Annotated in this window: 127 protein-coding genes and 1 other annotated feature (2 of these 128 only partly in view); of the genes, 103 read left to right on the top strand and 24 right to left on the bottom strand. The window is 37.5% G+C overall.

Going from position 1 to position 115343, the window contains the following annotated elements; all coding sequences use genetic code 11:
• From ptsP to KW850_RS01390, 7 genes are all read left to right on the top strand, one after another.
• On the top strand, positions 1 to 1197 hold the 3' portion of the coding sequence (gene ptsP / locus KW850_RS01420) for a phosphoenolpyruvate--protein phosphotransferase (RefSeq protein ID WP_218345794.1). The gene continues 516 nt to the left of window position 1, outside the view; 1197 of the gene's 1713 nt are visible here — the last part of the coding sequence; its start codon lies off the left edge, out of view; its stop codon occupies positions 1195 to 1197.
• 233 nt (positions 1198 to 1430) lie between these two features.
• A complete protein-coding gene (locus KW850_RS01415) occupies positions 1431 to 1577 on the top strand; it encodes a hypothetical protein (protein ID WP_218345793.1) in 147 nt (48 codons plus the stop codon).
• 110 nt (positions 1578 to 1687) lie between these two features.
• Complete coding sequence (locus KW850_RS01410; protein WP_218345792.1) at positions 1688 to 2323, top strand: FMN-dependent NADH-azoreductase; 636 nt, start codon at positions 1688 to 1690, stop codon at positions 2321 to 2323.
• 124 nt (positions 2324 to 2447) lie between these two features.
• Positions 2448 to 3233, top strand: coding sequence for an SDR family oxidoreductase (locus tag KW850_RS01405; RefSeq protein ID WP_218345791.1), 786 nt, complete (start codon positions 2448 to 2450; stop codon positions 3231 to 3233).
• 91 nt (positions 3234 to 3324) lie between these two features.
• Complete coding sequence (locus KW850_RS01400) at positions 3325 to 3798, top strand: hypothetical protein (RefSeq protein WP_218345790.1); 474 nt, start codon at positions 3325 to 3327, stop codon at positions 3796 to 3798.
• Between the two features lie 147 nt (positions 3799 to 3945).
• Positions 3946 to 4842, top strand: a complete 897-nt coding sequence (locus KW850_RS01395; protein WP_374226263.1) for an NAD(P)-dependent oxidoreductase — start codon at positions 3946 to 3948, stop codon at positions 4840 to 4842.
• Between the two features lie 69 nt (positions 4843 to 4911).
• Positions 4912 to 5091, top strand: coding sequence for a hypothetical protein (locus KW850_RS01390; protein WP_218345789.1), 180 nt, complete (start codon positions 4912 to 4914; stop codon positions 5089 to 5091).
• 51 nt (positions 5092 to 5142) lie between these two features.
• Here the strand turns inward: KW850_RS01390 and KW850_RS01385 are convergent, their stop codons facing one another.
• The 5 genes from KW850_RS01385 to KW850_RS01365 form a co-directional block, all read right to left on the bottom strand.
• A complete protein-coding gene (locus tag KW850_RS01385; RefSeq protein ID WP_218345929.1) occupies positions 5143 to 6297 on the bottom strand; it encodes an aminotransferase A in 1155 nt (384 codons plus the stop codon).
• Positions 6298 to 6457: 160 nt separating this feature from the next.
• Positions 6458 to 6658 (bottom strand): hypothetical protein, encoded by a 201-nt coding sequence (locus KW850_RS01380; protein ID WP_218345788.1) that lies wholly within the window; start codon positions 6656 to 6658, stop codon positions 6458 to 6460.
• Positions 6659 to 6898: 240 nt separating this feature from the next.
• Positions 6899 to 7375 (bottom strand): YkyB family protein, encoded by a 477-nt coding sequence (locus KW850_RS01375; RefSeq protein ID WP_218345787.1) that lies wholly within the window; start codon positions 7373 to 7375, stop codon positions 6899 to 6901.
• Positions 7376 to 7753: 378 nt separating this feature from the next.
• Positions 7754 to 8626, bottom strand: a complete 873-nt coding sequence (locus KW850_RS01370; protein ID WP_218345786.1) for a metallophosphoesterase — start codon at positions 8624 to 8626, stop codon at positions 7754 to 7756.
• Positions 8627 to 8790: 164 nt separating this feature from the next.
• A complete protein-coding gene (locus tag KW850_RS01365) occupies positions 8791 to 9639 on the bottom strand; it encodes a C39 family peptidase (RefSeq protein WP_256358010.1) in 849 nt (282 codons plus the stop codon).
• Between the two features lie 138 nt (positions 9640 to 9777).
• Between KW850_RS01365 and KW850_RS01360 the strand changes: the two genes are divergently transcribed.
• The 11 genes from KW850_RS01360 (at position 9778) to KW850_RS01310 (ending at position 19878) form a co-directional block, all read left to right on the top strand.
• A complete protein-coding gene (locus KW850_RS01360; protein WP_218345785.1) occupies positions 9778 to 10989 on the top strand; it encodes an EAL domain-containing protein in 1212 nt (403 codons plus the stop codon).
• A gap of 209 nt (positions 10990 to 11198) precedes the next feature.
• A complete protein-coding gene (locus KW850_RS01355; RefSeq protein WP_218345784.1) occupies positions 11199 to 11435 on the top strand; it encodes a YkuJ family protein in 237 nt (78 codons plus the stop codon).
• 150 nt (positions 11436 to 11585) lie between these two features.
• The gene (gene cbpB / locus KW850_RS01350) at positions 11586 to 12038 is read left to right on the top strand and encodes a cyclic-di-AMP-binding protein CbpB (protein WP_218345783.1); all 453 of its coding nucleotides are present in this window, start codon (positions 11586 to 11588) and stop codon (positions 12036 to 12038) included.
• Between the two features lie 55 nt (positions 12039 to 12093).
• Complete coding sequence (locus tag KW850_RS01345; RefSeq protein WP_218345782.1) at positions 12094 to 13605, top strand: MDR family MFS transporter; 1512 nt, start codon at positions 12094 to 12096, stop codon at positions 13603 to 13605.
• Between the two features lie 33 nt (positions 13606 to 13638).
• Positions 13639 to 14526 (top strand): transcriptional regulator CcpC, encoded by an 888-nt coding sequence (locus tag KW850_RS01340; protein WP_218345781.1) that lies wholly within the window; start codon positions 13639 to 13641, stop codon positions 14524 to 14526.
• 75 nt (positions 14527 to 14601) lie between these two features.
• The gene (gene dapD / locus KW850_RS01335; RefSeq protein WP_218345780.1) at positions 14602 to 15312 is read left to right on the top strand and encodes a 2,3,4,5-tetrahydropyridine-2,6-dicarboxylate N-acetyltransferase; all 711 of its coding nucleotides are present in this window, start codon (positions 14602 to 14604) and stop codon (positions 15310 to 15312) included.
• Positions 15313 to 15613: 301 nt separating this feature from the next.
• The gene (locus KW850_RS01330) at positions 15614 to 16735 is read left to right on the top strand and encodes an N-acetyldiaminopimelate deacetylase (protein ID WP_218345779.1); all 1122 of its coding nucleotides are present in this window, start codon (positions 15614 to 15616) and stop codon (positions 16733 to 16735) included.
• Positions 16736 to 17006: 271 nt separating this feature from the next.
• Positions 17007 to 17555 (top strand): peroxiredoxin, encoded by a 549-nt coding sequence (locus tag KW850_RS01325; protein ID WP_218345778.1) that lies wholly within the window; start codon positions 17007 to 17009, stop codon positions 17553 to 17555.
• 65 nt (positions 17556 to 17620) lie between these two features.
• Positions 17621 to 18076: a TlpA family protein disulfide reductase gene (locus KW850_RS01320; RefSeq protein WP_218345777.1), complete on the top strand. Its 456-nt coding sequence runs from the start codon at positions 17621 to 17623 to the stop codon at positions 18074 to 18076.
• 142 nt (positions 18077 to 18218) lie between these two features.
• A complete protein-coding gene (locus KW850_RS01315) occupies positions 18219 to 19133 on the top strand; it encodes a DUF4349 domain-containing protein (RefSeq protein ID WP_256358009.1) in 915 nt (304 codons plus the stop codon).
• Positions 19134 to 19218: 85 nt separating this feature from the next.
• Entirely contained in the window at positions 19219 to 19878 is a 660-nt protein-coding gene (locus tag KW850_RS01310; RefSeq protein ID WP_218345775.1) for a potassium channel family protein, read from the top strand.
• Between the two features lie 42 nt (positions 19879 to 19920).
• Here the strand turns inward: KW850_RS01310 and rnjA are convergent, their stop codons facing one another.
• Together rnjA and KW850_RS01300 are read right to left on the bottom strand one after the other, a co-directional pair.
• Entirely contained in the window at positions 19921 to 21588 is a 1668-nt protein-coding gene (gene rnjA, locus KW850_RS01305) for a ribonuclease J1 (protein ID WP_218345774.1), read from the bottom strand.
• A 6-nt stretch (positions 21589 to 21594) separates the two neighbouring features.
• A complete protein-coding gene (locus KW850_RS01300; protein WP_218345773.1) occupies positions 21595 to 21804 on the bottom strand; it encodes a DNA-dependent RNA polymerase subunit epsilon in 210 nt (69 codons plus the stop codon).
• A gap of 527 nt (positions 21805 to 22331) precedes the next feature.
• On the opposite strand from KW850_RS01300, the gene KW850_RS01295 reads away from it, so the two are divergent.
• The gene (locus KW850_RS01295; protein WP_218345772.1) at positions 22332 to 23102 is read left to right on the top strand and encodes a Cof-type HAD-IIB family hydrolase; all 771 of its coding nucleotides are present in this window, start codon (positions 22332 to 22334) and stop codon (positions 23100 to 23102) included.
• A gap of 54 nt (positions 23103 to 23156) precedes the next feature.
• Here KW850_RS01295 and def read toward each other — a convergent pair whose 3' ends face one another.
• Positions 23157 to 23711 (bottom strand): peptide deformylase, encoded by a 555-nt coding sequence (def, locus tag KW850_RS01290; protein WP_218345771.1) that lies wholly within the window; start codon positions 23709 to 23711, stop codon positions 23157 to 23159.
• Positions 23712 to 23886: 175 nt separating this feature from the next.
• Between def and KW850_RS01285 the strand changes: the two genes are divergently transcribed.
• From KW850_RS01285 to KW850_RS01260, 6 genes are all read left to right on the top strand, one after another.
• Positions 23887 to 24549 carry a YkyA family protein gene (locus KW850_RS01285; protein ID WP_218345770.1) on the top strand — a complete coding sequence of 221 codons (663 nt, stop codon included), beginning with the start codon at positions 23887 to 23889 and terminating at the stop codon, positions 24547 to 24549.
• A 501-nt stretch (positions 24550 to 25050) separates the two neighbouring features.
• Positions 25051 to 26166, top strand: coding sequence for a pyruvate dehydrogenase (acetyl-transferring) E1 component subunit alpha (pdhA, locus tag KW850_RS01280; protein ID WP_218345769.1), 1116 nt, complete (start codon positions 25051 to 25053; stop codon positions 26164 to 26166).
• A gap of 3 nt (positions 26167 to 26169) precedes the next feature.
• The gene (locus KW850_RS01275; RefSeq protein ID WP_218345768.1) at positions 26170 to 27147 is read left to right on the top strand and encodes an alpha-ketoacid dehydrogenase subunit beta; all 978 of its coding nucleotides are present in this window, start codon (positions 26170 to 26172) and stop codon (positions 27145 to 27147) included.
• 176 nt (positions 27148 to 27323) lie between these two features.
• Positions 27324 to 28652 (top strand): dihydrolipoamide acetyltransferase family protein, encoded by a 1329-nt coding sequence (locus KW850_RS01270; RefSeq protein ID WP_218345767.1) that lies wholly within the window; start codon positions 27324 to 27326, stop codon positions 28650 to 28652.
• A gap of 4 nt (positions 28653 to 28656) precedes the next feature.
• Complete coding sequence (gene lpdA, locus KW850_RS01265) at positions 28657 to 30072, top strand: dihydrolipoyl dehydrogenase (RefSeq protein ID WP_218345766.1); 1416 nt, start codon at positions 28657 to 28659, stop codon at positions 30070 to 30072.
• Between the two features lie 190 nt (positions 30073 to 30262).
• The gene (locus KW850_RS01260) at positions 30263 to 30505 is read left to right on the top strand and encodes a hypothetical protein (RefSeq protein ID WP_218345765.1); all 243 of its coding nucleotides are present in this window, start codon (positions 30263 to 30265) and stop codon (positions 30503 to 30505) included.
• Between the two features lie 23 nt (positions 30506 to 30528).
• Here KW850_RS01260 and KW850_RS01255 read toward each other — a convergent pair whose 3' ends face one another.
• Positions 30529 to 30963, bottom strand: coding sequence for a DUF1885 family protein (locus KW850_RS01255; protein WP_218345764.1), 435 nt, complete (start codon positions 30961 to 30963; stop codon positions 30529 to 30531).
• A 166-nt stretch (positions 30964 to 31129) separates the two neighbouring features.
• Here KW850_RS01255 and KW850_RS01250 point away from each other — a divergent pair, with 166 nt between their 5' ends.
• A complete protein-coding gene (locus KW850_RS01250; protein WP_218345763.1) occupies positions 31130 to 31429 on the top strand; it encodes a DUF3055 domain-containing protein in 300 nt (99 codons plus the stop codon).
• Between the two features lie 163 nt (positions 31430 to 31592).
• Complete coding sequence (locus KW850_RS01245; protein WP_218345762.1) at positions 31593 to 31715, top strand: GapA-binding peptide SR1P; 123 nt, start codon at positions 31593 to 31595, stop codon at positions 31713 to 31715.
• 57 nt (positions 31716 to 31772) lie between these two features.
• On the opposite strand, the gene KW850_RS01240 is transcribed toward KW850_RS01245, so the two are convergent.
• On the bottom strand, positions 31773 to 33245 hold the full coding sequence (locus tag KW850_RS01240) for an aminotransferase class I/II-fold pyridoxal phosphate-dependent enzyme (RefSeq protein WP_218345761.1): 1473 nt from the start codon (positions 33243 to 33245) through the stop codon (positions 31773 to 31775).
• Positions 33246 to 33449: 204 nt separating this feature from the next.
• Between KW850_RS01240 and KW850_RS01235 the strand changes: the two genes are divergently transcribed.
• A complete protein-coding gene (locus KW850_RS01235; protein WP_218345760.1) occupies positions 33450 to 34409 on the top strand; it encodes an NAD(P)H-dependent flavin oxidoreductase in 960 nt (319 codons plus the stop codon).
• A gap of 42 nt (positions 34410 to 34451) precedes the next feature.
• Positions 34452 to 34724 carry a UPF0223 family protein gene (locus KW850_RS01230; RefSeq protein WP_218345759.1) on the top strand — a complete coding sequence of 91 codons (273 nt, stop codon included), beginning with the start codon at positions 34452 to 34454 and terminating at the stop codon, positions 34722 to 34724.
• 43 nt (positions 34725 to 34767) lie between these two features.
• On the opposite strand, the gene KW850_RS01225 is transcribed toward KW850_RS01230, so the two are convergent.
• Positions 34768 to 35400 carry a YktB family protein gene (locus tag KW850_RS01225; RefSeq protein WP_218345758.1) on the bottom strand — a complete coding sequence of 211 codons (633 nt, stop codon included), beginning with the start codon at positions 35398 to 35400 and terminating at the stop codon, positions 34768 to 34770.
• Positions 35401 to 35578: 178 nt separating this feature from the next.
• Between KW850_RS01225 and KW850_RS01220 the strand changes: the two genes are divergently transcribed.
• The gene (locus KW850_RS01220; RefSeq protein ID WP_218345757.1) at positions 35579 to 35773 is read left to right on the top strand and encodes a hypothetical protein; all 195 of its coding nucleotides are present in this window, start codon (positions 35579 to 35581) and stop codon (positions 35771 to 35773) included.
• A gap of 257 nt (positions 35774 to 36030) precedes the next feature.
• Positions 36031 to 36828 carry an inositol monophosphatase family protein gene (locus KW850_RS01215; protein WP_218345756.1) on the top strand — a complete coding sequence of 266 codons (798 nt, stop codon included), beginning with the start codon at positions 36031 to 36033 and terminating at the stop codon, positions 36826 to 36828.
• Positions 36829 to 36885: 57 nt separating this feature from the next.
• Here the strand turns inward: KW850_RS01215 and KW850_RS01210 are convergent, their stop codons facing one another.
• Positions 36886 to 37071, bottom strand: a complete 186-nt coding sequence (locus KW850_RS01210) for a YlaF family protein (RefSeq protein WP_218345755.1) — start codon at positions 37069 to 37071, stop codon at positions 36886 to 36888.
• Positions 37072 to 37249: 178 nt separating this feature from the next.
• On the opposite strand from KW850_RS01210, the gene typA reads away from it, so the two are divergent.
• Genes typA through KW850_RS01195 form a run of 3 tightly spaced genes read left to right on the top strand, consistent with a single transcriptional unit; the run spans position 37250 to position 39723 of the window.
• Complete coding sequence (typA, locus tag KW850_RS01205; RefSeq protein WP_218345754.1) at positions 37250 to 39088, top strand: translational GTPase TypA; 1839 nt, start codon at positions 37250 to 37252, stop codon at positions 39086 to 39088.
• A gap of 19 nt (positions 39089 to 39107) precedes the next feature.
• Positions 39108 to 39413 (top strand): YlaH-like family protein, encoded by a 306-nt coding sequence (locus KW850_RS01200; protein WP_088086255.1) that lies wholly within the window; start codon positions 39108 to 39110, stop codon positions 39411 to 39413.
• Between the two features lie 16 nt (positions 39414 to 39429).
• Positions 39430 to 39723 carry a hypothetical protein gene (locus tag KW850_RS01195; protein WP_218345753.1) on the top strand — a complete coding sequence of 98 codons (294 nt, stop codon included), beginning with the start codon at positions 39430 to 39432 and terminating at the stop codon, positions 39721 to 39723.
• 83 nt (positions 39724 to 39806) lie between these two features.
• Here KW850_RS01195 and KW850_RS01190 read toward each other — a convergent pair whose 3' ends face one another.
• Positions 39807 to 40007: a YlaI family protein gene (locus tag KW850_RS01190; RefSeq protein WP_218345752.1), complete on the bottom strand. Its 201-nt coding sequence runs from the start codon at positions 40005 to 40007 to the stop codon at positions 39807 to 39809.
• Positions 40008 to 40175: 168 nt separating this feature from the next.
• Here KW850_RS01190 and KW850_RS01185 point away from each other — a divergent pair, with 168 nt between their 5' ends.
• Positions 40176 to 40631 (top strand): pyridoxamine 5'-phosphate oxidase family protein, encoded by a 456-nt coding sequence (locus tag KW850_RS01185; RefSeq protein WP_218345751.1) that lies wholly within the window; start codon positions 40176 to 40178, stop codon positions 40629 to 40631.
• Between the two features lie 19 nt (positions 40632 to 40650).
• Here the strand turns inward: KW850_RS01185 and KW850_RS01180 are convergent, their stop codons facing one another.
• Positions 40651 to 40803 (bottom strand): hypothetical protein, encoded by a 153-nt coding sequence (locus tag KW850_RS01180; protein ID WP_218345750.1) that lies wholly within the window; start codon positions 40801 to 40803, stop codon positions 40651 to 40653.
• Between the two features lie 28 nt (positions 40804 to 40831).
• On the bottom strand, positions 40832 to 41416 hold the full coding sequence (locus tag KW850_RS01175) for a YhcN/YlaJ family sporulation lipoprotein (RefSeq protein ID WP_218345749.1): 585 nt from the start codon (positions 41414 to 41416) through the stop codon (positions 40832 to 40834).
• Between the two features lie 204 nt (positions 41417 to 41620).
• Between KW850_RS01175 and KW850_RS01170 the strand changes: the two genes are divergently transcribed.
• Complete coding sequence (locus tag KW850_RS01170) at positions 41621 to 42949, top strand: PhoH family protein (RefSeq protein ID WP_218345748.1); 1329 nt, start codon at positions 41621 to 41623, stop codon at positions 42947 to 42949.
• A 39-nt stretch (positions 42950 to 42988) separates the two neighbouring features.
• On the opposite strand, the gene KW850_RS01165 is transcribed toward KW850_RS01170, so the two are convergent.
• Positions 42989 to 43486, bottom strand: coding sequence for a peptidyl-prolyl cis-trans isomerase (locus tag KW850_RS01165; protein ID WP_218345747.1), 498 nt, complete (start codon positions 43484 to 43486; stop codon positions 42989 to 42991).
• A 222-nt stretch (positions 43487 to 43708) separates the two neighbouring features.
• On the opposite strand from KW850_RS01165, the gene KW850_RS01160 reads away from it, so the two are divergent.
• From KW850_RS01160 to pyc, 3 genes are all read left to right on the top strand, one after another.
• The gene (locus tag KW850_RS01160; protein WP_218345746.1) at positions 43709 to 43990 is read left to right on the top strand and encodes an Fpa/YlaN family protein; all 282 of its coding nucleotides are present in this window, start codon (positions 43709 to 43711) and stop codon (positions 43988 to 43990) included.
• 181 nt (positions 43991 to 44171) lie between these two features.
• A complete protein-coding gene (locus tag KW850_RS01155) occupies positions 44172 to 45377 on the top strand; it encodes an FtsW/RodA/SpoVE family cell cycle protein (protein WP_218345745.1) in 1206 nt (401 codons plus the stop codon).
• Between the two features lie 66 nt (positions 45378 to 45443).
• The gene (gene pyc, locus KW850_RS01150) at positions 45444 to 48887 is read left to right on the top strand and encodes a pyruvate carboxylase (protein WP_218345744.1); all 3444 of its coding nucleotides are present in this window, start codon (positions 45444 to 45446) and stop codon (positions 48885 to 48887) included.
• A gap of 39 nt (positions 48888 to 48926) precedes the next feature.
• On the opposite strand, the gene KW850_RS01145 is transcribed toward pyc, so the two are convergent.
• Positions 48927 to 49835, bottom strand: a complete 909-nt coding sequence (locus KW850_RS01145; RefSeq protein WP_218345743.1) for a COX15/CtaA family protein — start codon at positions 49833 to 49835, stop codon at positions 48927 to 48929.
• A gap of 658 nt (positions 49836 to 50493) precedes the next feature.
• Here KW850_RS01145 and cyoE point away from each other — a divergent pair.
• The 7 genes from cyoE to KW850_RS01110 all read left to right on the top strand — a co-directional run bounded on the left by cyoE (position 50494) and on the right by KW850_RS01110 (position 57106).
• Complete coding sequence (gene cyoE, locus KW850_RS01140) at positions 50494 to 51429, top strand: heme o synthase (protein ID WP_218345742.1); 936 nt, start codon at positions 50494 to 50496, stop codon at positions 51427 to 51429.
• Positions 51430 to 51542: 113 nt separating this feature from the next.
• Positions 51543 to 52601 carry a cytochrome c oxidase subunit II gene (coxB, locus tag KW850_RS01135; RefSeq protein ID WP_218345741.1) on the top strand — a complete coding sequence of 353 codons (1059 nt, stop codon included), beginning with the start codon at positions 51543 to 51545 and terminating at the stop codon, positions 52599 to 52601.
• 30 nt (positions 52602 to 52631) lie between these two features.
• The gene (ctaD, locus tag KW850_RS01130) at positions 52632 to 54503 is read left to right on the top strand and encodes a cytochrome c oxidase subunit I (RefSeq protein WP_374226256.1); all 1872 of its coding nucleotides are present in this window, start codon (positions 52632 to 52634) and stop codon (positions 54501 to 54503) included.
• A complete protein-coding gene (locus KW850_RS01125) occupies positions 54503 to 55129 on the top strand; it encodes a cytochrome (ubi)quinol oxidase subunit III (protein WP_218345740.1) in 627 nt (208 codons plus the stop codon). The genes ctaD and KW850_RS01125 overlap by 1 nt, the downstream gene beginning before the upstream one ends.
• Before the next feature lie 4 nt (positions 55130 to 55133).
• Positions 55134 to 55469, top strand: coding sequence for a cytochrome c oxidase subunit IVB (gene ctaF / locus KW850_RS01120; RefSeq protein WP_218345739.1), 336 nt, complete (start codon positions 55134 to 55136; stop codon positions 55467 to 55469).
• Positions 55470 to 55613: 144 nt separating this feature from the next.
• On the top strand, positions 55614 to 56522 hold the full coding sequence (ctaG, locus tag KW850_RS01115) for a cytochrome c oxidase assembly factor CtaG (protein ID WP_308128734.1): 909 nt from the start codon (positions 55614 to 55616) through the stop codon (positions 56520 to 56522).
• Between the two features lie 119 nt (positions 56523 to 56641).
• Positions 56642 to 57106 (top strand): DUF420 domain-containing protein, encoded by a 465-nt coding sequence (locus tag KW850_RS01110; protein WP_218345737.1) that lies wholly within the window; start codon positions 56642 to 56644, stop codon positions 57104 to 57106.
• A gap of 255 nt (positions 57107 to 57361) precedes the next feature.
• Here the strand turns inward: KW850_RS01110 and KW850_RS01105 are convergent, their stop codons facing one another.
• The gene (locus KW850_RS01105; protein ID WP_218345736.1) at positions 57362 to 57721 is read right to left on the bottom strand and encodes a YugN family protein; all 360 of its coding nucleotides are present in this window, start codon (positions 57719 to 57721) and stop codon (positions 57362 to 57364) included.
• A gap of 190 nt (positions 57722 to 57911) precedes the next feature.
• Between KW850_RS01105 and KW850_RS01100 the strand changes: the two genes are divergently transcribed.
• Both KW850_RS01100 and KW850_RS01095 read left to right on the top strand, forming a co-directional pair.
• Positions 57912 to 58346 carry a CBS domain-containing protein gene (locus KW850_RS01100; RefSeq protein ID WP_218345735.1) on the top strand — a complete coding sequence of 145 codons (435 nt, stop codon included), beginning with the start codon at positions 57912 to 57914 and terminating at the stop codon, positions 58344 to 58346.
• Between the two features lie 185 nt (positions 58347 to 58531).
• Positions 58532 to 59605 carry a CAP domain-containing protein gene (locus tag KW850_RS01095; protein WP_256358030.1) on the top strand — a complete coding sequence of 358 codons (1074 nt, stop codon included), beginning with the start codon at positions 58532 to 58534 and terminating at the stop codon, positions 59603 to 59605.
• 19 nt (positions 59606 to 59624) lie between these two features.
• On the opposite strand, the gene KW850_RS01090 is transcribed toward KW850_RS01095, so the two are convergent.
• On the bottom strand, positions 59625 to 59984 hold the full coding sequence (locus KW850_RS01090) for a hypothetical protein (RefSeq protein ID WP_218345734.1): 360 nt from the start codon (positions 59982 to 59984) through the stop codon (positions 59625 to 59627).
• Positions 59985 to 60007: 23 nt separating this feature from the next.
• Positions 60008 to 60490, bottom strand: a complete 483-nt coding sequence (locus KW850_RS01085; RefSeq protein WP_218345733.1) for a PaaI family thioesterase — start codon at positions 60488 to 60490, stop codon at positions 60008 to 60010.
• A gap of 148 nt (positions 60491 to 60638) precedes the next feature.
• Here KW850_RS01085 and KW850_RS01080 point away from each other — a divergent pair, with 148 nt between their 5' ends.
• The 5 genes from KW850_RS01080 (at position 60639) to KW850_RS01060 (ending at position 62718) form a co-directional block, all read left to right on the top strand.
• Complete coding sequence (locus KW850_RS01080) at positions 60639 to 61043, top strand: YlbD family protein (protein ID WP_218345732.1); 405 nt, start codon at positions 60639 to 60641, stop codon at positions 61041 to 61043.
• A gap of 19 nt (positions 61044 to 61062) precedes the next feature.
• Positions 61063 to 61302 carry a YlbE-like family protein gene (locus tag KW850_RS01075; protein WP_218345731.1) on the top strand — a complete coding sequence of 80 codons (240 nt, stop codon included), beginning with the start codon at positions 61063 to 61065 and terminating at the stop codon, positions 61300 to 61302.
• Between the two features lie 109 nt (positions 61303 to 61411).
• Entirely contained in the window at positions 61412 to 61777 is a 366-nt protein-coding gene (locus KW850_RS01070) for a hypothetical protein (protein WP_218345730.1), read from the top strand.
• Positions 61778 to 61838: 61 nt separating this feature from the next.
• Positions 61839 to 62282: a YlbF/YmcA family competence regulator gene (locus KW850_RS01065; protein ID WP_218345729.1), complete on the top strand. Its 444-nt coding sequence runs from the start codon at positions 61839 to 61841 to the stop codon at positions 62280 to 62282.
• A 160-nt stretch (positions 62283 to 62442) separates the two neighbouring features.
• Positions 62443 to 62718: a YlbG family protein gene (locus tag KW850_RS01060; RefSeq protein WP_218345728.1), complete on the top strand. Its 276-nt coding sequence runs from the start codon at positions 62443 to 62445 to the stop codon at positions 62716 to 62718.
• Positions 62719 to 62752: 34 nt separating this feature from the next.
• On the opposite strand, the gene KW850_RS01055 is transcribed toward KW850_RS01060, so the two are convergent.
• On the bottom strand, positions 62753 to 63142 hold the full coding sequence (locus KW850_RS01055; RefSeq protein WP_218345727.1) for a DUF7147 family protein: 390 nt from the start codon (positions 63140 to 63142) through the stop codon (positions 62753 to 62755).
• A 408-nt stretch (positions 63143 to 63550) separates the two neighbouring features.
• Between KW850_RS01055 and rsmD the strand changes: the two genes are divergently transcribed.
• Positions 63551 to 64111, top strand: coding sequence for a 16S rRNA (guanine(966)-N(2))-methyltransferase RsmD (gene rsmD, locus KW850_RS01050; protein ID WP_218345726.1), 561 nt, complete (start codon positions 63551 to 63553; stop codon positions 64109 to 64111).
• A gap of 12 nt (positions 64112 to 64123) precedes the next feature.
• A complete protein-coding gene (coaD, locus tag KW850_RS01045) occupies positions 64124 to 64606 on the top strand; it encodes a pantetheine-phosphate adenylyltransferase (protein ID WP_218345725.1) in 483 nt (160 codons plus the stop codon).
• Between the two features lie 89 nt (positions 64607 to 64695).
• Here the strand turns inward: coaD and ylbJ are convergent, their stop codons facing one another.
• Positions 64696 to 65910 (bottom strand): sporulation integral membrane protein YlbJ, encoded by a 1215-nt coding sequence (gene ylbJ / locus KW850_RS01040; RefSeq protein WP_256358008.1) that lies wholly within the window; start codon positions 65908 to 65910, stop codon positions 64696 to 64698.
• Positions 65911 to 66145: 235 nt separating this feature from the next.
• Here ylbJ and KW850_RS01035 point away from each other — a divergent pair, with 235 nt between their 5' ends.
• Together KW850_RS01035 and KW850_RS01030 are read left to right on the top strand one after the other, a co-directional pair.
• Positions 66146 to 66925 (top strand): patatin-like phospholipase family protein, encoded by a 780-nt coding sequence (locus KW850_RS01035; RefSeq protein ID WP_218345723.1) that lies wholly within the window; start codon positions 66146 to 66148, stop codon positions 66923 to 66925.
• Between the two features lie 7 nt (positions 66926 to 66932).
• Positions 66933 to 67952, top strand: a complete 1020-nt coding sequence (locus tag KW850_RS01030; protein ID WP_218345722.1) for a SepM family pheromone-processing serine protease — start codon at positions 66933 to 66935, stop codon at positions 67950 to 67952.
• A 32-nt stretch (positions 67953 to 67984) separates the two neighbouring features.
• Here the strand turns inward: KW850_RS01030 and KW850_RS01025 are convergent, their stop codons facing one another.
• Positions 67985 to 69199, bottom strand: coding sequence for a nucleotidyltransferase (locus KW850_RS01025; protein WP_218345721.1), 1215 nt, complete (start codon positions 69197 to 69199; stop codon positions 67985 to 67987).
• A gap of 315 nt (positions 69200 to 69514) precedes the next feature.
• On the opposite strand from KW850_RS01025, the gene KW850_RS01020 reads away from it, so the two are divergent.
• The 4 genes from KW850_RS01020 (at position 69515) to KW850_RS01005 (ending at position 71967) form a co-directional block, all read left to right on the top strand.
• Complete coding sequence (locus KW850_RS01020) at positions 69515 to 70042, top strand: YceD family protein (protein ID WP_218345720.1); 528 nt, start codon at positions 69515 to 69517, stop codon at positions 70040 to 70042.
• A gap of 83 nt (positions 70043 to 70125) precedes the next feature.
• Positions 70126 to 70299 carry a 50S ribosomal protein L32 gene (gene rpmF, locus KW850_RS01015; RefSeq protein WP_026566356.1) on the top strand — a complete coding sequence of 58 codons (174 nt, stop codon included), beginning with the start codon at positions 70126 to 70128 and terminating at the stop codon, positions 70297 to 70299.
• Positions 70300 to 70494: 195 nt separating this feature from the next.
• Positions 70495 to 71256, top strand: coding sequence for an enoyl-CoA hydratase/isomerase family protein (locus KW850_RS01010; RefSeq protein WP_256358007.1), 762 nt, complete (start codon positions 70495 to 70497; stop codon positions 71254 to 71256).
• An 81-nt stretch (positions 71257 to 71337) separates the two neighbouring features.
• Complete coding sequence (locus tag KW850_RS01005) at positions 71338 to 71967, top strand: RsfA family transcriptional regulator (RefSeq protein WP_218345719.1); 630 nt, start codon at positions 71338 to 71340, stop codon at positions 71965 to 71967.
• A 37-nt stretch (positions 71968 to 72004) separates the two neighbouring features.
• On the opposite strand, the gene KW850_RS01000 is transcribed toward KW850_RS01005, so the two are convergent.
• Positions 72005 to 72478 carry an N-acetyltransferase gene (locus KW850_RS01000; RefSeq protein ID WP_218345718.1) on the bottom strand — a complete coding sequence of 158 codons (474 nt, stop codon included), beginning with the start codon at positions 72476 to 72478 and terminating at the stop codon, positions 72005 to 72007.
• A gap of 234 nt (positions 72479 to 72712) precedes the next feature.
• On the opposite strand from KW850_RS01000, the gene KW850_RS00995 reads away from it, so the two are divergent.
• The 42 genes from KW850_RS00995 to KW850_RS00790 form a co-directional block, all read left to right on the top strand.
• Positions 72713 to 74050, top strand: a complete 1338-nt coding sequence (locus KW850_RS00995) for an acetyl-CoA carboxylase biotin carboxylase subunit (RefSeq protein ID WP_218345717.1) — start codon at positions 72713 to 72715, stop codon at positions 74048 to 74050.
• 15 nt (positions 74051 to 74065) lie between these two features.
• The gene (locus KW850_RS00990) at positions 74066 to 74278 is read left to right on the top strand and encodes an acetyl-CoA carboxylase biotin carboxyl carrier protein subunit (protein WP_218345716.1); all 213 of its coding nucleotides are present in this window, start codon (positions 74066 to 74068) and stop codon (positions 74276 to 74278) included.
• A 24-nt stretch (positions 74279 to 74302) separates the two neighbouring features.
• Positions 74303 to 75844 (top strand): acyl-CoA carboxylase subunit beta, encoded by a 1542-nt coding sequence (locus tag KW850_RS00985; protein WP_218345715.1) that lies wholly within the window; start codon positions 74303 to 74305, stop codon positions 75842 to 75844.
• 118 nt (positions 75845 to 75962) lie between these two features.
• Positions 75963 to 76865: a 2-dehydropantoate 2-reductase gene (locus tag KW850_RS00980; protein WP_218345714.1), complete on the top strand. Its 903-nt coding sequence runs from the start codon at positions 75963 to 75965 to the stop codon at positions 76863 to 76865.
• Positions 76862 to 77257: a DUF3397 domain-containing protein gene (locus tag KW850_RS00975; RefSeq protein WP_218345713.1), complete on the top strand. Its 396-nt coding sequence runs from the start codon at positions 76862 to 76864 to the stop codon at positions 77255 to 77257. Before KW850_RS00980 ends, KW850_RS00975 begins: the two co-directional genes overlap by 4 nt.
• A gap of 89 nt (positions 77258 to 77346) precedes the next feature.
• On the top strand, positions 77347 to 78981 hold the full coding sequence (gene bshC / locus KW850_RS00970) for a bacillithiol biosynthesis cysteine-adding enzyme BshC (RefSeq protein WP_218345712.1): 1635 nt from the start codon (positions 77347 to 77349) through the stop codon (positions 78979 to 78981).
• Positions 78982 to 79287: 306 nt separating this feature from the next.
• Positions 79288 to 79719: a division/cell wall cluster transcriptional repressor MraZ gene (gene mraZ, locus KW850_RS00965; protein WP_144548875.1), complete on the top strand. Its 432-nt coding sequence runs from the start codon at positions 79288 to 79290 to the stop codon at positions 79717 to 79719.
• Positions 79720 to 79782: 63 nt separating this feature from the next.
• Positions 79783 to 80715 carry a 16S rRNA (cytosine(1402)-N(4))-methyltransferase RsmH gene (gene rsmH, locus KW850_RS00960; RefSeq protein ID WP_218345711.1) on the top strand — a complete coding sequence of 311 codons (933 nt, stop codon included), beginning with the start codon at positions 79783 to 79785 and terminating at the stop codon, positions 80713 to 80715.
• 61 nt (positions 80716 to 80776) lie between these two features.
• Positions 80777 to 81130 (top strand): cell division protein FtsL, encoded by a 354-nt coding sequence (gene ftsL / locus KW850_RS00955; RefSeq protein ID WP_218345710.1) that lies wholly within the window; start codon positions 80777 to 80779, stop codon positions 81128 to 81130.
• A gap of 2 nt (positions 81131 to 81132) precedes the next feature.
• Positions 81133 to 83379 (top strand): penicillin-binding protein, encoded by a 2247-nt coding sequence (locus KW850_RS00950; protein ID WP_218345709.1) that lies wholly within the window; start codon positions 81133 to 81135, stop codon positions 83377 to 83379.
• A gap of 120 nt (positions 83380 to 83499) precedes the next feature.
• The gene (locus KW850_RS00945) at positions 83500 to 85419 is read left to right on the top strand and encodes a stage V sporulation protein D (protein WP_218345708.1); all 1920 of its coding nucleotides are present in this window, start codon (positions 83500 to 83502) and stop codon (positions 85417 to 85419) included.
• A 191-nt stretch (positions 85420 to 85610) separates the two neighbouring features.
• Positions 85611 to 87071 carry a UDP-N-acetylmuramoyl-L-alanyl-D-glutamate--2,6-diaminopimelate ligase gene (locus KW850_RS00940; protein ID WP_218345707.1) on the top strand — a complete coding sequence of 487 codons (1461 nt, stop codon included), beginning with the start codon at positions 85611 to 85613 and terminating at the stop codon, positions 87069 to 87071.
• Between the two features lie 2 nt (positions 87072 to 87073).
• A complete protein-coding gene (locus tag KW850_RS00935) occupies positions 87074 to 87517 on the top strand; it encodes a hypothetical protein (protein ID WP_218345706.1) in 444 nt (147 codons plus the stop codon).
• Position 87518: 1 nt separating this feature from the next.
• Complete coding sequence (mraY, locus tag KW850_RS00930) at positions 87519 to 88493, top strand: phospho-N-acetylmuramoyl-pentapeptide-transferase (protein ID WP_218345705.1); 975 nt, start codon at positions 87519 to 87521, stop codon at positions 88491 to 88493.
• A gap of 1 nt (position 88494) precedes the next feature.
• On the top strand, positions 88495 to 89847 hold the full coding sequence (gene murD / locus KW850_RS00925; RefSeq protein WP_218345704.1) for a UDP-N-acetylmuramoyl-L-alanine--D-glutamate ligase: 1353 nt from the start codon (positions 88495 to 88497) through the stop codon (positions 89845 to 89847).
• A 126-nt stretch (positions 89848 to 89973) separates the two neighbouring features.
• The gene (gene spoVE, locus KW850_RS00920; RefSeq protein ID WP_218345703.1) at positions 89974 to 91074 is read left to right on the top strand and encodes a stage V sporulation protein E; all 1101 of its coding nucleotides are present in this window, start codon (positions 89974 to 89976) and stop codon (positions 91072 to 91074) included.
• Positions 91075 to 91274: 200 nt separating this feature from the next.
• Positions 91275 to 92378 carry an undecaprenyldiphospho-muramoylpentapeptide beta-N-acetylglucosaminyltransferase gene (gene murG, locus KW850_RS00915; RefSeq protein ID WP_218345702.1) on the top strand — a complete coding sequence of 368 codons (1104 nt, stop codon included), beginning with the start codon at positions 91275 to 91277 and terminating at the stop codon, positions 92376 to 92378.
• Between the two features lie 61 nt (positions 92379 to 92439).
• Positions 92440 to 93348, top strand: a complete 909-nt coding sequence (gene murB, locus KW850_RS00910) for a UDP-N-acetylmuramate dehydrogenase (RefSeq protein ID WP_218345701.1) — start codon at positions 92440 to 92442, stop codon at positions 93346 to 93348.
• Between the two features lie 335 nt (positions 93349 to 93683).
• A complete protein-coding gene (locus KW850_RS00905; RefSeq protein ID WP_218345700.1) occupies positions 93684 to 94457 on the top strand; it encodes a cell division protein FtsQ/DivIB in 774 nt (257 codons plus the stop codon).
• Between the two features lie 58 nt (positions 94458 to 94515).
• On the top strand, positions 94516 to 95160 hold the full coding sequence (locus KW850_RS00900; RefSeq protein ID WP_218345924.1) for a DUF881 domain-containing protein: 645 nt from the start codon (positions 94516 to 94518) through the stop codon (positions 95158 to 95160).
• Between the two features lie 50 nt (positions 95161 to 95210).
• Complete coding sequence (locus tag KW850_RS00895) at positions 95211 to 95942, top strand: DUF881 domain-containing protein (protein ID WP_218345699.1); 732 nt, start codon at positions 95211 to 95213, stop codon at positions 95940 to 95942.
• Positions 95942 to 96304 carry a small basic family protein gene (locus KW850_RS00890; protein ID WP_218345698.1) on the top strand — a complete coding sequence of 121 codons (363 nt, stop codon included), beginning with the start codon at positions 95942 to 95944 and terminating at the stop codon, positions 96302 to 96304. Before KW850_RS00895 ends, KW850_RS00890 begins: the two co-directional genes overlap by 1 nt.
• A gap of 124 nt (positions 96305 to 96428) precedes the next feature.
• Complete coding sequence (ftsA, locus tag KW850_RS00885) at positions 96429 to 97727, top strand: cell division protein FtsA (protein WP_218345697.1); 1299 nt, start codon at positions 96429 to 96431, stop codon at positions 97725 to 97727.
• 38 nt (positions 97728 to 97765) lie between these two features.
• Positions 97766 to 98902, top strand: a complete 1137-nt coding sequence (ftsZ, locus tag KW850_RS00880; protein WP_218345696.1) for a cell division protein FtsZ — start codon at positions 97766 to 97768, stop codon at positions 98900 to 98902.
• A 207-nt stretch (positions 98903 to 99109) separates the two neighbouring features.
• Entirely contained in the window at positions 99110 to 100048 is a 939-nt protein-coding gene (gene spoIIGA, locus KW850_RS00875; protein WP_218345695.1) for a sigma-E processing peptidase SpoIIGA, read from the top strand.
• Positions 100049 to 100093: 45 nt separating this feature from the next.
• Positions 100094 to 100813, top strand: a complete 720-nt coding sequence (sigE, locus tag KW850_RS00870) for an RNA polymerase sporulation sigma factor SigE (protein ID WP_026566384.1) — start codon at positions 100094 to 100096, stop codon at positions 100811 to 100813.
• A gap of 161 nt (positions 100814 to 100974) precedes the next feature.
• Entirely contained in the window at positions 100975 to 101754 is a 780-nt protein-coding gene (gene sigG, locus KW850_RS00865) for an RNA polymerase sporulation sigma factor SigG (protein ID WP_026566385.1), read from the top strand.
• Positions 101755 to 101887: 133 nt separating this feature from the next.
• Positions 101888 to 102157 (top strand): YlmC/YmxH family sporulation protein, encoded by a 270-nt coding sequence (locus KW850_RS00860; RefSeq protein WP_218345694.1) that lies wholly within the window; start codon positions 101888 to 101890, stop codon positions 102155 to 102157.
• A 69-nt stretch (positions 102158 to 102226) separates the two neighbouring features.
• Entirely contained in the window at positions 102227 to 103054 is an 828-nt protein-coding gene (pgeF, locus tag KW850_RS00855; protein ID WP_218345693.1) for a peptidoglycan editing factor PgeF, read from the top strand.
• Positions 103051 to 103728: a YggS family pyridoxal phosphate-dependent enzyme gene (locus tag KW850_RS00850; protein ID WP_218345692.1), complete on the top strand. Its 678-nt coding sequence runs from the start codon at positions 103051 to 103053 to the stop codon at positions 103726 to 103728. Before pgeF ends, KW850_RS00850 begins: the two co-directional genes overlap by 4 nt.
• A gap of 11 nt (positions 103729 to 103739) precedes the next feature.
• A complete protein-coding gene (locus KW850_RS00845; protein WP_218345691.1) occupies positions 103740 to 104213 on the top strand; it encodes a cell division protein SepF in 474 nt (157 codons plus the stop codon).
• A gap of 5 nt (positions 104214 to 104218) precedes the next feature.
• Positions 104219 to 104482 carry a YggT family protein gene (locus tag KW850_RS00840; RefSeq protein ID WP_218345690.1) on the top strand — a complete coding sequence of 88 codons (264 nt, stop codon included), beginning with the start codon at positions 104219 to 104221 and terminating at the stop codon, positions 104480 to 104482.
• A 29-nt stretch (positions 104483 to 104511) separates the two neighbouring features.
• Complete coding sequence (locus KW850_RS00835; protein ID WP_218345689.1) at positions 104512 to 105288, top strand: YlmH family RNA-binding protein; 777 nt, start codon at positions 104512 to 104514, stop codon at positions 105286 to 105288.
• 87 nt (positions 105289 to 105375) lie between these two features.
• The gene (locus tag KW850_RS00830) at positions 105376 to 105891 is read left to right on the top strand and encodes a DivIVA domain-containing protein (protein WP_218345688.1); all 516 of its coding nucleotides are present in this window, start codon (positions 105376 to 105378) and stop codon (positions 105889 to 105891) included.
• A gap of 49 nt (positions 105892 to 105940) precedes the next feature.
• Positions 105941 to 106183: a binding site (T-box leader), on the top strand.
• A 74-nt stretch (positions 106184 to 106257) separates the two neighbouring features.
• Positions 106258 to 109023 carry an isoleucine--tRNA ligase gene (gene ileS / locus KW850_RS00825; protein ID WP_218345687.1) on the top strand — a complete coding sequence of 922 codons (2766 nt, stop codon included), beginning with the start codon at positions 106258 to 106260 and terminating at the stop codon, positions 109021 to 109023.
• Between the two features lie 141 nt (positions 109024 to 109164).
• Positions 109165 to 109449, top strand: coding sequence for a hypothetical protein (locus KW850_RS00820; RefSeq protein WP_218345686.1), 285 nt, complete (start codon positions 109165 to 109167; stop codon positions 109447 to 109449).
• Between the two features lie 119 nt (positions 109450 to 109568).
• Positions 109569 to 110060, top strand: coding sequence for a signal peptidase II (gene lspA, locus KW850_RS00815; protein ID WP_218345685.1), 492 nt, complete (start codon positions 109569 to 109571; stop codon positions 110058 to 110060).
• On the top strand, positions 110032 to 110943 hold the full coding sequence (locus KW850_RS00810) for an RluA family pseudouridine synthase (protein WP_218345684.1): 912 nt from the start codon (positions 110032 to 110034) through the stop codon (positions 110941 to 110943). The genes lspA and KW850_RS00810 overlap by 29 nt, the downstream gene beginning before the upstream one ends.
• Before the next feature lie 185 nt (positions 110944 to 111128).
• The gene (pyrR, locus tag KW850_RS00805) at positions 111129 to 111671 is read left to right on the top strand and encodes a bifunctional pyr operon transcriptional regulator/uracil phosphoribosyltransferase PyrR (RefSeq protein WP_218345683.1); all 543 of its coding nucleotides are present in this window, start codon (positions 111129 to 111131) and stop codon (positions 111669 to 111671) included.
• A 157-nt stretch (positions 111672 to 111828) separates the two neighbouring features.
• Positions 111829 to 113157 carry a solute carrier family 23 protein gene (locus KW850_RS00800; RefSeq protein ID WP_256358005.1) on the top strand — a complete coding sequence of 443 codons (1329 nt, stop codon included), beginning with the start codon at positions 111829 to 111831 and terminating at the stop codon, positions 113155 to 113157.
• Positions 113158 to 113310: 153 nt separating this feature from the next.
• Entirely contained in the window at positions 113311 to 114255 is a 945-nt protein-coding gene (locus KW850_RS00795; protein WP_218345681.1) for an aspartate carbamoyltransferase catalytic subunit, read from the top strand.
• Positions 114215 to 115343 carry the 5' portion of a dihydroorotase gene (locus KW850_RS00790; RefSeq protein ID WP_218345680.1) on the top strand. Its footprint extends 158 nt past the window's final position, so only the first 1129 of its 1287 coding nucleotides appear in the window; it begins with the start codon at positions 114215 to 114217; the stop codon falls past the right edge of the window. Before KW850_RS00795 ends, KW850_RS00790 begins: the two co-directional genes overlap by 41 nt.

Here is a 115343-nt window from a genome sequence, read left to right as displayed (position 1 = left end):
AGACAATTTGTCTTAGGATTTACTACAAACATTGGTGGACGTACCTCACATTCAGCAATTATGGCTCGTTCTATGGAAATTCCAGCCGTAGTTGGAACGAAGACAGCTACTGAAGAAATCAATAATGGAGATCTTGTGATTGTTGATGGTTTAAAAGGTGAAGTACATATTAATCCAACGCCTGAACTTGTGGAACAGTATCGTAAAATTCATGATGAGTATGAAGTTCAAAAAGCAGAATGGGCCAAGCTTGTCAATGAACCAACTGTAACCAGTGATGAACACCATGTTGAATTAGTAGCTAATATCGGGACTCCAAAGGATTTAAAAGGAGTAATTGAAAATGGCGGTGAAGGTGTAGGTCTATACAGGACTGAATTCCTTTACATGGGTAGAGATCAGCTTCCAACAGAAGAAGAACAGTTCGAATCCTATAAAGCGGTTTTAGAGGGGTTAAACGGAAAGCCTGTGGTGGTTCGTACCCTTGATATCGGTGGAGATAAAGAACTTCCATACCTGGATCTGCCAAAAGAAATGAATCCATTTTTAGGCTTTAGAGCTATTCGCTTATGTTTAGAAGAGCAAGACTTATTCCGTACTCAACTTAGAGCGTTGTTACGGGCCAGCACCTATGGAAACTTAAAAATCATGTTCCCAATGATTGCAACTCTAGATGAGTTCCGTGCTGCAAAAGCAATTCTTGAAGAAGAGAAGCAAAAACTTCTTGCTGAAGGCCAAAAAGTTGCCGATGGAATCGAACTTGGAATCATGGTCGAAATCCCGTCAACTGCAATCTTAGCGGATCAATTTGCAAAAGAAGTAGACTTCTTTAGTATCGGAACCAACGATTTAATTCAATATACAATGGCTGCTGACCGGATGAATCAGCGTGTCTCCTACTTATATCAGCCTTATAGCCCATCAATTTTACGATTAGTAAAAATGGTTATTGATGCAGCACATGCAGAAGGAAAATGGACAGGTATGTGTGGGGAAATGGCAGGGGATGAAACAGCTATTCCAGTTCTAATCGGGCTTGGACTTGACGAATTTTCAATGAGTGCCACTTCCATCTTAAAAGCTCGTTCACAAATCAAGAATCTGAAAAAATCTGATATGGAAAAGCTTGCGCAAGAAGTTTTAAATATGCAAACAACCGATCAGGTTATTGAAGCGGTTAATGCCGCCACAAAATAATATAGTACACTGAAAAGACCGGCTGAAGATGAGCCGGTCTTTTTTTGTCTCGAATAATTTTTTGATTTTTCATATTACTATCTTTTTTATTGTGGAATTTTGAGTATAATAATAGGTAATACATAATACCTATTTTTTTGTTAGTTCTTATGGATGATAAATGTACAGAAATAGGAAAGTGTTGCGTAATAAATGCACATAATAAAGTTGAAATAGTGGAGGTGAATGGAATTATGGAACAAAAGCCTGTACATTATGATGGAAGTTCACAACAAGTTCAAGCAACAAATGAGTCATTGGGTAATGAACCATTCCAGTTGACTGATGAAATGAGAATGAACATTGGTCGTAACCCTTACTCCCTCGATACAAATGAATAAACAATGTAAGAAAAAGGATTTGTCTTCGGGCAAATCCTTTTTGACTATTTTCCTTCATTTTTACAGATAATAATAATGTTGTCTTTATTCAAAAGAAAGGTGGAGCATGAATGGTACGTGTTTTGTATATTACGGCACATCCTCACAATGAAACACAGTCCTATAGTATGGCAGTAGGTAAAGCATTCATTGATAGCTATAAACAAATCAATTCCGGTGATGAGGTCATACATCTAGATTTGTATAAAGAAAATATACCTCACATTGATGCAGATGTGTTTAGTGGGTGGGGGAAACTTCGCTCTGGTCAAGGCTTTGATGACTTAACAGCAGAAGAAAAGCAAAAGGTCAGCCGTCTTAACGAGCTTAGTGAGCAGTTTGTGAGTGCTGATAAATATGTGTTTGTCACGCCTTTATGGAATTTCTCATTTCCACCCATTATGAAGGCGTATCTTGATTCCGTATCTGTTGCAGGAAAGACCTTTAAATATACCGAACAGGGTCCAATCGGTCTATTAACGGATAAAAAAGCATTGCATATTCAAGCCCGAGGGGGATTTTACTCAGAGGGGCTTGCAGCCGAAATGGAAATGGGGCACCGTTATATAAGTGTTATGATGAGTTTCTTTGGAGTTCCTTCACTAGAGGGGCTGTTTGTGGAAGGTCATAATGCCATGCCTGACAAGGCTTCAGAAATAAAAGAAAATGCGATTGCCCGGGCAAAGGATCTTGCTCATACATTCTAAAAATGTACTAGAATATGGAAAAAGAGGCAGTTAAAGACTGTCTCTTTTTTTATTATTTTTACCAAGTATTCCCTCGATATATCCTGTATACTAGAAGTAGATTTATGAAGGAGGAATCATAAAAATGGAGTTAAATTTAACCGGGAAAACTGCTTTGGTGGTTGCTTCTAGCCAAGGCTTAGGGTTTGCCATAGCCGAACGTTTAATTAAAGAGGGAGCAAATGTTATGCTTTCTGGCCGGGAAGAGGAGAAGCTCAGACAAAAGGCAAGTCAGCTTGAATCTATCGGATTAGGAAAAGTGGCCTATCAAAAAGCGGATATAACGAATATGAATGACATTAATCAGTTGGTAAAAATAACAGCAGAAACGTTTCAAAGAATTGATTTACTAGTTAATAATGCTGGTGGTCCTCCTGCAGGTTCATTTGAAGAATTAACGGATGAAGATTGGCAAAAGTCTTTTGAATTGAATTTATTATCATACGTTCGAATGATCCGTGCGGCATTACCTTATTTGAAAAAGCAGGGTGGGAAAATTTTAAACATCGCATCTACTTCAATTAAAGAACCAATTCCAGGATTAATTCTATCGAACACTTTTCGTACTGGTATAGTCGGCTTATCAAAGACACTAGCTTCGGAGCTGGCTCCATATAATATTTTAATAAATACGATTGCTCCTGGTCGGATTGCCACAGACCGCACAAATCATTTAGATCAAGTGAATGCCGATAAACTTGGTGTTGACAGGGAGACAGTTGAATTACATGTAAAGGCAGGAATTCCCTTAAAGAGATACGGTACACCAGAGGAATTTGCAAATGTTGCGGCTTTCTTGCTGTCCGATGCAAATTCCTATATGACAGGCAGTTCATTTTTAGTAGACGGAGGGATGATTAAAGCAATCTAAAAATAAATAAATTTTTCCTATATTAACCTTTCTTTACGTTTATTACCGGTGTATTTTGGCAATGGTAAAAATATTAAGGGAGTGTTATAAAATGCTGAAAAATATTCGATTAGTAACCGTTTTGCTCTTGGTACTATGTGGGTCTATGCTATTAAACGGCTGTGGTTTACTATTTTCAAATGAATTAATTGTTAATCGTTATGCAGACGCTCTGTTGACAAAAAATAACGAACTACAATTTCGTTTTCGAATTAACAATGAAATATTAGCAGGGCAACAATTATATAAGGTGAAAGTAACGATTCATGATGACAAGTTAGCTGAGGCAATTGGTAAACGAGAGATAGTTTATGGAGAAGATCAGGTGCTGAACGGTGAATATTTAGAAGTAAAAGGAAAAAGCGAAAAATATATTTTTATGGATCCTCTTCCTCTAAGAGAAGATTTACATATTCTTGAACTTAAAAATATGATTGAAAAGAATAATGCCGTTTCAATTGAAGTATTTAATAATCAAGAGGTATTCGGCCGTGCTTACCTAACAAACTTTTCATCAGAGTTGTAAATAGTGATTATGTTATCAAATAAAAGGGCAAAATAAAATTGTGCATAATATTGGAGATGGAGCACAAAAACCGGAGCGACTGGGACGTTCCGGTTTTTTTATGCGAACTTTTTTATCAATAATGCTAAAATATAGAAGAAAATAAACATGAGAGGAAAGATTATTTTGCTTACACCAGAAAATACAGTAATTGGTTTTATTGGCACGGGGGTTATGGGAAAAAGTATGGCAGGGCATATAATAAATGCTGGCTATTCTTTAGTCGTTTATTCAAGGACAAAGGAAAAAGCACAAGATTTATTGAATCATGGTGCCGAATGGGTAGCGACACCAAAAGAGGTAGCTGAAAAGGCATCTGTCACTTTCACAATGGTTGGTTATCCCACTGATGTGGAGGAAATCTACTTCGGAGAAAATGGTTTAATTCATAATGGAACATCAGGTAGTTATCTAATCGATATGACAACCTCAGCGCCGTCACTGGCAATTAGAATTTATGAAGAAGCTAATAAAAAGGGAATCCAGGTCATTGATGCACCGGTATCAGGTGGAGATGTGGGAGCAAAAGAAGCAAAGCTCTCGATTATGGTTGGTGGTGAAACGGATGCATTTGAAGAGGTTAAGCCACTATTAGAGCTTTTAGGCACAAATGTAGTTTATCAAGGTAAACCAGGGGCAGGCCAGCATACAAAAATGTGCAACCAAATTGCGATTGCGTCAAACATGATTGGTGTTTGTGAAGCTATTATTTATGCTGAAAAAGCGGGTCTGGATCCTGAAAATGTCCTGAAAAGTATTACAACGGGAGCTGCTGGAAGCTGGTCGCTAAGTAATCTTGCTCCGAGAATGTTAGCAGGAAATTTTGAACCTGGTTTTTACATAAAACATTTTATTAAAGATATGAAAATTGCGATAGATGAAGGAGACCGAATGGGGATGGAGGTACCTGGGCTCTCTTTAGCAAAATCTTTATATGATCAATTAGCCGAAATGGGCGAAGAAAATAGCGGGACACAAGCGCTTTATAAATATTGGCAGAGCTAACTCTAATGAATAAATTCTTCCTATCTTCTTGAAACTAAAAGAGAAACCTTTATATAGGAGGAATGGTTAATGGCTAAACGGACAAAAAAGAACGATGCTGAACAAAAAAACAAACAGGGGTTTGATTCTGCAGTTTCAAACGAAGAATTCGCTGCTGAATTCGGTTCAGCTGCTGCAAATCAAGCACATAAAGAAAAGGCCAAAAAAGAAAAGGCTCCAAAAAACAATGGGAAATATAAAGGACAGTAATCCCCTAAGACTAAGGCCCTCACAATCAATGTGAGGGCCCTTAAGTTTTTTTTATTTAAAGTTGTTTAAAAATTGTTCCAACCGGTTTAGGCCCAGCTCTAATAAATCCATAGAACAAGCAAATGATAACCGGAAATAACCTTCTCCATATTCTGAAAAAGCACTGCCTGGAACAACGGCTACTTTAGTTTCTTGAACAAGTTTCAGGGCAAATTCAAAACTGTTTAATGCGACCGCATCAGGGATTTTAATAAAGAAGTAAAAAGCACCATCTGGCTTGATTACATCAAGTCCCATAGTGGTTAAACGCTTGAAAACATACTCTCTTCTTTTTAGATATTCTCTTTTCATCACAAGTGCATCATCAATGCCTGTCGTTACAGCCGCTAGGGCTGCCTTTTGCGCGACCGATGTTGCACAGGAAATATTATATTGATGGACCTTTAAGATATGTTTAGTAATGCACTCAGGCGCAAATAAAAAGCCAATTCTCCAGCCGGTCATCGAATGCGATTTGGACAAACCATTTATAACAATCGTTTGTTCTTTTAGAAAGGCAGCAATTGACTTATGTGGCTGGTCATAGGTAAGCTCGCTGTAAATTTCATCTGCAAGGATAAAGATATTTTTATTTTTAAGATAATCTGCTATTTCTCTTAGTTCAGATTCTGTGAGACTTACTCCCGTCGGATTAGAAGGGTATGGGAGTACGATACAGCGTGTATTTTCGGTAATAAAGGGTTTGATCATGTCTAAAGTGAAGCGGAACTGATTTTGACGAATATCGACGTGAACGGGGATCGCTCCCATCATTTTAATAATTGGTTCATAACCAGGATATATCGGCCCCGGTAATAAGACTTCCGAACCTTCTGTTAAAATAGTCCGAAAAGCAATATCAATTGCCTCGCTTGCTCCTGCAGTAACGATTACCTCTGACTCAGGTTTATAATCCAAGCCATATTTAATGTTAACAAAATGACAAGCAGCTTCCCTTAATTCTATGGTCCCAGCATTATGAGTGTAGGATGTGAAATTTTCTGCAATCGCTGTTATTCCAGCAGCTTTTACATGCTCTGGAGTAGGAAAATCAGGCTGCCCAATTGTAAAAGAAATTAAGTCATCAACATGGGCTACCATATTAGAAAACTTTCTTATTCCCGAAATTTCGATATTTTTTACACGTTGATTAATTAAGTGTTCCAACATTGTCCATCCTTCCGAGTGAGGATTCATTGATTTTTATGTATTAAATAATTATAGACTATTTTTGGGTGAAGTTTCTACTTTATATATAGTAAAAAACGATCTGTGATTCAGATCGTTTTTTGTGGGAGTGGGAGTTTATATTAATTGTTAACGTTTCTTAATAGCCATAGTCCCAGTCAACTTCATCTTCATGCCAAAATACTGGTGACACTGATCCGAAGTTAACCATTTTATTATCGAGTTTGCAATTACATTGTTCGCAACCACATTGCTCTTTTATTTCTTCATAAATAGAATGATCAACATCTTCAATAAATGTTACCTTTTGTTCCTGAAAAAGAATCGCTGTTCCTCTCATTGGTCAAGCACCTCTTTGAATGATTTATCTTTAACTGTATTGTAAATCTCCAATTATTAAGCGTCTATATATATGAGAAGTTGTTCACAAAATCATCACGAAGTCGTTGCGAAATATGACAAATTTTCCATAATAAAAGGCTGTGTTAAACTTGCTTAGAAATTCCGCTCCAATCATCAAGATTACAATATACAATGCCTCTTAATACAGACTAATAGAAAAAAGCCAGGCATCCTGGCTTCACGAATATCTTTCGCCTAATTTTTTAAATACGGGCTTTTGATACGTTTTGCTTTTTTTATGGTTTGGTTGCGTTTGTTCAAGATCTTTGAATCCTGTATATAACTGGAGTAATGCTTTTGCTGAATTAAGGGAAAGTGTAGCCTTTGGATTTCTAACTCCGTGATCTAATTTCCCAAAATGAGGTAGATCGTGAAAATCAGTTTTAGTTGGAGGAATATGGAATGTATATCTTCCACATTCAACTAGCACATCGGACTGCTGTTGACTATTTCGCGGATTTTCAGAAAAATGGAGACCCACTTTTTTTGCTTTGCCTTCTTCGATTAATTTTTTTAGTGATTCTTGTTTTAATTTGTACAATAATCTGGGGTTAGGTGCTGTTTTGGCATGGCGATTCACAATAAAGATAGCTTGTGCGAGGTTTTCGATGGTTAGGTTTAGATTGACTAGGGGGCCTTTCTGATCACGATTCAAAATATGTTCTCCTTTCAATTATATAAAACATCTATATTATACCTTTTTTATTAAGAAATAGGAATAAAGCAGTAACATCTTTTTCGCTATATTTTAAGAAAATAATAATAATTCATCGATTCTCATGAATAAAAGCCAATTTAGGATGTAACCTATTTCTAAAGCAAAAATGATTAATAATATTAAAATTTAGTGGAATAATCCTTATTTTCAATAAATTACTTTCTTTCAGTCAATTTCATTGTAAAATATAAATATTAGTATGTACAAACATTATTGTAAAATATAAGGACTTTTTTTTATCTGAAGGATGATTATAGCATTAGCCAAAATGAAAAAAACTCCCATTCAACATAAATATTGAGAAGGAGCTTTTTGCTATATTTCAGGTTTAAGTGTAAAGATAGTTAACTCGGGTTTTGACAAAAAGCGAAAGGGGAGACGGGTTGTTCCAATTCCTCTATTGACATAGAGTGATAGGGGAGAAACGTCACCGACTGAATAAAGACCCTCTGGGTATAGCTGCCCAAAGGGAGGAGTTACAAGTGCTCCTAAAAATGGGATTTTTATCTGTCCTCCATGGCTATGGCCGCTAAGCTGCCATTGGATCGGATATTGTGACGCTGTTCCTGCAAGATCAGGAGCATGAGATAATAATATCGTGAAAGTATTTTTAGGCACATTTTTTAATGTCAATGGCAGATTTGGATTTCCTAACATGGCATCATCAATTCCAAGCAAATAAATGATACTTCCATCTTTAGTGATAACCGGAACAGCTTGGTTCAAAAGGACAGTAAAATTAGTGGTCTCCATAATATTTCTATAGATGTCAGAACCATAACCCCCATGGTCATGATTTCCGAAAATGCAATATTTCCCTAGCGGGGCATGTAATTTCTTTAAAATGGGTATCAATTTATTAATTTCCGTATATTGGTTGGGCTCGTCCATTAAATCACCCGTAAATAAAATAATGTCCGGCTGAAGACTATTAATTTTTTCAACTAATTTATTAAATTGCTGTAACGTATATTGAAAACCAAGGTGTGTATCACTAAATTGAATCATTTTTATTTCATCAAAGCTGTCTGGAATCAATCGATGTTTTATTTGAATTTCTTGTATATCGAGTAAGGAAGGCTCAATTCGATTGGCATAAAGATAGCCCCCCGAACCTAAACCCAGAACAGTTAGAATGGAGCCAAATGATCGCTTTAAAAAGATTCTCCTCGTCTGTTTTTTAGCCATTTTTTCAACCAGCCTATTTTCTTATTTACTTTTCTACTAAAAGAAGAGTCACACAGTATTTTCATTAAAACAGAATGAACATGCAAGCGAAAGGTCCTTTGTATGTGTTTATTCAAAAAAAAATAAAACATTCATAAAAGCAGCCAAAAATTTGGCTGCTTTACCTAATGATAACTAACTGCTCGACATTTTAATGCTTTCCAAGATGATATAAATTGTTGTTTGCCAACTCGGACCTGTTTTCTTCCCGAAAGTGGATCGTTAAGATAGACGTTGTTGTTGTCGTATCCAACTAAGACGACGGCATGTAAATCAAGGGGAGTTTTAATATATTGGTTCCCGTGGTACCATCCTTCCCAACGATCTGGTAGTCGGTAATCCCCAGTTGTCCAAACCACCACAGGATATCCCGCTGAGACATGCTCTAATACTTTTTCAAAGGGCTTGTTTGTTAAATTAACAGCTCTGTTAGGAAGCTTTTGGTTGATTAAGGCGATCATTGGTTTATCAAATACAGCATACCCTGCTCTTCTGCCTGTCATATCCCCTACAAAGCCATCAGCAGGGTTTCCCCAACGTAAAATATCTCCTTTAGCCGATTTGATCAACGGGTCGGGATCTTTCCGAACAGATCGGTAAAGGTCCATTTTGTTTGTTTTAACTCCTGCATAGTTTAATACCATTGCAAGACTGGTTACCTCGCAACCGTATCTAAGTTCTGGATTCTGCTTTATTAACACTACATTAAGCATGGCAGAATTGTTTTTCCTTTGTGTGGTAGTAACCGACTTATTTTTATTAACTGATTTCTTTACATTTATCACTTGCTCATTAAGCTCGTTTATGTTGTATGATGTATTTTTATTAACAACAGGAGAAGAGTTAGGTGTAGTATCTTCAACTGCTACCGAGGAAGGAGGCTGTTTTTCTTCAGTGTTTGTATTTGTATCTGCATCAAAGTGACTACATCCAAACATGGGAAGGATTAAGACTAAAAAGCAAAGTTTTTTCAAAACATATCCTCCTTATTAAACAACTTGTGTATAGGTTATGATTGTTTCTATGCGGCTATAATGGTATCCTTTTGGAAAAGAACGATAATCCTTACATATGCGTATGGTATATTAAGAAAAAATTTTGGAGGTACTTGGATGGATGCATTGGAAATACTATCGGATCTTGAAAATGTATTTCCCTATTTTCAACCGATTTTTAGTGCCGATGAACAAAGTGTAATTGCCTATGAGGTCTTGGGGAGATATAAATCAGAAGGAAATATTATTAGTTTAGGAACATTTTTTCAGGATGATCAAATACCTGATGAATATAAATATGAAGTGGATCTGTTATTAGTTAAAATGGCGCTTGAAAAAGCTCTAACACTAGAAGAGGATGTTAGTATCTTTTTGAATCGACATGCTGATTTATTAATGTACGACAATGGTGAACCTTTTTTACAAGAACTACTCGCATTTGAAAAAAAGGGTTTAAAATTAAATCGAATTGTCTTGGAAATTTCAGATCGGAATTATGTTGGTGATTTAGACCAATTTGATCATTTACTTCAATATTATCGTACCTATGGGATTAAACTAGCGATTGCCAGAATTGATAGTGAGAGTCATTATTTTGAGCGGATTGGACAACTTGAACCTGATTTTTTGAAAATCAACTTACAGGCTTTAAAATCAACATCTACTGGCATTAATTTTAACGATGTCTTGTTTTCATTGTCCCTTTTGGCAAGGAAAATAGGGGCAACCCTCTTGTTTGAAAATATTGAGATGAGTTACCAGTTACAGTTTGCCTGGAAGAATGGAGGACGATATTATCAAGGATACTATTTACTTCCACCTGCACCTGAATTTATTCAACGTGATTTTCTTAAAGACCGCTTAAAAGAAAAGTTTCATGACTTTATCTCCTATGAAAAGAAGAAATTAGAGGCTGTTTATACAACTGCAGAGACCTTTCAAGCTAAGGTCCAAGAAATTGTCATGAAAAACAGAAATGGAACATATCAAACCCTGTTTCAGGCCCTCATCAAAGAATTAGATCAGATTGCCTTTCGGATGTATGTTTGTGATGAGGATGGATTTCAAAAATCTGCTAATATTTTCAAAGGGAAAGAGGGTTGGATAACTCAATCCGAATACATTCAAAAGAATTGGAGCTGGCGTCCGTATTTTTTAGAAAATATTATCAAAATGAGAAATGAACGAAAAGGAATTTTATCGGACTTATATTCGGATATAGAAACTGGGGAAACCATCCGTACATTTTCGTTTCCTATGAATGGCGATGATTATTTGTTTATTGATATTGCTTATCAATACTTATTTCAAAATGAACAATTGCTTTAAATTGTTTTAGCTTATTTTCATTCAAATAATAAAAAATTACCTATTTTTTTATTTTTACTTGGACAAATGGCCAGTGTTATTTTATTCTTTTAATATTGGCATATTCTTATGGGCTGGAAAATGATGAAAGATAACCACTCGGATAGAAAAATGCTAAATGAGAAATATAATTGTAGATGTTTGTTTGGGTTGGAAAGGAGACGAAGCCGATGTCACAGCTTCAAGGTATATTATCAAGATTAAAAAATCTTCAGGAAACAGCAAATAGTGGTGAACCAGCACAACGCTATTTCGAGGTAAACGGAGATAGAAAGTGTCAAGTAACATTTCATCCGAAAACGGAGACATTTGAATTAGAAATATATAATGAAAAGGAAAAACCAAAGCGTTATCAATTTGATAACATTGATATGATTACAATTGAAATTTTTGATTTGATTCAATAAGGGACCTTTAGGGGTCCTTTCTTTTTCATGTCATGAAAAATGGCGGAGGATGCAAAACGTTTCGAGCGGAACGTTACCAAAATTAACACAGACTCCCGAATACTATGGTAGAATGAAACTGTAGAAAAACAATTTTGAGGAGTTACCGTGATGATCAGTCTTCCTAATGATGAATTTTTAAAATTAACGATAAAAGATTTAATGATTCCGTCTGAACGGGTTGCACACGTGCAAATTGGCAATAATCTCGAGCATGCCTTATTAGTTTTAACAAAAAGTGGTTATACGGCTATCCCTGTGTTAGATCCACATTACAAACTTCACGGGTTAATAAGTACGCCAATTATTATGGATTCTATTTTAGGACTAGAAAGAATTGAGTTTGAGCAACTTGAGAAAAAACGTGTTGAAGAGGTTATGAAAAGTTCAATTCCGCGAGTGAAAATTTCAGCATCCTTAAAAACATGCCTTGAACTACTTGTTACTCAACCTTTTTTATGCGTTGAGACTGAAGATGGCTATTTTGAAGGAATTTTGCCAAGAAGTACATTATTAAATCAATTAAATAAGATGATTAATAAATTGCAAAACAGTGACAGATGATGTTTTTAGGCTCCCGAGAAGGGAGCTTGATTTTTTTAACGTTTGAGGTGTAAATATGAGCAATGCTTTTGGTAAGATATCAAAAGAAGGTTCTCAGAAAAAACAAACAAAAAAACCGCTTGTATTAGCAGCGGTGATGTTAGCGATGTTTATGGGGGCGATTGAAGCCACGATTGTTTCAACCGCAATGCCGGCCATTGTTGCAGACCTTGGCGGGTTTACCCTTTATAGCTGGGTATTTTCTGCGTACTTGTTAATGAATTCTGTAACCGTTCTCATTTACGGAAAATTATCTGATTTATTTGGCAGGAAACCAATTCTTACCATCGGAATTATTTTCTTTTTAATCGGATCGATTCTTTGTGGGTTTGCCACGTCCATGAACATGCTGATTATTTTTCGCTTAATACAAGGATTTGGTGCTGGTGCAGTGACGCCAATAGCAACCACCATCATTGGTGATATTTACAGCGCTGAAGAGAGGGCAAAAATTCAGGGATACTTATCTAGTGTTTGGGGGATTTCAGCCATAACCGGACCAGCAGTTGGAGGCTTACTTGTTCAATATGTAAGTTGGCATTATGTTTTTTGGATTAACGTTCCACTTGGTATCCTCTCTTTAGTGGGTCTCTGGTTGTTTTTACATGAAAACATCAAAAGGAAACAACATGAAATAGATTATGTTGGTGCTGTTTTGGTCACGGTCACGATCTCCTCGTTAATGTTTATCCTTGTCGAAGGCGGAAGCCGGTTTGCATGGAGTTCTTGGCAGTCAGTAAGTTTATTTGCATTAAGTGTTATAACTTTACTTGGATTTGTGCTCCATGAAGGCCGTGCGAAAGAGCCGATTATGCCATTTACGATTTGGAAAGAACGTTCTATATTAATTGCTAACACGACCTCACTTACAACTGGAATCATGTTAATAGGAATCTCAAGCTTTTTACCAACATTTGTACAAGGTGTGATGGAACAAACACCAATCGTTGCTGGATTTACCTTGACAACGATGTCAATCGGCTGGCCAATCGCGTCAACAATTGCTGGACGATTGTTGATTACTATTGGTTATCGAAAAACATCGATTATCGGAGGATTATTGTTAATTATCGGCAGTATCGTCTTCGTGACGATGTCAGCGTCCTCCGGGCCTTTGTGGGCAGCAGCGGGTTCTTTTTTCGTTGGTGGAGGAATGGGCTTAACATCTACGGCCTTTATTGTCTCGATTCAAAGTACGGTTGGTTGGGAACAGAGAGGGATCGCAACCGCTTCAAATATGTTTATGCGGAATCTTGGCAATACCATCGGTGCAGCGTTGCTCGGAGGGATTCTTAATAATCGATTGAGTCATTATTTCAGTCAAAAAGATCATACTTTCTCAGTGGATGATGTTAATAAACTGTTAAAATCGACGGAACGGGAAAATCTTTCAGAATCAGTCCGAAACTTCTTGCAGAATGGGTTAACCCATTCCCTTCATTTTGTTTATTATGTTGTCCTTGCTGTTGCGATTATAAGTTTACTATTAATCTTTTTTATACCGAAAAAGAACGAACGCTCTGTGTAATTTTTACAGGGCCTTTTTTAAGGAGGGATCAAGTTGTCCTCATTGTCTGAATTTCAGTTATTATCAGTCCTTGCTCAGGAAATGAATATGAGAAAGGCGTCAGAACGGTTATTTGTATCCCAGCCAGCGCTATCTCAACGATTGCAAACCATTGAAAAAGATTGGGGAACAAAGCTATTTATTCGTTCGCAAAAAGGATTAGCCCTAACCCCTGCCGGTGAACATGTCATCCAATTTGTCAATGATGTATTAACGAAGCAAGAAAAAGTACGTGAAACCATTCATTCTCTCCAATCAGGGGTGTCTGGAACTTTAAAAATTGCAGTTGCTTCGATAGTAGGACAAAATTGGCTCCCTCAGGTGTTAAAGAAATTTATAGATAGGTATCCTCAAGCCAGAATTTCATTAGTTACCGGATGGAGCAGTGAAATTTTAAAATCGTTGTATGACGATCAAGTTCATGTTGGGATTATTCGTGGAACACCAGATTGGAAAGGGGTTAAGGTTCACCTTTTTAATGATCCTCTTTATTTGGTTGATAGGGAAATTACTAGTCCTGAACAAGTGTTACATACGGACCGACCATTTATTCAATTTAAAAGTGATTCAAATTATTATCAAGAAATACAAGATTGGTGGATGAGAAACTTTAAGACATCACCAAAGCGGACAGTGGTTGTCGATCAAATTGAGACCTGTAAACAGATGGCCTTTAATGGGATTGGCTACGCGATTTTACCAGCGATAACACTAACTAAAACTGATAGGGAAATCTTCAAAATACCGCTTGTAGATGAGAATAATCACCCCTTAAAACGTGATACGTGGCTTTTAGGCTATGAGTCTGCCTTTCAGTTAAAGCAAGTGAAGGCTTTTGTCGAATTAATTAAGGAATATATCGCAGAATCTTCAGAAGAATAAGGTGGTTTTTCTTGTTTTCATTGCTTTTGTTTGATAAAGTATTTTTTAGTAACGACAACTATAGGGGGCCTACTTATGAAAATGATGGATGCAAATGAAATTATTTCTTTTATTCAAAATAGTAAAAAATCTACACCAGTAAAGGTATATGTAAAAGGTGAATTAGAGGGTATTGATTTTGGAGATAATACAAAAACCTTTATTAATGGAAATACTGGTGTTCTTTTTGGTGAATGGTCTGAAATCGATGAAGTATTAGAAGCAAATAAAGGGAATATTGAAGATTACGTGGTTGAAAATGACCGTCGTAATTCAGCTATCCCATTATTAGATACAAAGCATATAAATGCACGAATTGAGCCAGGAGTAGTGATTCGTGATCAAGTGGAGATCGGGGATAATGCCGTTATTATGATGGGGGCTGTTATCAATATTGGTGCAGTTATTGGAGAAAAATCCATGATAGATATGGGAGTTGTCCTTGGTGGAAGAGCAACAGTTGGGAAGAATTGCCATATTGGAGCAGGCACCGTATTAGCAGGTGTAATCGAACCACCATCCGCTAAGCCAGTCGTAATTGAAGATGATGTTCTGATTGGAGCAAATGCGGTTGTCCTTGAAGGGGTAACAGTTGGAAAAGGCTCTGTAGTAGCTGCAGGTGCTGTAGTTACTCAAGATGTTGCACCTTATACAGTTGTAGCAGGGATGCCTGCTAGGAAAATAAAAGATATCGACGAAAAAACGAAATCGAAAACAGAAATTATGCAAGAGCTAAGACAACTTTAAAAGCGGAAGCGCCTTGCACAGGGGCGACAGGCATAAGTCGAGCCGGCGTGAAGGTTGCTTTTTAACCTTCAGGACGGATTGACCTAAATGTGTAGGCGACTGTCCTGGGACGAAGGCATAAGACGCACCCTGCAAGAAGGCGCTTTTTGCCTTCTTCAGGGGGTGGCTTATGACTCGAGTCCCAAGGAGCCGGAGCTGGATACGCTTATTACCCCGAGCCCCTAGGCGCTGGAGCTAGATAGTAAAAGCGGAAGCGTGGATTCTTTCCACGCTTCTTTTATAGGGGAGGAAAGGAACATAAATGAATCAGTTTATTAAGATCCGCCGTGACCTTCATCAAATCCCAGAACTAGGATTTCAAGAATTTAAAACACAGGCATATATATTATCTTACCTGGAGTCCTTTCCACAGGATCGAATGACCATAAAGAAATGGAAGACGGGCTTGTTTGTAAAGGTTCATGGTTTAAATCCTAAAAAAACAATTGGTTACAGAACTGATATTGATGGATTGCCTATAAGTGAAGACACTGGTTTACCGTTTTCATCGACACATACTGACAAGATGCATGCCTGTGGTCATGATTTCCATATGAGTATTGCTCTTGGGGTGTTGACTTATTTTACTGAGAACCCAATTAAAGATGACCTTTTATTTGTTTTCCAGCCTGCTGAGGAAGGACCAGGCGGCGCGGAACCAATGTTGAGATCGGAAGAAATGCAAGAATGGAAACCGGATCTAATTTTTGCCTTACATATCGCTCCAGAGTATCCTGTTGGTTCAATAGCAGTGAAGGAAGGGTTATTATTTGCAAATACCTCTGAATTGTTTATTGACCTTAAGGGTAAAGGCGGGCATGCAGCAAGACCACACGAAACGAATGATATGGTGATAGCTGCATGTGCATTGGTTAATCAACTGCAAACGATTGTTGCAAGGAATGTGGACCCTTTAGATAGTGCGGTTATAACGATCGGGAAAATTACTGGAGGCACAGTTCAAAATATTATTGCTGAAACTGCAAGACTCGAAGGGACAATTAGAACGCTTTCTGCTGAATCAATGAAAAAGGTTAAACATCGTATTGAAGCACTTGTTAAAGGAATCGAGGCAGGCTTTGAATGTAAAGCTAACATCGATTATGGCTCGATGTATCATCAGGTTTATAATACTGAAACAATTACAAGAGAGTTTATGAAATATATTCAGGAAGAAACCAATGTGAATGTCATCGAGTGCAAAGAAGCAATGACAGGTGAAGACTTTGGTTATATGCTTCAAGAAATACCCGGGCTCATGTTTTGGCTTGGTGTCGAATCACCTTATGGTTTACACCATGCAAAGTTAAATCCACATGAAGAGGCGATTAGCGTTGCCATCAATGTTATGACATCCTATTTCACGAATCTCGGAAATAGATAAGAGGCGTATTATTTGGTTCTGATTTGCATTCATGATAAAATGTAAGAGAATTAAAAGGGAAATTGTTACATATCGTCGATTATTCTTAAGCAAATAGGGTAAACTTATGAAGGGGAATGGGGTAATAATTAATAATAATTATTTAATTAAATTAATTATTATATAATATTGACCTGAAATAAGCTCTGTCCTATAATTAGTAATGTGATAAAGGATAGCAAATGAGAATTGCTATAAAGCTGATTTTATTTAATATTTGGAGGGATTTAGAATGCCTGAACGTATGGTAGGTAAACAAGCACCTCGCTTTGAAATGGAAGCTGTATTACCAAACAAAGAATTTGGTAAAGTTAGTCTAGAAGAAAATATGAAAAACGATAAGTGGACTGTATTATTCTTCTATCCAATGGACTTTACATTTGTTTGTCCAACAGAAATCACAGCCTTATCTGACCGTTATGAAGAATTTGATGATTTAGATGCAGTTGTAATTGGTGCATCAACAGATACTATTCATACTCATCTTGCTTGGATTAAAACAGACCGTAAAGAAAATGGTCTTGGCGATTTAAATTATGCATTAGCAGCAGATACGAACCATGTTGTTGCTCGTGACTACGGTGTACTAATTGAAGAAGAAGGTATCGCGCTACGTGGATTATTCATCATCAGTCCAGAAGGTGAATTAATGTACTCTGTTGTGAACCACAATAATATCGGCCGTGATGTTGATGAAACTTTACGTGTTCTTCAAGCATTACAAACAGGCGGTCTTTGCCCGGCGAACTGGAAGCCTGGACAAGCTACATTGAACGTCTAATTAGTAGAAAAAAGATAGACCTAACCTTTTAAAAGCGTTAGGTCTTTTTAATAGGAGGAATACTCATGAAATTACGTGAACCCATGCCAGAATTAACCGGTGCTGTAGAATGGTTAAATGGTGAAGTGACAAAAGCGGATCTAATCGGTGAAAAACCAACATTAATCCACTTTTGGTCGATTAGCTGCCATCTTTGTAAAGAAGCAATGCCCCAGGTTAACCAATTCCGTGATGATTTTAAGGACAAGTTAAATGTGGTTGCCGTTCATATGCCTCGATCTGAAAACGATCTAAATTTAGAAGAAATTAAACAAGTGGCAGCTGAACATGGGATTAATCAACCAATTTTTGTAGACAGTGAGCATAAGTTAACAGAAGCATTCGAAAACCAATATGTTCCAGCTTATTATGTCTTTGACCGTGAAGGTAAGCTTCGCCATTTCCAAGCAGGCGGAAGCGGCATGAAAATGCTCGAAAAACGTGTAAACCGTGTATTAGATGAGTTAGAAAAAACCGAATAATATTGTTGAAAAAAAGTTGTCCGTTGTGTACCAATCGGCAGCTTTTTTTTTTAGACTGTAACCTTGCCTCTTTTTAATCGTCGGTATTAATAAATATGCATTAATACCGACCATTAAAATATAGAAAAAGGGGTGTCTTATGTTGACAAATATAAACCGAAGGTTACCTATCTTATTTATTATTGTACTAGCATGGCTTGCTGGCTGCAGTGCTAGCAGCGAAGAAAAAAGTGAGAAAGTAAATCAAGATAATAATGTGGCGATGGATAGCGCTAGTTCGGGAAGTGGAGAGCAAGCTAACTTTTATGTGGGTGAAGCAGGAAAGGCAGAAAAAACAGCTGAAACGGCAAAACTAAAAATTCAAAATCAAATGATCATTTATCAAGCAGAACTTCAGCTGCGTGTAAAAAAATTTGATAAAACGGTCCAAACTCTTGAAGAAAAAGTTATCAAATATGGTGGCTATATAACGGAGTCCAATGTGTCAAAAGAGGGGAATGAGCAGGTGAGTGGCAGCATCAAAATAAGAATCCCGCAAAAGAACTTTCAGGCCTTTTTACATGATGCTGAGAGCCAAGCTGCTGAAGTTTTGCAAAGGAATATAACCGGACAGGATGTAACGGAGGAATATGTGGATCTTGAGTCCAGATTGAAATCAAAAAGGGTAGTGGAAGAACGTTTAACAACTTTCATGAAAAGTGCTGTAAAAACAGAAGATTTATTAAAAATTTCAGCTGATTTGGCGGTTGTTCAGGAAGAAATCGAGGCCATTGAAGGAAAGATGAAGTTTTTAGAAAATCAAACATCCCTTTCTACGGTTAACATAAACTTATACGAAAAAAGAGTAGTTATTCCATCTATTGAGAAAGACAAATTAAATACATGGGAGAAAACAAAAAAACAATTTATGAAAAGTATTAATTTGTTATTAGTTGGCTTATCAGATTTAGTTATCTTTATCATAGGCAACATACCAATTTTAGCTATTTTAGTTTTACTTGGAATTTTTTTCTTTACCTTATATAGAAAGAAGAAGAACAGAAACCGACCAGAGTAAACAGGTGATTCTCCCTATATTCCTTTAATAAAAAATGCTAAAATGAGACCATATGAGATTATGATGGAAATAGAGGAGTTTGTTTATGAAAAGGAGCTTTGCAGTTATTGGGCTTGGCCGATTCGGTGGCAGTATTTGTCGTACTCTTACTGATGAGGGGATGGAAGTGCTCGCAATTGATAAGAATGAGGAACGTGTAAATGAATATGCAATGATTGCATCCCATGCGGTTGTAGGGGATACAACAGACGAAGCGGTTTTAAAGAGCTTAGGGATACGTAACTTTGATCATGTAATCGTTGCTATTGGCGATGATATTCAATCAAGCATCCTAACAACCCTTATTCTCAAGGAATTAGGAGTAGACCGTATTACCGCTAAGGCTCAAAATGATTACCATGAAAAAGTTCTTCGTAAAATTGGAGCAGACAATGTCGTTCATCCAGAAAGAGATATGGGAAGACGAATAGCCAACAATATGGCCTCTAGTAACGTTGTTGATTATCTTGAACTTTCAGCTGAACACAGTATTGTAGAAATTGTTGCAAATGGAAAACTTAGTGGTAATACAATTATGGATTTAGATATTCGTAAAAAATATGGTTTGAACATTGTTGCTATTAAAAGAGGAGAAGAAATTATTGTTTCTCCACAAGCTAGAGAAACATTTCACGTTAATGATGTGTTAATTGTGATAGGAAATGACCAAGACATCGATCGATTTGAAAAAAGAGTATTGGAATAAGAAAAGCGGAAGCGCCTAGAACAAGGCTTCCGCTTTTTTTATTTATACTTCCATAATGATTGGTAAAATCATTGGTCTGCGTTTTGTTTTTTCATAAAGGAAAGGTGCCAGTGTATCAGTGATCTCGTTTTTAATTTCCGACCATTGACTTGTTTTTCTTTCCATTACCCTATTAAGGTGTTTGGTGATAAGACTCTGTGCATCGTTGATTAAATCGCCCGATTCTCTCATGTAAACAAATCCTCGTGAAATTAAGTCAGGCCCGGATGCGATTTTGAATTCTTTCATATTTATACTTACAACCACCACGACTAAACCTTCCTCAGATAGGATTCTACGGTCACGTAAGACGATATTTCCGATGTCCCCTACGCCACTGCCGTCAATATAGACTGAGCCGGATGGGATCTTTCCTGCAACCTGAGCAGTATCTTCAGAAAGAGCTAGTACTTCACCATTATCCATAATAAAACAATTTTCTTCTTGTACTCCGCAATCAACAGCAATCTTGGCGTGCATTTTTTGCATACGATATTCACCGTGAATTGGCATGAAGAACTTCGGTTTGATTAAACGAAGCATAAGTTTTTGTTCTTCCTGCCCTCCATGACCAGAGGTATGGATATTACTAAGTTTTCCGTGAATGACTTCAGCGCCAGCTCTGTAGAGCATATTAATGGTTCTGCTCACGCTAATTGTGTTCCCTGGAATAGGTGAGGAAGAAAATACAACTGTATCGCCAGGAATGATTTGAATCTGTCTGTGCGTACCATTTGCAATTCTTGATAATGCGGCCATCGCTTCACCCTGACTTCCAGTACATAGGATGGTTACTTTATCAGCAGGTAGTCGATTAATTTGATTCGCTTCAATAAAAGTCTCTTTTGGTGCATTAATATATCCTAGCTCAAGACCGATATTGATAGCAGCTTCCATACTGCGGCCAAAAACGGCTACTTTTCGTCCGTAAACTACAGCGGCCTCAACTACTTGCTGGAGTCTGTGAATATTTGATGCGAAGGTTGCGAAGATGATACGGCCGTCTACTTTACGGAAAATATCGTTAATGCTGTCGCCAACCCGGCGTTCTGACATCGTAAACTCAGGTATTTCACTATTCGTACTATCTGAGAGTAAACAAAGTACGCCTTCTTTTCCGATCTCAGCCATTTTAGTGAGGTTGGCTGGTTCACCAACAGGGGTAAAATCAAATTTAAAATCACCAGTATGGACAATTTGTCCAGGCGGTGTTTTAACAACGATCCCATAAGAATCCGGAATACTGTGTGTAGTGCGGAAAAAGGTAACCGAAGTTTTGCGGAATTTGATCACATCGTCTTCTTTTATGTCTATTAGCTTAGCATTTCTTAATAAGCCGTGTTCTTCAAGTTTATTTTTTATTAATCCAAGAGCGAGTTTTCCACCATAAATAGGAACATTGATTTCGCGTAGTAAATAGGGTATCCCGCCTATGTGATCTTCATGTCCGTGTGTAACAAATAAACCTTTTATCTTCTCTTGGTTTTTAACCAAATAGGCATAATCCGGAATAACATAATCAATACCTAATAGCTCGTCCTCAGGAAATTTTATGCCGGCATCAATTAATATTATTTCATCCTGGAACTGAACTGCGTACGTGTTTTTGCCAATTTCGCCTAATCCACCGAGGGCAAAAACTGCAGTTTGATCATTCTTAACAAATTTCATAAATTATCATTTCTCCAATACTTTATAGTCTTCATTTTGACGTTCATAATTAAGATGAGCTCCCTTAACTTCTTGAACAGATTCAACATTATACCCACGATCGGCAATCTTTGAGCGGACGTCTCTTACCGAATCACCTTCAATATAAAGGGTTTTTGTATTTTCTCTGACAGGTACTTCAGTGATTCTTTCTTGATAATATACTTTAAATATCATTACATATCGCTCCTAACTTGGGTCATAACTTTTTCTATTATATAAAACATTTTCATCTTTTTCATTTATTTTCTTTGGAAAACATTAGACTTGCATGAAAAGTATGTAAAAAAGAATCGTTGTTTTTACAATTTACAATAACGAAGGAGCCCTTCGCAAGTATGAAGGGCCCTAACTAATTAAATTTAGGCAATGGATTTTTTTCGTAGTAAATCATTCCACTGTTTTAAAAGCTTCTTTCTTAGCTTCTTTAACATAGTGGATCATCTCCTTATCTCTTATTTTATACGATCCTTGTCCAATGTAAAGTAAGCGATGGCAGATTATTGAAGTTTTTTTAAAATAAGAGTATTTTTACTTTATTATATGATAAATATGCTGCTTCAATCATGGTTAAACATGGAATTACATAGACAATTTAAAAATTGACATTTATTAATATAGAGTTTAGTGTGTTAAACAATAAATAACACATAGACCAGTTCTATTGCCGGCTAGTGGATACTATAAAAGGAGTTCATATTAAAATGAAGAAAATCGTATTTTTTGATATAGATGGCACATTGCTTGATCATGAAAAAAACCTTCCAGAAAGCACAAAAAATGCCATCGATTTATTAAAGAAAAATGATGTATTTGTTGCTATTGCCACTGGAAGGGCCCCGTTTATGTTTGAGGGCCTGCGTGAAGCACTTGAAATTGATTCCTATGTAAGTTTTAACGGTCAATTTGTTGTCTTCGAAAATGAAGTAATCTATGAGAATCCTTTGAATGAAGAAGAGTTAAAAAAATTATTTGAACATGCAAAAACAAACGATCATCCGTTAGTTTTTATGAATGAGAAAACCATGAAGGCAAGTGTGAAACATCATCCTTATATTGAAAAAAGTTTGGGAAGCTTAAATTTCCCTCATCCAGATGACGATGACACCTTTTATGTAAATCGAAAGATGTACCAAAGTCTGCTTTTTTGTGAAGATCAACATGAAAAATTATATTTTTCTAACTACCCTCACTTTGACTTTATTAGATGGCATCCATATTCTGTCGATGTGTTGCCAAAGGGTGGTTCTAAAGCAGAAGGCATCAAAAAGATGATCGAACGATTAGGATTTGAGTTAAAGGATGTCTACGCATTCGGGGATGGATTAAATGACTTAGATATGTTAAAGGCGGTTGGTACAGGCGTTGCTATGGGGAATGGTGTTCAAGAGGCGAAGGAACTCGCTGATCTTATAACAAGTGATGTTTCTAATGATGGTATTTGGAATGGACTAAAAGAATTACAGTTAATATAGGTAAAGAACCGACCTAAGGTCAGGTTCTTTACCTTTTTTTGCAACTTCAAGTTGTTAACGTTCAATTGCAATAGCGCCCTCAATCGGTCTTAACGGATCTTCATGATTGATGTAATCATAAAACATAACACCATTTAAATGATCAATTTCATGTTGAAAACAAATAGCAGGAAGTCCTTTTAAACGAAGTTTTACTTCTTCACCGTCTACTGTAGTACCCTTTACCGTGATTCTTGCGTATCTCGGGACATTGCCTGGGATGGGTCTATCAACTGAAAGACAGCCTTCACCTGCTTGTAAATAGGCTTTTTCAACAGAGTGGCTGATAATTTTGGGGTTAAATAACGCATAACTATAAAGAGTTCCAGTTTCATCAGTAAGATGCACCGCAATCATCCGTTTCAACACATTGATTTGTGGGGCAGCTAAGCCGATGCCTGGGCGCAGCCCGAATTGTGCAGATATTTCAGGGTTTTGGCTATTAATGACATATTCTAATAAACTGTTCAGTATTTGTTTATCCTCTTCTGAGGGCGGCATGGAGACTTCTGCAGCCACTTTTCTAAGGGAAGGATGGCCATCTCGAATGATATCTTCCATCGTTAACATGATTCCACTCACTCCTGTACTTAACTAAATTATTAATATTCATTAGTCTATCAGACAATTAATAAAAAGTTAACATTTTAAAGTTCTTCCCATCTAGTTCGGTTATAATCTGGATATTGTCAAATAATCCAAGTCTCGATATAGTAGAATATGGAATAGGCAGGAGGTTTAAAACATGTCACAAAGAAAAAAGATTAATTTTATTTTTTTTATATTGGTATCAGTTGTTATTTTTACAGGATGTACGAAAGAAAAGACACCTGAAGAAAAAATGTATACCGTGTTAGAAAAAGTTGTTTCGGCGGAAAAGGGATTTGAGGAACAACAGAACCCGCTTGTGACCCTTGAAAAGAAGGAAAAAGTGATTTATGACCAAATTATTGAACTGGGTATGAAAGAATATGATCAAATCGTTAAGCTGTCGGATAAAGCACTTTTATTAGCGGATCAAAGAAAAGAACTTATGGAAAAAGAAACAAACAGTATAAAGGAATCGGAGAAAGAATTTAAAAAGGCCGCAAAGTTAAAGGATAAATTTGAAGATCAAAGCTTAAGGAAATCAGCTAATGAACTATATGAGATTATGATGGAAAGATATAAAGCGCATGATGTGTTATACCTTGAATATAATGAGTCGCTTAAAAATGATAAAACTTTGTATGAAATGTTCAAAAATAAAAATCTTCCATTAGATGATCTTGAAGCCCAAGTAAATAAGCTCAATGAAACGTATAAAAAGGTTTATGATGCCAATAAAAAATTTAATATGTTAACAGAACAATACAACGATAAAAAGATGACATTTTATAAGCAGGCAGGGCTAGACATAAGTAAATAAACGCTATTTCATAAAAATAATCGGCATCTCATGCCGATTTTTTTATATTATAACAACTTCAATAAAAGAAAATAAATATATAACAGATATTAAAAATTCGGTAATACAGAAAAAATAATATACATTTCTTTAGCAACATATCTGTGTTGAAAAATATTAATACATAGTATTTGACGTAAAAAAACTAATGATGTAAACTTGTAAAAGAATTCATTAATTGTATCAATGATGTTACATAAAATAATGGTACAGAATAAAATGTAAGTAAGATAAAAGATAATTCGTTTTAACTTATCTTTTCTGTGAAAAACTATTTAGTAGTATGTTTTAAGAACTAAGCTAGCCAAAATTCTATGTAATATCACGAGTTTATCCATTGCAAAGTAAAAAACCGATGGACCAAACCATCTGGCTTTGAATCTTTAGTTTTTGGGTATTCTAACTTAGTGGATTATATTTTAAAAAATTTAGCTCCCGAATCGAAAGGAAGAGGTGACCCAAATGGTTTCTAAAACTCAAAACGCCAAGTTTGATGCGAAGAAAACACTAGAAGTTGTTGAAGAACAATTTCAAACACTTCAAATTCTAAATGAAGCTGGTGAAGTGGTAAACGAGGCGGCAATGCCAGACATTACTGATGAACAACTTCAGGAATTAATGCGTCGCATGGTTTATACACGTATTCTTGACCAGCGCTCTATTTCTTTAAACCGTCAAGGAAGATTAGGTTTCTATGCACCAACGGCAGGACAAGAAGCATCTCAATTAGCTTCCCAGTTCGCACTAGAAAAAGAAGATTTTATCTTACCAGGATATCGTGATGTACCACAAATTATTTGGCATGGTTTACCTTTATACCAAGCTTTTTTATGGTCAAGAGGTCACTTTGAAGGCGGACAAATTCCTGAAGGAGTTAATATCGCAATTCCGCAAATTATTATCGGTGCACAGTATGTTCAGACTGCTGGTGTAGCGCTTGGATTTAAAAAACGTGGAGTAAAAGCCGTTGCAATTACCTATACAGGTGACGGTGGTACTTCTCAAGGGGATTTCTATGAAGGAATGAATTTTGCGGGCGCCTATAAAGCACCAGCCATCTTTATTGCTCAAAATAACCGTTTCGCAATCTCAACTCCTGTTGAAAAGCAATCAGCTGCAAAAACGCTTGCTCAAAAAGCAGTTGCAGCAGGTATCCCTGGTATTCAAGTTGATGGTATGGATCCTTTAGCGGTATATGCTGCAACTCGTGAGGCACGTGAACGTGCAATTAATGGCGAAGGCCCAACATTCATTGAAACATTAACATACAGATATGGTCCTCATACCATGGCTGGTGATGATCCAACTCGCTATCGTACGGCTGACCTTGACAATGAATGGGAAAAGAAAGATCCATTAGTTCGTTTCCGTAAATTCCTTGAAAAGAAGGGTCTATGGACTGAAGAAAAAGAAAATGAAGTCATCGAACAAGCAAAAGAAGACATTAAGGAAGCAATCAAAAAAGCTGACGGGGCACCTAAACAAAAGGTTACTGACTTAATGTCCATTATGTATGAGGAAATGCCTCAAAACCTAAAAGAACAATATGAAATATTTACAGAAAAGGAGTCGAAGTAAGCCATGGCTCAAATGACAATGATTCAAGCAATTACAGATGCATTACGTACTGAGTTACGTAATGATCCGGATGTTTTAGTTTTCGGGGAAGATGTTGGTGTAAATGGTGGGGTTTTCCGTGCAACTGAAGGATTACAATCAGAATTTGGCGAAGATCGTGTTTTTGATACACCGCTTGCTGAATCCGGTATCGGTGGATTAGCGGTTGGTCTTAGTCTCCAAGGCTTTCGTCCTGTTCCAGAAATCCAATTTTTTGGTTTCGTTTATGAAGTAATGGATTCTATTTCTGGTCAAGCAGCTCGTCTTCGTTATCGAACTGGCGGCAAATTTAATGCACCTGTTACATTCCGCTCGCCATTTGGAGGCGGCGTACATACACCAGATATGCACGCTGACAGCTTAGAAGGACTAATGGCTCAACAACCAGGTCTAAAAGTTGTTATTCCATCAACTCCATATGATGCAAAAGGGCTCCTTATTTCATCAATCCGTGATAATGACCCTGTTATTTTCCTAGAACATATGAAGCTATACCGTTCTTTCCGTCAAGAAGTGCCTGAAGAGGCATATACAATTCCATTAGGAAAAGCGGAAGTAAAACGTGAAGGTACAGACGTATCAATTATTACTTACGGAGCAATGGTTCATGAGTCACTAAAGGCTGCAGAAGAGTTAGAAAAAGAAGGTTTTTCTGCGGAAGTAATTGATTTACGAACTGTTAGCCCAATTGACCTTGAAACGATTATTGCATCTGTTGAAAAAACAGGCCGTGCGATTGTAGTACAAGAAGCACAAAAACAAGCTGGTATTGCAGCTAATGTTGTTGCTGAAATAAATGATCGTGCCATTTTAAGCTTGGAAGCACCAGTATTACGTGTGGCTGCTCCAGATACTGTTTTCCCATTCCCACAAGCAGAAGCTGTTTGGCTTCCAAATTATAAAGATGTAATTGAAACAGCTAAAAAAGTGTTAACCTTTTAATTAATTTTTTGGCTGTGTTAATGCTTATTTTTGATATTATAGCAATGTTGATTGGATCGAAGCGCCTGGAGCGCAAATCAACAAACACGAATAACACAGCCAATTTTTTATTGGACGATCTAATTACTAAAGTTACGATGCTAAAAAATACATGTAATTTAGGAGGATGAATCCTAGTGTCATTTCAATTTAAAATGCCTGACATCGGTGAAGGTATTCATGAAGGCGAAATTGTTAAATGGTTCGTAAAACCAGGTGACAAAGTTCAAGAAGATGATGTACTTTGTGAAATTCAAAATGATAAAGCAGTAGTTGAAATCCCATCCCCAGTTGAAGGGACAGTTCAAGAAGTATTAGTAGGTGAAGGAACTGTCGCAACTGTAGGACAGGTTTTGGTAACTTTTGATGCCCCAGGATACGAAAACCTTCAATTTAAAGGCGATGAACATACAGAAGCACCAAAGGCAGAAGAAAAACCAGCAGCACCTGCACCTGCACCTGAAGTGAAGCAAGATGCAGCACCTCAACCAGCAGCTGTAGCAACTGCACCACAAGTTGAAGTGGATCCAAATCGTCGAATCGTTGCCATGCCTTCTGTTCGTAAATATGCTCGTGAAAAAGGTATTAACATCCAATTAGTTCCTGGAACAGGAAACCATGGTCGAATCCTTAAGAGCGATATCGATACCTTTGCAAGCGGTGGAGCAGCACCTGCACCACAAGCAGCTACAAATGCAACTGTAGCAACAGAAACAGCTAAAGTTGAAGCACCACAAGCAGCAGCTGCGATTCCTCAAGGTGAATACCCAGAAACTCGTGAGAAAATGAGCGGTATTCGTAAGGCAATTGCAAAAGCTATGGTTAATTCCAAGCATACTGCACCACATGTAACACTTATGGATGAAGTGGACGTAACTAAACTTGTTACACACCGTAAGAAATTTAAAGAAGTGGCTGCTGCAAAAGGAATTAAACTTACATTCTTACCATACATCGTTAAAGCATTAACAAGTGCATTACGTGAATTTCCAGCATTAAACACTTCACTTGATGATGCAACAAGCGAAATTATTCATAAGCATTATTATAATATTGGTATTGCAGCTGACACGGAAAAAGGCCTGCTAGTTCCAGTTGTAAAAGATGCAGATCGTAAATCAGTTTTCTCAATTTCTAATGAAATCAATGAATTAGCTGGAAAAGCCCGTGATGGTAAGCTTGCTCCTAATGAAATGAAGGGCGCTTCATGTACGATTTCCAACATTGGTTCAGCTGGCGGTCAGTGGTTCACTCCACTAATTAATCATCCGGAAGTTGCTATCCTAGGTGTGGGGCGAATTGCAGAAAAACCAATCGTAAGAAATGGTGAAATTGTTGCAGCACCAGTTCTAGCTTTATCATTAAGCTTTGACCACCGCATGATCGACGGAGCAACAGCACAAAATGCATTAAATCATATTAAACGTTTATTGAACGATCCAGAACTATTGTTAATGGAGGCGTAATATAATGGTCGTTGGAGATTTCCCAATTGAAACAGATACTATAGTCATCGGAGCAGGCCCAGGGGGATATGTTGCAGCTATTCGTGCAGCACAGTTGGGTCAAAAAGTAACAATTGTTGAAAAAGAATATGTAGGCGGCGTTTGCTTGAATGTTGGATGTATTCCTTCGAAAGCATTGATTTCAGCAGGGCACCGATACGAAACAGCTATGCATTCGGATTCTTTTGGAATTACCGCTGAAAATGTAAAAGTGGATTTTTCAAAAGTTCAAGAATTTAAAGCTGGCATCGTTAATAAGTTAACAAGTGGTGTTGAAGGCTTATTAAAAGGAAATAAGGTTAACATTGCTCGCGGTGAAGCCTTCTTTGTGGATGCCAACACACTACGTGTTATGGATGAAAATTCTGCTCAAACTTATACCTTTAAAAATGCGATTATCGCGACAGGATCCCGTCCTATTGAACTTCCTACCTTTAAATATTCAAAGCGGGTTCTTAATTCAACTGGTGCACTTAACTTAAACGAAATCCCTGAAAAAATCGTTGTTATCGGCGGCGGTGTAATCGGGATTGAATTAGGGGGAGCTTACGCGAACTTTGGCACACAGGTTACGATCTTAGAAGGTGCGGAAGAGATTTTAGGTCTTGGTGCTTTTGACAAACAAATGGCTGCACTTGTAAAACGTACCATGAAGAAAAAAGGTGCAGAATTCTATACAAAGGCGTTAGCTAAGGGTGTTGAAGAAACCGAAAATGGTGTTGTAGTAACATTCGAAACAAAAGGCGAAGAAAAGAAAATCGAAGCAGATTATGTTTTTGTTATGGTCGGACGACGTCCAAACACCGATGAAATGGGCTTAGAACAAGTGGGTGTAAAATTAACTGAACGCGGACTAATTGAAATCGACAAACAATGCCGTACCAATCTTAGCAATATCTATGCTATTGGTGATGTTGTTGCGGGTCCTCAATTGGCGCACAAAGCTTCATATGAAGCGAAAATTGCTGCTGAGGCAATTGCTGGTCACACCTCTGAAATTGATTATTTAGGTATTCCTGCTGTAGTCTTCTCAGATCCTGAATTAGCTTCAGTTGGATATACAGAAGCACAGGCAAAAGAAGAAGGAATCAATGTTAATGCTGCTAAATTCCCATTTGCTGCTAATGGCCGTGCATTATCATTAGACAGCGCTGATGGTTTCTTGAAACTCATTACGCGGAAAGAGGATGGACTTGTCATTGGAGCACAAATTGCTGGCACAAGTGCATCAGATATGATTGCTGAATTAGGGCTTGCGATCGAAGCAGGAATGACTGCAGAAGATCTTGCTATGACAATTCATGCACATCCAACACTAGGAGAAATCACAATGGAAGCGGCAGAGGTTGCTTTAGGAAGCCCAATCCATATTATGAAATAAAGTAGTAAGAATAAAGTCCTTTTCGTTCATTAGCGAAAAGGACTTTTTCTATCTTTGCCGAATTCTAATGTAAAAAGCAAAAAAATTCCTGCCTTTATAAAAACAAAAATATATCTCTCGTTTTTAGAACATATACTTAAAGAACTAGCATTCTGATATGAATTTGAATGTATTAAGAGTGGTGATAAATATGAGGGTCTATATTGTTGTGATACTACAATTTATCATTTGGAGCGGATATACATTTATTGAATGGTTGTCAAAGCACGACCAGCTAATTTATAAAGTCATCATGTTTTTCGTGTTTTTTTATTTAGCATTTTTAATTGGAAACCAGGTAACAAAATCAGCACGTAAAACTCTATTTATTACTACTTTAAGCCTTGTCATTTACACTTCGATTCATTATACGATGGAAATGTTTATGCATTAAAAAAAGCCCCTTTAGGAGCTTTTTTATTTTCGTGGATAGTAATACATGATGCGTTCATTAAAAAGGTGGAGTTCCCCTTGCAGTTTTTTCGCAAGGTATTTGCAAAACTCATTCGCTTTTCCTTTATCACCATAAGTAGATTGTTCTGGTAAAGTGACTTGTATGTACGTTTGTTCCAGTTCTTGACCTTCTTCCTTTCGAATCGTTTCCTGGTCAACTCCAATTAAAATGGCAAAATAGCGATCATCATTTGAGTGTAGATAAAACCATTTTCCTTGAGCTTCTGCTGTTTCCTTAATTTCATATGGGAAGGCTGACTCTCCGTATTCCCATCCTATTTGATTGCCTGTTTTGGTAGTGTTATTTTTATACTCTTTAAATAGTTCCTTTACTTCCTCTATAGTTACTGTTTGTTTAGCAGATGAAGGCACTAGCTTAATGTATGCGTTAACAGCCATCATCATTCCCCCCTACTAGTCAGTTAATATTAACTCTCTTTATTCTAGCACTGAATAAAATCTTATGACAACTATAGCTTCAAATAAATGTACAAGTTTCTTGTTTCTTATGAGGATTTAAATTATAATAATATTCTAAACATTCTTATAAAAAAGGAGGAACAATATGGATATTTTTGAAAAACTTTATGATGAGCATGAAAACGCAAAAGTAAGGTTTATTGGATTTACCACGGAAAGTACACGCTATGATTTCGGAATTATTTACACCAATATGTTTTTTGGAAAGCCGTTAGTTGTCTGCATGCAAACAGGCCGCTCCACTCTCCTTGACCCCAAAGATATTGAAGATATTGACTACCTTCAAGCCGTATTCCGTATCCCTGATCAACAGCAGGCAGCAGATTTAGCTGAGTTTTTCAGCGAAACACTTCCATCCATCCCATTTGTCACCCAATATGAGTAATTTTTCAAGAAAAGGCCAATTTAGGCCTTTTTTTGTGAGAATTATTTTTAATGTGACATACAATTTAGGCTTGATATTTATAATGTGATATATTATTATGTGATTAAGGCTAAATAAATACTTTGTTTTATAGACATTCAATAATGAAAAGGGGATTGAACAGATGGGTACTTTAGTATGCCAGACATGTAATTCTACTATTGATCATTTTGAAGATGAAAAAGTAACGGTGCTTTATTCTAAATGCAATTGTTGCGATGATCATCATAAAGAGGAAGATTTATAATCAGTAAATATAAATAAAACAGGATTCCGAAATGGAATCCTGTATTTTTGTTTTATTTTATTTAATTGCCTTATATTCTTTAATGACGAGAAGGGATTTAATCTCATCATCTTCAGGCCCTTGGACAGGAAGCCCAGCTTCAAGGTTTTTCCGGATATAATGGAGGTTCTCTTTTGTAATAATCTCTCCAGGGATAAAAATTGGGATTCCTGGTGGATACACCATAACAAATTCTGCAATGATTCTGCCTTCTGATTCTTCAAAAGGGATTACTTCTGTTTCTGCATAGAATGCATCACGTGGTGTTAATGCAAGCACAGGAATTTCAGGAAGAAGGACTTCTACTTGTTCTATTTTTTCGGGACGGTGTTCGCATTCATCCGCTAATTCTTTAAGAGCATTTACAAGGATGTCTGCTTCCTGTGCAGTGTCTCCCAGTGTGATAATACAAAGAATATTATATAAATCGGAAAGTTCCACTTCGATATTATGTTTTTCCCTCAGCCACTTTTCCACATCATACCCAGTTAAGCCAAGGTCTTTAACAGATATTATTAACTTTGTTGGATCGTAATCAAAGGTAGCTTTTGACCCTAAAATTTCTTCGCCAATACAATGAAGATGCTCAATTTCATTAATTCTTTTGCGAATCGATTGTGCTACTTTAATGGTATTGTCAATTAGCTCTCTTCCTTTTGTAGCTAATTGCTTGCGAGCGACATCAAGTGAAGCAAGCAATAAATACGAGGTAGAGGTAGTTGTTAGCATACTTAGAATGGATTGGACATGTTTGGCAGAGACAAGGCCTTCTTTTACATTAAGAATCGAACTTTGGGTCATCGAACCGCCAAGTTTATGAACGCTAGTGGCAGCCATATCTGCACCAGCCTGCATCGCAGACAGTGGCAGTTCCTCATGAAAATGTATATGAACACCATGGGCTTCATCCACCAGAACAGGAATCTCATAGGAGTGTGCAATTTCAACAATCTTTTTTAAATCACCAGAGATACCAAAATAAGTTGGGTTGATCACTAATACCGCTTTCGCATCCGGATGCTGTTTTAGAGCTCTTTCGACTGCATCTGGAGTAATACCATGAGAAATTCCTAATTCCTTATCAATTTCAGGCTGGATAAACACTGGAATCGCTCCGGAAAAAACTATCGCTGACATAATGGATTTATGGACGTTTCTTGGAACGATAATTTTATCGTCTGGTCCACAAACAGCCATGATCATCGCAATAATGGCACCGCTAGTACCTTGTACAGAAAAGAATGTCCGGTCAGCACCAAATGCTTCTGCAGCTAAATCTTGTGCTTGTTTGATAATCCCTTTTGGCTGATGCAGATCGTCTAGTGGTCCGATATTGATTAAATCAATAGACAAAGCATTATCACCGATAAAATTGCGGAATTCAGGGTCTATCCCAGCACCTTTTTTATGACCAGGAATATGGAATTGAATTGGGTTTTTTTTCGCATGTTCTAGTAAACCGCTAAATAGCGGTGTTTGATTTTGAGACAATTTTCAACCACACCTCTTTATAAAAAATACTCTAATTATGTCGAATTTTTTTTTTAATAAACAAAGGAATTATAGCACTATTCCCATTCATTGCAAAGAAATATATGTTATTCCTTACTAGGTTTACGATAGTTTCCCTTTTAGACAGGAAAATTACCCTAAAGTGACGAAATAACAAGAAGAAAGTTTATGGGAGGGTTTCAATTGGAATGGAAAACACGCGTTACAGAATTATTGAAGATACGATTTCCGATTATTCAAGGGGGTCTAGCCTATTTAGCCTATTCTGAGTTGGCAGCAGCTGTTTCAAATGCAGGCGGTCTTGGTCAAATCACTGCTATGTCATTAGCGGAACCAGAACAATTGCGTGCTGAGATACAAAAAGTAAAACAGTTAACGAATAATCCTTTTGGGGTTAATTTTGCGATTGGGCAGCATGGCAGACCGTTTTCAGATTTCCTTCAAGTAGCAATTGATGAAAAGGTGCCAGTTGTTTCAATGACAGGAGGAAATCCTGCCCCCATATTTGAACAATTAAAAGGCACAGAGATTAAAACACTTGTCCTTGTTGCGGCCAGAAGACAGGCTGTCAAAGCTGAGGAATTGGGTGCGGATGCGGTTATGGTTGTGGGGCAGGAAGGGGGCGGACACCTTGGACGTGATGATATTGGTACAATGGTGTTAGTTCCACAAGTTGTGGATGCTGTGTCAATACCTGTAATTGCTTCAGGAGGTATTGGTGATGGCCGAGGGCTTATGGCAGCTCTTAGTTTAGGTGCAGAGGGAATTGAAATGGGTACGCGATTCATTGCAACGAAAGAATGCGTCCATGCAAGCGAGTTATATAAAAAAAGCTTAGTGGAAGGAAATGAATCGGGAACTGTAGTCATAAAGAGATCTCTTGGAACTCCTGCCAGGGCACTTGCAAACAGCTGGACAGATAAAATTCTCGAGATTGAAAAGAACAATGGCGGATATGATCAGTTAAAAGATTTCATAAGCGGAATTGCTAATCAACGCTACATATATGATGGTGAACCTGAACAAGGATTTGCATGGGCAGGACAAGTGATGGGCTTAATCAAAGATGTCCCAGCCGTTCAAGACTTATTTGATCAATTGATTCATAATGCGGAACAAATACGTGCAAAGTGGGGAAAATAATTATATGATTCTTTTTAGTTGAATTAGTTAGAAGGTGAAATAATGGAATACCAATATCCGATTGATTATCATTGGAGTACAGAAGAAATTGTTGATGTCATTGCTTTTTTTGAAACGATTGAAAAGGCGTATGAACAGGGAATTGACCGTGATGTAGTCATGAAGGCATATCGCCGCTTTAAAGAAATCGTTCCTAGCAAGTCGGAGGAAAAGACGATTTGCGGTGAATTTGAAGAAATGAGCGGTTATTCGTCCTATCGAACCATAAAAAAAGCAAAAGATGCTTCAACTGGGGATAGAATTAAAATGCAATAAGAGGAAAAAGCTCCTGATCAGTAGGTTCAGGAGCTTTTTCTTCTTATTTTTTATTTTGTGAGAAGCGATATAGTGTGGCTGTTTTTTGGAAGACGTCCTCGATTTGTTGTATTAAGCTATCGGAACCTAATTGAATGACTTTTTCTCTGTCGATTGTAAAGCCACATAATAATTCTGCTTTTTTTACGTTTTGCAGTCGATCAAAGAGCGTTCGCAGGTCTTCCTTAGATAATTGATTGTGTTCAATTGTCTCTGGTTTTGTATGATCTACCGACCAAACATAATCCTTTGGTGTATCTTTATATATTTTTGTTATTTTTTTTGAAAATCTTGCAGCAATCGTATCTTTTTGGGGTGCTTCATATATCACGGCAAACCAAATAAATAAATGAGTGTTCCACATGCCTATTTGAAAGTGAGGAAGCATTTTATAACCTCGAGGATTATTTGAAAATGCTACCCATGTATCTTTTGGTGGATTAATGGTTCGTCTGGCATGTTTCGCAACATGAACAAACATTTCATCCTCTGTTAAGGAAGAAAGGTATGGCGCAAAATATCTTCCCAACTCCTCTAATTTCGGGCGGATTGTTTCCTTCAACGCTTCCATTCTAGCCTCTAAACCATCTATTAAGAACACATCAAAATCCTCATTTGTAAATCCTGTAAAACCCATACCCTTAAACCTCCAACTAACATTTGTCCTTAATTGTAGCATACCATTAATGAGACATGTAGTTAGATGCATTTCTAGGTTAAAGCACATATTTGTTGCAACATATCTCCCTGACTCATATTATACAGTAAAAAAATAATCTGAAAAATTAGTTAAATATTGAAAGGGGAGGAGAAACGTGAAACAATTGATGAATACCTCACTTAAAAAAGCAGGCGAAAAGGAAAGAACAGCAGTCTTAAGATTAGAGATGGATTATGAATTGGCAACATTATTTGAAGCGATTGAAGAAAAGAACGAGAAAAAAATGAAAGAATGCAAACAAAAATTAGAAAAAATCCGCCAAGAATTATTACGATTAAAAGCTCTTTGAGAAATAAGACGTTTTTTTATCCAGGGAGATATAAAGAAGCATGAAGCGAAATAGAATATATTCTGAACTTATCTAAAACGAACTCCAGCAAGATTGAGGGGGGTTCGTTTATTATTGTACATTTCCAAAAGGGAAGCATCCTAAAAGTTGCTGTGTTCCACCAATTTGATTAAGCTAAAGGTACATTATTTAATTTAACATGTTTCATACTACATACATTGAATCTTGACAGGCAATAAGCTATTTGGAGGCGGGTTATGAACTGGGAGCAAATTTATTCTGATGCAAAGGAATGGGTTAATGAGGCAGGAGCTAAGATTAAATTATCTTTTGATAAGACATTAAGTATTCAAACAAAGTCAAACGCTAATGACTTAGTAACGAATATGGATAAGGAAATTGAACAATTTTTTATTAGTAAAATAAGAGAAAGTTATTCCGATCATAAAATAATGGGCGAAGAAGGATTTGGAGATACACTAAGTAGTCTCGAAGGTATTGTATGGATGATTGACCCAATCGATGGGACGATGAATTTCATCCATCAACAAAGAAACTTTGCTATATCCCTTGGTGTTTATGAGAATGGCGTTGGTAAGATCGGTCTTATTTACGATGTGGTCCATGACGAATTGTATCATGCAGAGAGGGGAAATGGAGCGTATTTAAATGAAACTCCTCTTGTTCCGCTTAAGGAAACAACAGTAAAGGAATCCATCATCGCACTCAATGCTACATGGGTGATGGAAAATCGTCGTATTGACCATAATTTAATGATTCCACTGGTAAGAGACGCAAGGGGAACAAGATCATATGGTTCGGCGGCCCTCGAAATGGTGTTTGTTGCGACTGGAAGGGTTGATGCCTATCTATCTATGCGCTTATCACCGTGGGATGTGGCGGCAGGGGCTGTAATAATAGAAGAACTTGGCGGCATTGTAACAAATTTAAGGGGAGAGCACCTTAATTTCCTTACACAGGATTCATTATTTGCAGCAAAGCCAGGTTTACATCAATCAATCTTAAAGGATTACTTAAAAGAAGGAAAATGGTAAAAAAGAAGCCGTTGTTGGCTTCTTTTTTTGATTTTTTTGGCCATCAGAGAGATTCCATTATAATTCTCCATTTTCACGCATTTTTCTTTTTGTTTTAAAACCCATGCCCATTATAACGATAATGGCTAGTACACATCCTATTGCTCCGATTAAACTTTTTTCACTTATGGCTATCCCAATCCCCATAATGCCAGCTGCTGCAAGGATTGCATAAACGAGTAAAGGCCACTTTACGTTTTTCATGTTTATTACCCCTTTTTTCATTGAAAAATACAGTTTAAACGAACACTGCTTTTGTATATTTTTTATTCTACAATAAAATGGTTAGGGGTTTCCACTTTATTTGTGGTATAATGTTTTAGTTATAAATGAGAAACTATAAATAGTTTTATTTTTAAAATATAGGTAGGAGTGGAATTGTTTGAAATTAAGAGATGATATACGTAATATTGCAATTATTGCCCACGTTGACCACGGTAAAACAACATTGGTTGACCAATTGTTAAAACAATCAGGTACTTTTCGTACTAACGAGCATGTGGAAGAACGTGCAATGGATTCCAATGATTTAGAAAGAGAACGCGGAATTACCATTTTGGCGAAAAACACGGCTATTCAATACAAAGATAAAAGAATTAATATTTTGGATACACCAGGACACGCTGATTTTGGCGGAGAAGTTGAACGGATCATGAAAATGGTTGATGGGGTATTGCTTGTAGTTGATGCCTATGAAGGCTGTATGCCGCAAACTCGTTTTGTTCTTAAAAAGGCATTAGAGCAAAAGTTAACTCCAATTGTGGTTGTCAATAAAATTGACCGTGACTTTGCAAGACCTGCAGAGGTAATTGATGAAGTTATTGATTTGTTTATCGAACTTGAAGCAACTGAAGATCAGTTAGAATTCCCAGTTATTTATGCTTCAGCGATTAATGGTACAGCAAGTACTGATCCTGAAAAGCAAGATGAAAATATGCAATCCTTGTATGATGCGATTGTTGAATACATTCCTGCCCCTGTTGATAATCATGAGGATCCGTTACAATTCCAAGTGGCTCTTCTTGATTATAATGATTACGTTGGTAGGATCGGAATCGGCCGTGTTTTCCGCGGTACAATGAATGTGGGTCAACAAGTTGCACTAATGAAGTTAGACGGTTCCGTTAAGCAATTCCGTGTGACGAAAATTTTCGGTTTCTTTGGTTTAAAACGCCAAGAAATTCAAGAAGCAAAAGCGGGCGACTTAATTGCTGTTTCTGGAATGGAAGATATAAATGTTGGTGAAACAGTTTGTCCTGTTGAACATCAGGAAGCTCTCCCAATTTTAAGAATCGATGAGCCAACACTACAAATGACTTTCGTCGTTAACAACAGCCCATTTGCAGGTAGAGAAGGGAAGTATTTAACTTCAAGAAAGATTGAAGAAAGACTTCGTTCCCAATTGCAAACTGACGTAAGCTTACGTGTTGATAACACAGATTCACCGGATGCTTGGATTGTTTCTGGCCGTGGTGAACTTCATTTATCAATTCTTATTGAAAACATGCGTCGTGAAGGTTATGAACTTCAAGTTTCAAAACCTGAAGTTATCGTTAAAGAAGTTGATGGTGTTCGCTGTGAACCAGTTGAAAGAGTTCAAATTGATGTACCAGAAGAACATACTGGTTCAGTCATGGAATCAATTGGTGCCCGTAAAGGCGAAATGATAGATATGATTAACAATGGTTCAGGTCAAGTACGCTTAATCTTTAACGTACCAGCACGTGGATTAATTGGTTACACAACCGAGTTCCTAACAATGACTCGTGGGTATGGAATTATTAATCATACCTTTGATAGCTATCAGCCAATGTTACCTGGTCAAGTCGGCGGAAGACATCAAGGTGTACTTGTGTCAATGGAATCAGGAAAAGCATCGACATATGGTATCATGCAAGTAGAAGACCGTGGAACTATTTTCGTTGAGCCGGGAACGGAAATCTACGAAGGCATGATTGTAGGCGAAAACACTCGTGAAAATGACATCACTGTTAATATAACAAAAATGAAACAGGCGACAAATGTCCGTTCAGCGAACAAAGATCAAACTTCTGTTATTAAAAAACCGCGTATCATGACATTAGAAGAGTCATTAGAATATTTAAATGAAGATGAATATTGTGAGGTTACTCCAGAATCAATTCGTCTTCGTAAGAAAATTCTTGATAAAAATGAACGTGAAAGAGCTGCTAAAAAGAAAAAATATGCTGAACAGAGTTAAGTAAAAGGAGTGCAAGAAGATGGAAGGATTCTCTCCTAGTCTTAGATTTTTCATTGAACTAACCGATGTAAAAACCGCTGTGTGGTTACAGTATCTATATATTGTAATTTTAGCGGCCATTGTATATAAGTTAGGCTTTGCAAAAAAATTGCCTCTTTTGAAAAACATCGTGATTTATATTTGCTTATTAATTGGATGCTTTGTAATGTTGATTTTTTCTTATGCATTACCGATTGCAGAAGGACTCGCAGGTGCGGCGGTGTTATTGATCATCTATAAAATACGCTTACATCAAACGAAAAAACATCAGGCTGAAGCGAAATAACGGGGGTTTAGTTACAATGAAATCCGTACAGGATACACTATATAATTGGCTTACAATTAAGGTTGTATGCGACGCGCGGCCTGATGACACAGCAGCTCGAGATACATTAAACCTATTTGAAGAAATGTTAGCTGAACTGAACCTTTCAAGCATTGAGGTAACAACTGATGTTGTAATGTATTATGTTTCCTATCAACAGGGGGAAGAGACGAAAAAAACACGCTTTCCTCGAGAATTAATTGAAGTCATGTTGCAGCAAATCAATCAAGAACCTGAAAAGTATGAGAACTACCCATTTGAAGAAGAATAAAAAAACCATCATGCCATTCCACTTAGGAATGTGCATGATGGTTTTTTGTCCATTTCTAACGCGTAGGGCTAGAGCTTTTCGTTTTACCAATCATCCTCTTCTGATTTTGGCCGGAATAAACGGAAATTTCCTGTTTCATATCTTGCATTCGTTTTTTCCGTTATTCTTGTACTGCATTCTTTACACATATATGTATGGATAGGTCGGTTGCGTAAACGTTTGGCAACAAACGATTCATCTTCAATTGCTTCAATTTTATCGCAAATTACACATTTAACTCTCATTAATACACCTCTTCATCAAATTCTAATAACCGAATGATTTACTCTAGTATATCATGGCAGAAAGTTTGTCGGTAATCAATTGGATAAATTGATGAAAGCACGGGATAGTAGTAATATGAAAATATCTGTTTTTTATAATATCATGGAATAATGAAAGGGATGTAAAAAATGGCAAATCAAGTAGAACCAAAGCTAATTAAGCCTTTATATGATGAACTTCAAAAGGAACGGTTCGTGACATTGGCAACGGTTGATTACGAAACAGGCGGGCCTAATGTCAGCTCTATTTCTTGGGTGCTCGCAAAGGATGAAAGCACCATCTATTTTGCAGTAGATAATCGCTCCAGAATCCTAGAAAATATTAATGAAAACAATCAAGTGGTTATTAATTTAATTGCTAACGAATCTACATATGCCATTCATGGCGAAGCACATTTAAAAGAAGAAAGACTTCAGAATGTACCATTAAAGCTCGCACTAATCCAAGTAAAGATTACAGCGGTGAGAGATGTCATGTTTTATGGTTCTAAAATCGTCACTGAGGTACAATATGATAAAACATATGATAAAAATGCTGCCCAAAAATTAGATAATCAAGTGATGGAAGCAATGAGAAAAGCTTAGGAATCACCCTAAGCTTTTCTCATTTTTTATTTATAGGCTCGTTAAACTTGCCTGTTGATTTCCGCTCCAGGCGCTTCGCTTTCCGCGGGCGGTCCGGGGAGCCTCCTCGTCGCTGCGCTTCTGCGGGGTCTCCCCTGCCCCGTCCTCCCGCAGGAGTCTTCGCGTCTTCCACTCCAATCAACAATATGCTTTAACATAGGCTATTTATAATGATTAGATTGGTCTTCTTGTTCTTTTTCTAGCTTATTTTTATCGTTGGAATTTAGCTTCTTATCTGGTTTTTCTGGAGCATTCTTAGGGTTTGGAGTAATTATATCTCCAGGTATCTCAGGCATTAAGCGGCCAGCTACATCTGCGAGTTCCTCCATAATGCCTTGAATTGGTCTGCCCTTATTAATATCTGCTTGTATTTCCTTTAAGCGCTGTGTTGTATCAGCATCAGCAACCACTACCGCATTTGCACCGTACGGATCCTTCTTTAAACTTTCTGCTACAGAATATTTAATGGATCCTACTTGGGAACGGTCAATTTTTGAGTTGACATCAATACCTACAATTGCATATCTTCCTAATACGACAGCAGTGGCATCTTTAACATTTGGAATACTTGTTGCAAGTTTTACCAACCGTTTGGAGATTTCTTGACCAGATTTTCGGTCAACATTTTCAATGTAGCTGTTTTTTACGTTAACTAATGAATTGTTGTCATTGTTTGTCAGTTCTTTTTTTGTGGCGCATCCGGTAATGAACAGACATAACGCAGTTATCAGTAAGGTTTTCTTCATTTAAAATCCACCTCCGAAATGCTTTATAAATAATTTGAATTAAGCCCTCATCATTCACCTAAATTGAATCTCTCGTTAACATTTATTGTGCGGAACTCCTTCTATCTTTATTCCAATAAACATATATTTTACCAAAGTCCAATCTAGCGACAGGGTTGTTTGCAATATGCAATCCTAACAACAAGTTAAGCAGGAGGCGTTGCTTTGAGTAAGATATACGTGTTAGATACAAATGTCTTGTTACAAGACCCGTATTCCCTCTTCTCCTTTGAAGATAATGAAGTTGTTATTCCTGCAGTAGTTCTTGAAGAAGTGGACTCAAAGAAAAGGTACATGGATGAGGTCGGAAGAAATGCAAGACATGTATCAAGATTAATTGATGGTCTAAGGGCTTCAGGAAAACTCCATGAAAAAATTCCTCTTGAAAACGGAGGAACCATCAGAATTGAATTGAATCATCGTACCTTCCATGAGCTTCAGGATATATTTATTGAAAAAACAAATGATAATCGAATTCTCGCTGTGGCCAAAAATTTATTCTTAGAAGAACAAACAAAAGAAAATGGCAAGCCCGTTATTTTAGTTAGTAAAGATGCTCTTGTCAGAGTAAAAGCAGATGCAATTGGATTAGATGCTGAAGATTTTTTGAATGATCGTGTTGTGGAAATCGATCATATTTACACAGGTTTTTTTGAAGTATTTCTTCCAATCGAACTTTTAGGTCGTTTTTATGAGAAGGGAGAACTCAATCTTTCGGAGATAGCAAATCACCCATTTTATCCGAATCAATTTTTAGTAATGAAAGACGCACTGGGCAGTTCTGCGTCAGCAATCGGAATGGTTGATAAAACGAGTAAAAAGGTAAAAAAATTAGTATTAAACCAAGAACATGTATGGGGCATCCATTCAAGGAATGTTCAGCAGACGATGGCAATTGAATTGTTATTACGGAAAGATATTCATTTAGTAACCTTAACGGGGAAAGCAGGTACAGGGAAAACACTGTTAGCACTAGCATCAGGACTAATGCAAACAGAAGATTTCAGGGAATACAAAAAACTATTAGTGGCAAGGCCGATTGTGCCGGTGGGGAAAGATTTAGGGTTTTTACCAGGAGAAAAACAAGAGAAACTTAGGCCGTGGATGCAGCCTATCTTTGATAATCTTGAATTTCTTTTCAATACGAAAAAACCAGGTGAACTAGATGCCATCTTAGCAGGTATGGGATCTATTGAGGTAGAGGCATTGACGTATATTCGTGGCAGAAGTTTACCGAAGCAGTTTATCATCATCGATGAAGCGCAAAATTTAACGAAGCATGAAGTGAAAACCATCCTGACACGTGTTGGAGAGGGAAGTAAAATTGTTTTAATGGGAGACCCAGAACAGATTGATCATCCTTATCTTGATGCCTATAACAACGGATTAACGTATGTGGTGGAAAAATTTAAGGATCAGGCTATTTCAGGACATGTTAAATTAATGAAAGGGGAAAGGTCGGGATTAGCACTTTTGGCAGCAGATTTACTTTAAATACTTCTAAAAGTAAAACGGGCGCCAAAGGCACCCGTCTTATTTTATGGAAAAACCTGTTACATTTTTAATCGGACTGTGTTGATTTGAACCATCGCCTAAATAGACATGAATAGGCCCATCTACATTTAGTGGCTTGCCTTTATTGGAAAATCCCAAGAGTAAATCATAGGCGGTTTCAAGTGGGTATTTATGTTCACCATCTTTACAATGAATAACAAAAGTTTGTGCATCACTAGCAGGTTCTGAATTTGTTAAGAATGGTTTTAAAGGAATACCAAAGGTCCCTGTCAATACCTTTTCCTTTTCGAATTTCTTTTCTGATTTCAATGTAGGCGGGTAAATGGCACCTTCCATAATTTCACGGTCCCAATGCTTGGATACATCCTTCGTGTACTCTTCTAATGAATTAGCATTCTCTCGTTTTGTTGAAAAATAGGTAGTTAAATCAACTCGTCGATCATCAAAAATCCACACACCTGGATCAAGTGTGATGGTATACTTTACGTTTCCTGAAATGATAATGATATTTTCCATATATAATTCCCCCTAAACCTTTGCTTAATTAGTATAACTTTTTTTGGGCAAAATGTCATAATAGTAAAATTAGGTTCATGAGAAGATTAATCATGGTCAATCAACTTCTGTCGCAGCTGGCTGTTCATATCTAATCTACTTCATTGTTCTTGCAATTTTCCTGTGTTAACGGTAAAATTTATAGATAAGTTGTATTATCGCTCTGAAATGGGGGGATTAATGTTGGCGTCTGAAATGATCGTGAATCACCAGGAAAAAGCATATGCCTTATTACAGGCTGACGCTGAAAAAATATTAAGGCTAATCAAAGTGCAAATGGACAATCTCACGATGCCTCAATGCCCTCTTTATGAAGAGGTATTGGATACGCAAATGTTTGGCTTATCAAGGGAAATAGATTTTGCTGTTCGATTAGGTTTAATAGATAGTAAAGATGGAAAAGCAATCCTCGATACATTAGAAAAAGAATTATCAGCGCTTCATGATTCTTCTTTAAGGAAATAGTATCATAAGAACTCAAACAATCACCGAAAATTGTTTGGGTTTTTTTGTTATATATAATCAAGTGATCTCATGTCTTTTAATATTAATTTGTTGTAACAAATTAACTTTTCCTCAAGAAATAATGTGTATTTTCTATTATAATAGAGTGATATAAATCATTATTGAAAATGAGGACCAATTAATGCTAAAAAAAATATTGAAATCATATGATTATACCTTAATTATCGCTACCATCCTTTTGTGTACTTTTGGACTTGTTATGATTTACAGTGCAAGCATGGCTTCTGCCGTTCAAAGGTATGGTTATCGCCCTGATTATTTTTATCAAAAACAAAAAGTATGGCTGATGATTTTTACTGTAATCTTCCTTTTCGCAGCATTTATTCCATATAAGATCATGATGTTCAAAAAAGTTCTGGTAATGATTGTGCTAGCTTCTCTTTTATCTCTGTTAGGATTATTTGTATTTGGGGTTGAAAAAAATAATGCGCAAAGCTGGTACCCAATTGGCACTTTCTTATTTCAACCATCGGAGTTTGTCAAGCTTGCAGCTATCATTTATTTGGCAGCCGTCTATGCGAAAAAGCAAGCCTATATCAATCAATTTAACAAAGGTGTTCTCCCGCCATTAGTATATCTTTTTATTGTATGTGCACTTATCATTTTTCAACCTGACTTCGGTACTGCAGCGATTATTATAGCCATTGCAAGTACGATGATTTTTTGCTCAGGGATGAGTTTTAAAAGTATCGGCAAATTACTTATTTTAGTGCTTATAGTTCTTCTGCCGCTTGTTTTGGTCTCCTGGGGGAAGTTTTTTTCTGATGAACAACAAAGTCGTTTTGCTGTATTAGATAATCCATTTAATGATAAGTACGTAAATAATGAAGGTTTTCACCTAGCTAATTCCTATATCGCAATTGGTTCAGGTGGTGTCAATGGATTAGGCCTAGGGAAAAGTATTCAAAAACTTGGCTATCTTCCAGAATCCCATACAGACTTTATTATGGCGGTAATTGCCGAGGAATTAGGAATTTGGGGTGTTGGTTTCGTTATCATTCTCCTCTTTTATATTGTGTTAAGGGGGATATATGTCGGATTACAATGTAAAGACCCTTTTGGAAGTCTCCTTGCTTTTGGTATTTCAAGCATGATTGGGATCCAGACGTTTATCAATCTAGCAGGCATATCTGGGCTGATTCCTCTAACTGGTGTGCCCCTGCCATTTATAAGTTATGGAGGATCCTCGCTTTTAATGTTAGCAGGAGCAACAGGGATACTTGTAAATGTTTCCATGTTCAATAAATATGAAAAGAAATATAAAAATAACCAGGAACAATTGGATAAACAGGTTAAACAAAAGGATGGTAAGGTTTTTTATATTTAAGCAAAACGCGAAGGACATTTATGCTCTTCGCGTTTTTAAAAATACATAGAATACGAGGTGCTTTTCGTGACTAGACAAATTAATAAAGTGTTGGTAGCCAACAGGGGAGAAATTGCCATAAGGGTTTTTCGTGCTTGTACAGAACTGAATATTCGAACAGTTGCGATTTATTCGAAAGAGGATTCAGGAGCCTATCATCGTTACAAAGCCGATGAAGCTTATTTAGTAGGGGAAGGAAAAAAACCAATCGATGCCTATTTAGACATTGATGGTATCATTGCTATTGCCAAAAAAAGTGGTGTTAATGCCATTCATCCAGGGTATGGGTTTTTGTCAGAAAATATTCATTTTGCCAAGCGCTGTGAAGAAGAAGGAATTATCTTTATTGGACCTCAAACTACACACCTTGATATGTTCGGGGATAAGGTCAAAGCGAGACATCAGGCAGAACTTGCTGGGATACCTGTCATTCCAGGAAGCCCAGGGCCGGTAAATAAGGTAAATGAAGTTGAGGACTTTGTTGAAGAACACAAGTTGCCAATTATCATAAAGGCTTCACTTGGCGGTGGCGGCCGCGGGATGAGAATAGTAAAAAGCTTAGATGAAATCCGTGAGTCATTTGAACGGGCAAAGTCAGAAGCAAAAGCGGCTTTTGGGAATGACGAAGTTTATCTTGAAAAATTAATCGAAAATCCAAAGCATATTGAAGTTCAAATTATTGGCGATAATAAGGGGAACATTATTCACCTTTTTGACCGCGATTGTTCTGTCCAAAGGCGACATCAAAAGGTTGTAGAGGTTGCTCCAAGTGTATCCATATCTGAAGAATTACGAAAAAGGATATGTGATGCCGCTGTAAAATTGATGAAGAATATAAATTACTTGAACGCAGGAACCGTCGAATTTCTTGTTTCTGGAAATGACTTTTATTTTATTGAGGTAAATCCACGGGTTCAAGTGGAACACACTGTGACTGAGATGGTAACGGGCGTCGATATCGTCCAAACGCAAATATTGATAGCTGAAGGTCATGAATTACATGGTCCGATCATCGGTATCCCAACACAAGAAAAAATCCAAATCAATGGATTTGCGATCCAGTCAAGGGTGACAACTGAAGATCCGCTAAATAACTTTATGCCTGATACAGGGAAAATTATGGCCTATCGCTCAGGCGGTGGTTTTGGGGTACGCCTGGATGCTGGAAATGGCTTTCAAGGTGCTATCATTACACCATATTATGACTCTTTATTAGTAAAGCTTTCAACTTGGGCGTTGACCTTTGAACAAGCTGCCTCAAAAATGGTTCGCAATTTGCAGGAGTTCAGGATAAGAGGGATAAAAACAAATATTCCGTTCTTAGAAAATGTCGTAAAGCATGAAAAGTTTAGGAATGGTGAATATGATACTTCATTTATTGATACTACTCCTGAATTGTTTATTTTCCCGTTTCGTAAAGACCGTGGGACAAAGATGTTGTCATACATTGGCACAGTAACAGTAAATGGGTTCCCGGGAATTGAGAAGAAGAAAAGACCAGTATTTTCGAAGCCTAGAATTCCTCATTTACCTTATGATTTACCTTTCCAAGAGGGAACTAAGCAAATCCTCGACAAGTTCGGTGCGGACGGCCTTGTCGAGTGGGTAAAGAATCAAAAGCAAGTCTTATTAACGGATACGACCTTTCGAGATGCACATCAGTCACTTTTAGCTACCCGTATGCGGACGACCGATATTCTCCATATCGCTGAGCCGTCCGCAAAACTTTTGCCTGATTTATTTTCATATGAAATGTGGGGCGGAGCAACTTTTGATGTTGCATATCGTTTCTTAAAAGAAGATCCATGGGACCGTTTAGTGACACTCCGAAAGAAAATTCCAAATGTATTATTCCAAATGTTGATACGCGGAGCTAATGCGGTGGGATATAAAAATTATCCTGATAACGTGATTCGTGATTTTGTTAAAAAATCTGCTCTAGCTGGGATTGATGTTTTTCGAATTTTCGATAGTTTAAACTGGGTCAAGGGTATGGAAGTCGCAATTGATGCGGTACGCCAGACTGGTAAAATTGCCGAAGCATCGATTTGTTATACTGGTGACATTTTAGACCAGACTAGGATGAAATACAATCTTCAGTATTATAAACAATTAGCAAAAGAATTGGAAAATCAGGGTGCTCATATACTTGGTATTAAGGACATGGCTGGATTACTAAAGCCTGAAGCAGCGTATAGACTTGTTTCTGAGTTAAAAGAAACAGTCGATATTCCAATTCACCTTCATACCCATGATACAAGTGGGAATGGTATTTATACGTATGCACGGGCAATAGATGGAGGAGTGGACATTGTTGACACTGCTTTAGGAACAATGGCAGGCTTAACATCACAGCCTAGTGCTAATTCGTTATTTTATGCACTTGAGGGAAATCCGCGCAAGCCTCAAGTAAACATTAATGCTCTGGAAAAATTGTCTTATTATTGGGAGGATGTCCGAAAGTATTATCAAGATTTTGAAAGTGGTATGATTTCCCCGCATACAGAAATTTATCAACATGAGATGCCGGGAGGTCAATATAGCAACCTCCAACAGCAAGCAAGAGCGGTTGGACTTGGTGACCGTTGGGATGAAGTGAAAGAAATGTATTCACGCGTAAATATTATGTTCGGTGATATCGTGAAAGTTACACCTTCATCAAAGGTCGTTGGCGATATGGCATTATTTATGGTTCAAAATGATTTAAATGAGAAAGACGTGCTTTTAAAGGGGGATTCATTAGATTTCCCTGATTCAGTTGTTGAATTATTTGAAGGTTCGCTTGGTATGCCATATGGTGGTTTTCCTGAGGAACTGCAAAAAGTAATCTTAAAAGGGAAAAAACCATTAGAAGTTCGTCCAGGTGAATTGCTTGATTCGGTGGATTTTGAACAGCTAAAGGAAAAATTGTATAAAGAGCTCGGCAGACAGGTTACGGACTTTGAAATTATTTCTTATGCCTTATATCCTAAGGTATTTATGGAATACATTAAAACGGATGAACAATATGGAAATATCTCAGTACTTGATACACCAACATTCTTATATGGAATGCGATTAGGTGAAGAAATTGAGGTAGAAATTGAAACTGGGAAAACACTAATTGTTAAGCTAGTTTCAATCGGTCATCCTCAAGCGGATGGAACGAGAGTTGTCTATTTTGAGTTAAATGGGCAGCCGCGAGAGGTGTTCATAAAGGATGAAAGTATTAAATCTACCGTTATTTCTAGGTTAAAGGCCGATCCGAAAAATGAGCATCAGCTTGGTGCGTCGATGCCTGGAACAGTGGTTAAAGTTGTCGTGGAAAAAGGCGAAAAAGTGGAGAAGGGTGATCATTTAATGATCACCGAGGCGATGAAAATGGAAACAACAGTTCAAGCGCCGTTTTCAGGGGTTGTGAAAGATATTTATGTTGCGAGCGGCGATGCAATATTAACCGGTGACCTTTTACTAGAATTAACGAAAGCATAAAAAAGTTGCTAGGGATTTTAAATTCCCTAGCAACTTTTTTTACTGGTTATTTCTTATCGATCTAGAATATAACAAAAGGAAATAACTTAAAACCCCAAACAAGCAAGTAATAAAGAACGCGTGTAAGAGGGCAATATACAGATTTAAACTGGTGAAAATAATCAGTGCGCCAGCAATCACTTGTAAAGTAACTAGGATGAAGGAAATAATCCAACCCCAGTAAAGCACTTTTTGCTCTTTATAATGACGGACTGTCAAAATTAGGATATACGTAATCCAAATAAAGATCAGGCCAGCAGCAGCACGGTGCCCCATTTGCACCCATTCATACAAGTTAGATGGCAGGGCTGGAACGTCATTTAAACATAATGGCCAATCTCGACAAACAAGACTAGACTTAGTATGGCGCACAAGTGCCCCAGTATAGATAACAAGATAACTATAAATTGAGACACCGATAATATGAAATCCCATTCGTTTATCGATATAAAGCTTTTCTGCATTGAATTTCTTATCAATTTCAAAAATTAATAGTGTTAATAACAAAACAGCTGCAAAGGAGATAAGTGAAATACCGAAATGTAAGGCTAGTACAAAGCTTGACTGTCCCCATTTTACTGCAGCTGCCCCGATTAATGCTTGTAACAGTAAAAAGAAAAAGGAGAGGAACGAAAGAAATTTGGTTTCCCTAATGTGTCCAATAGCCTTCCAAGACCAAATAGACAAAACGAGAACCATAATTCCACCTACTCCGGAAACAAGCCTGTGGGCAAGTTCTATAGCTAATTCTGGTGTTATAGCTAATGGAAGAAATTTACCGTTACAAAGCGGCCAAGATCTTCCGCAGCCCATTCCAGAACCGGTCTTTGTCACTAAAGCACCACCTATTAGGATAAATATCATTCCGATGGTAGTGGCAACCGCTAACCACTTTAAAGATCGTCGCAAAAAATTCACCTCTTAAAAAGTTCAATAATTTGTCATTGGATAAACCTGACAGTATAATAAATGGAAAAGTAACAAGACGATTAAATTCCCTATTAATAATACCGAATAAAGTCGAAAAAGAACAGAAAATAAATATAGAATATAGGATAACTTTTATAAATAAAAAGGTCATGAATAATAAACAGTTTCCACTATTATTATAGTGGAAACTGTTGAATCTTTGCTTTTAGTCTGTTAGAAATATATATGGGAAGATTATTGAGTATCATCCCTTTATAAAAGGTGGAAGACTTCCACTTAATCACATACAGCAGATACAGGAGATATATTACATATAGGTGATTCATCTTTGAGTAGAATGAACAATTGTGACAAAATCTGAATCTCATTCATGATTAAATGAATCCTGTCACAATTTTGTATAAAATTATTCAAAAAAAGTTCACAAAAATACTGGAAAGTGTGATTTAATATACAGAGAAAGTGTTTCTAAAATCACTACTCTTATTTAATGATTCATATTCACGTCGAAAAATATTACTTGAATTTTTTTCTTAAGCATTCCTTTTTATTACAAATGAGGGCATAAATAATTAAGAATCAATATCACGGCTTAAATGATGAACGTTTTGTTATTTAGGTTTAGGAGGAGAAACAAATGTCTAACTCTAAGGCTTACGGAGATGCTGCCATTGAAAATGGCACTGCGAGCCTGCAAACCGATATAAAGACCTCAGCTTGGAAAGACCTTATGGCCCTTATTAAAATAGGGATTGTTAATTCCAACCTAATTACTACATTTACAGGGTTATGGTTAGCGTTACATTTTTCAGGACAAAGCTTTCTAGATAATTTAGATATAGTCTTTTTTACTGTAATTGGTTCTTCACTAATCATTGCTGGGTCATGTGCAATTAATAATTATGTAGATCGTGACATTGACCATTTAATGGAAAGAACGAAGGCACGACCAACCGTTACTGGGAAAGTAATGCCAGTAAAAGTTCTTACATTAGGTATTTTACTCATAGGACTGGGAACACTGTCTTTATTCTTTACTACAATGACTGCAACAGTTATAGGACTGCTTGGAGTTTTTAGCTATGTTTTCCTATATACCCTATGGTCAAAGCGGCAATTGGTTTCCAATACTATTATCGGAAGCATTTCTGGCGCCATGCCGCCGCTTATTGGATGGGCAGCAGTTGATGCAAATCTAGATATCATGGCGTGGTCATTGTTTGTATTAATGTTTGTTTGGCAGCCACCGCATTTTTATGCTCTAGCGATGAGAAGAGTGAAAGAATATAAAGCAGCGGGAATCCCAATGTTGCCTGTTGTGAAGGGGTTTAAAACTACAAAGATTCACATCATTCTCTGGGTTGCTGCACTTCAACCTATCCCATTTTTTCTTACCAAGTTAGGAATCCCATTTCTAGTTCTTGCTATCCTATTAAATATCGGGTGGCTGGCATTAGGGATTTATGGATATAAAATCAAAGATGACATAAAGTGGGCAAAACTAATGTTTGTTTACTCTTTGCAATATTTAACTATTATTTTTGTGGCAATGGTTATCGTTACATTAATTTAGTTTTGCAAATGATTGTTTCTGGATGGAATTACAGGAACAGTCATCCTACATACTTCTTTGATCCACCAAAAGTTTTTAAGAATTTATTAGTGAAAGAGGGGTTTGATTAAGCTATGAAAAGGCTTGCAAAATGGCGTTTATTTTCGTTATTTTCGATTTTAGCGCTTGTACTCTCCGGATGTGGCGAACCGTTCCTTTCCACGTTAAAGCCTGCCGGTGAAGTTGCGAAAACGCAATATGATTTAATGAAGTTAAGTACTTTAATCATGGTTGGGGTTATTATTATTGTCGCGATCATTTTCGTTCTGATCTTGGTTCGTTTTAAAAGAAAGGATGACAGAATCCCAAAACAAGTAGAAGGAAGTCACAAATTAGAAATTATTTGGACTGTTGTGCCGATACTTTTACTATTAATTCTTGCCGTTCCGACTGTAGCTGCAACCTTTAAACTTGCAGATGTATCACCAATGGATAAGAAAAATACAAAGGCGCTTGTTATTAACGTCCGCTCTCATTTATACTGGTGGGATTTCGAATATCCAGGACAGAAGATTGTGACAAGTCAGGACTTAGTTGTCCCAACGAATGAAAAAGTATATTTCAATTTAAAGTCTACCGATGTTAAACATTCATTCTGGATTCCAGCTGTTGGTGGAAAGCTTGATACCAATACTGAAAATATCAACAAATTTTGGTTAGAGTTTGATGATAAACGTGCAAACGAAGCCGGAAATCTTTTTTATGGTAAATGTGCAGAACTTTGTGGACCATCGCATGCTTTGATGGACTTTAAAGTAAAAGCAATCAGCAGGGACAAATTTGATGCTTGGGTTACTTCCATGCAAAATGTTAAAGAACCACAAAAAGCTCAAGGTGCTGTTGCTGCAGAAGGACAAGAACTTTTTAATAAAAGCTGTATTGGCTGTCATGCTGTAACACCATCAAACAAAATGCCTGATACTGCACGTCTGGCACCAAATTTATCGAACTTTGGTGAGCGTTCTCGTGTAGCTGGTGTTTTGGATCATAATAAAAAAGAATTGAAAAATTGGATCCGTAACCCGGAAACATATAAGCCTGGTAACATGATGACAGGAAAATACCCTGAAATGTCTGAAGACCAGCTTGATGCGTTAGCAGAGTATTTAATGGGCTTAAAGGTTCAGGAATAAAGGGGAATCGGTTGAAAGGGAGGTAAAATTGTGAGTACCTATGCTCAAAAAAAGGGATTTGGGGCAACTTTATGGGACTTTTTAACAACTGTTGACCATAAAAAAATCGCCATCCTATATCTCATTGCAGGTGGATTTTTCTTCTTAGTGGGCGGATTAGAGGCAATATTTATCCGCATCCAGCTTGCAGTGCCGAATAATGATTTTGTGAGTGCCGGATTATTTAATGAAATTATAACAATGCACGGAACCACTATGATATTCCTTGCTGCAATGCCACTTGTATTTGCATTTATGAATGCGGTAATGCCATTACAAATTGGAGCACGCGACGTTGCGTTTCCATTTGTAAATGCACTTGGATTTTGGTTATTCTTCTTCGGAGGAATCTTCCTAAACCTATCATGGTTCTTAGGTGGGGCTCCTGATGCAGGGTGGACATCCTACGCGTCACTAGCACTTCATTCAAAAGGACATGGTGTAGACTTTTATATCTTAGGTTTACAGATATCTGGTATTGGAACCTTGATTGGTGGTATTAACTTCCTAGTCACTATCATTAACATGCGTGCACCAGGTATGACCTATATGAGAATGCCGTTGTTTACTTGGACAACTTTTGTCACTTCAGCACTTATTTTGTTTGCATTTCCTCCATTAACAGTTGGTTTAGTTTTAATGATGTTTGACCGTTTGTTTGGAGCGAATTTCTTTGATCCTACTCTGGGTGGAAATACAGTTATTTGGGAACATCTTTTCTGGATATTCGGTCACCCAGAAGTATATATTTTAATACTTCCAGCTTTCGGGATTTTCTCGGAGATTTTCCCGATTTTCTCAAGAAAGCGTTTATTTGGATACTCTTCCATGGTATTTGCAACTGTATTAATCGGTTTCTTAGGCTTCATGGTATGGGCTCACCATATGTTTACAACAGGTTTAGGTCCTGTTGCAAATGCCATTTTCGCAGTTGCTACAATGGCGATTGGTGTTCCGACCGGAATTAAAATATTTAACTGGCTTTTAACAATGTGGGGAGGAAGTGTAAAATTCACCACTCCTATGCATTGGGCAATGGCGTTTATTCCATCATTCCTTGCTGGTGGGGTAACAGGGGTAATGCTAGCCTCTGCAGCAGCTGACTATCAATATCATGATACTTATTTCGTTGTTGCTCACTTCCATTACGTTATTGTGGGTGGTGTGGTATTTGCAGTCTTTGCAGGTACACATCTCTATTGGCCAAAAATGTTTGGAACAATGTTGAATGAAGTTTTAGGTAAAATTACTTTCTGGTTGTTCTTTATTGGGTTCCATTTAACATTCTTTATCCAACATTTCTTAGGTTTATGGGGAATGCCGCGACGCGTTTTCACCTACCTGCCTGGTCAAGGATTTGACACAGCTAACATGGTTAGCTCTATAGGTGCTGCGTTTATGGGAGTAGCTGTTATTGTAATGTTACTTAACATCATTATAACTTCTGTGAAAAATGTTAAAGTTGGAAATGATCCATGGGGCGATGGAAGAACATTAGAATGGGCCATTCCTTCACCACCACCGTTTTATAACTTTAAGCAGCTTCCACTTGTTCGTGGGTTAGATGCGTATTGGTTAGAAAAAATGGATGGTAAAAAAGGAATGACACCAGCAGAGCCGCTTGGTGATATCCATATGCCAAATTCATCATTCTTACCGTTTATGATGGCCCTAGGTTTATTCATAGCAGCCTTTGGTGCAATGTATCATATTAATGATAAGGCTTGGGCTTTACCAGTAATGATCATCGGATTATTAGTAACTTTTGGTTCTATGTTCTTACGTTCAGTTAAAGACGATCATGGCTTCCATATACACAAAGAAGAATTAATGGATGATGATGATAAGGGGGTTAAGGCATAATGCACGCTGATGAAAAATTTACGTATGAAACATGGCCTGCTGCGCCGGAAAAATCAACCCTTGAATCCAAAAATAAATTCTTAGGTTTTTGGTTTTTCCTAGGGGGAGAGACAGTTCTGTTTGCCTCCCTCTTTGCCACATATCTTGCTTTAAAGGATAAAGTTCCAAGTTCAAGTCATCCTTTAGCAAAGGATTTATTTGAATTACCGTTAACTTTTGTCGCTACGATGCTTCTCTTAACTAGCTCGTTAACAAGTGTTTATGCAATGTATCATATGAAAAACTTTGCTTTCAAAAAAATGATGGTTTGGCTTGGTCTAACAGCCCTTTTAGGTGCAGGGTTCTTAGGGCTTGAGGTTTATGAGTTCACCCATTATGTCCATGAAGGACATACATTTACAAGCAGTGCTTTCGGTTCTGCATTCTATACCCTAGTAGGTTTCCACGGGGGGCACGTTGCGTTTGGTTTACTATGGTGTTTAACATTAATGATTCGAAACGCAAATCGTGGCTTGGACCTATACAATGCGCCAAAATTCTATGTGTTTAGTTTATACTGGCATTTTATTGACGTTGTTTGGGTATTTATCTTTACAGTAGTATATTTAATGGGAATGGTGGGATAAACTGATGGCAAATCAACAATTAAATTCAGGAAACCCAAGAGTTGACATTGAATATCGCCGCCGGAAAAATGCAGAAGAGATGAGATATCAATTGGTATCTTTTGCCTTGATGATCTTCTTAACGCTAATTGCTTTTGCAGCTGTAGCTATTAAAGGGTTTACTTCTTGGTTTACTATACCATTTATTATCCTTCTAGCTGTTGTTCAAGTTATTTTCCAACTATATTATTTCATGCATATGAGCCATAAAGGGCATGAAGCTCCATCACTCTTTTTATACTCAGGTGTGTTAGTTGGTGCCATAACTATTCTTGCCTTTTCAACTATCATTTGGTGGTAATATGTTCAAAAAAAGAAAATCGGCTTATGGCCGATTTTCTTTTTTAAGAGCAATAAAATGGAAGATTTCATTTCTTTGCGAATCATTTTGACCAAGGGTATAATATTGTTAACAATTCTTTTACATCAGAATGAGGTGATTTGGGTGCTTACATTAGATATATTTGGTTTTAAAGCACTTTGGAGCCCGTACTTTATGCTAATATTAATAGGACTTAGTGCAGGATATTTTGTCCTTACAATTAAATACAGGAGTTTTTTTCCAGGGAGTGTTCCCTTAACGAAAACTCAAGGCGGATTATTTCTTTTATCGATGATTCTTCTTTATGCCATTAAGGGCTCTCCTGTCGATTTATTAGCACACCTTATGTTTTGGGTCCATATGATCCAAATGGCTGCATTGGTATTGGTGGTACCTCCTATTTTAATTCTAAGTATCCCGAACTGGTTTTGGAGAAAAGTATTCACTGTCGGTACTATTAATTCCGTGTTTAAGGTTTTAACAAAGCCTCTAATTGCGTTAATTATTTTTAATGGTTTATTTTCCTTTTACCATGTTCCAATCATTTTTGACCATGTAATGCAAAATGCTTGGTTGCATGCAGGATATTCCATCCTTTTATTTTTCGTTGCAACTTTCATGTGGTGGCCTTTGCTTAATCAATTACCAGAGCATCAGACATTAACCGGACTGAAAAAGGTTGGTTATATTTTTGCAGATGGAATCCTGTTAACACCAGCGTGTGCGTTAATCATTTTTGCGGATACACCAATGTACTCTACTTACTCTGATCCTCATGTTTGGGGAGAAGTGATGAGACTATGTGTCGGAACTGCAAACTTTGAAAGCTTAAATTTGAGTGGTCCTCAGCTTTTCAGCTCAATGTCATTAATCCACGATCAGCAGTTAGGTGGAGTGTTAATGAAGATTATTCAAGAAATCATTTATGGGGTCATCCTTGCGCATGTTTTCTTTGAATGGTACAAAAAGGATCAAGCAGATAACGAACAGGAATTGAAGCAGCAATCACTAAATCCATTACTTATTAAATAATCTCCCATCTTCCAGGGAGATTTTTTTTTAAGAAGGCCATATTTTTGGTTAATCCCGTTGAAAAGTAAAGTTGTTTGAACTACTATTATTCTAGAATAAAAGAAAAGAGAGGACGTTTAATGAATTCCTTACCCATTTTGCCAACGATCAGTACCTCGTTTATTGTTTTAAGTGCTATTACTGTTGCAATTGGATGGTGGCAAATAAAGCAGAGAAAGATTGAGGCTCACAAAAAGACTATGTTTGTGGCAGCAATCTTTGCGGTTATCTTCTTTATTATTTATGCATCACGAACAATTTTTATTGGTAATACGTCATTCGGAGGACCAGAAAATATTAAAATATATTACACAATTTTTTTAATATTTCACATCACCCTTGCAACAACGGGAGCTGGTTTCGGAATTGCATCCATCCTGACGGGATACAAAAATCAGCTTGCTAATCATCGCAAACTTGGCCCGGTAACTAGTTTCATTTGGTTTTTCACGGCGATTACAGGAGTTGTCGTTTACCTGCTGTTATATGTATTTTATCATGGCGGGGAAACCACTTCGATGATCAAAGCAATTCTAGGACTGTAAAATAAAGTCATAGCTGTCCTGTATACAAAAAAGACGCATGAAATTCATGCGTCTTTTTTGTATACAGGGCTTTGTTAAAATTGCTTGTTTATTTCCGTTTCAAGCGCTCAGCGCCGCGCGGGCAGTTCAGCAGCCTCCTAGTCGCTATACATGTATGCGGGGTCTCTAGTGAACCGCTTTCCCGTAGGAGTAACGCGCTATCACTTCAATCAACAAAGGGTAATATCAATAATGGGCTATAACAAAGCCTTATCCTTAAAGTGCAAATTTACTTACTTCAGCTTTCACGGCTTCAAGAATCTTTTTGCATTGATTCACAAGAGAAGTTGGGAAGTTTTCCCCTTCACCATATTCAACACCATGTGGATAATAATGTTTGCCTAAAAGCGGGGTCATTAATTGAATGGTTGCTTTATGAGCACCAATGTCTCCTTCAATTGCATGGCCTCGAATACGCAGGTAGAATACTCCTTCTTTTAATTCAAACTTGCGGTCATATGTAACACGTTCGTAGTCCCATTGCCCTTCGCGAACTAAACCGTGATCTAACATTACTTCATCTAATCGGTTTAAGTCAGCTTTTAACTTTTCAATCTCAGTATTCTCGAATTTCATAAATAATCCCTCCTAAAAACAATACCATTACCCCAATGTTTCTTTTATCAGTAAAGCAATTATAATTCAATTTTAATAATAGTTGAAAATGAATCAACTTGCAATGCATAGATTCAACGAATAAAACATAATTGGATGGAAATCCTAAAATAATGATATGAGGAATTTATTATAACATGGGGGTAATCATGTGGAAAAAATCAGGGATATAATGACTGATGCGGTAGAAAGTTGTTCTTTATTAGATAATGTATATGAAGTGGCTTTAAAAATGAAGGAATTAAATGTGGGAGCTATTCCAATTCTTGATCAAGACAATCTTGTTGGCATGATTACAGACCGTGATATTGTAGTACGAGGTGTTGCAGAAAAACATCCTGGCTCTACAAAAGTAGAGGATATTATGAGCAAACAACTAATCACTGTTACATCTGATTCTACAAGTAAGGAAGCGGCAAAATTAATGGCAGAACATCAAATCCGCCGATTACCTGTAGTAGAAGACGGTAAGCTAGTAGGAATTGTTTCACTAGGTGATTTCGCTATCCGCGAGTTAACTGACGACCAAGCAAAAGAGGCATTAACAGAAATATCTGAACAAAATTATAACGGAGCACAACACTAATAATTACTATACAAAAAAAATAGTATTACCAAACTTAAACAGGTACTTATTGTACCTGTTTTCTTTTAATCAGTTCATTTATCTGATATTTATGGTAATGACTATTATTATTGAAGTCATAGATGATATAATAATTTTATCTATACATATAATGATAGAAAATGTTCCAGAGAGGGTGAAAGCCTCTGCGTATACTGTCAAAAATACTTATTCTTTCAGCAGTTTTCTTAACCATTGGTTTTTATGTTAGTATAAATGAAAATAATGAAAGTAATATTTTAATTAAAGAAAATAATACATCAGAAATAAAACAATCAATACCAGAAAATCCAGTAAATAAGCCTAGTAAAAAAATTGTCTCAGAAAAACCGAAAGAGGGATTAGCTTTACTAATTGGGCAAAAAGAAGTTGAACTAGAAAAAGTTCTTGGTACACCAGCACGGATCGATGAATCACAATATGGTTATCAGTGGTATATTTATAATCAAAGTCCTAAAAGTTACCTGCAAGTAGGTGTGGAAAATAAACGGATTGTTACCATTTTTGCCATTGGTCAAAATTTAGATGTAGCACCATTTGAAATCGGACAACCAGTTGAGGAAATTTTTAATACTCATTATATTGATACAAATTTTAATCTCGAATATAATGGAAATTCCTATCGCTTTGAACTTAATGATACGGATTTAAATCTTCGACCAATGGTGCAATTGGGTGATATTTTTGTTCAGCTATATATAGATAAGTTTACGGGTAATCTCTCAAGTGTCCGTTTCTTGGATGCACCCACACTTATTAAACAACGTCCCTATGAACTTGTTTATAATGGTGTTCTAATCCAAGCGCCTGTGCCTAGTGAGGAAATGCAGCGTAAAATAGATGAAAATACTGAACAAGAGATATTTGACATAACCAATGTTTTAAGAGAGAGGAATAAACTTAAAAGTTTGAAGTGGGATGAAAATACGGCGAAAGCAGCTTTCCAACACAGTAAGGACATGTCGGAAAACAATGACTTTTCTCATACATCTAAGAAATTTGGAGACCTTGCTAAGAGATTAAAAACAGCTGATGTGGTTTATCAGGCTGCTGGTGAAAATATCGCGGCAAATTATACGGACGGCCCTGCAGTGGTGGAAGGGTGGCTAAATAGTAAAGGACATCGTGAGGCACTTTTAAACAATGAATATACCCATCTTGGAGTAGGAGTATATCAAAAGTACTATACCCAAAACTTTATTGAAAAAACAGAACAATAAAAAAGGTGATCATATTAGGTCACCTTTTTTCAATTATATATTCGTTGAATACAAATTTGTTCACTTCCCATTTCCCATAAACTCTTATGTATTCCCCAACTTTAAAGGAAACTCTCTGGAAGTCTTTTGTAATCGGGGTAATTTTCTGGATAGTAATTAACTTGGTCTCTGTTTGCAGTTTTAACGACTGCACATAAATATAGCGATGATAATAAAACCGTTGCTTCTCCTCTATAAGGCTCTTAATTTCGCCTGTTACAACCGCTTCCTGCTGGACATGACCAGCCATAGCCCACTTAGTATCATTCTCCTTCATCTCTTTTTTTGTCAGCCAAAAAAAGTAAAGGCAAATAATTGGAATGACAATGGCGGTAACCATTATGAATCAAACTCCTCCGGTCATTATTTGCTAATAATAAAGAATGTACCTGTTGCATAGGCAATTTTTTTGCCATCACTACGATAGGCTTCTCCTGAAATAACCATGGTGTTGCTGCCTTTATGAATAATTTCTGCTTTACACCGGAGTGATTCTCCAATTCCTGGTGCTATGTAATGGATATTCAATTGATTGGTAACTGCCCCTAATCCTTTCGGCAAGTAATAATTTGCCAAACTGCCCATTGCAGTATCTAAAACGGTCGCTGTAATCCCGCCATGGACGATATCTAAGTTATTATGAAGAGTAGGGTGAAGCGGGATGGAAATTTCGCAGGTATCCTCTTCAAATTTTCTTTCCATTTGAAGAATCCCGTCAATATAGGTACTGCGATTTTGATTTATTTTTTGTTTGAATCCATTTAAAAGGTATGCAAGAGAAGTTAAATCAGCCTCTGAGCCATTTTCCATACATGTTTCTAATAATTGACGTATTTCATCTTTCATTTTATATACCTCTTTCATTTCTTATTCTTTTGACATCTTATCATTAACAGGAAAAATATTAAATATATACATCTTTCTGAGTTCTTTCACATTTTGAATTTTATTACATATTGTATTATTGGCAGTAATATGGGCTGAGGTGAGAAAAATGACACAAAAAAAATTACACCCTACCGTCATACAATTTAAAGAATTTGTTAAAAACAATCCAAAACTTATCCAGGAAGTACGGACAGGGAAGGCGACCTGGCAGGAGTTATACGAAGAGTGGTATTTATTAGGGGAAGAGGATACCCGCTGGGAAACGATTGGAACTAATAAAGAAACTGCCGATGAAGAAAGTGTAGAATCGAAAGGTGATTGGATTTCCAGCATTATGGGAATGGTTAAGAAAATGGATCCAAATCAAATGCAAAACCATATTAACAACCTAAGCCAGGCCCTAGGTGCGATTCAAGGTGTTATTTCACAATTTCAAGGAAACAATCCTGCTGGAGGTCCAGTAAAACCGCAAGAAGGACCTAAACATCCCTTTATGTTTAGAAAAGACTGATGGAAAGGAACTTTAATTTATGAGAAAAGATGTACTTGAATATATAGAAAGTCAGAAGGACTTAAAACAGTTTATCCGTGAACAACCAATCTGGTACCGGAAGTTATCAAGAAATCCTTATGATTTGCAGGCACTTGAAATTCAATCATTACACTATCATAAAAAGACCATTCCAGATCAAGTTAACAAATTTTCAAATAGTGTCCAAATGGCTTCTATGATGTATCATATGTTTCAAGCGATGAAAAATCAAAATTAACAAAGCCCCAAATTATTCTCTTTGAGGCTTTTTTTGTATGTAATTAAGGTTTAAGACTAAAAATTGAAATGGAGGCGAACAATACAAGCAAAAGAAGGAGTGAATCAAAATGAAAAAGCATTTTCCAAAGGTTGTCCTTATGTTCTTAATAACTGGTATTCTTTCCGGATTTAATAATGCCTCGCCAAAAGAGGAAATACCTTCACTATTCGTCCAGCACCAAATAAAAGGAGAAACAGTATTCATTAATTGTATCGTTACTGGTATCAGTTTTCGTGAAACTGACCATTCCAAGAAAAGATTCGGTAAGATTGTTATTTGGATTGATGGCAAGAAAAAATCTGAAGTTAATGCAGCGGCATTTATGATTAAAGGGTTATCGCCGGGAAGTCATAGTGTTAAGCTGGAAGTTGTCGATTTAAATAATGCACCGTATGGAATGGAGAAAGAATTTATGGTAAAAATCACTAGATAAATTGTATATTTCGCATTACTAACACTTTCATGTTAAAATATCAGTGGAGGTGGGTGAAAACGTGCTTGCTACATTAGAAAGAGTTGAATTATTGGAACAGGCGGAACAGCTAGCCAAGATGGTTTTAGAATCAGATATAGCAGAACAATATCAGATTTGTTTATATAAATTGCAAAATAACAAAGAGTCACAGCGTAAAATAAAGCGTTTTGTTAGTCTAAAGGAACTGTATGATGAGGTACAACGGTTTGGTAAATACCATCCTGATTATAAAAAGGTCATGACACAAATCCGTGAAAATAAGAGAGAAATGGATTTAGACCCCCTTGTAGCGGAGTTTAAATTGGCCGAAAATGATTTGCAAGACCTTCTAGATGCCATCAGCATTATCGTAGGCGGTGCAGTCTCAGAACATATAAAGGTACCAACCGGCAATCAGTTCTTTGAAACACAAACTGGCCATAGCAGTGGTTGTGGCGGTGGCGGCAGCTGTAATTGCGGGTGAGGAAAATCAGCTTTTGAAAGCTGATTTTTTCTTTAGAGTGCAGTAATTTATCTTGTTACTACCATATAATATTGGAAAGAAGTAAAGTTTGAATTGAAATGAATCGTTTTAATATGCTAGACTTATTTAAAATGATGGTTCTGTTGAAGGGGAAAAAAGTATGTTTGTTCAAAGACAAGGATTGGTTGTGTGGCTTTACTCTCTAAAACAAGCTAAAATGCTTAGGCGCTTCGGAAATGTACATTATGTCTCAAAAAAGTTGAAATATGTTGTACTGTATTGTAATCAAGAAGAAGTAGATGAAATAATGGAAAAGTTGAATTCTTTTTCGTTTGTAAAAAAAGTAGAGCCTTCATATAAACCTTTCTTAAGAATGGAGTATGAAAATTCAGCTCCCGATAAAGCAAAAGAATACGATTATAAGATGGGAATTTAAAAAGGTGAGGGCGATTCAGGTCCCTCACCTTTTCCTATTGAAGTGGCAGTAAATAATGATTAAGCCTGAGAATACCAATTAGATATTGGTAATATAGTTCCTTTTCATAAAAGCTGGAGGAGGGCTTTACCGTTAATTCACAAATCTGTTTATCATATTTCGAAGCGGTTTGAGCAAAAAGATCATACCTTTTATTTGGAGTGAAATTTGGATTTGGAATACCCTCCCGGCAAATATAAAGAGGTTGAAACTTACCAGGGTCAGTCGGTTTAAGGACAACAACTAGGGAGGTAAGTTCCTTTTGATCAATTTTTGTATGGAGAGCAAGCATGTGTTGAAGACGGTGTTGATTGGCATTTGTAAGTTCTAGTAATTCATATAAATCTGAATATCCTTCACCTAATTCAATAAAACGTTGGATCAATGAAAACGCTCCTTTTACAATGAGTCAATTCATCAATACTTTATCACTAATTTTTGATTTTTTGAATAAAAACTAAAAAAAACCTGCAGAACATTCTGCAGGGTCCTTCCAAATCCTCAAAAAGGATAGAAGGCAAAGGGAGAGGAGAAACCGGAGGAAGAACTTATGGGGAAACGTAAGTCTTCTCCGCGGTTGGCAACAACATCCTCGAATTGATGTTGTTAATTACATTATTTCCACAACCCAAAAGCTTATACGTGCTTTATCATAAAATTTCGTGATAAACCACTCTGTTTGGTACTCAACTTTTAAATAAAGAGATATCATCAACAGAATTGTCTACTTTTTATAAATTATGGTAGGATGTATTAAGCAATTATTTCTCAAAAAAAATGTGGTGATAAGTAAGTGAGAGTGGTTTCAGGCATTTGTAAAGGAAGACCGCTGAAAGCAGTTCCAGGAAATACAACTCGACCGACAACCGATAAGGTCAAAGAAGCTTTATTTAATATGATTGGACCTTATTTTGATGGCGGGATTGGGTTAGACCTATTTGCTGGTAGTGGTGGGTTAGGTTTGGAGGCGCTTAGCAGAGGATTGGAAAAAGTGATTTTTATTGATCGTGAATCAAAAGCGATTCAGGTGATCCATGAAAATATTAAAGCTTGTAAATTTGAGGATCAAGCTGAGGTTTATCGCAATGATGCCGATCGGGCATTAAAGGCTCTCATAAAGAGAGAAATCTGCTTTGATTATATTTTTTTAGACCCGCCATACAAAAAACAACAACTAGTCAATTTAATGGAAAAAATGGATAAGCAGAATATAGTAAAAACAGATGGCATCATTGTCTGTGAACATAGCTTTGAGGTTGAAATACCGAAATCAGTAGGAGGATTTAGCCAAATAAAACACGAGAAGTATGGGATTATTGCAGTAACAATTTATAAACGAACAGATATTGAGTAAGGGGGAATCAATTTGACAAAAATCGCCGTTTGTCCAGGAAGCTTTGACCCAATTACATATGGTCATTTAGATATTATTAGAAGAGGTGCCAAAGTATTTGATACAGTATATGTGAGCGTTTTAAACAATTCATCTAAAAACCCTTTATTCACAATTGAAGAGCGAATGAATCTAATCAAGGCAGTAACAAAAGATCTTCCTAATGTTAAAGTAGATGTTCATTCTGGCTTACTTGTTGATTATGCAAAGGCTGTTAATGCTAATGCCATCATCCGTGGATTGCGGGCGGTTTCTGACTTTGAGTACGAAATGCAAATCACATCGATGAATAGAGTACTTAATGAGGATATCGAAACCTTTTTTATCATGACCAACAATCAATTTTCGTTTTTAAGCTCAAGTATTGTAAAAGAAGTGGCAAAGTATAATGGGGATATTTCGACACTTGTACCGCCGATCGTTGAAAAAGAATTAAAAAAGAAGTTCAAGTCATAAATAAAAAAGAGCTAGCTAAGTGAACTGCCCATCCGATGATTCTTTGTGTCGAAAAATTGGGATGCAGTTTATAGTGCGAAGCTCTTTTTTTATTGTTTTTTTTGGCGGGAATATAAGATCAGTACATATACGAACAGTGAAATAATGGTGATAATCGGCCCTACAACAATCATTTTATGGTAAATGTGGTCTACCCATGATCCATCACCGAAAAATCCAACAGGCAAGGCATTTGAAGGACGTTCATTACCATTAAATCGTAAATAAACGGGCTTCCATAAGATCAATGCGAATAAGCTTGCAAAAATACCGTGAATGATTCTAGCGATGAAAAAGGGCTGAAATCTAATATCTGTTTGTGCAAGGATACTTGCAACCTGGGCTTGGACGCTAAAACCACTAAAGGCTAAAATAAAGCTGGTTATCATCGCTTTTTGTAATAGAGTGGCATCTAGCACTTGACTGGTTAATTGACTACCTGAAGTGATTTCAAATAAACCTGAAATAAACGGAATACTTAACATTTCTGGGAATGACAACGATGATAACAGGACCTCAACTGATTTAGCCAATGTTGCAGTGATATGTAAATGATAAAGTATTTTGTTTATTACTGAGAATAAAATAATAAAACCACCAACCATTAATAAGGTTTGAATGGATGAGTTGACTGCATCCCCTAATAGTTTTCCAATCGGTCGATTGTCTTTTAATCTTGTTTGATGCAAGGCTGATAAAGCAGAACGGATTTTGAATTTCTTTCTTTTTGGCTTGATTTCATCAGGGGATTCCTTTCCATAAAAGCGCATAATTAATCCAACACAAATATTCCCTAAATAGTGGGATAATGCGAGGGTAACCCCTAAATGAGGATTATAGAAAAACCCTACCGAAACCGCCCCAAAGATAAATAAAGGATTAGAGGAATTTGTAAATGAAACAAGTCTCTCCGCTTCAATTTGTGTTAATTGTCCTTCTTCTCTTAATCTTGCCGTAAACTTTGCGCCAGCTGGGAATCCAGAAGCCATACCCATCGCCCAAACAAAACCGCCAACACCTGGGACCTTAAATAATGGTCTCATTAGAGGTTCTAATAGTACACCAATAAATTTAACAACTCCAAAACCAATTAACATTTCAGAAACAATAAAAAAAGGTAACAAGGATGGAAAAACAATTTCCCACCACATATTTAGGCCGCGAATCGAAGCATCTAATGACTCCTGCGGATAAAATATTAGAGAGCCAGCTAAAATGGTGACGGATATCGATAAAAAAATCGTTTTTAATTTGGACCGAAACAATGAAGGGACCTCCTCCCAAGGGGATCGTTGAACTGTGCAATCAATTAATTGAATGTTAGAATAAAGAAATATTCTTTCCTGACTTGTCCTCATATAACACAAATATACTCATAGAACGTTTATTTAGACCATAAGATTGAACGAGATTTCATTTTTGTAGGGAAGGGTCTTCGTTAAGTCCGTCTATTGAGGAAATCAAATAATTCTATTTGGTATTTTTAGGAGGTCTACAGTTATGGAGCACCCTAAAATAGGCTTGGCGCTTGGCTCGGGAGGTGCACGCGGGTTTGCTCATTTAGGTGTCATTAAGGCATTAAAGGACGCTGGAATACCGATTCATCTGATTGCAGGCAGCAGCATGGGAGCACTAGTAGCAAGTTTTTACGGTGCAGGGATTGATATGGACCGGTTATATAAATTATCTACAGCATTTAAGAGGAAATACTTTTTGGACTTTACGGTTCCGAAAATGGGCTTTATCTCTGGTAAGAAAGTAAAAGAATTCATTAAGGTCTTTACCCACGGGAAAAATATTGAAGATTTATCTATTCCAATTGGGATTGTTGCAACTGATTTATTGACGGGGGAAAAGGTGGTTTTTAAAACAGGCCCTGTCGCAGATGCTGTTCGAGCAAGCATCTCCATACCAGGTATTTTTGTGCCGGAAAAATACAATGGAAGAATCCTTGTGGATGGTGGTGTATCAGATCGCGTTCCTGTTTCTGTCGCTAAAGAGATGGGCGCGGATATCGTTATTGCAGTTGATGTTTCCAGGGTCAAGCGAAATGCTGAAATTACCTCTATTTATGATGTCATCATGCAGAGCATAGACATAATGCAAGCCGAAATAATTAACAATAGGGAAATTGCTGCTAATGTGATGATTCGCCCTCCTGTCGAACTTTATAGTTCACGAGCCTTTACAAATATAGTGGAGATTATTAACTTAGGTGAGGAAGAAGCGATAAAACATTTTACACAAATTAAAACGGTAATTGAACAGTGGAAGGGGTAAACATTGTATGCTCAAAAAAATATATATAGCTTCAACTCTCATATTAGCGATTATTTTAATTGGTGGAATGTTTTATTCATTGCCTTATTATGTTTCGAAACCAGGAATGGCAAAAGAACTTGGACCAATCATCACTGTCGATGGCGGTGATAGGGACGAAGGGAATTTTATGCTGACAACGGTTAGAATGGGCAGAGCGAATATTTACTCCTTTTTAGAAGCAAAGATAAGAAAATATGAAGAGCTTTATCCACTTGATTTGATTTTAAATAAAACAGAAACAGAGGAAGAGTATAATGCCAGACAACTCCACCTTATGGCAGGGTCAAAATTAAATGCCATCGAAGTTGCTTACCGAAAGGCGGGGTTACCGGTTAAATACAAATATAAGGGGATTTATGTGGTTCAGGTAATTCCTAATATGCCTGCTGATGGGGCACTTTCCACGGGTGACCGTATTTTTAAAGTAGATGGGAAACAATTGCCTTCTTCGGAAAAATTCATTGAATACGTTAGTAAGAAACATGCCGGTGAAAAGGTAACACTCTCATATTTACGAAACAAAAGTAAAAAGACTGTGACATTAAAACTGCAGCCATTTAAAGAAGATCCGCAAAAGGTTGGAATTGGGATTTCTCTTGTTGATGATAAAGAAATAATAGTGGATCCTAAAGTTAAGGTAAGGACTGATGAAATTGGCGGGCCGTCTGCAGGGTTCATGTTTTCTTTAGAAATCTATAACCAGCTGACAGAAGGCGATTTGACAAAGGGCTATCAGATTGCTGGAACAGGAACAATTGATGTGGATGGTACAGTTGGACCGATTGGCGGAATTGAACAAAAAATAGTGGCAGCAGACAAGGCAGGTGCGGAAATCTTTTTAGCTCCTAATGAAAAAGGGATCAAGAATTCCAACTACCGGGATGCAGTAAAGACCGCCCGTGAAATAAACACCAAAATGAAGATTGTCCCAATCGATACATTTGACGAAGCTGTTAGTTATTTAGAAAAGTTAAAGAAAAAATAAAAAAGATGGTGCGCATGCATCATCTTTTTTATTTATCGAATATAAATAGGCGGCTGCTCATATTCCTGACGGATCAGTTTGTTTTTTAAACGACTAGGGATACCAAGCGAATAAATCCGTGAAGCCCGGATGTCAAGGTCAATCTCTTTTTCGGTAAAAGAAGAAAGTTTTGATATTAGCGGGAGACTGAGGTGAGATTTTGTTTTATTTAAGTATTCCCTTCCCTTTGTGGTCATGCCCAAAAGTCTTAAGTAAGAGGCTTTTTCTGAGATAAATGCCATTTCCGCTTTTTTTGTATTTGTTAAAATATGAACACATAGCCTTTGCAGCCTAGTCCAAGTATACCGTTTCGTTTTAATTTGCTGCATAAAATCATGAAAACTATTGGCCTCTCTAGCTGCAGAAAGAAGTCTGTTTTCAAGACCCTCTTCCATTTCATAAATTTCCCTCAGTTCTTCCGGCCTAGCGTGCAGTAACCGAAATTGAAGATAACTCCAATAATTTTCCCATTGGTGAAATACTTGATATGATTCTAGATACTCTTTAAGCAACTGTTTCGTCGGCTCGGGTACATACTGGTCCATAGCGGATTTTTCATTGCTGTGAGTAAAGATAGCTTTCCGGATACTTGTTGCACTTGCAATCGTAGCAGAGGAAAAATCTTCATCATGATAGTTCGCATTTTTTCGAGCAATCGTCATTGGAATGATATCGGACTTTTGATGTTGTATTGCTTTTATGTATTCGAGTCCAAGTATATTATTCGGCTTAGCTAAATCCAAATACTTTTCCGAATCTGGTAATTGCCCAAATGCAAGAGATATGGCTTTTGGATAACTGACCCCTGTGCCTATGTATTGTTTAATGTTTTCATTAAATTGCCGTTGCTTCCCTTCCAAGTAATCGATTGTTTGAAGGAAAGACGTTATGTCTCCACTCTCGCTCCCAAAACAGAGGCAATTAATGCCTGCTGCATCCAAAATTGACACGGCGCCATAGGCAAAGGTTTCCGCTTTTTGAGTGGCGTAGGCATAAGGAAGTTCAAAAACAATATCTACGCCATTTAGCAATGCCATTTTCGTCCGCTGCCACTTGGATACAAGTGCAGGTTCTCCGCGTTGTAAAAAGTTACCGCTCATTACTGCGATAACAACATCGGCCTCTGCTGCATCCTTTGATGCCTGTAAATGGTAGGCATGTCCATTATGAAAAGGATTGTATTCTACAATTAATCCAACAGCTTTCATTTCTTCTCTCCTTATAACATAGGCTCTGTTAAAGCTCATTATTGATTTTTTGGAGCGGAAATCAACAGAAAGTTTAACAGAGCCATAACCTAAAAAAACGCTTTTCTATTCATTATAGCAAAATTCTAAGGAAACCAATCAAATAATATGGTAATATATTAAGGGTGTTTGCAAAAAGCTTATCTGGTTAAACTAGTATAGAAACAGATAAGATCGTTTTGCCTTTTTAAATCATCTGACGAGGTGTAAAGAAAAAACATTGACAAAAAATTTATCGAAGGCTATAATTACCTTTGTTGCCTTGGGGTGATTCAATTGAAATGGACATTAAGTCAATTACAAAAATATCGAAACAAGGAATTTATGATTGATGAGATAGTTCGTATGGATGAGATCAAACAAGACGATCCCACCATTCGAGAAGTTTCTCCGATGCATATTACTGGTCGGGGAGATATCGATTCAACGAAAGTAACATTCCATTTAAAAATTGAAGGTTACTTAATACTTCCATGTTCTCGTACTTTAGTGGATGTGAAACTTCCAATTAATGTTGAAACAACTGAAACGTTCCTCTTACAAGGTTCTGTTTATGAAACTGAAGAGGAAGCATATCAAGTGAAAGGTGAAGTGGTTGATGTCATACCAATCCTTCGAGAAATTCTTTTACTTGAGATACCAATGCAAGTTTTTTGTGAAGATGTTAATCGTGAAGATGCTGCTCCACAGTCTGGCAAGGATTGGGAAGTTGTTCATGAAGAAGATCAATCTAAAAAAATTGATCCGAGACTTGCAGGTCTCGCAAAGTTTTTTGATGAAAACAATTCTTCTTCCGAATCATAATCGACAAATCTAAGAAGCAAAGTGAAGACCCAGCATTCCTGGCCTTCATTACTTTCTTAATACTCTTTAAGGAGGTGGGAAGAATGGCTGTACCTTTTAGAAGGACTTCTAAAACTGCAAAAAGAAAACGTCGTACTCATTTTAAATTAAACGTACCTGGTATGGTAAGCTGCCCAAACTGTGGTGAAATGAAACTTTCACACCGCGTATGTAAAGCTTGCGGAACATACAAGGGAAAAGACGTAGTAAACGACTAATTTTCGATAAGATAGAAAGCACAAGGGTTAATAACCCTTGTGCTTTTGTCGTTTTTTGAAATTTACTGATTTTCCACTAAGTTGATTGAAGCACCTGGAGCGGAAATTAACTTACTAGTTTGACAGAGCCTAGAAATTATACATACTTATAACAGCGTAAATGAAATCGTTATCAAAGAAAGGACGTGACAAAGGTTGGCATACTCCATCGAAAAACGGGAAATGGGTTATTTATTATTTACGATTACTAGAAGTGAAAAAAGGAATGCTATTAACTTTGACGTTATGGAAGGATTAGCTGAAGCGATACAAAGATCTTCTCAACCTGATATTAAGGCCCTTGTCATTACCGGAGAAGACGATCGAGCATTTTGTTCAGGAGGAGATTTATCTGTTTTTCACCATCTTCGCACGAAGGAAGAAGCGTACGGGATGCTCTCTAAAATGGCAAATATCCTTTATTCCCTTCTTACCCTGCCTATTCCGACAATTGCTTTAATAAATGGAACAGTAATAGGCGGCGGTTGTGAGCTTGCTGCGGCATGTGATTATCGCCTAGCACGTGATGGGATAAAAGCAGGGTTTGTTCAAGGGAAACAAGCAATAACAACAGGCTGGGGCGGAGGTTCAATTTTAGCAGAAAAGCTCTCAGACGCAAGTGGAATGAAGCTGTTAATGGAAGCTGACCTGCAAACAGTATCATATTTAAAAGAAATTGGGTTTATTAACTCTTTATATACCGGTGACTCTCTTCAGGCTTGTGAATCTTACCTTGGGTCGATGCTGACTACCGATCTTAGTGTGTTAAAATCCTATAAAAGGATTTGGGTTAGAAAGTGGGAAGAAACAAAACTGCGTGAAAGAATAGAAGAAGAAGTAAGAAATTGCTCCATACTTTGGGAAAGTGATAAACATCATGACTATGTAAATGCTTTTATACGTAAAAAACAAGAATAAAGATGAAATCACCGCGCTTGATTAAGTCTATCTTTTCTAGTAGATGCATATGTATTATAAAAACACTAGGAGGGATGACTAATGTCACCAACTCGACAAGATGCATGGTCCCAAGATGAAGACTTGTTGCTTGCTGAGGTTGTGTTACGACACATCCGGGAAGGCGGGACACAACTGCAAGCATTCGAGGAAGTAGGGAAGCAACTCTCACGTACTTCAGCAGCCTGTGGCTTTCGTTGGAATTCATTTGTAAGAAAACAGTATAAAACGGGGATCGAGCTTGCTAAAAAGCAGCGTAAAGAGTTGAAAAAACAGCCAGTCTCGAATGAAGTAGAAACGATTGAAGAACCTGTTAAAGTAGAAGTGGTTCCAACCCCTCCGGTAAATGAGCAAGGAAGCACCATTACATTTTCGACGGTCATTCATTTTTTGGAAGGACTTCAACAAAAAGCTCTAGCCTCATCCAATATTGAAGCAGAACGTAAAAAGTCTAATGAAAAAATTAAAGAGTTGGAAAAGAAGGCGTACTATTTGGCTGCAGAAAATGAAAGATTATCAAAAAATTTAAAAGCAATCGAAGAGGATTATCGTTCATTAATTGAAATTATGGAAAGAGCTCGGAAAATGGTTGTCCTTCAGGACGAGGACCGCCAGCAAAAAGTGAAGTTCCAAATGGACAAAAATGGTAACCTTGAAAGAGTAGAGAAATAGAAAAAGCGGACCAAAATGTCCGCTTTTTTGCATTCCATTAATGTTGTTGTGCCTCAACGCCTGAAGGATACCAAACTAGTGGATTTTCACCACGGTCTCGCTCCATTTCGTATTCTACTTTAGTAAAGTCCATTTTTTCCCAAAAAGCACTTGAATGTACTCTTGGATTCGTCTTAATCGGCAGACCAAAGTTTTTCGCAAATTCTACAAGCGCCTTACCAAACCCCTTACCTTGGTAACCAGGTAATACCTCAAGTTTCCATAACTCTAAGTAGTTTTGTGGTGGATAGAAATAGCGGTCAAATTTTGCGTCAATTTGATATAAACTCATTCTTGCTACTAATGTGTCCCCAAAATAAATTCCGTAAAATGGTGAGTCGCTATCGTTATCAACCATATTTGCTTCAAGATCCTCAATCATGGATAGTTCTTGAATCCCATATTGTTTAAATTTTTTAAATTCTTCTAGTGTTTTAAAATTTACTTTAAGTCTTTCCACTTTTGCTGACATAGTCGACCTCCTAATATGATAACTGATAATCTTGTATATATTCATTTGCACTTGAATAACATGAAATGAAATAATTTTTGCATTATTCAAATGAATCATTCTCATTATATAACAAAAACTTAAAAAATTCTTCAAATAAGTTGAGGAAGCGTTTTCATAAAAAGCAGGAAATTCGGAGAATGATGTAGAAACATATAAATGGTGGAATAAAAGGGGTACGAAAGGGGAAAAAAAGTGCAAAAAATTTTAATTGCCAATCGTGGAGAAATAGCCCTTCGGATTATTCGAACCTGTCAGGAGATGGAGATTGAAACAATTGCTATTTATTCTGAAGCTGATAGGGAAATGCCCTTTGTAAAAGCAGCAACGATGGCTTTCTGTGTAGGGGAACCTCCCGTTAACAAATCATATTTGCAAGTTGATAAAATTTTAGAGATAGCGAAACGAGAGAAAGTAGATGCAATTCACCCTGGTTATGGCTTTTTATCTGAAAATACTGGTTTTGCTAAACGGGCCATCGAGGAAGGCATTATTTTTATCGGACCTAACCCTTCAACTATTGAATTAATGGGTGATAAAGTGGTATCTCGTCAAACGATGGAGCAAGCTGGTGTACCCGTGGTTCCCGGAAGTGGTTGTGGATTAACCAGCAGTGAGGAAGCATGCGTACTTGCACAATCAATCGGCTACCCTGTCATGCTTAAGGCGAGCGGAGGAGGCGGCGGGATTGGAATGGTATATTGTGAAAATGAACAAGCGCTCGTTAAGTCTTTTGCCCAGACAAAAGCGAGAGCATTGGCCTATTTTGGCTCAGATGAAGTCTTTATCGAGAAATATATCAAAGATGCTAGACACATTGAAGTCCAAGTGTTTGGAGATAATCATGGAAATATCATCCACCTGTTCGAAAGAAATTGTTCCATTCAAAGAAGACATCAAAAGGTAATTGAGGAATCTCCATCACCTATATTATCTGATAAAGCTCGTCAGAAAATGCTTCAAACAGCTGTAAAAGCAGCAAGTGCTGTTAATTATTCAAATGCTGGGACCATTGAATTTATTGTAGATGAGAACGAAAATTTCTATTTTTTAGAAATGAATACGCGTCTTCAGGTGGAACATCCTGTGACCGAAATGATAACTGGTCTCGATCTTGTTAAATGGCAAATCCTCATTGCTCGAGGGGGACGTTTACCTTTGCTCCAGGATGATATCACTTTGTCGGGTCACGCGATTGAATTTAGGGTGTATGCTGAAGACTCTGTCCGCTTTTTACCGTCACCAGGTAAAATCAGTACTCTTAAGTGGAATGACCAAGCGGGAGTTAGGATTGATTCAGGTTATGAAGAAGGCGGGACAGTTACGCCGTTCTATGATCCAATGATTGCCAAAATCATTATTCATCATGAAACTCGTGAACATGCATTAAAAGAGGCTGTTCGCTTCTTCAATGATGTCAAAATTGAAGGAATTAAAACGAATGTTCCACTCTTTCTAAATATATTGGCAAGTAATGACTTTCAAAACGGTTCGTACAACACAGGCTTTTTAACAAAAAAATTAGTGAATTAAGGGGAGAATGCCAGAATGAAAGAAATAACAGCAAGCATGGCGGGAACAGTTTTAAATATTTTTGTAGCAAATGGTAATCAAGTTCAACCAGGTCAGGAAGTAGTAATGCTTGAATCAATGAAAATGGAAATTCCAATCGAAAGCGATACAGTGGGTTTGGTATTGGATGTAAAAGTTAACATTGGTGATTTTGTAAATGAAGGCGACGTATTAATTGTCCTAGAATAGAAGTTTTTAAAAGGGGTGAGAATGATGTCAGTAACCAATACATTGAATGAGCAATTAAATGAGAATCGTAAAATAATTGAAGCTGGTGGACATCCAAAATATCACGAAAAGGCTAAAGAGCAAAAAAAGTTGTTTGTTCGTGAGCGCCTTACCTTGTTGTTTGATGATGGAAAATATGAGGAAGATGGTAAATTTGCCAATTTTAAGGCTGGTGATCTTCCTGCAGATGGTGTTGTAACAGCGATTGGTAAAATTAACGGGCAAACTGTTTGTGTCATGGCGAATGATTCGACCATCAAGGCGGGTTCATGGGGAGCAAGAACGGTTGAAAAGATTATCCGCATTCAAGAAGTTGCGGAAAAATTAAAGGTTCCGCTTTTCTATCTTGTCGATTCTGCAGGGGCAAGAATAACTGACCAATTAGAGATGTTTCCAAATCGTCGTGGCGCAGGAAGAATTTTTTACAATCAAGTAAAACTGTCCGGGATGATCCCCCAGGTTTGTATATTGTTTGGTCCTTCTGCAGCTGGTGGAGCTTATATTCCAGCTTTTTGTGATATCGTCATTATGGTTGATCAAAATGCTTCTATGTATTTGGGGTCACCTCGTATGGCTGAAAAAGTTATAGGCGAAAAGGTAACACTTGAGGAAATGGGCGGTGCACGAATGCATTGTTCTGTCAGCGGCTGCGGGGATGTTCTCGCCTATAGTGAAGAGGAAGCCATTGAATCAGCAAAAAAATATATCAGTTATTTTCCTGCTAGTTTTAAAGAAAAGCCAAAGATGACTGCGGGTGTGGCAACCAAACAAGGCCGTGAACTAGAAGCCATTATTCCCCAAAACCAAAACGCACCGTTTGATATGTATGAATGTATTGATAGTCTGGTGGACAATGCTAGTTTTTATGAAATCAAAAAATTGTTTGCACCAGAATTGATAACGGGGCTAGCTAGAATCGATGGTAGACCGATTGGCATTATTGCCAATCAGCCTAAAGTAAAAGGCGGTGTTTTATTTGTTGATTCTGCCGATAAAGCGGCAAAATTCATTCAACTCTGCGATGCCTACCATATTCCGCTTTTATTTTTGGCAGATGTACCGGGCTTCATGATTGGAACAAAGGTTGAACGAGCTGGTATCATCCGTCATGGGGCCAAGTTAATTGCTGCAATGAGTTCAGCCACAGTCCCGAAAATCTCAGTCATTGTGAGAAAAGCATATGGTGCTGGTCTTTATGCCATGGCTGGTCCAGCTTTTGAGCCGGATTGCTGCATCGCGTTGCCTACAGCACAAATTGCGGTAATGGGTCCAGAAGCAGCAGTAAATGCTGTTTATTCAAACAAAATTAATCAAATTGAAGACCCGAAAGAAAAAATAGCTTTTGTACAAGAGAAGCACAAAGAATACAAAGAACATATTGACATCTATAAACTTGCTTCAGAACTTATAGTCGATGAAATAGTCGCACCATATGAATTACGACATGTCCTTATTCAACGTTTTGCTTTCTACGAAACGAAGGAATTAAATTTCAGTATTCGTAAGCATCCAGTTTACCCAGTCTGATTTTTTGCCCTATTCGGTCTTAATCGAATAGGGCTCAATTTTTTTCTAAATCTTAGTAACAAACTATCGACAGCATCTGATAAAATATGGGTAAAGACGACTAAAATGAGGGATTATCATGAAGGTTGGAATTATTGGTGCTGGGTCAATTGGTCTATTATTCGCTGCTTACCTTAGTAGAGTATTCGAAGTGACGATTTATACAAGAACACATGAACAAACTGAAGAAATTAATAATTATGGAATCGTGCTGAAAAAACAAGGGGAACAAACGAAATCCATAATAAAGGCCTTACCTATGAATGTGTGGAAGGGACATGAAGATCTTACCATCATTGCCGTGAAGCAATATCAACTTCAAACAATTATGGAGAAAATAAATGAGTTGCCCGCTGTTCCGGGCAATCTGTTATTTTTACAAAATGGGATGGGGCATTTAAAACAGCTTGATTGCATCCCATTTACGAATATTTTTGTTGGTTCAGTGGAGCATGGTGCGCTGAAAGAAAATCGATATACTGTTACCCATAATGGCGAAGCTGTAACAAAAGTTGCTGTTTTTAAAGGAGATCCAACTCTATTGTTTGAGTTGATCTCCTCTGCACCACTGGAATTTCCCCTTGTGTTTAAGGAGGATTATTATAACATGCTCCTGAGTAAATTGGTGGTCAATGCTGTCATCAATCCATTAACGGCTATCCTCAAGGTGGAAAATGGCGAGTTGATAAAAAATCAATACTATTTTCAGGTACTAAAAAATTTATATGCAGAGGTTTCTTTTATCTTAAATTTTGATAATACAGAAGAACAGTTTCGGCAAATTATTACTATTTGTAAAAATACTTCCGCAAACCGTTCCTCTATGCTTAAAGATATTGAAGCAGACAGAATGACAGAAGTGGATGCAATCTTGGGGTTTATTTTAGATGAAGCTGATAAAAAGCATAGGAAAGCACCTCAAGTAGAGAACTTATATTATTTAATAAAAGGGAAAGAAATGATAAAGGGGGAATATGCTTGATTACTTTTCTATCCTCTATTATCTCAATTTTCTTTGCATTACCTTTTTTAGGATTTATTATTGTGTTCTTTGTTTTGAAAATGTTCACAAGAAACACGCGAAAGTCTGTTCATTTGGCACTAGATTCCACAACGATTTTATTCATTATTTCCGTTCATTTTTTAATTGTAACGATATGGGAAAGATCATTTTTTTGGTTAATCATATTAATTATGATTTTAATTGCTATGGTTTTTGTGTTTGTTCATTGGAAAGTAAAAGAAGAAATTATCTTAAAAAAAGTGATGAAGGGTTTTTGGCGTTTTAATTTTATCCTCTTTCTTCTTGCTTACCTCGCCCTAACCCTTTATGGATTAATTCATCGTGCCTTGATTTTTACCTTTTCTAACTGAAAGATAAGCCAAAGATTTTTTCAAATGTGGTTGGTAGTGGTATACTCTTAACAGAATGAATTTGGGTGATCAGAAAGGAAGTACAATGAATGGAGATTTTAAATCTCTCTTTACCAGCAACCAATCGGTTTGCTTCGAATTATTTGGAACAATCTCCTGAAATCCAGCCTTTTTTTCATTACCGGTTTAATGAAAGAACCGATGATGCCAAACGAGTTGCTGAACTTAGTAACCGATCTTTTCCTCGCTTAGAGGTTGCTGAACATATTGAGAGCTTTATGAAGCGGTTTCCATCGTCTGAAGCTGTTAAAGAATCAATCGATAAACTAAAATCAGATAATAGTCTTGTCGTTATTGGGGGTCAACAGGCAGGTGTTCTTACAGGACCGCTTTATTCAATACATAAAGTGATTTCAATAATTAAATTAGCTGAGCAAAAAGAGGCACAGCTCAAAGTACCAGTGGTTCCTGTATTTTGGATTGCTGGAGAAGACCATGATTTCCAAGAAGTTAATCATGTGTTTGTACCAGTGAATCAAAAGGTTGATAAATGGACATATCCTGAAAGAGTCCTTCATAAGAAAATGGTCTCTGATATTCAGATAAACAAAGAAGTCTGTAATTCGTGGGTACAAAATTTAATTGAGAACTTCGGTGAGACAGAACACACGAATACTTTGTTAGAATTTGCTGAAGAACAAATCTCAAAATCCACCACCTTAGTCGATTTTTTTGCCAATATTATTATGGAATTGTTCAAGGATTATGGGTTATTAATCGTTGATTCTGGTAACAAAGAGTTTCGCATGCTGCAAAAGGAATTTTTTAAACAGCAAATCCTTCACCATGAAGCGATTACATCCAAATTATTGGAACAACAAAAGCAAATTGGTGAAAACGGGTTCCCGATTACGATTGATGCAAATGAACAGAATGCGAACCTATTCTACTATGACCAAAAAATGAATGACCGGATTTTACTTGAATTTGATCGTGGAAATGATTGTTTTGTGGGGAAAAATGGGGCTTTAGCATTTTCGAGAGAACAATTAGTGGAGTGCGCCGAAGAGAATCCAGTAGTTTTAAGCAATAATGTGGTGACAAGGCCGCTCATGCAAGAATGGCTCTTTCCAACTGTTGCTTTCATAGCTGGGCCCGGAGAAATTTCTTACTGGGCAGAACTCAAATTAGTTTTTGAGCATTTTCATATCAAGTTGCCCCCTATTGTTCCTCGTTTGAACATAACGATTCTTGATCGTTCCGTTGAAACAGATGTTAACGAATTGCGTTTAAACATAGCAGATATATTAAGCAATGGAACGGTTAAAGAAAGAAATCAATTTCTCGAAGAAATAAAAGATAAAGAAGTGGAAGCATTATTTTTAGGTATTAGGGAGCAACTAGTAAATCAGTACCGACTAATTGAAAGTAAGACAGTTGAATTGGATCGTGGTTTATTACCATTATTAAAGAAAAACGAAAGTTACTTACTAAAAGAAATCGGGTTTATGGAAACAAAGCTTAATGAGGCAGGAAAGTTAAAGCACGATAATCTACTCAAAAAATATGATCGTGTCGATCTTGCTTTAAGACCGGACGGCTTTCCACAAGAAAGAGTTTGGAATATATTTTATTATCTAAACCAGTATGGGTTGAATTTCATACAGGATTTAATGTCAGGTAGATATGAATTTGATGGGTTGCATAAGGTTATGAAAATGTAGAAACTTCACAATTGTGAAGTTTTTTTTTGGCTATGTTAAAGCTTATTGTAGATTTTGGCACACTGTTGATTGGAGAGGAAGGCGCGAAGACTTCTGCGGGAGGACGAGAGGAGGCTCCCTGGGCCCCCCGCGGAAAGCACGTGCCCGGAGCGGAAATCAACAGGCAAGTTTAACTGGGCTTTTTTTTTTTTTGATTAATTTCTGGATAAAAAAGGATTTAAGGATTTTAAGAAGAATAGTTTAAAAATAGGTGGTGGAAAGTGGGGGAATGTGGTACATTTTTAATAGAAAGTGGGGGTCATGGGAATGTTCATGGGTGAATACCATCACAGCATTGATAATAAAGGCAGACTAATCGTGCCCTCCAAATTCCGTGATGAACTTGGTGATATGTTCATCATTACACGTGGTTTGGATCAATGTTTGTTTGGATACCCATTATCAGAGTGGGGGCTGATTGAAGAGAAATTAAAAGGCTTACCTCTGACAAAAAAAGATGCCCGGGCTTTTACTAGATTCTTCTTTTCAGGAGCAACAGAAAGTGAACTTGATAAACAAGGAAGAATTAATATCCCTGCACCGCTTTTGCAATATGCAAAGTTGGAAAAAGAATGTGTGATTTTAGGTGTTTCCAATCGGATTGAAATTTGGAGCAAACAGATTTGGGAAGACTATTTTACCGAGTCAGAAGAATCTTTTGCAGAAATTGCAGAAAATATGATTGGCTTTGATATATAATGGATAAATTATGTTAATATATTTTCTGTTATATATCGTTCGATTGGAAAAGGTGGTTACTACATGTTTGAACATACAACCGTGTTGTTAAAGGAAGCTGTTGATGGGTTAAATATTAAGTCAGATGGAATTTATGTTGATTGTACTTTGGGTGGAGCTGGGCATAGTTCAGTTATTCTTTCCAAACTCGGAGTTAGTGGTAAACTATTTGCATTTGACCAAGATGAAACAGCAATTGCACATGCTAAAGAGAAGTTAGCTGAATATGGAGATCGTTTAGAAATTATCAAAAGCAATTTCTTATATTTGAAAGAAGAACTTGAAAAACGTGGAATTGTTAAGGTTGATGGAGTTCTGTATGACCTTGGAGTCTCTTCGCCTCAATTGGACACTCCTGAAAGAGGTTTTAGCTATCATCATGATGCGCCACTCGATATGAGAATGGATAATGAAGCTGATATATCTGCCTATGATGTTGTTAATCATTGGTCCTATGAAGACTTGGTGCGCATCTTTTTTCGCTATGGTGAGGAGAAATTCTCTAAACAGATCGCTCGAAAAATTGAAGCCGCAAGGATGGTAAAACCAATTGAAACGACAGCAGAATTGGTTGAACTAATTAAAGATGCTATTCCTGCCCCTGCAAGAAGAAAAGGTGGACATCCCGCTAAACGAGTTTTTCAGGCAGTTAGAATTGCTGTTAATGATGAATTAGCTGTGTTCGAACAGTCACTGAATCAAGCAATTGACTTGTTAAACCCTGAGGGAAGAATAAGTGTTATCACCTTCCATTCACTTGAAGACAGGATTTGTAAAGCAGCTTTTAAGAAGGCAAGTGAAACCCCTAATTTACCTCCTGGTTTACCAATCATTCCAGATGAGTATAAACCGATATTAAAGTTAATCTCACGGAAGCCGATACTTCCATCAGAAGAAGAATTAGAGCAAAATAATCGCGCCAGATCTGCAAAACTAAGAATTGCAGAAAGGCTATAAGAAGAATCCAGACATTCAAAACTGGATGTAGAAAAAGAAAATAATCTGGAGGGGAAGAAGATTGAGTAATCTTGCCAGGAAGAATTTAGAGCAGCAACAAACAGAGCAGAAAGTCCAAAATAAGAGTCAAGTAATCATTAAAAAATCCTGGCTCACTCCAGGAGAAAAAATTATTGGATTAGCCTTTGCTGGATTTGTATGTTTTGGTGCCGTTCATATTATTTCAAATCAAGCAAAGATTTACGATGTTAACAAAGATATACAAATTATGGAATCTAAGATAACGGAACAACAAAAAGTAAACAGCGATTTGCAAGTTCAGGTAAGCGAATTGAGTGCATACGAACGAATTTATAAAAAGGCCAAGGAAATGGGCCTAATTAAAAATGAAAATAACGTCAAGGTAGTGCATTAGAAATGAACAAGAAACAGCCCTATATGAATGCAGGAGCAACCATTTTATTTGGATTATTTGGTTTGCTCTTTTTTGTATTAATCTTTAGGTATTTCTCCATTCAAATTAGTGGAGAAGTTGATGGACAACCGCTTGCTGCAAAGGCGCAAGAAAAATATAGCAGGGAAGGAAATTTGGCAGCCTTAAGGGGCGATATCTTAGACCGGAATGGCGAGGTAATCGCTGAAGATACAAATGCCTATACCTTGATAGCAATATTAGATAAAAAGATGACAACGAATCCCAAAAAACCTCAACACGTAAAAGATGCGGCCAAAACGGCAAAAGAATTGGCTAAGTATCTAGAGATGGATGAATTAGAGATTTATAACATCTTAACCAAGGGAATAAAAAATCATAAATTTCAGGTTGAATTTGGTAAAGCAGGCAGAGATATTACCAATCAAACGAAGAATAAGATTGAAGACCAAAAGCTTCCTGGAATTACTTTTATTCGAGACTCCAAACGATTTTATCCAAATGGAGTTTTTGCTTCCCATGTAGTGGGTTATGCAGACAGGATTGAGCAAAAAGATAAAAGTATTACGTCAGTTGGTAAAATGGGAATCGAGAAAATTCTAAATAATGAGTTAACAGGGAAAGATGGGAAGGTTAATTTTGAAAGTGATTTATGGGGCTATATCCTTCCGGATGGAAAGGAAAAAATTACTCCTGCCCAAAATGGAAATGATGTTTATTTAACAATCGACCAAAAAATTCAAACCTTTTTAGAAGATGCAATGAACAAAGCAGCAAAGGAATATAAACCGGAAAAAATTATTGCGATTGTGGCTGATCCGAAAACGGGAGAAATTTTAGCGATGGGACAGCGGCCGTCCTTCGATCCAAAAACGAAAGAAGGAATTGAAGATGGCTGGCATAATGAGGCGATTGAAACGTCATTCGAACCTGGTTCGACAATGAAAATTTTTACGCTTGCAGCAGCTGTTCAGGAAAAAGTTTTCAATCCAAATGAAATCTATCAATCCGGTTCTTATCAAGTTACTAAAAAGGATAAGGCGATTCATGACCATAATTACTCTGGATGGGGTCCTATCACGTATCTTGAAGGGGTACAACGGTCATCTAACGTTGCTTTTGCGAAGATTGCCAAAGAGAAACTAGGATTTGAAAGGTTTAGGGAGTATTTAACAAAGTTTGGCTTTGATAGGCCTACCGGTATTGACCTTCCGAACGAAACTTCAGGGAAAATCCAATTTACCTATCCGATTGAAAAAATTACGACTGCTTATGGGCAGGGAACAGCCATTACACCAATCCAACAAATTCAAGCGGCAACAGCGATTGCTAATGGCGGGAAAATGGTAAAACCTCATGTTGTAAAAAAAATTGTTAATCATGATACTAGAGAGGTTGTTAAATCAACAGCACCTGAAGTAGTCTCTACCCCAATCACAAATGAAACCGCAAAAAAGGTTCGAGATTACCTTGAAACTGTTGTCACCTCACCTAAAGGTACAGGTGGACGCTATAAAATTGATGGTTATAGCGTTGCGGGGAAGACGGGAACAGCAAATATCCCTGGCCCGAATGGCAGGTATTTACAAGGAGTAAATAACTATATGTTCTCGTTTTTGGGAATGGCTCCAAAGGATGATCCGGAATTAATTGTATATGTTGCTGTTCAGCAGCCTAAATTAGAGGGATTGGAAGCAGGTCAAGGTGCGATTCCTGTCTCGGCTATTTTTAACCCTGTAATGAAAAACAGCCTTCATTACCTAAATATTAAGCCTTCTAAGCTAGAAAAAGCACAATTAAATAAACTCACAGATTATAAGGGAATGTCGGTTGAAGAAACGGTCGCAGATTTAAAAGGAAAAGGTGTTGAAACCGTCGTGATCGGCAAAGGAACTGAAGTGGTTAGACAGTTACCAGAGTCGGGGACAACTGTTTTGGAGGGTGAGAAGGTAATCATCCAAACAAATGGCGAAATACTTGCACCAGATATGACGGGTTGGTCACTTAGGGATGTAATGAAAGTAGCAAATATAGCTGGATTAAAATTAAATTCTAAGGGCAAAGGGTATGTAACACAGCAAAATCTTAAACCGAAAACACCTCTTCGAAAAGGAGATTTTTTAATTGTAGATTTAAAAACTCCTGAAGAACAATGGAATGCAGAAAATAATCAACAAGCCGATGACCAAACTCAAACAGACGAAAATACAGGAGAAATAGTGCAAGATTAAAAGAAAATCCCGCTGCATAAAAAGCGGGATTTTCTTTTGTCTATTCCTCTTAGCGACCGTTCTAAGAGAAAAAGTACAAGCATATAAATGAACGATAGAAAAAGGAGGGTCGTTCAATCTATGCGTGTTTCAAATGTAACTGTCCGTAAAAGATTAATGATTGCACTATTCATTGGTATTCTAACCTTCTTAATTATTGATGTCCGACTTGGATATGTACAATTTGTGCTAGGCGATTGGCTGACTGCAGGTGCTAAAGACTCTTGGAGCCGGAATATCCCCTTTGAACCTGAACGAGGTGAAATTGTTGACCGGAATGGGGTGGCACTAGCAACGAATATCAGTACTCCAACTGTTTGGGTTGTTCCGAGACAAATTAAGGACCCCGCAACAACGGCAGAAAAGCTAGCTTCGGTTTTAAATATGTCAAAAGAAAAGGCCTACCGCGATATTACATTAAGAGAAAGGATTGTTCGGATTAAAGAAGGAAGAAAAATTTCACATGAAAAGGCAAAGGCAATCAGATCTTTAGGGCTAGAAGGTGTCTACATCGGTGAAGATTCTAAACGCCATTATCCAATGGGAAGCTACCTGTCACATGTTCTAGGGTTCGCAGGAGTGGACAACCAGGGGTTGATGGGACTCGAACAATATTATGATAAAGAACTAAGTGGTGAACGGGGCTCGGTTAAATTCTATGCAAATGCTAAAGGGGAAAGAATGAACGATATGGCTGATGATTATGAGAAGCCGACTAACGGCCTCGATTTGAAGCTGACAATCGATTCAAAAATACAAACGATTGTGGAAAGAGAGTTGGATATCGCTGACGCAAAATACAACCCTGATGGTATTGTTGCGATTGCAATGAACCCGAATAACGGAGAAATCTTAGCAATGTCGAGCAGACCAACATTTGATCCTGCTAATTTCCAAAATGTACCTCAAGAGGTATATAACCGTAACCTCCCTGTATGGTCAACATACGAACCAGGGTCTACTTTTAAAATTATCACCTTGGCTGCAGCACTGAATGAAGGAAAAGTGAATTTGAAAAAGGAACATTTTCATGATTCTGGTTCAGTTCAGATAGCGGGTGCTAGGTTAAAGTGCTGGAAACGCGGTGGTCACGGTGACCAGTCCTTTTTAGAAGTTGTGCAAAATTCCTGTAACCCAGGATTTGTAGAATTAGGGCAAAGACTTGGGAAAGATAAATTGTTTAAATATGTGAAGGATTTTGGTTTTGGTCAAAAGACCGGTATTGACCTTCAAGGGGAAGGGACAGGGATTTTATTTAATTTAGACCGTGTCGGCCCTGTTGAACAAGCAACGACAGCCTTTGGACAAGGAGTATCTGTGACACCAATCCAGCAGGTTACTGCTGTATCTGCGGCCATCAATGGCGGAATATTATATAAGCCGTATATCGCAAAGGAGCTAATTGACCCTGTTACCAAAGAAGTGGTGATGAGAAATTCCCCAGTTGAAAAAAGGCGCGTTATTACGGAAGAAACATCGAAAGAAATCCGCCATGCCCTTGAGAGTGTTGTTGCAGAAGGGTCAGGTGGAAGGGCATTCGTTGATGGTTACCGTGTCGGAGGCAAAACCGGTACGGCCCAGAAAGCGAAAAATGGAAGATACTTAGAAAATAACTTTATTGTATCATTTATTGGCTTTGCCCCTGCAGATGACCCGCAAATTGTTGTCTATGTGGCCGTTGATAATCCCAAAGGAGTTACAGCCTTCGGGGGTACTGTCAGTGCTCCGATTGTCGGCAATATTATGAAGGATAGTTTGGGCCAGATGGGGATTAAACCTCGAAAAAATCAAATGGAAAAAGAATTGAAATGGCCAGATACCCCATTAATAAAACTACCGGATTTCACTGGTTTAACTAAAATGGAATTAATGGATCAACTGATAAACCTAAGAATTGATGCAAGCGGAGAGGGAGATGTGGTTGTTAGGCAATCGCCTGAAGCAGGTGCCAAAGTTAAAGAAGGATCCAAAATTAGGCTTTATTTTGGGAAGGAAGACTAATTTTGCTAAAAAAATCATGTATGCAAAGGCGGTCGGAATGATTTCCGCCGCCTATTTTTTTCATTAAGGTTACATTACTAAATAGCAAAATAAAATATTTTAATGTAAAATAAGATGGAACTTTCTTAAGAGGGAATTTTAAGGGAAATATTAGTATTATGTATGTACGGTAATGAGAGGATTTGAGAGAAATGAATCTACAAAAGCTGCTTAAGAATTTGCATCTTCTAGTTCCTTATCAAGGTGAAGACCCAGAAATAACTTCAATAGAAAATGATAATCGGAAGGTGCAAAAGGGGAGCTTATTTATTTGTATTAAGGGTTATACAGTAGACGGTCATGATTTTGCTGAATCCGCTGTAAAAAACGGGGCAGCAGCAGTATTATCTGAGCGTCCGTTATCACTTGATGTACCTGTTATTCTTGTTAAGGATACAACGAGAGCAATGGCTGTCCTTGCTGATGTTTTTTATGAGCAGCCAACTAAAAACCTGCACTTAATAGGAATCACTGGTACAAACGGAAAAACGACTACGAGTCATTTAATTGAAAAAATATTTGCTGATGCAGATCAAAAAACAGGTCTAATTGGGACTATGTATACCAAAATTGCGGAAAAGACGATTGAAACAAAAAACACAACTCCTGAAAGCTTAACACTTCAAAAAACCTTTAATCAAATGGTTGAAGCAGGTGTTGATATAGCGGTAATGGAAGTATCTTCTCATGCATTAGACCTTGGCAGGGTCCATGGCTGTGATTATGATGTAGCCGTGTTTACCAATTTAACGCAGGACCACTTGGATTATCACAAAACAATGGAAGAATATAAACGTGCCAAGAGTTTATTATTTGCCCAACTTGGTAATACATTTGATCATCAAAAACCAAAATTTGCTATTTTGAACGCAGACGATCCTGCATCAGAGATGTATAGCAGATCAACTGCTGCACACGTCATTACATATGGAATCGACAATAATGCTGATATCCAAGCGAAGAATATCCACATGACTTCTTCAGGTACAAAGTTTGATTTACATGTCCAAACCGAAAAGTTTCCGATCCAAATGCAATTAATTGGTAAATTCAGTGTTTATAATGTTTTAGCAAGTATTGCAGCTGCTGTTGTGTCTGGAATTTCTATAAAAGAAGTAATCCAGTCGATCGAAGACGTAAGAGGTGTATCAGGGAGATTTGAGTTGGTAAATGCAGGTCAGGATTTCACAGTGATTGTTGATTACGCCCATACACCCGATAGCCTTGAAAATGTATTAAAAACAGTGCAGCATTTTGCGAAGAAAAAGGTTTTTGTCATTGTTGGCTGTGGTGGAGACCGCGATCGCACAAAGCGGCCATTGATGGCTAAGATAGCCTGTGAATGGTCAACAGATCCCATCTTAACTTCGGATAATCCTAGAAGTGAAGACCCATTAGCGATCTTGAAGGATATGGAAGCAGGTGTTCAAGGTGAAGCCTACCGAGTGATTCCTGACCGGAAAGAAGCGATTCAAACTGCAATTCGAGAGGCATCTGAAGGTGATGTGATATTAATCGCCGGTAAAGGCCATGAAACCTATCAAATTATTGGGAATGTTGTTCACGACTTTGATGACCGGCTTGTGGCTCGGGAAGCGATTGAGGGGAGATAGCTATGTATTTAGCTTTAAAAGACTTGGCAGGTCTATTTGAAAATAGACGTGGGATCCAGGATGACCTATTTTTTGTTACAGTTTGCGACCAAGCTAACGCAGCCCAGCCAAAAGGATTATTTGTATACGGAAGTGGAAAGTCTGGTGATCTTTCTGAAGCAATTGCTAATGGAGCAATCGCTGCCATTTGGGAAGAAGGAATTGAAATTCCGAGCTATACCCCAAATCATTTCCCAATATTCTTTACACCAGACCCTGTTGAGGCAATTATAACGATAATAAGTCATTATATTGAAAAATTAAATGGAGAAACAGATGAAATTATGGAGATAACTAACTTTAAATTTTCAAATAAAAAACTTCTTAATAAAAATAAAGTAACATATGATATAGCTGTGATGTTAAACAAAATTAATACTAATAACGAACCTGAAAGGAGGGAATAAAATGCTCGAGCAAGTTATTTTCTTCACAATCATTATGGGCTTTCTTATCTCAGTATTGCTTTCTCCTGTGTTTATTCCCTTCTTAAGAAGGTTGAAATTTGGACAAAGCATTCGTGAAGAGGGACCCCAATCACATCAAAAAAAATCGGGCACACCTACAATGGGCGGTGTAATGATCCTGTTTTCGATTGTCATTACAACACTCGTCATGACAGGGAAATTTTCTGAACCGACTGTCAAAACCTATTTGCTGCTACTCGTTACACTTGGTTTTGGATTGCTTGGGTTTTTAGACGATTTTATCAAAGTAGTCTTAAAAAGGAATTTGGGGCTAACTTCCAAACAAAAGCTGGCAGGCCAAATCATTATTTCAGCTATCTTTTATCTTATTTATAGACAACAAGGTTTTTCTACAGAAATAAGCATTCCATTTTCGGATACGACCTTTGATTTAGGTTGGTTTTTCATTTTCTTCATCATATTCTGGCTGGTTGGCTTTTCCAATGCTGTTAATCTAACAGATGGACTTGATGGATTGGTGTCAGGCACCGCAGCAATTGCGTTTGGTGCTTTAGCTGTCCTTGCTTGGAATCAATCACAGATGGAGATTGCTATATTTTCTGTGGCCGTTGTCGGCTCTGTGTTAGGATTCTTGGTGTTTAATGCCCATCCAGCTAAGGTTTTTATGGGAGATACAGGTTCGCTTGCACTCGGTGGTGCCATTGCGACAATCGCAATTCTTACAAAGCTTGAAATTTTGCTTATCATCATTGGCGGAGTATTTGTTATAGAAACATTATCAGTTATATTACAGGTTATTTCCTTTAAAACGACTGGTAAACGGATTTTTCGTATGAGCCCATTACATCATCATTATGAATTAGTAGGCTGGTCGGAATGGCGCGTAGTTGTTACTTTTTGGAGTGTAGGATTAATTCTTGCGATACTAGGAATCTATATTGAGGTGTGGTTATAAATTGAAACAGATTAAATCTTTCAGTCATAAAAAAATTCTTGTCCTTGGTTTGGCGAAAAGCGGGGTAACCGCTGCCGCACTATTACATAAGCTTGGTGCATTTGTAACCGTTAATGATAAAAAGCCATTTTCGGAAAATCCAGAGGCGCAAGGTCTTTTAGAACAAGGGATTAAAGTAATTTGTGGTGATCACCCTATCGAGCTTCTTGATGAAGGATTCGAGTTGATTGTCAAAAATCCGGGTATTCCATATAACAACCCAATGATTGCAGGTGCGATAGAAAAAGGGATTCCTGTTATCACTGAAGTGGAGCTTGCATATCAAATCTCTGAAGCACCATTTATTGGGATCACAGGGACAAATGGAAAAACAACCACAACAACATTAGTTTATGAAATGTTAAATGAGGATGAGAAGCACCCGTTAATTGCAGGGAATATTGGTACGGTTGCATCAGGAGTTGCCGAGGAAGCAACTGCGGAAAATACGATTGTTATTGAATTATCCTCTTTTCAATTAATGGGGATTGACACTTTTAAACCTAAAATCGCCATTCTTACGAACCTTTATGATGCCCATTTGGATTATCATGGCACAAAAAAGGAGTACATTACTGCAAAGGCAAACATCACAAAAAATCAAACTGAACTGGACTATCTAATCGTTAATGCCGATCAAGAAGAAACATTAGAAGTCGCTCGTCACACTAAGGCCATTATTATTCCTTTTTCAACCAAAAAAGAACTGACTGAAGGGGCGTATCTTTCTGACGGCTGGATTATGTTTAATCGTGAAAAAGTGATGGAAATCGAAAAAATAGCTTTACCAGGCAACCACAACCTTGAAAATATATTATCTGCAATGGCTGCAGCAAAGCTTTCCGGAGTAGAAAACAGCGCTATTCAGCGGGTTCTCCGAACATTTACTGGCGTCAGGCACCGTCTGCAATACGTAACAGAAGTAAACGGCAGAAAATTTTATAATGATTCGAAAGCGACGAATATATTGGCGACTATTAATGCCTTAGCTGCTTTTAGTGCTCCGGTTATTTTACTTGCGGGTGGATTGGATCGTGGAAATGAGTTTGATGAACTTCTTCCTTATTTAAAAAATGTTAAAGCAATGATAACCTTTGGGCAGACTGCACCAAAGATGGAACGCATTGGGAAAGAAGCAGGAATAAAACTAATTAAGCGTGTCGATAATGTTGACAAGGCAGTGCCTGAGGCTTATCGATACTCTGAACCAGGTGACGTTATATTATTATCTCCTGCGTGTGCGAGCTGGGATCAATATAAAACTTTTGAGGTCAGGGGAGACATTTTTATCGAAGCGGTGCATAAGCTTAAGTAAAGGGCTTGTCTTAGCGGAAAAGCGGGAAGCGGTCGGCTAGCGAAATACACTAGTCGCTAGGATTTGAAGCTAGACAGTATTATATGTTCTGCTAAGCCCTAAAACTAGCAGTTGAGGTGTATTGTTGTGCCGACAAAGAGAACAACTCCTGATTTTATTTTAATGATTGTAACCTTCACTCTCCTGGCAATAGGGCTTATCATGGTTTACAGCGCAAGTGCTATTTGGGCTGAATATAAATTTAATGATTCCTTTTTCTTTGCGAAAAGACAGACCCTTTTTGCCGGAGTGGGAGTTGCAGCCATGTTTTTCATTATGAACATCAATTATTGGACGTGGCGGACGTGGTCCAAAACATTTCTACTTGTTTGTTTTGTGTTACTTGTCCTAGTGTTAATTCCGGGGATTGGTAATGAAAGAAATGGTTCTCGAAGTTGGATTGGTGTAGGAGCCTTTTCAATACAACCTTCCGAATTTATGAAACTGGCAATGATTGCTTTTTTGGCAAAGTATCTTTCTGAACGTCAAAAATTGATCACTTCGTTTAAGAAAGGTCTTGTTCCTTCCTTAGGTCTTGCCTTTTTAGCCTTCTCGATGATTATGCTTCAACCTGATTTAGGTACAGGAACGGTCATGATGGGAACCTGTGTTGTCATGATATTTATTGCTGGTGCCCGGGTAAGTCATTTTGCCTTTCTGGGACTGTTGGGAGTAGCTGGATTTATTGGCTTAATTGCCTCGGCCCCGTACCGTATAAAACGGATTACATCTTTTTTAGATCCATGGTCGGACCCATTGGTAAGTGGATTTCAAATTATACAATCACTCTATGCGATTGGTCCTGGCGGGTTGTTTGGACTGGGGCTTGGCGAGAGCAGGCAGAAGTTTTTTTACTTACCTGAACCACAGACCGATTTTATCTTTGCCATTTTATCTGAAGAACTAGGGTTTATTGGCGGTTCATTTATTTTACTTCTATTTGCACTGTTATTATGGAGAGGTATTCGAATCGCATTAGGTGCACCGGATTTATATGGCAGCTTTTTAGCTGTTGGGATCATCGCCATGGTGGCGATTCAGGTAATGATTAATATTGGTGTTGTTACAGGTCTAATGCCTGTCACAGGCATTACCTTGCCATTTTTAAGCTATGGAGGCTCTAGTTTAACCTTGATGTTAATGGCGATCGGTGTTCTCCTTAATATCAGCAGGTATTCAAGATTATGAACCTTCACCCTGTTTACATGCAGGGTTCTTTTTATTTTAGACTATGTTAAAGCTTATTGTTTAACATAGCATTATTTTAAAATAATCAATTCATATCATTACAATTAGATAACATTCTTTTTTCATTTGCTTTATTTTGATTGTTTTTATAGTAAGATAGGGTATGCAATTAGGTGTTAAATAGTTAATGGGGTGGAAACATGAAAATTGTTGTTAGTGGTGGAGGAACTGGCGGGCATATCTATCCTGCTCTTGCACTCATTCGTGAAATACAAAAACAGAATAAAAATGCTAAATTTCTATACATAGGAACTAGTAATGGTTTAGAAAGCAAAATTGTTCCAAGGGAAAATATTGATTTTAAATCCATTCACATTACTGGTTTTAAAAGAAAGCTCTCCTTTGAAAATATAAAAACAGTTCTTCGTTTCCTAAAAGGAGTAAAAGACAGTAAAAAAATGTTAAAAGAATTCCAACCGGATATTGTCATCGGGACTGGCGGATATGTTTGTGGACCAGTTGTGTATGCTGCTTCCAAACTTGGGATTCCAACGATCATTCATGAACAAAATAGTGTACCTGGTTTAACAAATAAATTTTTAAGCCGTTATGTTAATAAGATAGCGATCTGTTTTGACGAGGCAAAGGATTATTTTCCAGAACAGAAGACGGTTTTTACAGGGAATCCCCGTGCATCAGAAGTAATTGGCAAGGACGGGATTAAAGGGCGTCTTGCTGCTGGACTTAGTGCAACAATGCCAGTGGTCTTAATATTTGGTGGCAGTCGCGGTGCGAGGCCAATCAATGAGGCAGTTGTGAAGGCATTTGCCGATTTGGCTGAAAAACCCTATCAAGTTCTTTATATTACCGGTGACGTACATTATGATGATGTTAAAAAGGAAGTTGAATTAATTGGAAACCCTAAAAATGTCGTCATTAAACCGTTTATTCATAATATGCCTGAGGTTTTGGCGGGGGTTGATTTAGTGGTTTCAAGGGCAGGAGCAACAACGCTTGCTGAAATAACCTCACTCGGTATTCCAAGTATCCTAGTCCCAAGTCCATATGTTACAAATAATCATCAAGAGAAAAACGCAAGGTCGTTAAGTGATTATGGTGCTGCCGAATTGTTATTAGAGAAGGACTTAAATAATAATAGTCTTGTGAATCATATCGATCGTATTCTTTTAAATAAAGATAAATTAAATGAAATGAGGATAAAGGCTAAAAAAATGGGTGTGCCCGATTCAGCTTCTAGACTTTATTCCTTAATGCAAGAACTTGTAAAAACAAATCGAAAGTAGCCCAAAAAGGTTTTTAGCATAAACTGAAATAAATGCATCAAGGAAAGTTAGGGTGGTAAAAATGGACGGAATCTTAAACGAGTTATTAGCTTTAAATATCGGAAAGGTTAAGGAAAATGAACCTTTAGCCAATCATACAACGATGAAAATAGGCGGACCTGCCGACCTTTTTATTGAACCGTCATCGGTTGATAATTTAAAAACCATCATGAATATTATTGAGAAACATGGATTAAAATGGCGTGCAATTGGTCGTGGATCAAATTTGTTAGTTTCTGATAAAGGAATTGAAGGAGCGGTTATCAAGCTGAGTTCTGGTATAGATCACCTTGAGATTGATGAGACAAGTATAACCGTTGGCGGAGGTCATTCACTTGTTAGCTTATCAACACTTATAAGCAAAAAAGGCCTATCCGGTTTGGAATTTGCCAGTGGTATTCCTGGCTCCGTTGGTGGGGCCGTTTATATGAATGCAGGGGCACATGGTTCGGATATAAGTAAAATTTTAACTAAAGCACATATTCTATTTGATGATGGAAAGATGGAATGGCTTTCAAATCAAGAGATGGAGTTCTCGTACAGAACGTCAGTCCTTCAGAAAACTCGTCCAGGAATTGTAGTCGAAGCTGTTTTCGACCTTGAGAAAGGTGATCGTGCTGCGATTGTTGCTCAAATGCAAAAAAATAAAGATTATCGCAAAGAAACCCAGCCATGGAATTTTCCTTGTGCTGGCAGTATTTTTAGAAACCCACTGCCGAATTACGCAGGGAAATTAATTGAAACTGCCGGATTAAAGGGATTTAATATTGGCGGTGCAAAAATTTCCGAAATGCATGGGAATTTTATTGTAAATGCTGGAAATGCTACAGCAGAAGATGTCCTGGCGTTAATTCAACATGTCAAGGATACCATCTTTAGCTTATATGAAGTTAAAATGGAAACTGAGGTAGAAATAATCGGAAAAAAATAAGAAAAGGGAAATCGCCTGTTCAGCGCACGACAGGACTGTAGCCCTCCTGACTTATCGAAAGGAGGAGGGCGAAGTACACTAATCGCTAGGCGCTGCAGCAACACAGTTATCAATTTCCAAAGAAATAATCCTTACTTTTCTTGTGAGAAATGTCGTACGAATGACAAATATTGTGTTATAATTACTGATAATATTATAGGTGCAACCTTGATAAAGTTAAAGACGGCATGGTTTTTCGTGCCGTTGTTTCTCTTTTCGAGGTAACACTATCGAATGTTGGACAGGCTTAGTCTACTTATTTTGGAGCAGCTGCTTTTTATGTGGAGGAATCTTATATGGAAAAAGGTAAAATCGTTGCTCTCGAGGACCGTATTCCAAAGCTAAAGGAGCAAAGACGGCGCAAAGCAAACAGACGCCTTGTGCTCCTGTTAATTCTGTTTTTTACAATGATAGTAGTGATCGCCTATTCACAATCACCATTAAGTCATGTAAAGACGATAACAATAAAAGGAAATGGTGTTTACTCCGAAGCAGAATTGGTCAGTCAGAGCGGCCTTTCGAATAATACGAATATTTGGAAAATAAAAAAGGATGAAACTGCATCAAGATTAAAGCGATTATCTGAAATAAACAAGGTTGAAATCAAGGTGCAATGGCCGAATACAGTTATCATCCAAGTTAAAGAACATAAAAGAATTGCTTATCTTAAACAAGCGAATAAATTTTTACCTATTATGGAAAATGGGAAAATATTAAAAAAGCGAGCTGCAAAGAAAATTCCTATAAATTCTCCAATTTTATTTGATTTTAAAGAAGGGGCAGCCCTCGATCAAATGGTGAAGGAGTTAGAAAAACTACCAAGTGAAATATCAAATTCTATCTCTGAAATCCATTATTCTCCGAAAAAAACTGATCATTATCATATTTCCTTATTTATGAATGATGGATTTGAAGTTAGTGCCACATTAAGAAGTTTTTCGGAAAAAATGGTGCATTATCCTTCAATTATCTCTCAAATAGATCCCAACAAAAAGGGGATTATTGACTTAGAAGTAGGTTCGTATTTTAAGTCCTTTGAAACCGAAGTGGAGGAAAAAGACGTTGAGTAAGATTAGGGTGAAGGGTAAGCATGTCATATTGTCCCTGGTCTTCCTTGTTTTGGGATTTATGATCGCCTTTTCTTATCATTTAACACAAATGGAGATGAATAAAGACAAACCTAAAGTTTCTGGTAAACAGTGGGAAGAGACTCTCGCTCTCAGAAACAAATTAATTGCAGAAGAAAAGAGCAATCGCGCATTGCAAAAGGAATTAAATCAAAAACAAGAGCTGGTTCTTAAAAATGAAAAAGACCTCTCCAAGGAAGCACAGGCATATGAGAATCTTGCAGAGGATGCTGAAAAATATCGGATGTTCTTGGGAAAAGTGAAGGTTAAAGGTAAAGGGGTTAAGATTACATTAACCGACGGTGCCTATGATCCAAAGGAAGACAATATTAATAATTATCTTGTTCATGAACACCATGTCTTCAAAGTGGTAAATGAACTCTATATATCAGGGGCAGCAGCAGTTGCCATCAATGGGCAGAGGCTGACAAGTCATTCTTATATTATTTGCAATGGACCCGTTATAACGGTTGATGGAATTGAGCATCCAGCTCCTTTTATTATTTCTGCAATCGGAGATCCCGCTGTCCTCTCTTCAGCCATAAACCTAATTGGAGGGGTGAAAGATCAGTTAGTCAATGATAATATTGTTTTTTCATTGGAAAAAGATGATGAAATTGTTCTTAATCCAATCCTAGGAAGTTAGTCATTTGAGATGTCCACGGAATGATAATTTAAAAGGTTAGGTGAAAAAAAGTGGACAACCAAAAAATAAACACAAGTTTTACATTGATTGCAGTCTTAGTCGGTTTCATGATTGCAATACAGTTTCAAACAGTAAAAAAACCTGCTGAGCGTGATACTCGGGATATATGGCAGCTTCGTGAAGCATTACTTAAAGAAAAAGAACTTCAATCCAACTTATTGAGTGAAATACGCTCTAATGAAGAGAAACTGGCTGCCTATGATTCGAAGCGAAAGCAAAGCAAAGAGCAAGCTTTAATAGATACATTAAAAGAATTAAAGCTTGAGGCGGGACTGTCTGAAATAACCGTTCCTGGGATTAAAATGAAGATTGAGCCTGTAATCGAAGAAATAAAGCCAGGGACACCAGTTAATCGGGTTATTCCACCAGACCTTCTAATTAGATTACTAAACGAATTAAATATGTACGAGGCAAAATATGTAGCAATTGATGGTAAAAGAATTATTAATACCACTGTGATCCGCGACATCAATCAGGAAACAAAAATCGATGGTCATACCGTTAAAAGCTTGCCAATAGAGGTTATCGTCGGCGTAGATGATTATTCTACAGCTGAAAAATTATATAATCGGATGAAAGTGTCCAAGTCTACTGAAGAATTTTTTATTGAAAATCTAAGACTTACTATTTCTAAACCAAATCCGAACGTAACGGTACCAGCCTATGATGATTCCATACGAATTCGCTACATGGAACCGACAAAAGAAGGAGGCGATTCTTAATGTGGCTTCCAATCATAGGATTAATAATTGGGATCATTCTGGGCTTATTAACAGAAATACGCATACCTGAAGAATATTCCAATTATTTGTCGATTGCTGTCTTAGCGGCATTCGACACTCTTTTCGGTGGGATCAGGGCATACCTGCAAAATATATATGATGAAAAAGTGTTTGTATCAGGATTCTTCTTTAATATTATACTTGCTGCAAGTTTAGCTTTTCTCGGTGTTAATCTTGGTGTAGACTTGTATTTAGCGGCAGTTTTCGCGTTTGGTGTCAGATTGTTCCAGAATATTGCCGTAATTAGGCGGATTTTATTGACAAAATGGTCAACCAACAAAGAAAAAGTAGAAAAAAATTGAAATTTTTTAAAGGGAATCATTTAATTGTGACGAATAATTTAAATGATATTACTATTGAACATGTAGTGGACAAAAAAATATAGTTGTTGTTCAACTTAAGGAAATCTAAAGGAGGTGCCAAAGAATGAACAGCAATGAAATATATGTTAGTCTTGACATCGGTACATCCAGTGTAAAAGTTATCATTGGTGAAATGGTCAATGACTCGGGTAAAGACTCGTTAAATATAATTGGTGTTGGAAATGTAAAATCTGAAGGATTACGTAAAGGTTCAATTGTTGACATGGACGACACCGTTCATTCGATTAGAAGGGCAATAGAGCAAGCGGAAAGAATGATTGGGATGGAAATTAGGGATGTGGTGGTTGGCATCTCAGCTAACAATGTCATGCTTCAACACTGTCATGGTATTGTAGCAGTATCAAGCCAAAATAGAGAGATCACGAATGAAGACGTCAATCGTGTCATTGAAGCCTCACATGTTGGTTCAATCCCACCGGAAAGAGAAAACATTGGTGTAATTCGAAAACAATTTATCCTCGATGGTAAAGATGAAATTAATGATCCCCGCGGTATGATTGGTGTTCGCTTGGAAATGGACGGCACCCTAATTACTGGCTCCAAATCGATTATTATAAATACCCTTCGATGTGTTGAACGGGCCGGCCTTGAGATTGTTGATATTGTCCTTCAGCCGTTGGCAGCAGGAGATTACGCACTTTCTAAGGATGAGAAAAACCTCGGCGTTGCGCTTATTGACCTGGGTGGAGGTTCAACGACTATCGCCGTTTTCGAAGAAGGCTTTATCACTCAGACAAGCGTTATTCCTGTTGGCGGAGATTATATCACAAAAGATATATCTGTTGGGTTACGGACCTCAACAGAAGATGCTGAAAAAATAAAAGTAAAACATGGACATGCATTCTACGATGAAGCATCAGAAGATGAAGTGTTCAGTGTACCGATAATCGGCAGTGATCAGCATCAACAATTTAACCAACTTGAAATCTCTGACATTATTGAAGCAAGAATGGAAGAGATTTTTGAACTAGTATTGCATGAAATGAAACGCTTAGGATATAGTGACCTTCCAGGCGGTTATGTATTAACTGGCGGAATTGCAAATTTGCAAGGTGTGATAGAACTTGCTCAAGTGATTTTACAAAATAGAGTCCGCGTAGCTGTACCTGATTATATTGGTGTTAGAGAACCTCAATATACCACTGCGGTTGGTTTAATTAAATATGCTTACAAGAATGCTAGATTACCAGGTGGAACAATTGGTTCATCAACCATTGCTGAACCCGTCGAAAAAAGAGCGCCAAAACAACAACAACAACAACCTAAAACAAAAGTAGAAAAACATCCGGAAGAAAAGATGTCATCAAAAGTAAAAAAATTCCTTGGTTACTTTTTCGAATAGGCAAATCGAAAAGGAAGCGACGAATTAGGAGGATTGTCATGTTAGAATTTGATACAAATTTAGATTCTCTTGCAACAATAAAAGTAATCGGTGTCGGCGGCGGTGGTAATAACGCGGTAAACCGAATGATTGAACATGGCGTTCAAGGAGTAGAATTTATCGCTGTTAACACTGATGCTCAAGCCCTAAATCTGTCCAAAGCAGAAGTTAAGATGCAGATAGGTGCAAAATTGACTCGTGGACTAGGAGCAGGAGCTAATCCAGATGTTGGAAAGAAAGCTGCTGAAGAGAGTAAAGAGCAGCTTGAATCAGCATTAAGCGGTGCCGATATGGTATTTGTTACTGCAGGTATGGGCGGAGGTACAGGTACAGGTGCAGCACCAGTTATTGCACAAATTGCTCGAGACTTAGGTGCATTAACTGTTGGTGTAGTTACTCGTCCGTTCACATTTGAAGGTAAAAAACGGTCAGGACAAGCATCAGGTGGAATTAGTGCGATGAAAGAAGCCGTAGATACACTTATCGTGATTCCTAATGATCGTCTCCTTGAAATCGTTGATAAAAGCACGCCAATGCTAGAAGCATTCCGAGAAGCAGACAATGTTCTTCGTCAGGGTGTACAAGGTATCTCCGATTTAATTGCTGTACCTGGACTTATTAACTTGGACTTTGCTGATGTTAAAACAATTATGTCAAACAAGGGTTCAGCATTAATGGGTATTGGTGTATCTGCAGGTGAAAACCGTGCTGCAGAAGCCGCTAAGAAAGCCATTAGTTCTCCATTATTAGAAACATCTATTGATGGAGCCCAAGGTGTATTAATGAACATTACCGGCGGTACCAACCTGAGCCTTTATGAAGTTCAAGAAGCTGCAGATATCGTGGCAACCGCTTCTGATCAGGAAGTAAATATGATTTTTGGTTCTGTTATCAATGAATCGCTTAAAGATGAAATTATCGTAACTGTCATTGCAACAGGATTTAAAGAAGAAACTATCCAGCCAAAAGCAACGCGTCCTACTTTTGGACAGGCTAAGCCACAAATGGGTACTGTAAAGAGAGAGCAGCCAAAACGTGAAGAGGTTCAGCAAGAACCTGTACGACATACTCAAGTTTCTCAAGAGGAAGCATTAGATATTCCAACCTTCTTACGCAACCGTAATCGTAGAAGATAAAAATGAATGATTTCTTTAAAGACACGCCCTTTTATAGGTCGTGTCTTTTTTATTATTTGCAACAATAACCATCTGACAAAATCCGTTGTGAATAGTGGAAATTTCTGTTTTTTTGATTACAGAAAGTGACACACTTCAGCCATGAAAGTACGTTATACTTTTTCGTAAACAGAAAGGAAAAGCTGACCAATAAAAGAGAGGAAGCTGGTGACTATTTATTTAGATGTGATTTGGGCTCTAAATTTGTTATTTGATAGCCTGCTTCTATACTTAACAGCTATTTTTTTAAAAAGAGAGATAAAAATCGGGAGACTAGCAGCTGGAGGATTTATTGGTTCATTGATAATTTTATTATCTTTTACGCCATTAAATGTCTATACAAGCCATCCCATTTCAAAATTTATGTTCTCAATCCTGATGGTATTAACCACTTTTGGATATAAGCGGATGACTTTTTTCTTTAAAGCGTTAATGACGCTTTATGTGTCAACCTTTTTAATTGGAGGGGCATTAATGGGAACTCACTACTTTATCCAATATGATTCAGAGTTAACAACCAAGGTCCTTCTCTCCAGTGCAAAAGGGTTTGGCGATCCAATTAGTTGGTTATTCGTTCTTATTGGCTTTCCGGTTGCCTGGCACTTCTCAAGAAAAAACGTTGAAAGCATGGAAATGACAAAAATTCAATTTGATCAAATTGTGAAAGTAAGTGTGAGCATTGATAATGAAACCTTTACTTTTAAAGGATTGGTAGATAGTGGAAATCAATTGTATGACCCATTGTCAAAACTTCCTGTCATGTTCGTATCAATTAAAAACCAACTGGAAACAGTCCCAGAATCAATAAAGAAGCTAGCGGGGGACCCAGAGTTACTTATCCACGGCAGTGGGGATCTTCCTGTGGAATGGCAAAATAGGATCAGAATTGTACCTACGCGCGTAATTGGACAAGAGCATCAACTGATTATAGCAGTAAAACCGGAAAACATCTTAATTGAACATAAAGAGACTCAATATTTATGTGAAAAGGGACTTGTTTCCTTTACAACGAAGCAGCTGTCCAGCGATGATGCATTTCAATGTATTGTTCATCCAAAGATGCTCACAGGCCCTAAGCACCAAATTGAAACCATTAAGGTGAGTTAGTATTACTATACTCGCAAAAAACATATTTTAGAAGGAGGAACACGCATGAAAAAATGGAGGCTACGCCTATCCTACTACTGGTATAAACTATTAATGAAATTGGGCTTAAAAACAGATGAAGTTTATTATATTGGCGGTAGCGAGGCATTACCGCCTCCTTTAAGCAAAGATGAAGAAGAGATGTTGTTGAAAAAATTACCTGGCGGTGATAAAGCGGCAAGGTCCATTTTAATTGAACGCAATCTTCGTCTTGTAGTGTACATTGCGAGAAAATTTGAGAATACAGGAATTAATATTGAAGATTTAATAAGTATTGGAACCATCGGATTAATTAAAGCCGTCAACACATTTAATCCCGAGAAAAAGATAAAACTTGCTACATACGCCTCAAGATGTATCGAGAATGAGATTCTTATGTACTTAAGACGCAATAATAAAATCAGGTCAGAAGTTTCGTTTGACGAGCCTTTAAACATTGATTGGGATGGGAATGAATTATTATTATCTGATGTTCTAGGAACGGATGATGATATTATCACAAAGGACTTAGAAGCTAACGTGGACCGAAAGCTGTTAACCAAAGCACTCCATCAACTGACTGACCGTGAAAAACAAATAATGGAACTTCGGTTTGGCCTAACAAATGGAGAAGAAAAAACCCAAAAAGACGTAGCAGACATGTTGGGAATATCCCAATCGTATATTTCCCGATTAGAAAAAAGAATTATTAAACGGCTACGGAAAGAATTTAATAAAATGGTGTAAAGATGAAAAAATTTTTTCAGTAAAAAAACCTAAGAATTTCATGATTTAATTGCATTTTTCGACAAATATGCACTTGTCCACCATCATGGATAAGTGCATATTTTTCCTTCTCAAGGAGATACTGTTTTTTGTACAGCAACTCCTGTGAGGAGGGAAAAGGATTGACTCGAAATAAAGTTGAAATTTGCGGTGTGGACACAGCAAAACTTCCTGTCTTAAAAAACGAAGAAATGAGAATACTCTTCAAGCAAATGCAAGAGGGCGATATTTATGCCAGAGAAAAGCTCGTCAACGGTAATTTACGACTCGTATTAAGTGTCATTCAACGATTTAACAATAGGGGCGAGTTTGTTGATGACTTGTTTCAGGTTGGCTGTATTGGGCTGATGAAATCAATCGATAACTTTGATTTGGGCCAAAACGTGAAGTTTTCTACTTATGCGGTTCCGATGATTATTGGTGAAATTCGCAGATATTTGCGGGATAACAATCCAATTCGAGTTTCTAGGTCCCTTAGGGATATCGCTTATAAAGCGCTTCAGGTGAGAGAGCGATTGATGAGTGAGACCTCAAGAGAACCAACAGCAGAAGAAATTGCCAAGGTCTTAGAAGTTCCACATGAAGAAATTGTGTTCGCCCTTGATGCTATTCAGGACCCAGTGTCCCTTTTCGAGCCAATTTATAATGATGGCGGGGATCCAATTTATGTGATGGACCAATTAAGCGATGAAAAAAATAAAGATATCCATTGGATTGAAGAAATTGCTTTAAAAGAAGGAATGCGAAGATTAAACGATCGTGAGAAGTTAATACTACGGAAGCGTTTCTTTCAAGGTAAAACACAAATGGAGGTCGCAGATGAAATCGGGATATCTCAAGCACAAGTGTCCCGTTTAGAAAAAGCGGCCATTAGACAAATGAATAAAAATATTCAAAGTTAGGCTGTCCTTAGGGCAGCTTTATTTTTATTCCAGAGTGAATTTTGTAAAAATCACACTAACATTAAACAGAGCCTACTAAAAAGAAAAACCCAATCATATATTTTCTATAGTAATGAAACCGGGAGTGAGAGAGATGGTAAAAATTTCTGAGTTCCAGATAAAAGATGTTGTCAATGTGGCGGATGGAAAAAGGCTTGGTAATATTGGTGATATCGAGATAAATTTAACAACGGGTAAAATTGAAGCAGTAGTTATAAGCGGAAGTGGCAGGGTGCTTGGTTTTTTTGGAAAAGATGACGATGTGGTTATTCCGTGGAAAAATATATTAAAAATCGGTCAGGATGTTATTTTGGTTCGCTATAAAGGCAGCACCGAAAATTTATCGGAAGAAGCAGAGGTGTGAACATGTTATTTGCGGTGACCAAATTTTCTTTTCATGGTAAACTATAGAAAAAACAAACGAGGTATGAGAATGGAACCCTTTGTTTTAAAAAATCAGTCATTATTATCGATAGAAAACTGGGAAATCAAATTTCCGGGTTTGGTTGCAGGAATGACCACTAAACATGGCGGGGCAAGTAAAGGGGATTACGAAACCCTTAACCTTGGTTTTCACGTAGGTGATGATAAAAACGATGTTTGCAACAACCGAGAAACCATTTCGGAACTGCTCACATTTCCGATAAATAATTGGGTCGGTGCAGAACAAACGCATGGCATTCATCTTAAAAAAATTTCTACACTAGACCGTGGTAAAGGCTCTAAATCCTATGAAAATGCGATTAAAGATACAGATGGTTTTTATACGAATGAGGAGGGCATCTTGTTAACACTTTGCTTTGCCGACTGTGTCCCTCTTTTTTTTATTGCACCTGAATCAAAAATGATCGGAATTGCCCATGCAGGGTGGAAAGGCACAGTTGGTCAAATTGCTAGGGAAATGATTACTGCCTGGAAAAAAGAAGGAATTAACCCCGAACAGATTCTAGTTACAATAGGCCCATCTATCTGTGAAAAATGTTATATTGTTGATAAACGTGTAATAAACTTGGTTGAAAATACACTAGATGATGTCGAAATTTTACCCTATAATTTAATTAACGATGACCAGTATTCATTAGATTTACGTGAAGTAAATAGGCAAATACTTATGAAGAATGGTGTGCCGAAATCAAATATCAAGATGACTAGATTTTGCTCTAGTTGTGATAAAGAGTTTTTTTCCCACCGTCGTGACAAGGGGAAAACAGGACGAATGTTAACTTTTATGGGCTGGAAGGAGAATACGGAACGTTTATGAGGGTTGCAGCAAAGTATGAGTTAATTAAACAACAAATTAATGAAGCCTGCCTTCGAGTAAACCGAAACCCTGAAGAAGTAAGGGTGATAGCGGTTACGAAATATGTCAGTACCGAAAGAGCTAATGAAGCAATACAAGCAGGAATAATAAATTTAGGTGAGAACCGGGATGAGGGACTCCTTCGAAAGTGGGAAGAACTTAAGGACAAGCCTATATGGCATTATATCGGTTCACTTCAAACGCGAAAGGTAAAAAATATTATTAATATCGTTGAATATATTCATTCCTTGGACAGGATGTCTCTTGCTGAAGAAATAAATAAACGTGCTGAACATAAGGTGAAATGTTTGGTACAAGTTAATGTTTCTGGGGAGGAATCAAAGCACGGCTTAAGTTATGAGGAAGTGGTTCCTTTTATTGAATCACTTCGGAAATTTGAGAATATCTGTGTGGAAGGTTTAATGACCATGGCTCCACTTACAAATAATGAATCGCAAATACGTGAATGTTTTCGTAATTTAAGAGAACTTCGTAAACAAGTCCAAGCCTTAGATTTGGATTATGCTCCTTGCACCGAGCTTTCGATGGGGATGTCAAATGATTTTGGAATTGCTATTGAAGAAGGGGCTACAATGGTAAGAATAGGCACAGCGCTTGTTGGTGAAGATGGTTAGGAGAGAAAATAATGACGATTAAATCGAAATTAAAAACATTTTTCTTTTTGGATGATGAATATGATGATAGCAACGAAGATTTTACAGAAACAGCAGAACGACTACCTGTAAAACAAAAACAACAACAACAGCCACAACAAGTTGTAAAAAACCAAAACGTGGTTAGCTTGCAAAGTGTGCAAAAAGCTACTGTTTCTACAAAGTCATCAAAGGTAATTTTAGTTGAACCACGATCTTATTCTGAATCAACTGATATTGCTGATCATTTAAAAAATCGCCGTGCAGTTGTAGTGAACTTGCAGCGAATTGATAGTGACCAGGGAAGACAAATTGTCGATTTTCTAAGTGGAGCTGTTTATGCTATTGGTGGAGACATTCAAAAGATTGGATTCAGTATATTTTTATGTACACCTGATAATGTTGAGGTGTCAGGAAATATATCGGAGCTTATTCCTGACTTTGAAAATCAAACGACAAGGTGGTAATGTAAATGTCATTTGTTTTTAGTTTACTACAACAATTAATTCAAATTTATTCGTGGGCATTAATTATTTATATTTTAATGTCATGGTTCCCGAATGCCAGAGAGTCATCCATCGGTCATTTTCTCGCGAAAATTTGTGAACCATACTTAGAACCATTTAGAAAAATCATTCCACCTATCGGTATGATGGACATTTCTCCAATTGTTGCATTTCTTGTTTTAAACTTTGCTAGCAATGGGCTAGGCAGTGTATATCGATGGCTTGCTTAAGAATTTGAACTAGGTTGTGTTTTTTAAAAATGAACATTTATCAGCACTTTCGTCCAGAAGAACGAGAATATATTGATCAGGTGTTAAATTGGAAGAATTATGTTGAGACACACTATACTCCTAAATTAACAGATTTTCTTGATCCAAGGGAACAGCATATTCTAAAAATGATAATTGGTGAACATGGTGAAGTAAAATATAAACTTTTTGGCGGCAGCCCTGATGTTGAACGAAAAAGAGCCATGATTTTTCCAGACTATCTGCCATCCATTGATGATAATGAATTTCAAATTAGTCTTTTTGACATCCATTATCCTGCGAAGTTCGTTACAATCGAACATCGACAGGTTTTAGGAACATTGATGTCTTTAGGGGTGAAACGTGGGAAATTTGGAGATATCCTAGTTAAAAATGGGAGATGCCAATTTTTTGCTGCCGAGGAAATTAGTGACTATATTTTAAGTAATGTAGAAACCATTGGCAGGGCAGGGGTAAAATTATCGGAAACGGATATAGACAATGCGCTGCCTACCAGTGAAATATTGGCTGAAAATGATTTAACGGTATCTTCACTCCGGCTTGATACCGTTATTTCAGGAATTTATCATCTGTCTCGGCAGAAATCACAGCTTTTTATTCAACAAAGACTCGTGAAAGTAAATTGGACATTAATCGAAAACCCATCATTTGAATGCGGTGTCGGTGATATGATTTCTGTAAGAGGCAGTGGAAGAGCCAAAATTCTCGCCATTGAAGGGAAAACGAAAAAAGAAAAATGGCGAATAAATGTCGGAAAACAAAAATAACTACACAGGCAAAGAAGGAATTTCGAAGAATGATGTCGAATATTTGCTTATACATATAGAATTTGAGATTGTATGGAGGTGGCATTAATGCCGTTAACACCGTTGGATATTCATAATAAAGAATTTAATAAAGGTTTTAGAGGGTATGATGAAGATGAAGTAAACGAGTTTCTCGATCAAGTGATTAAGGATTATGAATTAGTCCTAAGAGAGAAAAAAGAATTAGAAGAACGCATGAATGATATGAATGAGCGTCTTGGCCACTTTGTTACGATTGAAGAAACCTTGAATAAATCAATCATCATTGCGCAAGAAGCGGGTGAAGATGTTAAACGGAATGCCCAAAAGGAAGCAAAGTTGATTATAAAGGAAGCAGAGAAAAATGCTGATCGGATCGTTAATGAATCACTTTCAAAAGCAAGGAAGATTGCTCTTGAAATCGAGGATTTAAAAAAGCAGTCAAAAGTTTTCCGCACACGGTTTAAAATGTTGATCGAAGCCCAGCTCGATATGCTGAATACTGATGATTGGGATCACTTATTAGAATATGAGGTTGACGCAACAGAACTAAAAGTTCATCAAGAAGAAGATTCATTAGCTTGACGAAAAGCGTTTTTTTAGCATATAATTTCTTAACAGTTATAAAGAATGATCAATGACGATGATAGGGACAGTACAATTTTTTGAGGACTTTTTTAGCGAGCCGGGGGCGGTGGAAGCCTGGTAAGGTTAAAAAATTGGAAAATCACCCTTGAGTTCCGCAGTCGAAACCCTCTAGTAAGGATAGTAGACTTAGGCGTGTTATTCACGTTACGAATGTTAAAGAGGATAGATCGAGTGTTTCGAACTATTTATCAGGGTGGTACCGCGGGAATAAAACCTTCTCGTCCCTATTTTGGGATGAGAGGGTTTTTTTATTTGTCTATTGGCTATTCTGTTATATGAAGAGGATTACAGGAGGAAGAAAAAATGGAGTATAAAAATACGTTATTGATGCCACAAACTGAATTTCCGATGCGTGGTAATCTTCCACAAAGAGAGCCTGAGATTCAGGCAAAATGGGAAGAGTTGAATATTTACAAAAAAGTTCAGGAACGGACCAAAGGACGTCCGATGTTTGTATTACATGATGGTCCTCCCTATGCTAATGGTGATATCCATATGGGGCATGCCCTTAATAAAATTTTAAAAGATATGATTGTCCGTTTTAAATCAATGAGCGGCTATCATGCCCCATACGTACCAGGCTGGGATACACATGGTCTTCCGATTGAACAAGCGTTAACGAATAAAGGAGTGAAGCGCAAAGAAATGACGGTAGCAGAATTCCGTCAACTTTGTACAAAATACGCGCTCGAACAGATTGATAATCAACGTGAACAATTTAAACGTCTTGGTGTCCGTGGTGACTGGGAAAATCCATATATTACACTAAATCCGGCTTATGAGGCACAACAAATTAAAGTCTTTGGTGAAATGGCTAAGAAAGGTTATATTTATAAGGGTCTTAAGCCTGTTTATTGGTCACCATCAAGTGAATCAGCACTTGCAGAAGCAGAGATTGAATACCAGGACAAAAAGTCTGCATCTATTTATGTTGGCTTTAAGGTGAAGGATGGTAAAGGCGTCCTGGATACAGATACACAAATTATTATCTGGACAACAACACCATGGACCATTCCAGCCAACTTAGGTATTTCTGTTCATCCTGATCTAACATATGTAGTAGTTTCGGTCAATAATAACAAATATCTCGTAGCTGAAGCGCTCCTTGAATCTGTTTCGAAGGAAATTGGCTGGGAAGAAGTAACGGTGGATAAAAAGGTAAAAGGAAATGAATTAGATAATATTTTAGCCGTACATCCGCTATATGGCCGTGATTCATTGGTGATGTTAGGGGAACATGTAACTACTGATGCCGGAACAGGCTGTGTTCATACAGCACCTGGTCACGGGGAAGATGACTTTTATGTGGGTCAAAAATATGGTTTAGATGTCCTATGCCCTGTCGATGATAAAGGCGTAATGACAAGTGAAGCACCTGGTTTTGAAGGATTATTTTACGATACGGCAAATAAACCAATCTCACAAGCATTAGAAGAAGCTGGTGCATTGCTCAAACTTTCGTTTATTACACACTCATATCCACACGACTGGAGAACAAAGAAACCGGTAATCTTCCGAGCGACAGCACAGTGGTTTGCATCCATTAAAGATTTCCGTAACGAATTACTAGATGCAGTGAAGGAAACAAAATGGATTCCAGCTTGGGGGGAAACACGGTTATTTAACATGGTTCGTGACCGAGGAGACTGGTGTATTTCTCGTCAACGTGTATGGGGTGTACCAATTCCTGTTTTCTACGCAGAAAATGGTCAAGAAATCATTACAGATGAAACGATTAATCATGTTTCAGACTTATTCCGCGAATGTGGTTCAAACGTTTGGTTTGAACGCGAAGCAAAAGAATTACTTCCTGAAGGATTTACTCACCCAGGAAGTCCGAACGGTATTTTTACAAAGGAAACAGACATCATGGATGTATGGTTTGATTCAGGTTCTTCCCATCAAGCTGTTCTCCTTGAAAGAGATGATTTAGTCCGACCTGCCGACCTTTATCTTGAAGGCTCTGACCAGTATCGCGGCTGGTTTAACTCATCTTTATCCACTGCTGTGGCCGTTACAGGTGAGGCTCCATACAAAGGAGTATTAAGCCACGGCTTTGCTCTTGACGGAGAAGGCAGAAAAATGAGTAAATCAATTGGAAATGTAGTGGTTCCTGCAAAAGTAATGAATCAATTAGGTGCCGATATTTTACGTCTCTGGGTAGCCTCTGTTGATTATCAAGCAGATGTACGTGTATCAGATGCTATTTTGAAGCAGGTTGCTGAAGTTTACAGGAAAATTCGCAACACCTTCCGTTTCTTGTTAGGGAATTTAGCTGACTTTACTCCAGCAGATAAAGTGGCTTATGAAGATCTTCGAGAAGTCGATCAATTCATGCTTGTAAAGTTAAATAAATTGATAAAAAATGTTCGTAATGCCTATGAGAATTATGAATTTGCTGGCATTTATCATGCTATTAATAATTTCTGTACGCTTGATTTAAGTTCATTCTATTTGGATTTTGCAAAAGATGTCCTATATATTGAGGCAGCGGATAATCATGAGCGCCGTGCAATCCAGACTGTGTTGTATGAATCGCTTCTTGCGTTAACTAAGTTGGTTTCGCCAATCCTTTCACACACTGCAGATGAAGTGTGGAACTTCATCCCATCAGTATCAGAAGAAAGTGTTCAGTTAACAGACTTCCCTGAGTATCAAGAACTAGAGAATGCCAAAGCCTTAGAGGAAAAGTGGACTAAATTCATGAATCTTCGAGATGATGTATTAAAGGCACTTGAGGAAGCACGTAATCAAAAAGTGATTGGAAAGTCGTTAACAGCCAAAGTAACGCTTTATGTTAATGAAAAGTCAAGAACGTTATTAGATTCGATTGAAGAAAATATGAAACAACTCTTCATTATTTCTGGCTTTGAAGTGGCAGGAACCTACGAGGAAGCACCTGAAAATGCAGTTAAGTTAGAAACTGCAGCCATCGTAGTAACGAAAGCTGAGGGAGAAACATGTGAGCGTTGCTGGATTGTTACACCAGAAGTAGGTCAAGATCCAGAACACCCAACACTTTGCCCACGTTGTGCGGAGGTAGTGAAGGCTAACTATACCCATAATTAATAATCGAAGCCCTATGCAATGGCATAGGGCTTTTAATTTTTTCCTTCTCCGTTAATTGTTGTAGTTGTTGTCAAATGTTTTTCCGTGTCAGTTGATGGTCGGCGGAAATAATAAGACAAATGAAACACGGAGGTAACAACTATGAATGCAACGCAGGAACAGCTGTTTTTGGAACTCCGTCATACGAAAGATGAAATTGAAATTTCCTTAAAGAACAAACAGAAGCCAACTTGGTTTACTGCAATTTTAGAAGAAGAACTATCAGATGTTAATACAGCTATTCAAAAGCTAAATAATGGGAATTTTGGACAATGTGAGATTTCAGGTGAATTACTACCTAACGAATTATTAAACATGATTCCTACCCTAAAGACTGTTAAAGATTCGGAATATTTAATGAATTATTACAAAAAACCGATTTACTAATCTTTTTCGGCATGTTCCATTTTCGTTTAGCGATAAAGTATGCTAAAATGCTTAAGAAGTATGATAAGCGAAAGCGTCTAGATCTTAATTAGTCTAGGTTGATGTGGAGGTATTTCTTAGTGTTTTATTACTTAATCGCTCTTTTTGTTATTTTATTAGATCAAATTACGAAATGGCTAATTGTAAGCAACATGTATTTGGGAGAAAGTATTCCGGTCATTGATAATATTTTCTATATTACTTCACATCGCAATCGTGGAGCTGCATGGGGAATCTTACAAGGACAAATGTGGCTCTTTTATGTAATTACGATTATTGTTATCGCCGCAATAATGTTTTATCTGTACAAAGCTGTTAAAGGTAAAAGGATGCTTGGGGTATCCTTAGCATTTATGCTTGGAGGCGCCATCGGAAACTTTATTGACCGTGTTATTCGCAAGGAAGTGGTTGATTTCATTCATACGTATGTTTTTGGCTATAATTTCCCTGTCTTTAATATCGCCGATTCAGCTTTAGTGATCGGTGTCATCCTGTTAATGATTCAAATGCTGCTAGAAGAGAGAGAGACAAAGGAGAAATCATATGGAGAAAATGGAACACACCATTCTTGAGGAGCAAAAAGGGGATCGGATCGATAAAGTGATCTCCAGCCTTGATGAAGAATGGTCAAGAACACAGGTACAGCAATGGATTAAAGAAGGCAATATAACTGTGAACGGACAACGGATTAAAACGAATTATAAATGTAATTTGAACGATCAAATCGAAATTACAATTCCAGATCCTGAAGAATTGGATGTGGTCCCAGAAGACCTCAATTTAGACATTTACTATGAAGACAGTGATGTTTTGGTTGTAAATAAACCAAGCGGGATGGTCGTTCATCCTGCACCTGGCCATATGTCGGGGACACTTGTCAATGGATTAATGTTCCACTGTAAGGATTTATCAGGGATCAATGGTGTGTTAAGACCTGGGATTGTTCATCGGATTGATAAGGATACGTCCGGACTTTTAATGGTGGCTAAAAATGATTTGGCTCATGAGAGTCTGGTTAATCAGTTAGTTGCTAAAACAGTTACTCGCAAATATAAAGCAATTGTCCATGGTGTCATTCCTCATGACTTTGGAACAGTTGATGCTCCACTAGGCCGGGATACAAAAGACCGGCAAAGCATGACCGTCGTTGACCATGGAAAACACGCTGTTACTCATTTTCATGTTATTGAACGTTTTAAGGATTTTACCTTTGTTGAATGTCAATTAGAAACAGGCAGAACACATCAAATTCGTGTTCATATGAAATACATTGGCTACCCGCTAGCAGGAGATCCAAAATATGGACCGAAAAAAACACTGGATATTGACGGACAAGCATTACATGCGGGTGTGCTTGGATTTAACCATCCAAGAACAAACGAATACTTGGAATTTGAAGCGCCACTTCCAGAAGATATCGAGGCAGTACTTACCCAGCTTCGAAATAATCGTTGACATGGCCGGTTATTTACAGTAAGATAATTTTAGTTGAATAAGCCTTTAAAACAGTCCCGTGAGGCTGAGAAGGAAACGGTTATGATAATGGGCAAATTATGCTCTTATCTGTTAATTGACTAGTTAACCTCTCGCCAAACATTGGGTGAGAGGTTTTTTATTTATACAAAAGAAGAAGGTGTAATATGAACCAAAAAGCTGTTGTCCTTGATGAGCAGGCAATTGGAAGGGCACTGACAAGAATCGCCCACCAAATTATTGAGAAAAACAAAGGGATCGATGACTGTGTCCTTGTTGGTATCCGGACGAGAGGCATTTTTCTTGCAGAAAGACTTGCCGCAAAAGTTAAAGAGATCGAAGGGAAATCAATAGCAGTAGGTGAGTTGGATATTACCCTCTATCGTGACGATTTAACCAAGAAAACCGAGAATCAAGAACCACTTGTAAAAGGTTCGGATATCCCTGTGGGAATAAATAATAAAAAAGTGATCTTAGTTGATGATGTGTTATATACAGGTAGAACGGTAAGAGCCGGACTCGATGCTTTAATGGATTTAGGTAGACCTGCAGTCATTCAACTTGCGGTCTTAGTAGACAGAGGGCACCGGGAACTTCCTGTCAGAGCAGACTACGTAGGAAAAAATATTCCAACTTCAAGTGAAGAAAAAATAGTCGTTGAACTAGCTGAAGTGGATCAGTTGGATCAAGTAAGTATTTTTGAAAAATAAATAGCAACCCTTTTAAAAGTAGTCCTGTGAGGCTGACAAAGGGGAATATGCCGAAAGAATATCTATTTAGGCATGTCCATACCCTCTTTGTACCCTTACGGACAAAGAGGTTTTTTTATGAAAAAAATAAGATACTAAAGAAAAGCAATATAGAAAAATGGGGGAATTCACAGTGAACAATAAACCTATCCTAGACGTAAAAGAGATTCCTAAACCCTTTCAATGGATAACATTAAGCTTGCAGCACTTATTCGCCATGTTTGGAGCCACAATTTTGGTACCTTACCTTGTTGGATTAAGCCCGGCGATTGCACTTATATCAAGTGGACTTGGAACATTAGCGTTTCTTTTAATAACTAAATTCCAAGTTCCAGCCTATTTAGGCTCATCCTTTGCTTTTATCGCACCTGTGATTGCCGCTAAAGCAGCGGGGGGACCTGGTGGCGCAATGGTGGGTACTTTCCTCGCAGGACTTGTATACGGACTTGTTGCACTAATCATCAGCAAGGCAGGTCATCGCTGGATTATGAATCTTCTCCCGCCAATTGTTGTCGGACCAGTTATTATTGTTATCGGATTAGCCCTTTCAGGAACTGCCGTGAATATGGCGATGAATAATCCTGCGAGTGGAAAATACAGCATACTTCATTTCTCTGTAGCCCTTGTAACGTTAATAGCTACGATTATCTTTTCGATTTACGCTAAAAAAATGTTAAGTATGATACCTATCTTAGCAGGGATTATTGTCGGTTATATCTACGCATTAGCGGTAGGGGTCGTTGATTTTAAACCAGTTTTAGATGCTAAGTGGTTTGAAATGCCGGAATTCATCATTCCGTTTGTAAGCTATAAAGTAAAATTTACATGGGATTTAGTGCTGTTAATGGTACCAGTTGCAATTGTAACACTATCAGAGCACATCGGACACCAGTTGGTGCTAAGTAAGGTAGTCGGCCGAGATTATATAAAAGAACCAGGCTTACACCGCTCAATCCTTGGGGATGGAACAGCAACAATGATTTCCGCTTTGATCGGAGGCCCGCCAAAAACAACTTATGGGGAAAACATCGGTGTCCTTGCGATTACTCGAATTTATAGTGTGTATGTCATTGCTGGTGCAGCTGTCTTCGCTATCATCTTTGGGTTTATTGGAAAAATAACGGCCTTAATCGGAACCATTCCAACTCCGGTTATGGGTGGAGTTTCGATCCTTCTTTTCGGAATTATCGCTTCCTCTGGTTTACGTATGCTAGTGGATAGCAAAATTGATTTTGGTAACAAACGTAACCTTGTCATTTCATCTGTCATCTTGGTGGTTGGCATCGGTGGAGCTGTCATAAAGGTATCAGAATCACTACAAATTCAAGGGATGGCACTAGCAGCAATTTGCGGGGTCTTGTTAAACCTTATTCTTTCTGGAAGAGAACCAGCGAATGAAAATATGCTTGAGGAGATTGAATCCTCAGATAAGCGGAAAACTGCATAATTTAGTTTCAACTCTTTAAATAAATCCAGAGAGGTTTAAAAGGGTGTATGCTTAATACCATGATTTTGACTCATGGATTATGTTGTCATACCTACACCCTGAACTTTACGGTCAGGGTGTTTTTTATTCAAAATGAGAGAGGCGGGATGATTGATGTTAAGTCATTTACTAACCACGAACGAATTAAAGGTGAATGAGATTAATCAAATCTTAACAGATGCTCATAACTTTAAAAACGGAATGAAATGGTCTCCGGATAGGCAAATGTTTACTGCCAATCTATTTTTTGAACCGAGCACAAGAACAAAGAGCAGCTTTGAAGTGGCCCAAAGGAGATTAGGATTAGAAGTAATCCCTTTTGAAGTACTTACTTCAAGTGTCCAAAAAGGCGAAACACTTTACGATACGGTAAAAACATTAGAATCAATAGGTGTCAACTCCATTGTCATTCGTCACGAACAAGATCGCTATTTTGATGAATTGGTCGGTAAGGTAAACATTCCAATCATAAATGGAGGGGATGGATGCGGACATCATCCGACGCAATCACTTCTTGATCTATTGACAATCCAGCAAGAGTTTGGACAATTCACAGGCTTAAAAATTGCCATTATCGGCGACATTCGTCATAGCCGGGTAGCACGTTCCAATGCAGATGTTCTAACAAGGCTGGGAGCAGAAGTGATTTTTTCGGGACCAAAAGAGTGGTTCGATACTAGGAGTACAGATATATCAAGGTATAGGCCAATTGATTTGGCGATCCAAGAAGCCGATGTAGTCATGTTACTTCGAGTACAGCATGAACGGCATCAACAAAAAAGCAGCTTTACGGCAAATGAATATCACAAACAATATGGTCTTACACTAGAAAGAGAAAAGATGATGAAGCAGGACAGTATTATCATGCATCCTGCACCTGTTAATAGAAATGTAGAAATAGCTGATAGTCTTGTCGAGTGCAAGCGATCAAGGATATTCAAGCAAATGGAAAATGGTGTATACGTCAGAATGGCGGCAATCAAAAGATCAATTGAAAGTCTTGAAGGAGGAAATCAATATGAAACTACTTATTCAGAACGCATGCTACACAGCATCTAACGGTGAAACGAAACAAGCCGATATATTAATAAAAGATGGGATTATTACCAAAATCGATACTCAAATTAATGCGGACGTCGATCGCACAATAGACGCACAAGGAAAATTAGTGGCACCAGGATTTATCGACCTGCATGTACACCTTCGTGAACCAGGCGGAGAAAAAAAGGAAACCATTGCAACCGGAACAGCAGCAGCAGCAAGAGGCGGATTTACCACCATTGCCAACATGCCAAACACAAGACCGGTGCCTGACACCATTAACAATATGGAGGACTTACAAAAGCGGATAAAGGATACGGCGAAGGTTAGGGTTCTGCCATATGCTTCGATTACAATCCGCCAGTTAGGTCAAGAGTTAACAGATTTTGAAGGACTGAAAGCTCTGGGTGCATTTGCCTTTTCGGATGACGGGGTCGGCGTGCAGTCAGCTGCGATGATGCTTGAAGCGATGCGTAAAGCAGCCGCACTTGATATGGCGATTGTCGCTCACTGTGAAGAAAACACGTTAATCAATAATGGCTCCGTCCATGATGGATCATTTGCGAAGGAACATGGATTGAATGGGATCCCATCAGTCTGTGAATCCGTTCAAATTGCCAGAGATGTCCTGTTAGCGGAAGCTGCAGACTGTCATTATCATGTCTGCCATATCAGCACAAAGGAATCTGTTCGGGTGGTTAGAGAGGCCAAAAAAGCAGGTATCAAGGTAACGGCAGAGGTTACTCCACACCACTTATTGTTATCACAAGATGATATTCCAGGTCTTGATGCAAACTTCAAAATGAATCCGCCGCTTCGTGATGAAGAAGACCGTAAAGCTTTAATAGAAGGACTTCTAGACGGCACAATTGATTTCATTGCAACCGATCATGCACCACACACGGCAGATGAGAAACTTGAGGGAATGATGCTTGCACCGTTCGGTATTGTTGGGCTGGAAACAGCGTTCCCGTTACTATATACACACTTCGTTTTAAAGAATATCATCACACTCGAACAATTAATTGAGTATTTAACAGTCAAACCAGCCGAAGCATTTTCGCTGCCATACGGGAAAATCGAAGTGGGGGCACCGGCAGACTTAG

It is taken from the genome of Bacillus sp. sid0103 (assembly GCF_019219025.1).
The sequence above is the reverse complement of the archived record's forward strand: the minus strand, read 5'-3'. Positions and strand labels throughout refer to the sequence as shown.

What these genes read in the sequence shown, in the direction of transcription:
- KW850_RS01415 (WP_218345793.1), top strand. Translation starts at nt 1,431, where the DNA reads ATGGAACAAAAGCCTGTACATTATGATGGAAGTTCACAACAAGTTCAA.
- KW850_RS01410 (WP_218345792.1), top strand. Translation starts at nt 1,688, where the DNA reads ATGGTACGTGTTTTGTATATTACGGCACATCCTCACAATGAAACACAG.
- KW850_RS01405 (WP_218345791.1), top strand. Translation starts at nt 2,448, where the DNA reads ATGGAGTTAAATTTAACCGGGAAAACTGCTTTGGTGGTTGCTTCTAGC.
- KW850_RS01400 (WP_218345790.1), top strand. Translation starts at nt 3,325, where the DNA reads ATGCTGAAAAATATTCGATTAGTAACCGTTTTGCTCTTGGTACTATGT.
- KW850_RS01395 (WP_374226263.1), top strand. Translation starts at nt 3,946, where the DNA reads ATGAGAGGAAAGATTATTTTGCTTACACCAGAAAATACAGTAATTGGT.
- KW850_RS01390 (WP_218345789.1), top strand. Translation starts at nt 4,912, where the DNA reads ATGGCTAAACGGACAAAAAAGAACGATGCTGAACAAAAAAACAAACAG.
- KW850_RS01380 (WP_218345788.1), bottom strand. Translation starts at nt 6,658, where the DNA reads ATGAGAGGAACAGCGATTCTTTTTCAGGAACAAAAGGTAACATTTATT.
- KW850_RS01370 (WP_218345786.1), bottom strand. Translation starts at nt 8,626, where the DNA reads ATGGCTAAAAAACAGACGAGGAGAATCTTTTTAAAGCGATCATTTGGC.
- KW850_RS01360 (WP_218345785.1), top strand. Translation starts at nt 9,778, where the DNA reads ATGGATGCATTGGAAATACTATCGGATCTTGAAAATGTATTTCCCTAT.
- KW850_RS01355 (WP_218345784.1), top strand. Translation starts at nt 11,199, where the DNA reads ATGTCACAGCTTCAAGGTATATTATCAAGATTAAAAAATCTTCAGGAA.
- cbpB (WP_218345783.1), top strand. Translation starts at nt 11,586, where the DNA reads ATGATCAGTCTTCCTAATGATGAATTTTTAAAATTAACGATAAAAGAT.
- KW850_RS01345 (WP_218345782.1), top strand. Translation starts at nt 12,094, where the DNA reads ATGAGCAATGCTTTTGGTAAGATATCAAAAGAAGGTTCTCAGAAAAAA.
- dapD (WP_218345780.1), top strand. Translation starts at nt 14,602, where the DNA reads ATGAAAATGATGGATGCAAATGAAATTATTTCTTTTATTCAAAATAGT.
- KW850_RS01330 (WP_218345779.1), top strand. Translation starts at nt 15,614, where the DNA reads ATGAATCAGTTTATTAAGATCCGCCGTGACCTTCATCAAATCCCAGAA.
- KW850_RS01325 (WP_218345778.1), top strand. Translation starts at nt 17,007, where the DNA reads ATGCCTGAACGTATGGTAGGTAAACAAGCACCTCGCTTTGAAATGGAA.
- KW850_RS01320 (WP_218345777.1), top strand. Translation starts at nt 17,621, where the DNA reads ATGAAATTACGTGAACCCATGCCAGAATTAACCGGTGCTGTAGAATGG.
- KW850_RS01310 (WP_218345775.1), top strand. Translation starts at nt 19,219, where the DNA reads ATGAAAAGGAGCTTTGCAGTTATTGGGCTTGGCCGATTCGGTGGCAGT.
- rnjA (WP_218345774.1), bottom strand. Translation starts at nt 21,588, where the DNA reads ATGAAATTTGTTAAGAATGATCAAACTGCAGTTTTTGCCCTCGGTGGA.
- KW850_RS01300 (WP_218345773.1), bottom strand. Translation starts at nt 21,804, where the DNA reads ATGATATTTAAAGTATATTATCAAGAAAGAATCACTGAAGTACCTGTC.
- KW850_RS01295 (WP_218345772.1), top strand. Translation starts at nt 22,332, where the DNA reads ATGAAGAAAATCGTATTTTTTGATATAGATGGCACATTGCTTGATCAT.
- def (WP_218345771.1), bottom strand. Translation starts at nt 23,711, where the DNA reads ATGTTAACGATGGAAGATATCATTCGAGATGGCCATCCTTCCCTTAGA.
- KW850_RS01285 (WP_218345770.1), top strand. Translation starts at nt 23,887, where the DNA reads ATGTCACAAAGAAAAAAGATTAATTTTATTTTTTTTATATTGGTATCA.
- pdhA (WP_218345769.1), top strand. Translation starts at nt 25,051, where the DNA reads ATGGTTTCTAAAACTCAAAACGCCAAGTTTGATGCGAAGAAAACACTA.
- KW850_RS01275 (WP_218345768.1), top strand. Translation starts at nt 26,170, where the DNA reads ATGGCTCAAATGACAATGATTCAAGCAATTACAGATGCATTACGTACT.
- lpdA (WP_218345766.1), top strand. Translation starts at nt 28,657, where the DNA reads ATGGTCGTTGGAGATTTCCCAATTGAAACAGATACTATAGTCATCGGA.
- KW850_RS01260 (WP_218345765.1), top strand. Translation starts at nt 30,263, where the DNA reads ATGAGGGTCTATATTGTTGTGATACTACAATTTATCATTTGGAGCGGA.
- KW850_RS01255 (WP_218345764.1), bottom strand. Translation starts at nt 30,963, where the DNA reads ATGGCTGTTAACGCATACATTAAGCTAGTGCCTTCATCTGCTAAACAA.
- KW850_RS01250 (WP_218345763.1), top strand. Translation starts at nt 31,130, where the DNA reads ATGGATATTTTTGAAAAACTTTATGATGAGCATGAAAACGCAAAAGTA.
- KW850_RS01245 (WP_218345762.1), top strand. Translation starts at nt 31,593, where the DNA reads ATGGGTACTTTAGTATGCCAGACATGTAATTCTACTATTGATCATTTT.
- KW850_RS01230 (WP_218345759.1), top strand. Translation starts at nt 34,452, where the DNA reads ATGGAATACCAATATCCGATTGATTATCATTGGAGTACAGAAGAAATT.
- KW850_RS01225 (WP_218345758.1), bottom strand. Translation starts at nt 35,400, where the DNA reads ATGGGTTTTACAGGATTTACAAATGAGGATTTTGATGTGTTCTTAATA.
- KW850_RS01215 (WP_218345756.1), top strand. Translation starts at nt 36,031, where the DNA reads ATGAACTGGGAGCAAATTTATTCTGATGCAAAGGAATGGGTTAATGAG.
- KW850_RS01210 (WP_218345755.1), bottom strand. Translation starts at nt 37,071, where the DNA reads ATGAAAAACGTAAAGTGGCCTTTACTCGTTTATGCAATCCTTGCAGCA.
- KW850_RS01200 (WP_088086255.1), top strand. Translation starts at nt 39,108, where the DNA reads ATGGAAGGATTCTCTCCTAGTCTTAGATTTTTCATTGAACTAACCGAT.
- KW850_RS01195 (WP_218345753.1), top strand. Translation starts at nt 39,430, where the DNA reads ATGAAATCCGTACAGGATACACTATATAATTGGCTTACAATTAAGGTT.
- KW850_RS01190 (WP_218345752.1), bottom strand. Translation starts at nt 40,007, where the DNA reads ATGAGAGTTAAATGTGTAATTTGCGATAAAATTGAAGCAATTGAAGAT.
- KW850_RS01185 (WP_218345751.1), top strand. Translation starts at nt 40,176, where the DNA reads ATGGCAAATCAAGTAGAACCAAAGCTAATTAAGCCTTTATATGATGAA.
- KW850_RS01175 (WP_218345749.1), bottom strand. Translation starts at nt 41,416, where the DNA reads ATGAAGAAAACCTTACTGATAACTGCGTTATGTCTGTTCATTACCGGA.
- KW850_RS01165 (WP_218345747.1), bottom strand. Translation starts at nt 43,486, where the DNA reads ATGGAAAATATCATTATCATTTCAGGAAACGTAAAGTATACCATCACA.
- KW850_RS01155 (WP_218345745.1), top strand. Translation starts at nt 44,172, where the DNA reads ATGCTAAAAAAAATATTGAAATCATATGATTATACCTTAATTATCGCT.
- cyoE (WP_218345742.1), top strand. Translation starts at nt 50,494, where the DNA reads ATGTCTAACTCTAAGGCTTACGGAGATGCTGCCATTGAAAATGGCACT.
- coxB (WP_218345741.1), top strand. Translation starts at nt 51,543, where the DNA reads ATGAAAAGGCTTGCAAAATGGCGTTTATTTTCGTTATTTTCGATTTTA.
- KW850_RS01125 (WP_218345740.1), top strand. Translation starts at nt 54,503, where the DNA reads ATGCACGCTGATGAAAAATTTACGTATGAAACATGGCCTGCTGCGCCG.
- ctaF (WP_218345739.1), top strand. Translation starts at nt 55,134, where the DNA reads ATGGCAAATCAACAATTAAATTCAGGAAACCCAAGAGTTGACATTGAA.
- KW850_RS01110 (WP_218345737.1), top strand. Translation starts at nt 56,642, where the DNA reads ATGAATTCCTTACCCATTTTGCCAACGATCAGTACCTCGTTTATTGTT.
- KW850_RS01105 (WP_218345736.1), bottom strand. Translation starts at nt 57,721, where the DNA reads ATGAAATTCGAGAATACTGAGATTGAAAAGTTAAAAGCTGACTTAAAC.
- KW850_RS01090 (WP_218345734.1), bottom strand. Translation starts at nt 59,984, where the DNA reads ATGGTTACCGCCATTGTCATTCCAATTATTTGCCTTTACTTTTTTTGG.
- KW850_RS01085 (WP_218345733.1), bottom strand. Translation starts at nt 60,490, where the DNA reads ATGAAAGATGAAATACGTCAATTATTAGAAACATGTATGGAAAATGGC.
- KW850_RS01080 (WP_218345732.1), top strand. Translation starts at nt 60,639, where the DNA reads ATGACACAAAAAAAATTACACCCTACCGTCATACAATTTAAAGAATTT.
- KW850_RS01075 (WP_218345731.1), top strand. Translation starts at nt 61,063, where the DNA reads ATGAGAAAAGATGTACTTGAATATATAGAAAGTCAGAAGGACTTAAAA.
- KW850_RS01070 (WP_218345730.1), top strand. Translation starts at nt 61,412, where the DNA reads ATGAAAAAGCATTTTCCAAAGGTTGTCCTTATGTTCTTAATAACTGGT.
- KW850_RS01060 (WP_218345728.1), top strand. Translation starts at nt 62,443, where the DNA reads ATGTTTGTTCAAAGACAAGGATTGGTTGTGTGGCTTTACTCTCTAAAA.
- KW850_RS01035 (WP_218345723.1), top strand. Translation starts at nt 66,146, where the DNA reads ATGGAGCACCCTAAAATAGGCTTGGCGCTTGGCTCGGGAGGTGCACGC.
- KW850_RS01030 (WP_218345722.1), top strand. Translation starts at nt 66,933, where the DNA reads ATGCTCAAAAAAATATATATAGCTTCAACTCTCATATTAGCGATTATT.
- KW850_RS01025 (WP_218345721.1), bottom strand. Translation starts at nt 69,199, where the DNA reads ATGAAAGCTGTTGGATTAATTGTAGAATACAATCCTTTTCATAATGGA.
- rpmF (WP_026566356.1), top strand. Translation starts at nt 70,126, where the DNA reads ATGGCTGTACCTTTTAGAAGGACTTCTAAAACTGCAAAAAGAAAACGT.
- KW850_RS01005 (WP_218345719.1), top strand. Translation starts at nt 71,338, where the DNA reads ATGTCACCAACTCGACAAGATGCATGGTCCCAAGATGAAGACTTGTTG.
- KW850_RS01000 (WP_218345718.1), bottom strand. Translation starts at nt 72,478, where the DNA reads ATGTCAGCAAAAGTGGAAAGACTTAAAGTAAATTTTAAAACACTAGAA.
- KW850_RS00990 (WP_218345716.1), top strand. Translation starts at nt 74,066, where the DNA reads ATGAAAGAAATAACAGCAAGCATGGCGGGAACAGTTTTAAATATTTTT.
- KW850_RS00985 (WP_218345715.1), top strand. Translation starts at nt 74,303, where the DNA reads ATGTCAGTAACCAATACATTGAATGAGCAATTAAATGAGAATCGTAAA.
- KW850_RS00980 (WP_218345714.1), top strand. Translation starts at nt 75,963, where the DNA reads ATGAAGGTTGGAATTATTGGTGCTGGGTCAATTGGTCTATTATTCGCT.
- bshC (WP_218345712.1), top strand. Translation starts at nt 77,347, where the DNA reads ATGGAGATTTTAAATCTCTCTTTACCAGCAACCAATCGGTTTGCTTCG.
- mraZ (WP_144548875.1), top strand. Translation starts at nt 79,288, where the DNA reads ATGTTCATGGGTGAATACCATCACAGCATTGATAATAAAGGCAGACTA.
- rsmH (WP_218345711.1), top strand. Translation starts at nt 79,783, where the DNA reads ATGTTTGAACATACAACCGTGTTGTTAAAGGAAGCTGTTGATGGGTTA.
- KW850_RS00950 (WP_218345709.1), top strand. Translation starts at nt 81,133, where the DNA reads ATGAACAAGAAACAGCCCTATATGAATGCAGGAGCAACCATTTTATTT.
- KW850_RS00945 (WP_218345708.1), top strand. Translation starts at nt 83,500, where the DNA reads ATGCGTGTTTCAAATGTAACTGTCCGTAAAAGATTAATGATTGCACTA.
- KW850_RS00940 (WP_218345707.1), top strand. Translation starts at nt 85,611, where the DNA reads ATGAATCTACAAAAGCTGCTTAAGAATTTGCATCTTCTAGTTCCTTAT.
- KW850_RS00935 (WP_218345706.1), top strand. Translation starts at nt 87,074, where the DNA reads ATGTATTTAGCTTTAAAAGACTTGGCAGGTCTATTTGAAAATAGACGT.
- mraY (WP_218345705.1), top strand. Translation starts at nt 87,519, where the DNA reads ATGCTCGAGCAAGTTATTTTCTTCACAATCATTATGGGCTTTCTTATC.
- murG (WP_218345702.1), top strand. Translation starts at nt 91,275, where the DNA reads ATGAAAATTGTTGTTAGTGGTGGAGGAACTGGCGGGCATATCTATCCT.
- murB (WP_218345701.1), top strand. Translation starts at nt 92,440, where the DNA reads ATGGACGGAATCTTAAACGAGTTATTAGCTTTAAATATCGGAAAGGTT.
- KW850_RS00905 (WP_218345700.1), top strand. Translation starts at nt 93,684, where the DNA reads ATGGAAAAAGGTAAAATCGTTGCTCTCGAGGACCGTATTCCAAAGCTA.
- KW850_RS00900 (WP_218345924.1), top strand. Translation starts at nt 94,516, where the DNA reads ATGATCGCCTTTTCTTATCATTTAACACAAATGGAGATGAATAAAGAC.
- KW850_RS00890 (WP_218345698.1), top strand. Translation starts at nt 95,942, where the DNA reads ATGTGGCTTCCAATCATAGGATTAATAATTGGGATCATTCTGGGCTTA.
- ftsA (WP_218345697.1), top strand. Translation starts at nt 96,429, where the DNA reads ATGAACAGCAATGAAATATATGTTAGTCTTGACATCGGTACATCCAGT.
- ftsZ (WP_218345696.1), top strand. Translation starts at nt 97,766, where the DNA reads ATGTTAGAATTTGATACAAATTTAGATTCTCTTGCAACAATAAAAGTA.
- sigE (WP_026566384.1), top strand. Translation starts at nt 100,094, where the DNA reads ATGAAAAAATGGAGGCTACGCCTATCCTACTACTGGTATAAACTATTA.
- KW850_RS00860 (WP_218345694.1), top strand. Translation starts at nt 101,888, where the DNA reads ATGGTAAAAATTTCTGAGTTCCAGATAAAAGATGTTGTCAATGTGGCG.
- pgeF (WP_218345693.1), top strand. Translation starts at nt 102,227, where the DNA reads ATGGAACCCTTTGTTTTAAAAAATCAGTCATTATTATCGATAGAAAAC.
- KW850_RS00850 (WP_218345692.1), top strand. Translation starts at nt 103,051, where the DNA reads ATGAGGGTTGCAGCAAAGTATGAGTTAATTAAACAACAAATTAATGAA.
- KW850_RS00845 (WP_218345691.1), top strand. Translation starts at nt 103,740, where the DNA reads ATGACGATTAAATCGAAATTAAAAACATTTTTCTTTTTGGATGATGAA.
- KW850_RS00840 (WP_218345690.1), top strand. Translation starts at nt 104,219, where the DNA reads ATGTCATTTGTTTTTAGTTTACTACAACAATTAATTCAAATTTATTCG.
- KW850_RS00835 (WP_218345689.1), top strand. Translation starts at nt 104,512, where the DNA reads ATGAACATTTATCAGCACTTTCGTCCAGAAGAACGAGAATATATTGAT.
- KW850_RS00830 (WP_218345688.1), top strand. Translation starts at nt 105,376, where the DNA reads ATGCCGTTAACACCGTTGGATATTCATAATAAAGAATTTAATAAAGGT.
- ileS (WP_218345687.1), top strand. Translation starts at nt 106,258, where the DNA reads ATGGAGTATAAAAATACGTTATTGATGCCACAAACTGAATTTCCGATG.
- KW850_RS00820 (WP_218345686.1), top strand. Translation starts at nt 109,165, where the DNA reads ATGAATGCAACGCAGGAACAGCTGTTTTTGGAACTCCGTCATACGAAA.
- KW850_RS00810 (WP_218345684.1), top strand. Translation starts at nt 110,032, where the DNA reads ATGGAGAAAATGGAACACACCATTCTTGAGGAGCAAAAAGGGGATCGG.
- pyrR (WP_218345683.1), top strand. Translation starts at nt 111,129, where the DNA reads ATGAACCAAAAAGCTGTTGTCCTTGATGAGCAGGCAATTGGAAGGGCA.
- KW850_RS00800 (WP_256358005.1), top strand. Translation starts at nt 111,829, where the DNA reads ATGGGGGAATTCACAGTGAACAATAAACCTATCCTAGACGTAAAAGAG.
- KW850_RS00795 (WP_218345681.1), top strand. Translation starts at nt 113,311, where the DNA reads ATGTTAAGTCATTTACTAACCACGAACGAATTAAAGGTGAATGAGATT.